The sequence below is a fragment of the Parafrankia soli genome (assembly GCF_001854695.1).
Taxonomy (GTDB): Bacteria; Actinomycetota; Actinomycetes; order Frankiales; family Frankiaceae; genus Parafrankia; species Parafrankia soli.
On sequence record NZ_MAXA01000212.1, the window covers coordinates 1 to 88066 of the forward strand.

The 88066-nt window shown below is 71.9% G+C and carries 81 protein-coding genes and 3 pseudogenes; 48 read left to right on the plus strand and 36 right to left on the minus strand.

Annotated features, from left to right (window positions below; genetic code table 11):
• The first annotated feature begins 446 nt into the window (after positions 1 to 446).
• Entirely contained in the window at positions 447 to 2240 is a 1794-nt protein-coding gene (locus tag BBK14_RS15985; RefSeq protein WP_198541312.1) for a Tn3 family transposase, read from the plus strand.
• 194 nt (positions 2241 to 2434) lie between these two features.
• Here BBK14_RS15985 and BBK14_RS15990 read toward each other — a convergent pair whose 3' ends face one another.
• A complete protein-coding gene (locus tag BBK14_RS15990; RefSeq protein WP_071063329.1) occupies positions 2435 to 3379 on the minus strand; it encodes an AraC family transcriptional regulator in 945 nt (314 codons plus the stop codon).
• Between the two features lie 170 nt (positions 3380 to 3549).
• On the opposite strand from BBK14_RS15990, the gene BBK14_RS15995 reads away from it, so the two are divergent.
• Positions 3550 to 4626: a saccharopine dehydrogenase family protein gene (locus BBK14_RS15995; protein ID WP_071063331.1), complete on the plus strand. Its 1077-nt coding sequence runs from the start codon at positions 3550 to 3552 to the stop codon at positions 4624 to 4626.
• Between the two features lie 450 nt (positions 4627 to 5076).
• On the opposite strand, the gene BBK14_RS16000 is transcribed toward BBK14_RS15995, so the two are convergent.
• Together BBK14_RS16000 and BBK14_RS16005 are read right to left on the minus strand one after the other, a co-directional pair.
• Positions 5077 to 5580, minus strand: a complete 504-nt coding sequence (locus BBK14_RS16000; RefSeq protein ID WP_071063333.1) for an HAD family hydrolase — start codon at positions 5578 to 5580, stop codon at positions 5077 to 5079.
• A gap of 34 nt (positions 5581 to 5614) precedes the next feature.
• Positions 5615 to 5809 carry an HAD family hydrolase gene (locus BBK14_RS16005; RefSeq protein ID WP_157904283.1) on the minus strand — a complete coding sequence of 65 codons (195 nt, stop codon included), beginning with the start codon at positions 5807 to 5809 and terminating at the stop codon, positions 5615 to 5617.
• 308 nt (positions 5810 to 6117) lie between these two features.
• Here BBK14_RS16005 and BBK14_RS35400 point away from each other — a divergent pair, with 308 nt between their 5' ends.
• Together BBK14_RS35400 and BBK14_RS16015 are read left to right on the plus strand one after the other, a co-directional pair.
• On the plus strand, positions 6118 to 6780 hold the full coding sequence (locus tag BBK14_RS35400) for a recombinase family protein (RefSeq protein WP_157904284.1): 663 nt from the start codon (positions 6118 to 6120) through the stop codon (positions 6778 to 6780).
• 101 nt (positions 6781 to 6881) lie between these two features.
• Entirely contained in the window at positions 6882 to 8273 is a 1392-nt protein-coding gene (locus BBK14_RS16015; RefSeq protein ID WP_116430089.1) for a Tn3 family transposase, read from the plus strand.
• An 82-nt stretch (positions 8274 to 8355) separates the two neighbouring features.
• On the opposite strand, the gene BBK14_RS16020 is transcribed toward BBK14_RS16015, so the two are convergent.
• Complete coding sequence (locus BBK14_RS16020) at positions 8356 to 9033, minus strand: ArsR/SmtB family transcription factor (protein ID WP_071063338.1); 678 nt, start codon at positions 9031 to 9033, stop codon at positions 8356 to 8358.
• An 85-nt stretch (positions 9034 to 9118) separates the two neighbouring features.
• Between BBK14_RS16020 and BBK14_RS16025 the strand changes: the two genes are divergently transcribed.
• Together BBK14_RS16025 and BBK14_RS16030 are read left to right on the plus strand one after the other, a co-directional pair.
• The gene (locus BBK14_RS16025; protein ID WP_071063340.1) at positions 9119 to 10483 is read left to right on the plus strand and encodes an MBL fold metallo-hydrolase; all 1365 of its coding nucleotides are present in this window, start codon (positions 9119 to 9121) and stop codon (positions 10481 to 10483) included.
• The gene (locus BBK14_RS16030; RefSeq protein ID WP_071063342.1) at positions 10480 to 11754 is read left to right on the plus strand and encodes an MFS transporter; all 1275 of its coding nucleotides are present in this window, start codon (positions 10480 to 10482) and stop codon (positions 11752 to 11754) included. The genes BBK14_RS16025 and BBK14_RS16030 overlap by 4 nt, the downstream gene beginning before the upstream one ends.
• A 175-nt stretch (positions 11755 to 11929) precedes the next feature.
• Here the strand turns inward: BBK14_RS16030 and BBK14_RS16035 are convergent, their stop codons facing one another.
• Positions 11930 to 12346 (minus strand): spore germination protein GerW family protein, encoded by a 417-nt coding sequence (locus BBK14_RS16035; RefSeq protein ID WP_071063344.1) that lies wholly within the window; start codon positions 12344 to 12346, stop codon positions 11930 to 11932.
• Positions 12343 to 13017 (minus strand): class I SAM-dependent methyltransferase, encoded by a 675-nt coding sequence (locus BBK14_RS16040; RefSeq protein ID WP_071063452.1) that lies wholly within the window; start codon positions 13015 to 13017, stop codon positions 12343 to 12345. Before BBK14_RS16040 ends, BBK14_RS16035 begins: the two co-directional genes overlap by 4 nt.
• A gap of 62 nt (positions 13018 to 13079) precedes the next feature.
• On the opposite strand from BBK14_RS16040, the gene BBK14_RS16045 reads away from it, so the two are divergent.
• The 3 genes from BBK14_RS16045 (at position 13080) to BBK14_RS16055 (ending at position 17324) form a co-directional block, all read left to right on the plus strand.
• The gene (locus BBK14_RS16045) at positions 13080 to 13601 is read left to right on the plus strand and encodes a MarR family winged helix-turn-helix transcriptional regulator (RefSeq protein ID WP_083390997.1); all 522 of its coding nucleotides are present in this window, start codon (positions 13080 to 13082) and stop codon (positions 13599 to 13601) included.
• Positions 13602 to 13635: 34 nt separating this feature from the next.
• On the plus strand, positions 13636 to 14223 hold the full coding sequence (locus BBK14_RS38955; protein WP_071063346.1) for a site-specific integrase: 588 nt from the start codon (positions 13636 to 13638) through the stop codon (positions 14221 to 14223).
• A gap of 80 nt (positions 14224 to 14303) precedes the next feature.
• Positions 14304 to 17324, plus strand: a complete 3021-nt coding sequence (locus tag BBK14_RS16055) for a Tn3 family transposase (RefSeq protein WP_071063348.1) — start codon at positions 14304 to 14306, stop codon at positions 17322 to 17324.
• A 536-nt stretch (positions 17325 to 17860) separates the two neighbouring features.
• Here the strand turns inward: BBK14_RS16055 and BBK14_RS16065 are convergent.
• The 3 genes from BBK14_RS16065 to BBK14_RS16075 form a co-directional block, all read right to left on the minus strand.
• Positions 17861 to 18343, minus strand: coding sequence for a DUF6326 family protein (locus tag BBK14_RS16065; protein WP_241831530.1), 483 nt, complete (start codon positions 18341 to 18343; stop codon positions 17861 to 17863).
• A 239-nt stretch (positions 18344 to 18582) separates the two neighbouring features.
• Positions 18583 to 19239, minus strand: coding sequence for a response regulator (locus BBK14_RS16070; protein ID WP_071050472.1), 657 nt, complete (start codon positions 19237 to 19239; stop codon positions 18583 to 18585).
• The gene (locus BBK14_RS16075; protein ID WP_071063353.1) at positions 19236 to 20378 is read right to left on the minus strand and encodes a sensor histidine kinase; all 1143 of its coding nucleotides are present in this window, start codon (positions 20376 to 20378) and stop codon (positions 19236 to 19238) included. Before BBK14_RS16075 ends, BBK14_RS16070 begins: the two co-directional genes overlap by 4 nt.
• 133 nt (positions 20379 to 20511) lie before the next feature.
• Between BBK14_RS16075 and BBK14_RS16080 the strand changes: the two genes are divergently transcribed.
• The 4 genes and pseudogenes from BBK14_RS16080 to BBK14_RS42870 all read left to right on the plus strand — a co-directional run bounded on the left by BBK14_RS16080 (position 20512) and on the right by BBK14_RS42870 (position 22248).
• Complete coding sequence (locus tag BBK14_RS16080; protein ID WP_071063355.1) at positions 20512 to 20772, plus strand: ATP-binding cassette domain-containing protein; 261 nt, start codon at positions 20512 to 20514, stop codon at positions 20770 to 20772.
• Positions 20769 to 21278 carry a site-specific integrase gene (locus tag BBK14_RS16085; RefSeq protein WP_198541313.1) on the plus strand — a complete coding sequence of 170 codons (510 nt, stop codon included), beginning with the start codon at positions 20769 to 20771 and terminating at the stop codon, positions 21276 to 21278. The genes BBK14_RS16080 and BBK14_RS16085 overlap by 4 nt, the downstream gene beginning before the upstream one ends.
• 25 nt (positions 21279 to 21303) lie before the next feature.
• Positions 21304 to 21762, plus strand: a pseudogene (locus BBK14_RS42865) (FAD-dependent monooxygenase); the annotation flags it as partial.
• Positions 21763 to 21843: 81 nt separating this feature from the next.
• A complete protein-coding gene (locus BBK14_RS42870; protein WP_241831556.1) occupies positions 21844 to 22248 on the plus strand; it encodes an aromatic-ring hydroxylase C-terminal domain-containing protein in 405 nt (134 codons plus the stop codon).
• A gap of 48 nt (positions 22249 to 22296) precedes the next feature.
• Here BBK14_RS42870 and BBK14_RS16095 read toward each other — a convergent pair whose 3' ends face one another.
• The gene (locus tag BBK14_RS16095) at positions 22297 to 22641 is read right to left on the minus strand and encodes a GNAT family N-acetyltransferase (RefSeq protein WP_241831534.1); all 345 of its coding nucleotides are present in this window, start codon (positions 22639 to 22641) and stop codon (positions 22297 to 22299) included.
• 24 nt (positions 22642 to 22665) lie between these two features.
• Here BBK14_RS16095 and BBK14_RS40185 point away from each other — a divergent pair, with 24 nt between their 5' ends.
• Positions 22666 to 22812 carry a hypothetical protein gene (locus BBK14_RS40185; protein ID WP_241831535.1) on the plus strand — a complete coding sequence of 49 codons (147 nt, stop codon included), beginning with the start codon at positions 22666 to 22668 and terminating at the stop codon, positions 22810 to 22812.
• Positions 22813 to 22877: 65 nt separating this feature from the next.
• Here the strand turns inward: BBK14_RS40185 and BBK14_RS16100 are convergent, their stop codons facing one another.
• Positions 22878 to 23582, minus strand: coding sequence for an SDR family oxidoreductase (locus tag BBK14_RS16100; protein WP_071063358.1), 705 nt, complete (start codon positions 23580 to 23582; stop codon positions 22878 to 22880).
• A gap of 147 nt (positions 23583 to 23729) precedes the next feature.
• On the opposite strand from BBK14_RS16100, the gene BBK14_RS41340 reads away from it, so the two are divergent.
• Genes BBK14_RS41340 through BBK14_RS16115 form a run of 3 tightly spaced genes read left to right on the plus strand, consistent with a single transcriptional unit; the run spans position 23730 to position 25917 of the window.
• Positions 23730 to 24575: a pentapeptide repeat-containing protein gene (locus BBK14_RS41340; protein WP_071063361.1), complete on the plus strand. Its 846-nt coding sequence runs from the start codon at positions 23730 to 23732 to the stop codon at positions 24573 to 24575.
• A 41-nt stretch (positions 24576 to 24616) separates the two neighbouring features.
• A complete protein-coding gene (locus BBK14_RS16110; RefSeq protein ID WP_241831555.1) occupies positions 24617 to 25228 on the plus strand; it encodes a phosphotransferase in 612 nt (203 codons plus the stop codon).
• On the plus strand, positions 25225 to 25917 hold the full coding sequence (locus tag BBK14_RS16115) for a nucleoside/nucleotide kinase family protein (protein WP_071063363.1): 693 nt from the start codon (positions 25225 to 25227) through the stop codon (positions 25915 to 25917). Before BBK14_RS16110 ends, BBK14_RS16115 begins: the two co-directional genes overlap by 4 nt.
• A 119-nt stretch (positions 25918 to 26036) precedes the next feature.
• Here BBK14_RS16115 and BBK14_RS16120 read toward each other — a convergent pair whose 3' ends face one another.
• The 3 genes and pseudogenes from BBK14_RS16120 to BBK14_RS42250 all read right to left on the minus strand — a co-directional run.
• Entirely contained in the window at positions 26037 to 27008 is a 972-nt protein-coding gene (locus BBK14_RS16120) for an epimerase (RefSeq protein ID WP_071063460.1), read from the minus strand.
• Between the two features lie 131 nt (positions 27009 to 27139).
• Complete coding sequence (locus BBK14_RS40195; RefSeq protein ID WP_241831537.1) at positions 27140 to 27337, minus strand: hypothetical protein; 198 nt, start codon at positions 27335 to 27337, stop codon at positions 27140 to 27142.
• A gap of 74 nt (positions 27338 to 27411) precedes the next feature.
• Positions 27412 to 28434, minus strand: a pseudogene (locus BBK14_RS42250) (DUF4158 domain-containing protein); the annotation flags it as partial.
• A 155-nt stretch (positions 28435 to 28589) separates the two neighbouring features.
• Between BBK14_RS42250 and BBK14_RS16135 the strand changes: the two are divergent.
• A pseudogene (locus BBK14_RS16135) lies at positions 28590 to 29185 on the plus strand (ATP-binding cassette domain-containing protein); the annotation flags it as partial.
• A 183-nt stretch (positions 29186 to 29368) separates the two neighbouring features.
• Here BBK14_RS16135 and BBK14_RS16140 read toward each other — a convergent pair.
• Complete coding sequence (locus BBK14_RS16140; RefSeq protein WP_241831543.1) at positions 29369 to 30232, minus strand: putative protein N(5)-glutamine methyltransferase; 864 nt, start codon at positions 30230 to 30232, stop codon at positions 29369 to 29371.
• A gap of 572 nt (positions 30233 to 30804) precedes the next feature.
• Between BBK14_RS16140 and BBK14_RS16150 the strand changes: the two genes are divergently transcribed.
• On the plus strand, positions 30805 to 32064 hold the full coding sequence (locus tag BBK14_RS16150; protein WP_071063375.1) for a hypothetical protein: 1260 nt from the start codon (positions 30805 to 30807) through the stop codon (positions 32062 to 32064).
• Positions 32065 to 32103: 39 nt separating this feature from the next.
• Here the strand turns inward: BBK14_RS16150 and BBK14_RS16155 are convergent, their stop codons facing one another.
• On the minus strand, positions 32104 to 32850 hold the full coding sequence (locus BBK14_RS16155) for a dienelactone hydrolase family protein (RefSeq protein ID WP_071063462.1): 747 nt from the start codon (positions 32848 to 32850) through the stop codon (positions 32104 to 32106).
• A 462-nt stretch (positions 32851 to 33312) separates the two neighbouring features.
• Here BBK14_RS16155 and BBK14_RS16160 point away from each other — a divergent pair, with 462 nt between their 5' ends.
• From BBK14_RS16160 to BBK14_RS16170, 3 genes are all read left to right on the plus strand, one after another.
• On the plus strand, positions 33313 to 34779 hold the full coding sequence (locus BBK14_RS16160; protein ID WP_071063377.1) for an MFS transporter: 1467 nt from the start codon (positions 33313 to 33315) through the stop codon (positions 34777 to 34779).
• 144 nt (positions 34780 to 34923) lie between these two features.
• A complete protein-coding gene (locus BBK14_RS16165; protein ID WP_071063379.1) occupies positions 34924 to 35538 on the plus strand; it encodes a TetR/AcrR family transcriptional regulator in 615 nt (204 codons plus the stop codon).
• Positions 35539 to 35667: 129 nt separating this feature from the next.
• A complete protein-coding gene (locus tag BBK14_RS16170) occupies positions 35668 to 36249 on the plus strand; it encodes a hypothetical protein (protein ID WP_131802338.1) in 582 nt (193 codons plus the stop codon).
• Between the two features lie 51 nt (positions 36250 to 36300).
• On the opposite strand, the gene BBK14_RS16175 is transcribed toward BBK14_RS16170, so the two are convergent.
• A complete protein-coding gene (locus tag BBK14_RS16175; protein WP_071063384.1) occupies positions 36301 to 37434 on the minus strand; it encodes an alpha/beta hydrolase in 1134 nt (377 codons plus the stop codon).
• A gap of 206 nt (positions 37435 to 37640) precedes the next feature.
• Positions 37641 to 38123 (minus strand): winged helix-turn-helix transcriptional regulator, encoded by a 483-nt coding sequence (locus BBK14_RS16180; protein ID WP_071063464.1) that lies wholly within the window; start codon positions 38121 to 38123, stop codon positions 37641 to 37643.
• A 55-nt stretch (positions 38124 to 38178) separates the two neighbouring features.
• On the opposite strand from BBK14_RS16180, the gene BBK14_RS16185 reads away from it, so the two are divergent.
• Together BBK14_RS16185 and fabG are read left to right on the plus strand one after the other, a co-directional pair.
• The gene (locus BBK14_RS16185; RefSeq protein WP_071063386.1) at positions 38179 to 39597 is read left to right on the plus strand and encodes an MFS transporter; all 1419 of its coding nucleotides are present in this window, start codon (positions 38179 to 38181) and stop codon (positions 39595 to 39597) included.
• A gap of 194 nt (positions 39598 to 39791) precedes the next feature.
• Positions 39792 to 40553, plus strand: coding sequence for a 3-oxoacyl-ACP reductase FabG (gene fabG / locus BBK14_RS16190; RefSeq protein WP_020461636.1), 762 nt, complete (start codon positions 39792 to 39794; stop codon positions 40551 to 40553).
• A 104-nt stretch (positions 40554 to 40657) separates the two neighbouring features.
• Here the strand turns inward: fabG and BBK14_RS16195 are convergent, their stop codons facing one another.
• Positions 40658 to 41056 (minus strand): metalloregulator ArsR/SmtB family transcription factor, encoded by a 399-nt coding sequence (locus BBK14_RS16195; RefSeq protein ID WP_338045473.1) that lies wholly within the window; start codon positions 41054 to 41056, stop codon positions 40658 to 40660.
• Positions 41057 to 41274: 218 nt separating this feature from the next.
• Between BBK14_RS16195 and BBK14_RS16200 the strand changes: the two genes are divergently transcribed.
• Both BBK14_RS16200 and BBK14_RS16205 read left to right on the plus strand, forming a co-directional pair.
• Positions 41275 to 42528, plus strand: coding sequence for a magnesium and cobalt transport protein CorA (locus BBK14_RS16200; RefSeq protein WP_083391000.1), 1254 nt, complete (start codon positions 41275 to 41277; stop codon positions 42526 to 42528).
• A gap of 78 nt (positions 42529 to 42606) precedes the next feature.
• Positions 42607 to 43842, plus strand: a complete 1236-nt coding sequence (locus BBK14_RS16205) for a sensor domain-containing phosphodiesterase (protein ID WP_071063390.1) — start codon at positions 42607 to 42609, stop codon at positions 43840 to 43842.
• On the opposite strand, the gene BBK14_RS40200 is transcribed toward BBK14_RS16205, so the two are convergent.
• From BBK14_RS40200 to BBK14_RS16235, 6 genes are all read right to left on the minus strand, one after another.
• Positions 43830 to 44123, minus strand: coding sequence for a hypothetical protein (locus BBK14_RS40200; protein WP_071063392.1), 294 nt, complete (start codon positions 44121 to 44123; stop codon positions 43830 to 43832). The two genes, BBK14_RS16205 and BBK14_RS40200, sit on opposite strands and share 13 nt — an antisense overlap.
• A 212-nt stretch (positions 44124 to 44335) precedes the next feature.
• Positions 44336 to 45280, minus strand: a complete 945-nt coding sequence (locus BBK14_RS16215) for a TetR/AcrR family transcriptional regulator (RefSeq protein WP_071063394.1) — start codon at positions 45278 to 45280, stop codon at positions 44336 to 44338.
• A gap of 92 nt (positions 45281 to 45372) precedes the next feature.
• Positions 45373 to 46011 carry a TetR family transcriptional regulator gene (locus tag BBK14_RS16220; protein ID WP_071063397.1) on the minus strand — a complete coding sequence of 213 codons (639 nt, stop codon included), beginning with the start codon at positions 46009 to 46011 and terminating at the stop codon, positions 45373 to 45375.
• A gap of 91 nt (positions 46012 to 46102) precedes the next feature.
• Positions 46103 to 47770, minus strand: coding sequence for a CocE/NonD family hydrolase (locus BBK14_RS16225; protein ID WP_071063399.1), 1668 nt, complete (start codon positions 47768 to 47770; stop codon positions 46103 to 46105).
• Positions 47771 to 47910: 140 nt separating this feature from the next.
• On the minus strand, positions 47911 to 49617 hold the full coding sequence (locus tag BBK14_RS16230) for a hypothetical protein (protein ID WP_071063401.1): 1707 nt from the start codon (positions 49615 to 49617) through the stop codon (positions 47911 to 47913).
• A gap of 74 nt (positions 49618 to 49691) precedes the next feature.
• Positions 49692 to 50306, minus strand: a complete 615-nt coding sequence (locus BBK14_RS16235; RefSeq protein WP_071063403.1) for a TetR/AcrR family transcriptional regulator — start codon at positions 50304 to 50306, stop codon at positions 49692 to 49694.
• A gap of 101 nt (positions 50307 to 50407) precedes the next feature.
• On the opposite strand from BBK14_RS16235, the gene BBK14_RS16240 reads away from it, so the two are divergent.
• The 3 genes from BBK14_RS16240 to BBK14_RS16250 all read left to right on the plus strand — a co-directional run bounded on the left by BBK14_RS16240 (position 50408) and on the right by BBK14_RS16250 (position 53049).
• Positions 50408 to 51346 (plus strand): ATP-binding cassette domain-containing protein, encoded by a 939-nt coding sequence (locus tag BBK14_RS16240; RefSeq protein WP_071063405.1) that lies wholly within the window; start codon positions 50408 to 50410, stop codon positions 51344 to 51346.
• Positions 51346 to 52218 (plus strand): ABC transporter permease, encoded by an 873-nt coding sequence (locus BBK14_RS16245; RefSeq protein ID WP_071063407.1) that lies wholly within the window; start codon positions 51346 to 51348, stop codon positions 52216 to 52218. Before BBK14_RS16240 ends, BBK14_RS16245 begins: the two co-directional genes overlap by 1 nt.
• Before the next feature lie 72 nt (positions 52219 to 52290).
• The gene (locus BBK14_RS16250; RefSeq protein ID WP_071063409.1) at positions 52291 to 53049 is read left to right on the plus strand and encodes a Clp protease N-terminal domain-containing protein; all 759 of its coding nucleotides are present in this window, start codon (positions 52291 to 52293) and stop codon (positions 53047 to 53049) included.
• A gap of 48 nt (positions 53050 to 53097) precedes the next feature.
• Here BBK14_RS16250 and BBK14_RS16255 read toward each other — a convergent pair whose 3' ends face one another.
• From BBK14_RS16255 to BBK14_RS16265, 3 genes are all read right to left on the minus strand, one after another.
• Positions 53098 to 55368, minus strand: coding sequence for a serine/threonine-protein kinase (locus BBK14_RS16255; protein ID WP_071063470.1), 2271 nt, complete (start codon positions 55366 to 55368; stop codon positions 53098 to 53100).
• Between the two features lie 8 nt (positions 55369 to 55376).
• Positions 55377 to 57695, minus strand: coding sequence for a protein kinase domain-containing protein (locus tag BBK14_RS16260; RefSeq protein ID WP_071063411.1), 2319 nt, complete (start codon positions 57693 to 57695; stop codon positions 55377 to 55379).
• Between the two features lie 101 nt (positions 57696 to 57796).
• On the minus strand, positions 57797 to 60358 hold the full coding sequence (locus BBK14_RS16265; RefSeq protein ID WP_071063412.1) for an NHL domain-containing protein: 2562 nt from the start codon (positions 60356 to 60358) through the stop codon (positions 57797 to 57799).
• Between the two features lie 339 nt (positions 60359 to 60697).
• Here BBK14_RS16265 and BBK14_RS38380 point away from each other — a divergent pair, with 339 nt between their 5' ends.
• Both BBK14_RS38380 and BBK14_RS16270 read left to right on the plus strand, forming a co-directional pair.
• Positions 60698 to 60838: a hypothetical protein gene (locus BBK14_RS38380; RefSeq protein ID WP_157904287.1), complete on the plus strand. Its 141-nt coding sequence runs from the start codon at positions 60698 to 60700 to the stop codon at positions 60836 to 60838.
• A 553-nt stretch (positions 60839 to 61391) separates the two neighbouring features.
• Positions 61392 to 61907: a carbonic anhydrase gene (locus BBK14_RS16270; RefSeq protein ID WP_241831545.1), complete on the plus strand. Its 516-nt coding sequence runs from the start codon at positions 61392 to 61394 to the stop codon at positions 61905 to 61907.
• Between the two features lie 2012 nt (positions 61908 to 63919).
• On the opposite strand, the gene BBK14_RS16275 is transcribed toward BBK14_RS16270, so the two are convergent.
• The gene (locus BBK14_RS16275) at positions 63920 to 64555 is read right to left on the minus strand and encodes an NAD(P)-dependent oxidoreductase (protein WP_071063472.1); all 636 of its coding nucleotides are present in this window, start codon (positions 64553 to 64555) and stop codon (positions 63920 to 63922) included.
• Positions 64556 to 64655: 100 nt separating this feature from the next.
• Between BBK14_RS16275 and BBK14_RS16280 the strand changes: the two genes are divergently transcribed.
• The 4 genes from BBK14_RS16280 to BBK14_RS38385 all read left to right on the plus strand — a co-directional run bounded on the left by BBK14_RS16280 (position 64656) and on the right by BBK14_RS38385 (position 67392).
• Positions 64656 to 65165, plus strand: coding sequence for a MarR family winged helix-turn-helix transcriptional regulator (locus BBK14_RS16280; protein ID WP_071063416.1), 510 nt, complete (start codon positions 64656 to 64658; stop codon positions 65163 to 65165).
• 58 nt (positions 65166 to 65223) lie between these two features.
• Complete coding sequence (locus BBK14_RS16285) at positions 65224 to 65553, plus strand: PadR family transcriptional regulator (RefSeq protein ID WP_083391002.1); 330 nt, start codon at positions 65224 to 65226, stop codon at positions 65551 to 65553.
• Positions 65550 to 66545, plus strand: a complete 996-nt coding sequence (locus BBK14_RS16290; protein ID WP_071063418.1) for a hypothetical protein — start codon at positions 65550 to 65552, stop codon at positions 66543 to 66545. Before BBK14_RS16285 ends, BBK14_RS16290 begins: the two co-directional genes overlap by 4 nt.
• A gap of 169 nt (positions 66546 to 66714) precedes the next feature.
• Complete coding sequence (locus BBK14_RS38385) at positions 66715 to 67392, plus strand: hypothetical protein (protein ID WP_071063420.1); 678 nt, start codon at positions 66715 to 66717, stop codon at positions 67390 to 67392.
• Here the strand turns inward: BBK14_RS38385 and BBK14_RS16300 are convergent.
• Positions 67382 to 68335 (minus strand): helix-turn-helix domain-containing protein, encoded by a 954-nt coding sequence (locus BBK14_RS16300; protein WP_071063422.1) that lies wholly within the window; start codon positions 68333 to 68335, stop codon positions 67382 to 67384. The genes BBK14_RS38385 and BBK14_RS16300 overlap by 11 nt on opposite strands.
• Positions 68336 to 68544: 209 nt before the next feature.
• On the opposite strand from BBK14_RS16300, the gene BBK14_RS16305 reads away from it, so the two are divergent.
• From BBK14_RS16305 to BBK14_RS16325, 5 genes are all read left to right on the plus strand, one after another.
• On the plus strand, positions 68545 to 70143 hold the full coding sequence (locus tag BBK14_RS16305; RefSeq protein ID WP_241831546.1) for an MFS transporter: 1599 nt from the start codon (positions 68545 to 68547) through the stop codon (positions 70141 to 70143).
• A 210-nt stretch (positions 70144 to 70353) separates the two neighbouring features.
• Positions 70354 to 70557, plus strand: coding sequence for a hypothetical protein (locus tag BBK14_RS16310; protein WP_071063424.1), 204 nt, complete (start codon positions 70354 to 70356; stop codon positions 70555 to 70557).
• Between the two features lie 25 nt (positions 70558 to 70582).
• Positions 70583 to 71074, plus strand: coding sequence for an NUDIX domain-containing protein (locus BBK14_RS16315; protein ID WP_071063426.1), 492 nt, complete (start codon positions 70583 to 70585; stop codon positions 71072 to 71074).
• Between the two features lie 86 nt (positions 71075 to 71160).
• Positions 71161 to 71775 (plus strand): serine hydrolase domain-containing protein, encoded by a 615-nt coding sequence (locus tag BBK14_RS16320; RefSeq protein ID WP_071063428.1) that lies wholly within the window; start codon positions 71161 to 71163, stop codon positions 71773 to 71775.
• A 211-nt stretch (positions 71776 to 71986) separates the two neighbouring features.
• Positions 71987 to 72496, plus strand: coding sequence for a TIGR03618 family F420-dependent PPOX class oxidoreductase (locus tag BBK14_RS16325; protein ID WP_116430090.1), 510 nt, complete (start codon positions 71987 to 71989; stop codon positions 72494 to 72496).
• A gap of 16 nt (positions 72497 to 72512) precedes the next feature.
• Here BBK14_RS16325 and BBK14_RS16330 read toward each other — a convergent pair whose 3' ends face one another.
• A complete protein-coding gene (locus BBK14_RS16330; protein WP_071063430.1) occupies positions 72513 to 73598 on the minus strand; it encodes a GntG family PLP-dependent aldolase in 1086 nt (361 codons plus the stop codon).
• A 73-nt stretch (positions 73599 to 73671) separates the two neighbouring features.
• Entirely contained in the window at positions 73672 to 74157 is a 486-nt protein-coding gene (locus BBK14_RS16335) for a hypothetical protein (protein WP_241831548.1), read from the minus strand.
• A gap of 169 nt (positions 74158 to 74326) precedes the next feature.
• Between BBK14_RS16335 and BBK14_RS16340 the strand changes: the two genes are divergently transcribed.
• The 4 genes from BBK14_RS16340 (at position 74327) to nifV (ending at position 77590) form a co-directional block, all read left to right on the plus strand.
• A complete protein-coding gene (locus tag BBK14_RS16340; protein WP_241831550.1) occupies positions 74327 to 74716 on the plus strand; it encodes a sigma factor in 390 nt (129 codons plus the stop codon).
• A gap of 61 nt (positions 74717 to 74777) precedes the next feature.
• Positions 74778 to 75041 (plus strand): hypothetical protein, encoded by a 264-nt coding sequence (locus BBK14_RS37090; RefSeq protein WP_071063431.1) that lies wholly within the window; start codon positions 74778 to 74780, stop codon positions 75039 to 75041.
• 138 nt (positions 75042 to 75179) lie between these two features.
• Positions 75180 to 76070, plus strand: a complete 891-nt coding sequence (locus BBK14_RS16350; RefSeq protein WP_083391003.1) for a ferritin-like domain-containing protein — start codon at positions 75180 to 75182, stop codon at positions 76068 to 76070.
• Between the two features lie 278 nt (positions 76071 to 76348).
• Complete coding sequence (nifV, locus tag BBK14_RS16355; protein ID WP_083391006.1) at positions 76349 to 77590, plus strand: homocitrate synthase; 1242 nt, start codon at positions 76349 to 76351, stop codon at positions 77588 to 77590.
• Between the two features lie 80 nt (positions 77591 to 77670).
• Here nifV and BBK14_RS16360 read toward each other — a convergent pair whose 3' ends face one another.
• Positions 77671 to 79683: a serine/threonine protein kinase gene (locus BBK14_RS16360; protein ID WP_420849163.1), complete on the minus strand. Its 2013-nt coding sequence runs from the start codon at positions 79681 to 79683 to the stop codon at positions 77671 to 77673.
• Positions 79684 to 79905: 222 nt separating this feature from the next.
• On the opposite strand from BBK14_RS16360, the gene BBK14_RS16365 reads away from it, so the two are divergent.
• Positions 79906 to 80382: a VOC family protein gene (locus BBK14_RS16365; protein WP_071063436.1), complete on the plus strand. Its 477-nt coding sequence runs from the start codon at positions 79906 to 79908 to the stop codon at positions 80380 to 80382.
• 248 nt (positions 80383 to 80630) lie between these two features.
• On the plus strand, positions 80631 to 81890 hold the full coding sequence (locus BBK14_RS16370) for an acyl-CoA dehydrogenase family protein (protein ID WP_071063438.1): 1260 nt from the start codon (positions 80631 to 80633) through the stop codon (positions 81888 to 81890).
• A gap of 40 nt (positions 81891 to 81930) precedes the next feature.
• Here BBK14_RS16370 and BBK14_RS16375 read toward each other — a convergent pair whose 3' ends face one another.
• On the minus strand, positions 81931 to 83715 hold the full coding sequence (locus tag BBK14_RS16375) for an ABC-F family ATP-binding cassette domain-containing protein (RefSeq protein WP_071063440.1): 1785 nt from the start codon (positions 83713 to 83715) through the stop codon (positions 81931 to 81933).
• Between the two features lie 330 nt (positions 83716 to 84045).
• On the opposite strand from BBK14_RS16375, the gene BBK14_RS16380 reads away from it, so the two are divergent.
• Together BBK14_RS16380 and BBK14_RS16385 are read left to right on the plus strand one after the other, a co-directional pair.
• Positions 84046 to 84642, plus strand: coding sequence for a dihydrofolate reductase family protein (locus tag BBK14_RS16380; RefSeq protein ID WP_071063443.1), 597 nt, complete (start codon positions 84046 to 84048; stop codon positions 84640 to 84642).
• 35 nt (positions 84643 to 84677) lie between these two features.
• Complete coding sequence (locus BBK14_RS16385; RefSeq protein WP_071063445.1) at positions 84678 to 85340, plus strand: YdcF family protein; 663 nt, start codon at positions 84678 to 84680, stop codon at positions 85338 to 85340.
• 152 nt (positions 85341 to 85492) lie between these two features.
• Here BBK14_RS16385 and BBK14_RS16390 read toward each other — a convergent pair whose 3' ends face one another.
• Positions 85493 to 87112 (minus strand): bifunctional aminoglycoside phosphotransferase/ATP-binding protein, encoded by a 1620-nt coding sequence (locus BBK14_RS16390; protein ID WP_071063448.1) that lies wholly within the window; start codon positions 87110 to 87112, stop codon positions 85493 to 85495.
• 770 nt (positions 87113 to 87882) lie between these two features.
• Positions 87883 to 88066 (minus strand): response regulator transcription factor (locus BBK14_RS16395; RefSeq protein WP_131802339.1); only part of this gene is annotated, 184 nt, incomplete at its 5' end.

The following is an 88066-nucleotide window of genomic DNA, read 5'->3' on the forward strand; positions in this document are numbered from 1 at the left end:
TCGCAGGTACTACAAGACGATCCGACTTCCCACGCTCGTGCATCTCAGGCGTACCACCTTATGTTCCCTGAACGGCCCACCCGGTGATCGGCCGGGCGGGCGAGCGTGGGATCTCCCGGTTCTCGCGCATGGAGGTTCCGTACATGCCCTGGTTCTTTGACCGCGCAGGGTCCACCGACGACTCGCGATAGCGCCGCCAGTAGTGTGGCCTTCCGCCTCTTGTACAGCGTGGGCACCCCGGATGCTTCATTTCGCGGCTCCATAGCCCGGCCTGYACGTGCCCCTGTCAACGCTTCGCCACGCCCTCGCGGGACGTCGACGCATGACTCGGGGTCGCCGTGGGTCGCTAGCCCTTCGACGCAGAGCTCTTCCATCTCCTCCTCCATGCCGGTTTATCCCGGCGCTTTCACAGGATCAAGTGCTACGCGCTGGGCGAGYACGTGCCTGTGGAGGGGATCGTCCCGGCTGAGTTGGTGGACCTGCTGTACCGGGCCGACAGCAGGAAGCGGCAGCGGATCCTGCGCAGCGTGTACGAGTGCGGCGTGTACGAGTGCGGCGTGTACGAGTGCGGCGTGTTCCAGGCGCTGCGCGAGAAGCTGCGGTGCAAGGAGATCTGGGTGGTCGGAGCCGACCGGTGGCGCAACCCCGACGACGACCTGCCGAAGGACTTCGAGGCGAACCGGGCCGAGAACTACGCCAAGCTCCGCAAGCCGCTGGACTCGCAGGTGTTCATCGACCAGCTGCGCGCCGAGATGGACGCCGAGCTGTCGGCGCTGAACAGCGGCCTGGCGGGCAAGGGCCTGGCCTGGCTGAAGATCGCCGAGCGCCGCAACGCCGGGGCGATCCAGTTGACCCCGCTGGACGCCGTCCCCGAGCCGCGGAACCTGCGCCGCCTGAAGGCGGCGATCCGGGACCGGTGGGGCGTCGTGCCGCTGATGGACATGCTCACCGAGACCGCGCTGCGCACCGGCTGCCTGAGTGTGTTCACCCCGGCCGGGGCCCAGAACCACCTGGAGGCGGCGGTGCTGTTCGAGCGGCTGCTGCTGCTCATCTACGCCTACGGCACCGGCACCGGGATCCGCGCGGTCGCCGCCGGCGACCACCGGCACACCGAGGACGATCTGCGCTACGCCCGCCGCCGCTACCTGACCGTCGAGGGCTGCCGCGAGGCCGCCCGCCTCATCGCCAACGCCACCTTCACAGTCCGCCAGGCCGCCCTGTGGGGTGAGGGCACGACCGCGGTTGCCTCGGACTCCACCCACTTCTCGGCGTTCGACCAGAACATCTTCACCGAGTGGCACTCGCGCTACCGGCGCGCCAAGCGCGGCGTCCTCATCTACTGGACGGTGGAGACCGGCGGGTCCATGGCCGTGCACTCCCAGCTCATCTCGTGTTCGGCCTCAGAGGTCCACGCGATGGTCGAGGGCGCGATGCGGCACGGCACCGAGATGGAGATCGAGCAGAACTTCGTCGACTCCCATGGCGCCAGCTTCGTCGGGTTCGGCATCACCCGGCTCCTGGACTTCGACCTGATCGCCCGGTTCAAGCAGATCAACAAGATGAAGCTCTACCTGCCGGGGCGGGGCGAGGACTACTCCTACCCGCTGCTCGCACCGGCGCTGACCCGGCCGATCCGGTGGGACATCATCGCCAACAACTACGACCTGATGATGAAGTACGCCACCGCCATCCGGCTGCGCACCGCCTCCACCGAGGCCCTGCTGCGCCGGTTCACCTCGGAGACGACCCACCCGGCCTACGCCGCGATGCTGGAAGTCGGGCGCGCGCAGCGCACCATCTTCCTGGCCCGCTGGCTCCGCGACCGGGATCTTCAGCGGGAGACCGAGTCCGGGCTGAACGTGGTGGAGAACTACAACGGCGTGAACGACTACATCAAGTTCGGCAAGCGCGGCGAGTTGGCCTCCAACCGGCGGGAGGAGCAGGAGCTCGGGATGCTGTGCCTGCACATCCTCCAGTCCGCCCTCGGCCTCATCAACACCCTCATGATCCAGGACACCCTCGCCCTGCCCGAATGGGACGACGTCCTCACCGACGCCGACCGGCGCGGCCTCACCCCGCTGTTCCACACCAACATGACCCCCTACGGCGAGATCCAGCTCCGCACCGACCGGCGCCTGGACCTCACCGACCTCCCCACAGCGTKACGGCCCGGATATCCCGAAGCTACGGCGAGGGGCAAAGTAGCTGAGTGCGACGGTGGTTTTGTCTGCGAGAACTGACCGCGGATGTTCTCGAATTTTGACCGCACTTGCCGATCAGTTGCATGATCAATGTCGGTGAGAAGTGACCGCGCCCGGTGGAAGAGGCGAGCGGGTCTCGCATCGGTGTCGGAGGCCGAGCCCGCACTTGGGAGCCGGGAGATGACTGTGCGTCCGGAGCCTCGGCGAAGTGGGTCGCCTGTCGGCGGCTCAGACTACGTTTGCCGGGCGGATCTCCGGAATCCGCCGGGAGCCGACCCGTGTTCCCGTTTGAACGCGTGGGCGAAGGCGAACTCTGAGGTGTAGCCCACCTTCCTGGCCACTGTGGCCAACGGTGCGTCACCGTCGCGCAGTAGCCGGGCTGCGAGTGTCATCCGCCACCAGGTCAGGTACGCCTGCGGCGGCTGACCGACCAACGCGGCGAACCGTCGGGCGAAGGCCGCGCGGGACAGCCCGGCCTGGGAAGCCAGTTCCCCGACGGTCCATGGCCGGCCAGGGTCGCTGTGGATGGCCCGAAGCCCAGCGGCGACGGCGGGATCGCGCAGCGCTGCTGCCCAGCCGGTAGCGACACCGTGGGCGGGTTGTTCGTCGAACCAGGCGCGCAGGATGTGCAGCAGCAGCACGTCCAGCAGGGCGGGCAGCATGGCGTCGCCACCCGGCCGTGGCTGCTCCAGTTCACCGCCGAGCAGGTCAACGGCGGCCCGGAGCTCCGGGTGGTGTCCGACCCGGGCCGGGAGATGGATGACCTCCGGCAGGTCGCCGAGCAGCGGATGTGCCCGGGACCGGTCCAGCAGGTACGCGCCGCAGAGCATGACCGTCGCAGCGGCCGAACCGTCCGGGTGCTGGTCAGCTGGTACCCCGTCGTCGTCTTGGCCGGGTGGAATCTCGGCCAGTGACGCGGCGGCGTCCACCAGCGGGGTCGACAGGCTGTCGGCGAGGCCGTGGGCGGCCCCGTGGGGCAGAAATGCCACATCCCCCACGCCGAGGGCGATCGGTGCGCCGTCTGGTGGGAACAGCCAGCACGATCCCTGCAAGACGATGTGGAAGCCAGCCCCCGCGACCGGCGGGTTCCGCATGCCGAACGGCGCCGGCCGCCGTACCCGGCCGGAGTGCGGTTCGCCGGTGCGCATGGCGGTGACCGCATCGGAGAGCACGTCCATTCAGCCAGCGTATATCCCCGATCCGATGCGAAGACGGTCGCGCATGGGACGGAGACACTCACGTATTGGGCGTCTCGCCATGCCGCCATACGGTGAGTCACGGGCGAGCTGGTCAGCCGGCTCGCACGACATCACTCATCAACACTCATTGCTCGAACCAGGAGATCCACGTGAAGATCGCCGTCTACGGCGCAAGCGGCTACCAGGGAAAGCTCGTCCTCGCGGAACTGGCCCACCGTGACATCGACATGCTGCTCGTCGGCCGCAACGCCGCACGCCTGCGCGAGGCCGCGACGGCTGTGGGAACGGCTGTGGGAACAGTCGACGCCGGGCAGCGGGTAGCCGACACCGACGACCACGACCGCCTCGCGGCAGCCTTCCGCGGATGTGACGCGGTCATCAACTGCGCCGGACCGTTCACCAGCTCCGGCCCCGCCGTGGTCCGAGCGGCCATCGCCGCCGGCTGCCACTACGTCGACACCGCCGGCGAGCAGCTCTACACCAAAGCGGTCTTCGACACCTTCGCCGGCGAGGCGGAGCGCGCCGGGGTCACCGTCGTCCCCGCCACGAACGACGGCTGCGTCCCCGCGGACCTCATCGCGCACCTGCTCGCCGAGCGCGTCCAACCGATCGADGAGATCACCGTCAGCCACTTCATCGTCGGCGGGGGCGGGTTCTCCCGCGGCTCGCTCCGCTCGGCCGTCGAGACGATCGACGCGATCAAGGCGGGCGGCCTCAGCTACGACGACGGCGACTGGCGTACCGGCACCCCCGCCCGGCACGCCACGGTCACCCTGCCCGACGCCCCGCAACCGACCGACGTGGTGAAATGCCCCTTGTCAGAGGTGGTCACCATCCCCCGCCACATAGAGGTCCGGCACGTCGAGAGCCTCGTCGACGCCACGGTCGGCGCCCAACTGGGCACCCCGCTCACTCCACAGATCATCGACAGCCTGCCCGAAGGACCCACCGAAGAGGACCGCCGCACCCAACGGTTCACCTACCTCATCGACGCCGTCAGCCGCGACGGCCAATCAGCCCGCGGGATCGTACGGGGCCACGACACCTACGGCATCACCGCCGTGATCGCCGTCGAAGYCGCCCGCCGACTGGTCACCGACTGCGCCAAACCAGGCGTGCTCGCTCCGGCACAGGCATACGACCCGACCAGCTTCCTCACCTTCCTCGCCCCACACGGAATCAGCTGGACCATCACCGTCTCCAACACCCCAACCCCACAACAATGACACCCAGGTGCGCACGGCCGTCCACGGTCGTGCGCTCCACACCGACCACCCCCTTGATCAGCCAACCCGCACCAGCACGTCACTGCGGCCRGCGGATTTCACCCAACGTCCGAGATTCCGACCCCTGTGAGGCCGGATGCCGTCCACGTCCGGCACCCGCACTTCGGATCCGCGACCAGTGATAAGGAACTGTCTCAACGGCATTGAGGCAGTTCCTTGCTTCGATGGCAGGATGGCGGCGATCGAGCGAGATCGAGATACCGCTACGTAGCCCGATCAGAACTCGCTACGGGAGCCGGGCGACCGAGTGCGTTCAGCTCTCGCGAACACAAGCCTCCTGCGAAACGGCGTGCGGTCGGTTCACACGGAGAAACGCGGTCACAAGTGACGGACAGAACCAGCGCGACGGCCTGGAACTTCTACAGCTACGGGGAGCCGACTCAGAGCCGGTCAGGCGTTCGTGCGTGATAGGTGGTCGGGGAGGTCGGTGAGGCGTTCGATGCGGAGTACCGTCTCGTCTGCCGTCGGCGATGGTCCACCGGTGATGAAGTCGACGCCGCGGTCCAGCCAGATGCCGGTGAGCCCGGCGAGGGCGGCCGCGTTCACGTCGCTTTCCAGCATGTCGCCCACGTTGACCGCCTGCGCGGGGTCCGTCCGCATCCACCGGCAGGCGATGGCGTAGGCGACGGGCTTGGCCACACCGAGCTCGGTCGGGGTCAAGACGGCTTCGAAGTATTCCAGGAGGCCGAAGCGGGCGAGCTTGGCGCGCTGCTGCTCGGGGTCCCCGTTGGTGAGAACGGCCAGACGCGGTCCTCGGGGGAGCCGTTTCAGGGTCTCCAGGCAGAGCTGGACATCGGGATAGCACCGCCAGGACTCCTCGAACACGGTGAGGTAGCGGTCGGCGATCCAGGCGTCCAGAAGGCCGGGACTTTCCGGAACCGGCTCGCCGAGCATCGGCAGGAAGGAACGGAGCCTGCGTCGGTGGTGCTCAGCGAAGGAGCACTGACCGGCCAGGTAATTCCCGCATGTGGCGCCCCTCCAGCGTCCACCACAGCGTCACCAGCTCCTCCGGTGGAGCCGCCGCGTTCGGCGCGGCCTGGACGATCTGACCGATCGCTTCCAAGACCGCGCTTCGATGATCGACCAGGGTGCCGTCCAGATCGAAGAAAACCACATCCGCCATAGAGATGATCATCTCGTGGCGCTTGTCCCTGACGCCAGAGGAGTCGCRGCACCTTGGCGCCCGGTCTGGTGGACCACGCCACCTGAAGTGCTCAATCCGCCACCTGAAGTGCTCAGTCACAGCGCCCGCGTCGAGAGGGTGTCGGGATTAGATGGTTTCCCGACAGGCCGCCAACCCGGCCCCCGGCAGCCGAAAAACCGGACAGCAGTGGACGAAACACCACGCCGCGCGGCTGATTCCGGGCGCGGATTGACGACAGGATTTCCCGACAGCTAGAACGGGGGTCCGTCCTTCCCGAGGAGCACCCGGTGCGGATCGTCTACTCCCGCTCGTCCACCGCGCCCCAGTCGCTGCTGCGGCAGCGGCACATCCTCACCGAGGCCGGCCTGCTGGTACGGACCGGGGGCGTCGCCGAGGGGTTCCACCCGGCGACGGGCGTGCTGCTGTTCGAGGACCCGGCAACCACCTCCAAGATCCCCGCGCTGGAACGGCCCGCGTTCGCCCGGATCGCCGCCGCCGCGCACCCCGGCGACACCCTCACGGTGTCGGAGCTGTTCCGGCTCTGCCGCGACCTGGTCGACATCCACGCCGTACGCGACTGGTGCCAGGCCCGCGGCGTCGTGCTACGGGTCCTGTCGGGGCCGCTGTCGAACTTCCACGACCTGGCCGCCAATGACGCGACGACGGCACTGATCATCAACGTGATCATCGCGGTCGGGCAGTTCCAGCGCGACCTGCAAAACGAGCTGACCGCCGAGGGGATCGCCGCGGCCGAGGCCGAAGGCCGCTACCGCGGCCGGCCGCCCGCACTGACCGGCGCCCGGCTCGAGAAGGTGCGCTCGGAGTTCCGGGACCAGGGCACCTCGATCGCGGCCCTCGCGCGCACGCACGGGGTGAGCCGGGCCGCCGTGCGGACCGCGCTCGCCGAGCTGCTACCCAACCAGCCGGTCCCGCCCCCTCGGTCAGAATGATCGAAGGGGGCGAGGGCGGTCAGGCAGCGAACCGGGTGAACTCAATCCCGTGTACCTGGTGACACGAGTCTTACCGACACCCCACGTCCCTGCGTGAGGAGATGGCCGAGGCCCTGGCCGACCTTGATGAGGCCCTGCCGGAGCTGGACTGGGTGGAGATCAAGGAACGTAAGGCCGGGGCGATCAGGTTCACCGCGCCGGCGGCGTCCGAGGAGCCCCGCAACCTGCGCAGGGTCAAGAACGAGGTGGGCCGCCGATGGAACGCGGTGCCGCTGATCGACATGCTCAAGGAGGCCGTGCTGCGGACCGGCTGTCTGAAGGCGGTCACCTCCGTTGCGGGCAGCGGGCACCTGGCGCCCGAGGTGCTGGCTGAACGGCTGATGCTTGCGATCTACGCCTACGGCACCAACGCCGGTATCCGGTCGGTGGCCGGCGGCGCGCACGGCCACACCGAAGAGGAGATCCGCTACGTCCGGCGCCGCTACCTGACCGCGCAGGCGGCTCGGCAGATCGCCGTGGAGATCGCCAACGCCACCTTCGCCGCCCGCGATGTCGGGTTGTGGGGTGCGGGGTCGACCGCGGTGGCCTCGGACTCCACGCACTTCCGTTCCTGGGACCAGAACCTGTTCACCGAGTGGCACTCGCGCTACGGCGGCCGGGGGATCCTGGTGTACTGGCACGTCGAACGGGGCTCGGTGGTGGTGCACTCCCAGACACTGCGGGCCTCGGCCTCGGAGGTCGCGGCGATGGTCGAAGGCGCGATCCGCCACGGCACCACGATGCGCGTCGAAGGCAATTATGTGGACAGCCACGGCCAGTCGGAGATCGGGTTCGGCGTCACCCGGTTACTGAACGTCGACCTGCTGCCGCGGATCAAGCAGATCAACCGGGTCCGCCTGTACCGGCCGAACGCTGGCGAACCGGGCGCCTACCCGAACCTCCACGCCGCCCTGACCCGGCCGATCCGCTGGGACGTGATCGACGCCAACTACGACCAGGTCATCAAGTACGCCACCGCGATCCGCACCGGCACGGCCTCCACCGAGGCGATCCTGTCCCGCTTCACCCGGGCCGCCTCGCACCCGGCCTACCAGGCGATGCTGGAGATCGGCCGCGCCCAGCGCACCGTTTTCGTCGCCCGCTACCTGCGGGATCGTGACCTGCAGCGGGAGATCGAGGAGGGGTTGAACGTCGTCGAGTCGTGGAACGCSGCCAACGCGGTGATCTACTACGGCAAGGGCGGGGAGATCTCCACGAACCGCCGCGAGGAAGCGGAGATGGCGGCGCTGTGCCTGCGGATCCTTCAGGCCTCGTTGGTGTACGTCAACACGCTCATGCTCCAGGACGTCCTCGCTGAACCCGCATGGTCCGGGCTGCTCGCCCCTGCGGACCGGCGCGGGCTGACCCCGCTGTTCTGGGGTCATGTGCGTCCGTATGGCGAGGTCAAACTGGACTTGGCCTCACGGCTGCGGATCGCCGCCACCCTCAGCTGAGATCGCTACCGGTTGCGGTGCCAGAGCGTGCCGGGCCGGGTGTCGGCCGGGTCGGCAGCGCCGGGACCAGGGTGGGTGTGGGTCATGCGGTGCCGGTGGCGACGGGGCGGTGGTCGAGGCGCCATTCGAGCATGCCGTCGATCAGGCGCGCGGCGCGGCGGCCGTGGGCGGTGAGGAGGCGGACGGCGTCGTGGGCGAGGACGCAGTTGGTGCCGCGGCAGTAGGCGACGACGTTGGCGTTCTCGGGGAGTTCGGCCAGGCGTGCTGCGAGCTGGTCGAGGGGGAGGCTGAGCGCGCCGGGGATGTGGCCGGCGGTGTACTCCTCGGCGGGGCGGACATCGATGACGGTGGCGGTTCCGGCTTTGACGCGGTCGAGGAGTTCGTCGCGGGTGACCTCGTCGGTGTCGTCGGGGCCGAGGTAGGCGGTGCGGGCGTGGTCGGCGTCGGGCTGGTGGGTGTGTGCGACGTTCAGGAGCAGCCCGTAGAGCGCGGCGACGTCGTCGCCGGCGAGGCGGTAGTGGATCCGCACGCCGTCGCGGCGGGTAGTGACCAGTCCGGCCTGTTTGAGGGTCTGCAGGTGCGCGGATGCGGTGGTCAGGCCGAGTCCGGCGGCCTGGGCGAGGGCGTCGACGCTGCGTTCGCCCTGGGCGAGCACGTCGAGCAGCTCCAGGCGCTTGCCGTTGGAGAGGGCTTTGCCGGTGCGGGCGAGGGCGTCGTAGAGCGCGCTCTTGCGCTCGGCCTTGTGCTGCGGGTCTCCCATGAAGCATCCTCCAAATATCCATGGAATATTGTAATAGTGGGTCGGGGGGTCCGTGACCTCACCCTGCTGGTGTCTGGAGGACGCTGTGGGTTTCACCGACGATCACCTGATACCGCTGGTCGACGCGGGGCTGGGTAACAGCGCCTACCTGGTCGATCTGGGCGACGGCCGCGCGCTGGCGGTGGACGCCTCCCGCGACCTGCGCACCCTGCGTGCCGCGGCCGCGCGCCGCGGCCTGAGCGTGGCGTACGCAGCCGACACGCACCTGCACGCGGACTTCCTGTCCGGCGCACTGCAGCTGTCCGCCGACGACGGCGCGACTGTGCTCGCCTCTGCCGCCGGACAGCGGGCGTTCGCGCACACCGGCCTCGGTGACGGCGACGAGGTGGACCTGGGCGGACTAACCCTGCGCGCGCTGGCCACCCCGGGACACACCGACGAACACCTGTCCTTCCTGCTCCTCGACGGGACACGCGAGCTCGGGGTGTTCTCCGGCGGATCGCTCATCGTCGGCTCGGCCGCCCGCACCGACCTGCTGGGCGCGGACCGCGCGGAGGCACTGGCCCGCGCGCAGTACCGGTCGGTGCGCCGGATAGCGCAGCTGCCACAGGAGACGGCGCTGTGGCCCACCCACGGGGCCGGGTCGTTCTGCTCGGCACCTCCCGGCGCGGAACGGACCAGCACCGTCGGTGCGCAGAAGCAGACGAACAACCTGCTCGCGGCCGCCGACGAGGACGCTTTCGTCGCCACGCTGCTCGGTTCGCTCGGCTCGTACCCGGCGTACTTCGACCGCCTCGCCGAGATCAACCGCCGTGGCCCCACGCTCCTGGACGCCACCCTGTCCGTGCCTGCGCTGAGCCCCCTCGACGTGCGGCGGCTCGTCGAGGCAGGCGCGCAGGTCGTGGACGTACGGCCGGCAGTGGACTTCGCTTCAGGCCACATCCCCGGCGCGCTGTCGAACCCGCTGCGCGAGCAGTTCGCGACCTGGCTGGGCTGGCTGGTCCCCGACGACGCGCCGCTGGTGTTCGTCGCCGATCCGGGCCAGGATCTGGCCGACGTCGCCTGGCAGGCCGCGAAGATCGGATACGAGCGGATCGCTGGGCACCTGGCGGGCGCTATGGACGCCTGGCGCGCCGACGGCGGCCCGCAGATCACCCTCGGGTTCCTCACCGCCGCGGCCATCTGCGACCGGCCGGTGCTGGATGTGCGGCAGGACGCGGAGTTCACCGCCGGGCACCTGCCCGGCGCGCTGCACACCGAACTCGGCTCCCTGCAAGGGGTGGCGGATGCCGCGCCGGACGGGGCGGTGGTGATGTGCGGCCACGGCGAACGGGCGATGACCGCCGCCAGCATGCTGGCCCGCGCCGGACGCACCGGGCTCGCGGTGCTCGCCGGCGGGCCGGACGACTGGACCCGCGTCACCGGCCGGGCGCTGAAGGAAGGCGCATGAGCACCCCCACCACCGACGCGGTGCCCGCAGAGCCCACCATGCGGCTCGGGCTGCGCGAGAACCTCCCGCAGTTCGCGCTGCTCGTCACCGTCAACGCGCTCGTCGGCGGCATGCTCGGCCAAGAACGCACCGTGCTCCCGCTGCTCGCCCGCGACGAGTTCGGCCTCGCCGGCAACACATTCATGCTCACCTACATCCTCGCGTTCGGGGCGACCAAGGCCGTCACGAACTTCTTCGCCGGGACCTGGTCCGACCGCTACGGCCGCAAACCCGTCCTGACCGCCGGATGGCTGATCGCCCTGCCCGTCCCCGCCCTGCTCGCGTGGGGCCCGTCGTGGGGCGCGATCGTGTTCGCCAACGTGCTGCTCGGGGTCAACCAGGGCCTGACCTGGTCCACCACCGTCATCATGAAGATCGACCTGGTCGGCCCATCCCGGCGCGGCCTGGCCATGGGCTTCAACGAAGCGGCCGGATACGTCGCCCTCGCCGCGACCGCGATGGCCACCGGCGCGATCGCCGCCCACGCCGGCCTGCGACCCGAACCGTTCCTCCTCGGCGCCGCGTACGCCGCCCTCGGCCTGGGGCTCTCGGTCCTGGTCGTGCGTGAGACCCGCGGCCACGCCCGTGCCGAAGCAGCACGCCACCCCGCCCCCGCCAACCCCGAGCACCACGGCGATCTGACCACCGGGCAGATCGCCCGGCGCACCAGCCTGACCGACAAGGCGCTGTCGTCGGCGAGCTGGGCGGGCATGGTCAACAACCTCAACGACGCCCTGGCCTGGGGTGTCTTCCCGCTGCTGTTCGCCGCCCACGGCCTCACCGTCACCGAGATCGCCGTGCTTGCGGCGGTGTACCCGGCAGTCTGGGGCGCCGGCCAGATGCTGACAGGATGGTGGTCCGACCACATCGGCCGCAAACACCTCATCACCGCAGGCATGCTCCTCCAGGCCGCCGCTATCGCCCTGGTCGCCGCCGGAACGTCGGTCAGCGTGTGGGCCGTCGCCCAAGTCCTGCTCGGCGCGGGCACCGCGCTGGTCTACCCGACACTGCTCGCGGTGATCGGCGACGTCGCCCACCCCGCCTGGCGCGCCCGCGCGGTCGGCGTCTACCGACTGTGGCGCGACGGCGGATTCGCCGTCGGCGCGCTGCTCGCCGGAGCCGTCGCCGACCTGTTCAGCGTCCAGGCCGCAATCTGGACCGTCTCCGCGCTCACCGCCGCCGCCGGACTCGTCGTCGCGGTCCGCATGTACGAGACACACCCGCACACATGACTCCGGTGGACTGCCCCCCGCTGCGGCGGCCCACCCCTGCCACCGGTCAGCCCGGTCAGCGGCCAGCGCGTCGCGTGCCTGCTCCCAGCCCTCGCCGTGCCTACTCCAAGTCCGAGTGGACGAGGGCGACGGTGGTGCGGCCCGGGGCCGTTAGATCCACGGTCGGATCCGGAGCTCAGCGAGGGTGCCGCCTGGACCAGGCGCGGGCAATGCCGGGCGCGGCGAGCACCGCGAGGCCGGCCAGGGGCAGGACGACGTCAGTCCACGGGTCGCGGACCGGTTTGAACACCGCGCCAGCAGCGGTGATCTCGATGAAGCCCTGCGGGCGGGTGTCCGCCCCACCACCCCCACCGCCGCCCTGCCCGGCATGACTCGCGTGCAGGCCGCGCCCGGCCCCGCCACCGAAACCGAACGCGATCCGCGCCACCGGAACCACGGTGACCTTCTCGCGCACGACCGGCTCCCCGAACACCGCCGTCACCGACGCGCGTGCACCGATCCGGTCCACCACCCGCTCCAGCAGCGCCGCCGCCGCGTCGGCCGAATCCCGCACCGGGGCGTGCCGTTCGCCGTGTCTGTCGGAGGCGGTCATCGCACTTCCCCGTCTTCCGCGTGTGGGCGCACGGCGGTACCGAGAATGTGAGCGGCCGCAGGCAACGGGACGCGCGTGGCCGGGAACGCGAAGCGGTCCAGCGCGGTGACGTCGAACCCCGCGCCGCGGATCGCGGCCTCGGTGACGCGGCCGGTGTGGCAGCCCCCGCACAGCAGCGGCCACACCGTCGCGTCTACGGCCTTCTGCACCCGGCGCATCCGCGCGCTGTCTGCCCGCACATGCTCGAAGAACCGCAACTGCCCGCCCGGGCGCAGTACCCGGAACGCCTCCCCCAGCGCCGCGTCAGGAGCGCGGACCGAGCACAGCGTCATGCAGAACACCACCRCGTCGAACGCCCCGTCCTCGAAGGGGAGGCGCCCAGCCAAACCGTCGACCACCTCGACCGGGACCGCCGCCGTGACGGCCGCCTCGACCGCCAGCATCCGCAGCTTCGGCTCCGGTTCGACCGCCACCACCCGCGCTACATCCGACGGGTAGTACTGAAAGTTCGGCCCGTGCCCCGCACCGACCTCCAGCACCTGCCCCGTCAACCCCTCCAGCAGGCGCCTGCGGTGCTCGCCCGCCCCCGCCCGGTCCAGCCCAGGGCCGGCCACCCGCGCATAGAACCGCGCGAACACCGGCCTGCGCACCGCTCTCTCAATCCTTGGCATCGCCGCCACCACGCTTCCCCGCGGCCGTTCGACCGCTATCCTCATCAAGGAGGTAATACATAGTGAAGTCACTTCACGATATCGAGGCGGAGCCGACGAACGCCAGCGCGTCCCTGAACCGGCTGTTCGAACTGGCCGAAGTCCTCGGAACGCTGATGGAGCACGGCATCGAAGCCCACGGCCTCACCCTCGCCCGCGCCAGGCTGCTATGGGTGCTGCTGCACGACGGACCCATGACCCAGCGCGCCCTCGCCGACGCGCTCGACGTCACCCCCCGCAACGTCACCGGCCTGCTCGACGCCCTCCAAGCCGACGGCTACATCCACCGCGCCCCGCACCCCACCGACCGCCGCGCCACCCTGGTCCACCTCACCGACCACGGCCGCACCGCCGTCACCAGGCTGCGGGCAGGACGCGACGACATGGCCGCCGCGCTGTTCGCCGGCATCCCTGCCGCACACCTGAACGGCTTCACCGCCACCGTCGTCACCGTCACCGCGCGTCTGCGCACCGCTCCTGTACCGGATGCGACGAGCAGACCCGCTGACACCGGCCGGCCGCACCCGACGCAACAGCCGCAGTAAATCCCGGATTTACTGCGGCAGATGGGAGCTCGGGATGGACCGTCACCTCGGTGCGATACCCCAAGACACCGGCGCGGTCCCGCTCGCCCCGGTGCCCGCGACGTACGCCGCAGCGGTCGACCGCTACCTCACCAGCGCGGGCATTGCAGCGAGTTCGGCGCGCGTGTACCGGGTCTCCCTCACCACATGGTGCTGGCCGCTCGCCGGACAACACCCGCCCCCCCCCGGGCGGGCCCGGCGCGGCGCGCGCCCGCCGGCACTCGACCTGGCCGACCTCGACGATCCCGCCCTGCCCGAGCGCTTGGCGGCCGCGTACGCGGCGCGGGTGTCCGAGGTCGACGCGGACACCGTCAACCGCGAACTCGCCGTCGTACGCGCCGCGGTGGCATGGTGGCGCGGACAAGGCTGGATCGACAGCGATCCGACATTAGGCCTGGAGCGCAGACCCGCGCCGTACGACCGCACCCGCGCCCTGCCCCGCCAGCAGGTCGAGCGGCTGTTCCAGCTGGAGGCGCCGCTGCGCGAAAAGACACTGTGGCGGCTGCTGTACGAATCCGCTGCACGCGCCGAAGAGGTCCTGTGCCTGAACATCGAGGACCTCGACCTCCCGGGGTCGCCGTAGTACTCGGGAAATATCGGGCGGATATGGGGTGAGTAGGCTCCCGGCCAGGGGATCTTCGGGTTCTGGCGGGAGGATGCTGGGTGGTCGCTCCGGTGCTCGCGGACGAGGAGCTGGAGGGGCTGCGCCGGTTCCCGGAGATCGGCCGGGAGGAGCTGTTCCGGTTCTTCACGTTGACCCCCGCGGATCTGGCGTTCCTCGATCCCGGTCGGGGTCGGGGTCGGGGTCCAGCGGACCGGCTGGGGCTTGCGGTTGCCTTGTGCACGTTGCCGTGGCTGGGGTTTGTGCCGGACGAGGTGGCGTCGGCGCCGCGGGCGGCGGTGGTGCGGCTGGCTGAGCGGTTGGGCGTCGACCCGGACGTGATCGGTTCGTACGGGCGGCGGGCCAAGACGCGCACGGATCATCTGCGGCTGGCGGCGCGGTATCTGGGGTGGCGGGTGCCGACGGCGCTGGAGCTGAAGGAGCTGGACGAGTTTCTGTTGGCGCGGGCTATGGAGCACGATTCGCCGACGTTGCTGTTCCGGCTGGCCTGTGAGTACCTGATCTCGGCGAAGGTGATCCGGCCGGGGCCGGTGACGGTGGTGAAACGGGTCGCGCACGCCCGGGAGGTCGCGGGGCAGGAGACGTTCGACCGGCTGGCGCACGAGTTCACCGACGAGCGCTGTGCTGGGCTGGACAGGCTGCTGGTGACTGACCCGGCGATCGGGATGACCTGGCTTCGGTGGTTGGGCACGGGGCCTGTGGAGGCCTCGCCTGCGGCGGTGAAGGCCGAGATCGCGAAGCTGATGTTCCTGCGCGGGATGGATGCGCACACCCTCGACTTGTCGGTGCTGCCGGCCGAGCGGCGCAGGTTCCTGGCCGCGGTGGGCCGCCGGCTGACGGCCCAGGCGTTACAGCGCCGCGAGCCGCAGCGTCGGTACCCAATTCTGCTGACCTTGGTGGCGCAGTCGGCGACCGACGTGCTGGACGAGGTCGTGCAGTTGTTCGACCAGGCCGTCTCGGCGCGGGAAAGCAAGGCTGCGCACCGGATGCGTGACGAGTTGGCCGAGCGCGGCAAGGCCGGCGAGGAACGCCAGGCGCTCCTGGACGCGGTCCTGGCGATCGTCGCCGACCCTGCGATCCCGGACGAGGACGTCGGCGGCCTGATCCGCGGGGAGAAGGTCAGGTGGGAGCGGCTGCGAGCCGCGCAGGCCGCCGCGCTGCCACCGCTGCCGCGCGACCATGGGCATCTCGCGGCGCTGGACGGCTCTTACGGGTACCTGCGGCAGTTCACCCCGCAGGTGTTGGACGCGGTGACTTTCGCCGGCGGCACCGCCGCGACCGACCTGCTCACAGCGGTGGACATCCTGCGGGAGCTGAACACCACCGGCGCCCGCAAGGTCCCGCAGGACGCCCCGACCAGCTTCGTCCCGGCCCGCTGGCGCGGCTACCTGGACACCGCGGCAAAGACGGACAACGTCACCGCATACCGCCACTACTGGGAACTGTGCACGTTGCTGGCGTTACGCGACGGGCTGCGCACCGGGGACGTGTTCGTGCCCGGCTCGCGCCGCTACTCCGACCCTGCCGCCTACCTGCTCACCCCCGAGAAGTGGGCCGATCACCGGGTCGAGTTCTGCCGGCTGGCCGGCAAACCCGCCGACGCCGCCAGGGGGCTCGCGGAGGTCGAGGACGAGCTGCACACGGCGCTGGGCGAACTGGAGCAGACACTCGCCGCAGGCGACGGACCGGTCCGCCTGGACGCCGACGGCGACCTGGTGATCTCCCCGCTGTCCGCGGAGGACATCCCGGCCGAGGCGGTGGCGCTCAAGGCCGAGCTGACCGAGATGCTGCCGTTCGCGCCGATCGTGTCGCTGCTGATCGAGATGGACAAGCGCACCGGGTTCCTGGACTGCTTCACCCACGCGGGCGGCAAGCAGACCCGCACTGCGGAGCTGAAGCGGAACCTGATCGCGGTACTGATCGCGCATGCCACCAACCTCGGRCTGACCCGCATGGCGGACGCCTGCGGCATCTCCTACGACGTCCTGGCCTGGACCGCCGAGTGGTACGTCCGGGAGGAGACGCTGCGCGCAGCGAACCTGGCCCTCATCGGCTACCACCAGAAGCTGCCACTGACCCCGATCTTCGGTACGGGCACGCTGTCCTCCAGCGACGGGCAGCGGTTCCCCACCCGCGGCAAGTCCGTCACCGCCAGGGCATTGAGCAGGTACTTCGCCCACGAGGGCCTGTCGACATACACACACGTGACCGATCAGCACACCACCTACGGCACGAAGGTCATCGTCGCGACCAAGCGCGAGGCGCACTACGTGCTGGACGAGATCCTCGGCAATGYCACCGACATCCCGATCGTCGAGCACGCGACCGACACCCACGGGGTCACGTTGGTCAACTTCGGCCTGTTCGACCTGCTGGGGTTGCAGCTCTCACCCCGCATCCGGGACCTGGGGAAGATCACCCTCTGTCGGACCGGACCGAAGACCGAGGTGAGCGCGGCGTACCCGCTCGCGGGGCCCCTGCTGACCCGCCGCTGCAACCTCGACCTGGTCGCCGGGCATTGGGATGACCTGCTGCGCCTGGCCGGGTCGCTGAAGTTCGGGCACGCCACTGCGTCGCTGCTGGTCAGCAAGCTCTCGGCGTCCGGCCGGCAGAACGCGCTCGCGGCAGCGCTCAAGGAGTATGGGGCGTTGCGGCGCACGATCTACGCCGCTCGGTACCTGTCCGACCCGGCGTACCGGCGCAAGATCTCCCGCCAGCTCAACAAGGGTGAGTCGCTGCACGCGCTGAAGCGGGACCTGCTTTATGCGCATGAGGGCACGGTGCGTGCCCGTCACCTCGAGCAGCAGACCGAGCAGGCATGGTGCCTGACCCTGGCCACCAACGCCGTGGTGACGTGGACAACCGAGTACTACGGGCTCGCGGTCGACTCGATGCGCGGGGCCGGCCGGCGCATAGACGACGAGGTGCTCGCGCACATCTCCCCCGCGCACAGCGAAAACATCAACTTCTTCGGCGCGATCGAGGTGGACATCGAGGGCGAGCTCGCGCAGCTCGGGCCAACCGGGTACCGACCGCTACGCGTCCGCGACACCCTGTTCTGACTGGTCAGAGCGGCACTGGCTGGGGCCGAGCCATGGGTGTCGACCGCACCGGCCTGGTCGCCGTCGGCTGGAAACACCCGCCAGTGCCAGGCGGCAGACAACCGGTCGGCAKGCACGCGCTCTTCCTCGATGTGAAGATCGCCGTCCACGGCGAGGACGAGAACGACCAAGGCTGCCTCGGCACCGCATGCACGCCGTCGCCCCTCGTCGCGTTCAGCGACTCGGGTCTACGGGCTGTAGCCCGGGCGATGCGGCAGATTGGACGTGCCGCGCAGGGTGTAGCGAACATGGTGGTCACCCGGGCCAGGGTCCAGTGCTGGTCGGCCCGGCCGGGCCCTTTCCTGTTCCTCCCGGACCCCGAGACCCATCTGTTGCAGGTTCCTAATACCTCGGTCTCGCAGGCCATATGCTGGGCCTCGCCAAGGTGAGGCTACGCGACGTCCCAGTGGTGGTAGTTGGTGTCCCACCGCCACGAGAGGCCCACACCGCGGCGCCGAGGCAGATGGCTCCGAACAGGACGGGGACCGTTCTTGGGTTCACGCTTGCTGCTGGGCGCGAACGGTTTCACGGTCCGGGCTGGTCGCCGACGGTGCGGTGCGGGGCCAGGTCCAGGCGTACCGCACGATGAGGGCGAGTAGGATCAGTTCCAGTACGATGCCAAGGCCGTAGAAGTACAGCCAGGACTCGCCCACCGCGTTGAATGCCGTGACGGGAACGTAGAGCGAGGCCACGATGAGGTTCGTGATGCGGGTCGCCCGGGCGGGCAGCGTCATCGACAGCACGACCATGAGGATCGGGATGGCCACTAGGGTCAGCGCCGTGGTCGAAAAGGTCTGGGAGAGGTCGAACTCGAAGACCCTGCCGTCGAGGATGTCTTCGATGACGCCGGGCGTGAAGAAGTTGAGAATGTCCACGTAGGCGTACAGGAACATGAAGCTGGTCCACGCCGCGGCGAGCTTGGCTCTCACCGGGATCGGCTGGTCTTCCAGTGTGGTGGTGGGTTGACGCGTTCTCATCATGGGCTCCGTCGTTGGTGAGGATCGGTACGTCCACGATCGCTGAGCCCGGCGGCGGGCACACCGGCCCGGAGGCCGGAGTTCGCCTGGCCGATGAGATGGTCTCTCTCGTGCTTTCGGCTGATCCGCCGCTGCCGCGCTGTCCCTACACTGGACAGAAGGTGACGAAGGCGCTGCGCTCGTTGTGGGCCTCGGTCGCCCCCGGCCGGGACCAGTCGTCGTGCATGTACGTCAGGTTCGGTTCAGTGCCCCACCCGGCCGGTGTCGTAGGCCCACATCGCGATCTCGACCCTGTTCCGGGCGCCGATCTTGGTCAGCAGGCTCGCGACGTGGGTCTTGGCGGTCGTCAAGCTGATGAACAGCTCGGCGGCGATCTCCGCGTTCGTGCGGCCGACAGCGACCAGTTTCAGCACCTCCTCCTCGCGTTGGGTGAGCGGCTCGATCGGTTGGGTACGGCGTTTCGATGAGGCCCCCGCGGCAAGGGTCGCTAGCAGCCTGCGGGTGATGTTCGGCGCGATCAGGGCATCGCCGACGGCGGCGGCATGGACAGCCTGCACCAGCAACTCTGGCCCGGCATCCTTGAGGAGAAATCCTCGGGCTCCGGCCCGAAGCGCGCCGTGGACGTACTCGTCCAGGTCGAACGTCGTGATCACCACAACCGCGATGGGGTCCGCGACGCCCCGCCCTGCGAGGAGCTCGGTCACCTCGATGCCGTCCAGCCCGGGCATCCGAATGTCGACCAGGCACACGTCGGGGCGGAGCCGATGCGCCAGCTCGACGGCGGCCTTGCCGTCGGCGGCTTGGCCGACGACCTCGATGTCGGGCTGGGCGTCAAGGATCATCGACAGGCCGGTGCGCACCAGATCCTGGTCGTCTGCCACCAGCACGCGCGTCGTCATAGGGGCAACTCCATCGGCAGCTCGGCGTCGACCGCCCACCCGCCCTCGGGCGTCGGCCCAGCGCGTAGCGTGCCGCCGAGCAGCTGCACGCGCTCGGTCATCCCCAGCAGCCCGAAACCGTGGGTCGCTGGCCGCGCCGGGTCGATCTGGCCGTCGTCGGTCACGCGGAGCCGCAGCCTTCCTGCGCCCTCGACGACCCTGATCTCCACACGCGAGGCGTTTCGGGCGTGCCGCAGCGCGTTGGTCAGCGCCTCCTGCGCCATCCGGTACACGGCGGCGTCGACCTGGGGCCGAAGTCCGGCCAGATCACCCRCCAACTCCACGTCGACGACGGGGTCCGGTTCGCGGCGGGCGAGGAACACCAGGTCGGCGACGCCGGGCTGGGGACCGTACTCCGCCGGCGCTCCGTCACGCAGCACCCGGACCATCGCTCGCATCTCCGCCAGCGTCCGCGACGCTTCCCCCTCGATGATCGCAAGCGCCTCGAGCGCCGCTTCAGGTCGCTTCGCGGCCATCGTCATGCCAGCCTGCGCTTGCAGAGTGATCGCCGAGACGTGGTGGGCGACCGAGTCGTGCAGCTCGCGCGCGAGGCCGACGCGCTCCTGGCTGCGGACCTGGTCGAGCGCCCGGCGCCGACTCTCGGCGCGGTAGCGGAACGCCGCTCCGCCCGCTGCCGCCGCCGCCAGGACCGCCAACCCGCCGAAGAGCTCGGCTGGCCCGGTGTAGTCGGTCGCAAAGCTGAACACCGCGGCGACCGCAACCACCAGCAGCCCAATCACGATCTGACGCCCTGAGCCCCAGCGGACCAGCGAATAGACGAGCACCAGGATGTAGATCATCGTGTTTAGGCCCACGCCTGGGGTCCCGCCCAGCCAGCTCGCCAGTCCTAACGCCATCCCGGTGCCGAAGCCCACCACGACGCAGACCAACGGGTGAGTACGCCGCCATAGCAGCACCGGCGCAAGTCCGACCGTCACGATCGTCACGACCGGCCGCCAGGTGACGTCCTCTCGGAGGGTTCCTTCGAGCAACGCCGCCACCATCACCACGCCGACCAGCACCCGGTCGAGCCACACCCGTTCGGGCGTGTCCGCGGCGCGGGGCTCGTCCCAGAGCGAGCGCAGGCCGGTAGTGAACACACACCCAGCCTAGAGACAGCCCAGGCGTCGGAGACCCACCGAAAGAACGAGACGCCGCTCCCCCCAATGGCAGAGGCGGGTCCGGCCTCGACGCCGATGTGCCGGAAGGCCGGTCGCGGCGAGGCTTCCGGTCATGATCACTGTTGACCACCTGGCCAAGAGCTATCGCGGCGTGACCGCCGTCAACGACGTCTCGTTCACCGCCCGACCGGGCCGCGTGACTGGCTTCCTCGGCCCCAACGGGGCCGGCAAGTCGACAACCATGCGGATCGTGGTCGGCCTGAGCCCGGCCACCTCCGGCCACGTGGAGGTCCTCGGCGCCCGGTACGCCGACCTGCCAAACCCGGGCCTCGCCACCTTGGCGGACTCGACCTCGGGCCGTCAAAAATTTTGACAGCAACACCGGTTTTTCGTTCCGTTCCTACCGGGACCCCGAACAAACGCGCCCGCACCATCGCCAAAGGCGGCGCGACCGAATGGATCCACTGGCAGTCCGGCACCGCCCAACTACTCCCGCGCCTCATCGCCGGTCGCACCCGCGGACCGCTGTTCCTGACCGACCGCAAGGCCCCGTCGCGCACCCCAACGCTCGACACCTGCCCAACCACCGGCCGCGCCCGACTGTCGTACCGACGAGCCGCCGAACTGTTCGAGTACCAAACCCGCGCCATCACCAGCCCCAACGGCCAGGCACGCGGGTTCACGCTCCACCAACTCCGGCACGCCGCGCTGACCCACGACGCCGAATCCGGAACCTCGACCCCCATGCTGCTCGCCCGCTCCCGACACTCCACCGCCCGATCCCTGGAGCGCTACGCCCGCCCCGGCGTGGACGCCGTTGCCTCGCACGTCGCCCACCTCGACCCCGCCACGCGGCGAAGAGCACCAGGACCGTCCTGATTTGGGGCTGGTGACACCGCGGTTAATGGCACCCCGCCTTCCCCGGCGAGCCCACCAGACACGAGACGCTGCTCGGCGAGGTGGAGCTGACCGCGCCGGCGGAAACGGTGAACGCCGTGGTGACCGAGGTCCGCAAAACCCACAAACGGTTCGGCGCCGTGCCACTGGAGAACGGGGTGTACCGCCTCGTCGCACCCGCCGAAGGGGTCACCGAGGACCGCACCCCACCCACCCTGGACGAGCTCAAGCAGCAGATGCGCAAGCTCGCCGGCACCGACTTCGGCGCGCACTCACCACGCTGGCTCTCCGCTTCGGTGACGCCACCCGGCAGGCCGAACGCTACCGGACCAGCCGGGTCCTGCTCGCCGGCGACGCGGCACACATCCACCCGCCGGCCGGCGGGCAGGGACTCAACCTCGGCGTCCAGGACGCGTTCAACCTCGGCTGGAAACTCGCCGCCGAGATCACCGGCTGGGCACCAGCGGGCCTGCTGGACAGCTACCACACCGAACGGCACCCGGTAGCCGCCGACGTCCTGAACAACACCCGCGCGCAGATGGAACTGATGTCCCTCGAACCCGGCCCCCAGGCAGTGCGCCGACTCCTGACCGAACTGATGGACTTCGACGACGTCAACCGGCACCTCACCGAAAAGATCATCGCGATCGGGATCCGCTACGACCTTGGCGAGGGCCATCACCTGCTCGGCCGGCGGATGCGCGACATCGCACTGAAACACGACCGCCTCTACGCGCTGATGCACCGCGGCCGCGGACTGCTCCTCGACCAGACCGGCCAACTCTCCGTCACCGGCTGGGCGGACCGGGTCGACCACGTCGTCGACGTCAGCGAGGAACTGGACGTCCCCGCCGCGCTCCTACGCCCAGACGGACACATCGCCTGGGTCGGCGAAAACCAGCAGGATCTGCTCAGCCACCTACCCGCCTGGTTCGGCGCCGCCACCACCTGAACGCGCCCCCGGTGGCCGGCCGGCGCCACTACAGCGCCTGACCCGAGGTCAGCCGAGGTTCCGCCGATACCGCACAAGCCTGTCCCTGGAGGAGCCGTCCGGCTCCCAACCCAGCTGCGAGTAGAAACGGACCGCGCGGGTGTTCGCCTCCAGCACCCACAACATCGCGGACATGTAACCGGCCGCGTGCAACCCGCGGACCGCCGCGGCCATCAGGTGACGCCCCACCCCCTGCCGCCAGGCCGCCGGTAGAACATAGAACCCGGTGATCTCCCCGACCCCGACCGCGTCCGGGTCGTCGTCCTCAGCGGGACGCAGGTCCACGAAACCGACAATGGCACCCGCATCGTCCGCGACCAGGACACCACGCCCCGGCCAACTCGTCTGCCGCACCGTCGCGGTCCACCGGGACACCCGGTGAGCCGGCCGCAACCCGTCGAGCAGCGGCTGCGGCAACAACCCCCGATACCCGGCCTGCGAGGACAGCACATGCACCCGCGCGATCCCCTCGGCATCGGCAACACCAGCCTGACGGACCTGCACATCACGATCATCCCACCGTGACGTCCGCTGACCAACACGGATCAACAGCGCGAACCGCCGTACCCCGCCAACATCGCGTGCCGTCCTCAGCGGTGAGGGTGCTGGCCGGTCGGACGGATGACGATCTCGCTGATGTCGACAGCGTCGGGTTGGTCGAGGGCGAACAGGACAGCGCGGGCGACGTCCTCCACATCGAGCGCCGGGTCGGTGACACGGTCGGGTGATCTTTCGCCGGTGTCGACCAGGCCAGGCTGAACGAGGGTGACGCGGACACCGGTGTGGGTGGCCTCGGCGCGGATCGACTGGGCGAGGGYGGTCACAGCCCACTTCGTCGCCGAGTACAGCTGGCCGGGGACGGCGACACGGCCAGCCACCGATCCGGTGAGGACCAGGTGCCCACGGGAGCGGGCGAGAGTGGGCAGGGTGGCGCGGGCGACGAGAGCGGTGCCGTAGACGTTCGTCAGCACCATCTCGCGCCACTGCTCCGGGGAGCCGGTGGCGTGCAGGAACGAGGTGGGAGTGAACACCCCGGCGTTGGCGAACACCGCGTCGAGCCGGCCGAACGCATCCTCGGCGCAGGCGGGGAGGGCGGCGACCTGAGCCCAGTCCTGCACGTCACAGGGCGCCACCACGGCCTTGGCTGGGCCGCCGAGGTCCGCGGCGAGAGCGCGCAACGCGGAGCGGGACCGGGCGGCCAGCACGAGCGACCAGCCCATACCCGCGGCCAGGCGTGCGGTCGCAGCGCCAATGCCGGAAGAGGCGCCGGTGATCAGGAGAACGGGTGCGGTCATGCCGACACATCGTGCCCGCTAGGTTTCCCGCATGCAGGAGCCCTCGCCGCGCCCCCGACACTGCGCCTGACGCAGGCCGGCACCGTCGGCTCGGGAGATCTCCCCGCCGGTAACGCGCCCGCCGCCCGCGGCAACGGACGGTTCATCATGGTCGCCGTGGCCCTACCCGATCCGCTGCGCGGCGACTGCGGGAACTGCTTCGGCCTGTGCTGCGTGGCACCGGCCTTCGCCGCCTCCGCGGACTTCGCCATCGACAAGAAGGCCGGGCAGCCCTGCCCCAACCTGCAGAAGGACAACCGCTGCGGCGTCCACGGCCAGCTACGCGACCGCGGCTTCACCGGATGCGCCGTCTTCGACTGCCTCGGTGCGGGACAACACGTCAGCCAGGTCACCTTCGACGGACAGGACTGGCGGCACACCCCCCGCCTCGCCCGACAGATGTTCGCGGTCTTCCCCGTCATGCGCCAACTGCACGAACTGCTCTGGTACCTGACCGCCGCACTCGACCTCGGGCCGGCCCAGCCGATACACCCCGAACTGGCCGCCGCCCGCGACCAGACCCGACGGCTCACCCACGCCACCCCAGAGCAACTCACCGCACTGGACATCACCCGCCACCGCCATGACGTCAACCTGCTCCTGCAACAGGCAAGCGACCTGGCACGCGCACGGGCGGGCCGGCGCCGGCCGCAGTACCGCGGCGCTGACCTCACCGGCGCCAACCTGCGACGCACCGACCTGAACGGGGCCAACCTGCGCGGAGCACGACTCATCGGCGCCGACCTGCGCAACGCAGACCTGACCACAGCCGATGTGACCGGCGCCGACCTACGCGCCGCGAACCTGCGCGGCACACGCCTCGCCGACACCCTCTTCCTGACCCAGACACAGCTCGACTCCGCGCACGGCAACCTCGACACCACCATCCCCGCAACGCTGAGCCGGCCCCGCCACTGGCACACCAAGCCTCCTCCGGTAGCGGATGCGGTCTGATTCGTCTCCACGTCACCGTCGACCACACCTGGTTCGCAGCCCTGCAACAGGTCGACCCCACGGGGGGACCACCTCCCGGGACGCACAACTTCTTCCGTGGCGCCCCGCTCGCCCGGCGGGACGCGGCCACCCGGGCCGCCATCCACTCCCTGCGGGCCACCCTCGACACCGCAGCGGCGACCGCGGCGTGGGACACGGCCGTGCACGCGCCCCGCTGGCAGGGAACGCCGGTATGGATCCACGGCGACCTTCTCCCCGGGAATCTGCTCACCCGGGGCGGCCGGCTGCATGCCGTCATCGACTTCGGCGGCCTGGGCGTGGGAGATCCGGCCTGCGACGTAATGGCCGCCTGGACGCTGCTGTCCACCGAAAGCCGCGAGGCGTTCCGGAGCACGATCGGAGCCGATGACGCGACCTGGGCACGGGGCCGTGGCTGGGCGCTGTCCTTCGGACTCATCGCCCTGCCCTACTACCAGGACAGCAACCCCACACTCGCCCACATCGCCCGGCACACCATCGACGAGGCCATCACCGATCCATCCCGGCCGCCACCCACCGGCACCGCGCCGACGCCGGCGAAACCTGGACCCACTACGCCCCGGGCGAGCACAGTCGATGACCAGGAACTTCCTCGCTACCGTCACATCACATGATCACCGATCCTGTTTCGGTACCGTCCCGTGACCACGTCGTGGACGCGCTCATCGGCCTGCTGGCAGGCACATGCCCGGACCGGGTGCTACGTGTTGCGATCGACGGCCCGGACGCCGCCGGCAAGACGACCCTGGCGGACGAGCTCGCCGGCACGCTCGCTGACCGGGGCCGGCCCGTCATCCGCGCCAGCGTCGACGGCTTCCACCAGCCCCAGGCCGTGCGCCGCCGCCGCGGGTCGCTGTCCCCGGAGGGTTACTTCCTCGACGCGTTCGACTACCCCGCTCTACGGCGTCTCCTGATCGACCCGCTCAGCCCAGACGGCGACCGGCGCTATCGCACGGCGGCGTTCGACCATCGCAGCGACTCCCCGCTCGACAGCCCCACCCGCGAGGCAGCCGGCAACGCGGTGCTCATCGTCGATGGCGTCTTCCTCCTCCGCCACGAACTACTCGGCTGTTGGGACCTCGCCGTGTTCCTCCAGATCAGCCCCGCCGAATCGCTGCGCCGCGCGCTGCGCCGCGACGTCGCCCTGTTCGGCTCACCCGACGCGGTCCGCGAACGCTACAAGGCGCGCTACCTGCCCGGCCAAAAGCTCTACCAGGCCTCCGCCGCGCCCCGGGACCACGCCGACGTGCTGATCGACCACGAACGTCCAGAAACTCCCCGCGTTCTGCGCTGGCCCGGGTGACGAGGCCCCTGATCCGAGCGTCGGTGAGCACGCTGCCGTCCGGCCCAGATCGCCATCCAGCGAAGTGCGCGGAGGCTGCGCGACAGCGATCGTCAGAGAACCCTGCACCCGTCCCGTCCCTAGCCCGACGCCCGCCTGGAAGGCCTCCGACTACGCGCCACCAGATCACGGGCGGCCTCCGGCCACTCGGGTAGATCGAACACGAACCCCGCCCCAAGCAGCCGGCCCGGCACCACCCGCCGGCTCTTCAGAAGCAGCTCAGTGTCGCTACGCATCACGAACGCACCCACCTCGGCCATCCACGCCGTCGCCGGCAACCCCACCCGCACCCCCACCGCCGCCCGCAGACCCGCGACGAACTCCCGGTACGGCAACGGGTTCGGCGACGCCAGATTCACCGGCCCCACCAGATCATCACACTCCACCAGGAACACGACCGCCCGGACGAAATCACGGTCGTGAATCCACGACATGTACTGCCGGCCCCCGGCGACCGGCCCACCCAGACCCAGCCGGGACATCCGCCACAGCACGTCAAACGCACCACCCCGGCCCGGCGCCATCACAATGCTCGTCCGTAGCGCCACCCGGCGGGTATCCGGCGTCGCCGCCTCCGCCTGCGCGGCTTCCCACCGCCGGGCGATGTCAACACTGAACGCCCAGTACGCCGGCACACCCTCCTCGCCGCCGCCGACAATCCCCGACACCTCGTCATTGGCCCGGTCAAAGCTGTGCGCGTAGATCGTGGCGGTGCTCATCTGCAACCACACCCGCGGCGGACGGGCCGCCCCCGCGATCGCCGCCCCCACCACAGCCGCGGAATCCACCCGCGACGCCATCATCTCCGCCAGATTCGCCCGGGTGTACCGGCAGTTCACACTGCGCCCAGCCAGGTTGACCACCGCGTCGGCGCCATCCACCTCGGCCACCCATGCGCCCTCGGTCCGACCATCCCAACGCACCGTCCGCGCACCGGGCACCTGAATATCGGCGTGCCGGCTGAGGACAACCACCTCATGCCCCGCACTCCCGAACGCACCCGCGAGCAGTAACCCCAGATGCCCCGTCCCACCCGGAACAACGATCTTCACGATCTCCCCGCTCCCGCTCGACCGGCACGCGACCACAGCCAGTCTTACGCGCGCCCCGATCCCAATGCGCCGCAGAGAAACCATCCCGTCACCAGGGTTCACGCCGCCGAGCGTGCCCGAGCAACAGCCGATCAGACCTGCCGCGCCTCGGCGAGGAGCGCGTCGAGGCCCTCTGCGGAGGCTCGCTTCTTTCTTCCGCCCGCTCGCCCGTGGCTGACCGCAAGCACGGCGCCCCGGCGCCATGTCGACAGCTCGTCCTGCAGACACCCGTCCCGGTCGTCGCCGACGTTGCCCGGATGAGCCTTGATGTCCGAGAGGGCCGACTCCACCTCGTCCTCGTCGTCCTGCGCGGTGTCCCCGGCCCCGGCCCCGGCGGCTCGATCAGGTCCACGCGCATCTGCCGCAGCAGCTCAGCCCGCACCTGCTCCTCGCGGCGTTCGTCGTGCCAGATCACGTCCACCAGGTGCGAGACGAGCTTGACCAGGTCGCTCTTCATGCACTCGTGCCAGCCCGTCAGATCTCGCAGTTCGCTGCGATGCCGTTTCGCGGCGCGGGAGGCGAAGTCATAAAACCCCAGCTCGGACGCGGCGACGCCGACCTGCTTCGCGACGTGTTCGACCGCATCGGGTGGCAACTCCAGGCGCATCCGGGGAAACCGGCCGCGCCAGGTCAGGAACTTGAGCTGGACGGCGAAGCCCAGCCTCGTCGCCGGACAGGGTGAAGTGGTCCACCACCCCGTCCAGACCCAGATCCCGCCCCACTGCGCAGCCCCTTCCACCCGCCCCGTGATCGGCATTCGGGCTGGACAGTAGAACCACCGACGCACACCGGGCACGGACATCCGCGAAGCGGCCCGGCGAGGCGGGCGGACCTGGTACGGGCGCCCGGGGCCGGTCAGCTGAGGGGGGTGACGTAGGCGCGCGAAGTGGGTGCCGATGACCGCCTCGTGGAGATGTCCGGAGATGACGTGGTCGCCTTCGACGCCCATCCGTCGGGTCTTCGTCGTTCGGGAATGGTGCATGCGGTCGGCCGGAGAATCGACTACGGTTGACAGCGTGTGAGATTCGGCAATGACCCTCTGTGACGCGGTGCGGGGCGCGATGCCCCAAGCGGCCCTCTGCTGAGCCCTCCGGCGAGATGTACCGCCGGGCGCGGCTCGTGGGCTGTGCTGCTCGTTGCCTGCCCGTTGTTGCCGACGGTGTTCACCTCTCCTCCCCTCCAGCCCTGGCCTTGCTCTGGCCGTTTCTTCGACGGATCCGACGGGCCAACCATGCATCCGGCTGTGTTGATCCGTCCCGTACGTCCCGGGTGGGCGCTGCGCAGAGGCCAGCGAACGATCCCGAGATCGGCAGGGCCCCCAGGAGGAGGGCGGAGCGCAACTGTGCCGGACCCTGCCGGCGGTCTCCGCCCCCAGAAAGGACTTCATATGACTCACCCTGAAGGTTCCGCCGCGCGCCAGCAGCGTGCGGACGCCCTGATGGACGAACGCCGTGCGGTATTCCCACCGAACGGATCCCCTCCCGACGGTCTGCTGTGCGCGGCGACATCACTCAACCCAGTGACGATCAGGAGGACTCCTGCGTGTCGACAGCGCAACTCGCCCTGCATGACATCACCAAGCGTTACCAGGACCACGTCGTACTCGACCGGATCGGCGTCACGATCAAGCCGGGCGAGAAGGTCGGTGTCATCGGGGAGAACGGATCCGGCAAGTCCACGCTGATCAAGCTCATCGCCGGGCAGGAAGAACCCGACAACGGTGCGCTGACGGTGGTCGCGCCCGGTGGGGTCGGCTAGCCGACCTGCGGGAACTGGAGGAGGGCATGCGCCGGGCCGAGGCCGAGCTGGCCGAACGGCCGCACCAGGAAGAGCAGGATGCCGAACCCGCCACCCTCCTGGAGGGCTACGCCGCACTGGTCGACCGGTACCAGGCCCGGGACGGCTACGAGGCCGACTCCCGGGTGGAGATCGCGCTGCACGGACTCGGGCTGCACGGGCTGGACCGCGGCCGGCGGCTGGGCACCCTGTCCGGCGGCGAGCGGTCGCGCCTCGCCCTGGCCGCGACTCTGGCCTCGGATCCCGAACTGCTGCTGCTGGACGAGCCAACCAACCACCTCTCGCCCGCGCTCGTCGAGGAACTGGAGGAGGCGCTGACCGGCTATCAGGGCATGGTCGTCGTCGGCCGCCCCTCCGTTTGCTGTTTTTGTTTGTTGGTTTTGGAGATTGTTTGTGAAGATCAACATGGGGACGAAGGACGGTCAACACTGTTGATTATCTTGAGGGCGGGAAGTGATTAGCCTGTTTCCTGGGTGGCTGCCCGCTCAAGTCGGTGACAGAGCGGGCAGCCACCCGAGGGCTGATCAGGCCTCGTCCCCCGGCACGTAGCGGCCGGCTATCACAGTGGCGCTCAGGTCCTCACAGGTCGCGACCGTTGTGACGAGGCCGGCGTGGAGAAAGGTCTCCCCCGCCAGCGGCGCCTGGGCCCGGCTGGTCTCGACGAGCAGACTCCCCCCGGGCGCCAGCCAGTCTGTCGCCTCGGCGGCCACCCGGCGCAGCACGTCCAGCCCGTCCGAACCGCCGTCGAGGGCCTCCCGGGGCTCGTGGACCCGCGCCTCGGGAGGCAACAGCCCCAGTCGACCCGTCGGCACGTACGGAACGTTGGCCACCAGAAGATCCACCCGCCCGCGCAACACCGGCGGCAGCGGCGCGTAGAGATCACCTGTGTAGACCCGGGCCGGTGCCGGGGTGATGCGCGCCGGACCGGTCAGGTTGCGCCGGGCGCAGGCGACGGCGACCGGGTCGACGTCCCCCGCGTGCAGGTCAACCGGCCCGCGGACGGCGCCGGCCAGCGCCGCGCCGACCGCGCCCGACCCGCAGCACAGATCGACGACCACCCAACCCGCCGCCGAGCGGGCCCTGTCCCCCACGGTCGCGCCGGCGGCCAGGATCGCCGCGGCGCGGTCGACGAGGAACTCGGTGCGGCGGCGGGGGACGAACACCCGCTCGTCGACAGCCACCCGCAGGCCGCGGAACGACACCCAGCCCAGCACGTGCTCCAACGGCAGCCCGGACGCCCGACGGGCGACCATCACGGCGAGCTCGTCGGGGGTGCTCGCGGTTGACAGCAGCAGCGCGGCCTCGTCCTCGGCGAACACACAACCGGCCCCGCGCAGCGTCGCCACGACGGCCGACCGGTCGAGCGAGAGGCGCGCAGCGGTGGGCAACGGGGTAGCGAACGACGAAGACGCGGAGAACGACGAAGACGGTGAAGCGGGAGAGGCGGGAGAAGCGGTGGAACCCGACATGAGGACCTTCCGGAAAACCGAGAGCGCACTGCACGGCGCACCGGTCCTCCGCGCGGCACCGCTCGGCGCCGGACGCCTCAGTGGGCGGCGCGGCGAGCGGGTCGGCCGGCGGGCCTGGTGAACGCGCGGGGAGAGCGCCCAGCCTGCGGCAGCGGGATCGGGCTCACCTCCCCAGGTCGGCCGGCACCTCGGGTCACCTGGTGACCCCGGCACGGGCGCGGGCTCGGACACCGCCGGTGCCGGAACGGCAGCCGATCCAGCTCGGCGGCCCGCCGTCACCAGCGCGTTTGCAGGTCCCGTTCCTACCGCGTCACACCCTGCCACGTCCACCCCACGCGGACGGCCACCCGCTGCGTTTCCGGGCTGGCGTCGGGCGTGTGGCACCACGTCACGCGCGGTGGGCGGCAGCACCGGGCGAAACACGCGAATGACCTGGTCGCCACGCGGGTCGCGCACGATCCGCTTCGGGGTTCGTCCGGTAGAACCGGAGCATGAGCTCGGCCGACGATCCCAGGGCGATACCGGCAGACGACGATCCCGCCACCATGACGGGCGGTGCCCAGACGGCGGCACCACCGTCGTCACGGTGCGTCTTCCCTGGCTGCGAGCGGCCCACCGCACCCGCCGACCGGCCTGGACGGCCACCGTCCTACTGCGAGGACCCGGCCCACAACCGGCTCGCGGCCTACCGCCGTCGCCGCGACATCGCCCGCCGGGAGAGCACCCCGCCCGCCGGCGGTGACCCGGCGGCCGTGCGTCCGCCGGTCGCGCGGCCGATCGCCGCCGGGCGGCTGCGGGCCGACGAGCTCGCCGCCCAGATCCGCGCGCTGGCCGCCGACCTGACCCGTTCCCTGGACGGCTTCTCCCGGGAGATGGCCGGCCTCGGGGATGTCGCCCGCGCCGAGGCACAGGTGGAGGCGGCCGAGGCCGATGCCGCCGAGCGGGTCGCCGAGGCGGTGGCCCGGGCCGTGCGCGCGGAGCAGACCGCCAGGGCGGAGCAGACCGCCCGCGGGGAGGCCGAGGCGGTGGCCGCCGAAGCCGTCGCCGCCCTCGAGGATGCCGAACGGCGCCTGGCCGCCGCCGAGGCGGCGCACGCGGGCGCGGTCACCGATGCCGAGACGGCCCGCCGGGAGGCCGCCGCGGCGGTGGAGGCGGCGCGCGCTGACGCCGACGACGATGTGGCGCGTGCCCGGCGGGAGGCGGCCACCGAGATCGGTCGGGTCCACGCCGAGGCAGAACGGGTCCGTGCCGAGCTGACCGCCGAGACTGACCGGCTGACCGTGGCGTTGCGGGCCGCGGAACGGGCCGCCGAGCGGGACGCGGCGGCCCTGCGCGAACTGCGGGCGGACCGCGACCATCTGCGGGCCGACCGGGACCGGATCCGCGACGACGCCCGCCGCGAACGCGACGAGCTGGCCCGGGCGCACGCCGACGCCCAGGCCGAGACCGCCCGGGTCCGCGCGGCCGCCGCCGAGGACCTCGAGCGGGAACGGGCAGCCGCCACCGACCAGCTGGCGCGGGCCCGCGCCGAGGCGGCGTCCCGGCTGGCGGCCGAGCAGCAGGCCGCCGCCGAACGGCTCGCCGTGCTCACCGATGCCCGCGCCGAGGCCCGGACCCGCGCCGAACGCGCCGAACGGCAGGTCGACGAGCTCACCGCCGAGCTACGCACCGCCCGTGCCCAGCCCTCGCCAGCCGGTGGACGTCCGGCCGGCGAGGTGCCGGTGCCGCCGGGTCGCCCGGCGGTCGAGTGAGCCTGCCGGCCCCGCGATGAGCCGGGAACCGGGGTGGGATCAGGCTGCGGGACGCAGAGTGCGGGCGAACAGCGCCAGCGACTTCTCCCAGTGCCGCTCGGCCGCCGCCTCGTCGTACACGGGGAAGTCGACCAACGCGAACCCGTGCCGCGCGGGGAGGATCTCCGCCTCGTAGTCGACCTTCGCCTCGTCCAGCGCCGCCACGAGCCGGGCGTGGTCGGCGTCGGTGTGGTGGGCGTCGCCGGTGGCGATCGCGATGTACAGGGCGGCGCGGATGCGGTCCGCCGCCAGGTACGGGCTGGACGGGTCGTCGCTGGCCAGCCCGCCGCCGTGGATCGACGCCGCCGCCGCGACCCGATCGGGGTGTGCCGTCGCCGCGGTGAAGGCCATCCGGCCGCCGACGCAGTAGCCGATGGTCCCCACCGGGCCGGGCAGCGCGCCCGGCTCGTCGGCCAGGGCGTCCAGCAGCGCGCCGGTGTCGGCCATCACCCGCTGCGGGGTCGCCTGGGAGACGACCCGCCCCAGCCGGGCGCGCTGCTCGGGGTCGGCAAAGTCGATCTTCTCCGGTGCTGCCGCGTCGGCCCCGGCGCGGTAGAACATGTTCGGCAGGGCCACCAGGTAGCCGGCCGCCGCCAGCCGCCCGGCCATCCGCTGCACCGTCTCCCGGACGCCGTAGGCATCCGGGTACATGATCACAACCGGGGCGGGGGCGCCGCCGTCGGGGGCATGGAGATCGACGTCCATCAGCCCGTCTACCGTCTGGACGTCACGTCGGGACACCGCCATCGGGATCACCTTCCACTCACGCCGCCCCCCGCACCCGGGCTCCGGTGGGCGGATCCCGGCGGGGACGGCCACCACGTGGCCCACCCACAGTCCGCGGCCGCGCCGGCCGCCAGGGTCCGGCATCCGGCTCCGGATGTGTCCGGAGCCGGGAATCCGACGCCCTTCGGGAGCCTGACACCCCGGTCCACCCGCCGCGACCGGCGGGGGACGGGACGCCGGATGACGCCGGCCGCCGTCCAAAGCATTCACCAGCGCCACCTGGCCGCGTCGACAAGGGGGGACGGGACGGTGGGCGGGGCCGCGCCCGGCCCAACGGCCGCACGGCAGGCCGTCAACGGCCGGCTCCCGGCTCACGGTGGCGATCCGTCGCCGGAGGAAGGCCGGACCTCGATGGGAACGGAGGATCAACTCCTGTTACGCTCCTTGCGGAGCGGAGGCTCCGTTCCGGAGCCTGGAGGGTCCATGATCCAACCTGCCCGCAGAGCCCACCACCAGGTCACGTTCGCCGTACTGGCGCTCGCCGTGGCCACCTACGCCCTGCTGCAGTCACTGGTCACCCCCGTGCTACCCACGATCATGGAAAGCCTGCACACCAACCAGACCACGGTCACCTGGGTGCTGACCGCCTACCTCCTCTCCGCCTCGATCTTCACCCCGATCATGGGCCGCATCGGCGACGCCGTCGGCAAGAAGAAGATGCTGCTGGTCGCCCTCGGCGCACTCGCCGTGGGCTCGGCGCTGGCCGCGATCGCCACCGGCATCACCCTGATGATCATCGCCCGTGTCATCCAGGGCGTGGGCGGCGGCATCCTCCCGCTCGCCTTCGGCATCATCCGCGACGAGTTCCCCCTCCCGAAGGTCTCCAGCGCCATCGGCGTCCTGGCCGCGCTGACCGCGGTCGGCGCCGGCCTCGGCCTCGTCCTGGCCGGCCCGATCGTCGACCTGCTCGACTACCACTGGCTGTTCTGGGTTCCCCTGATCATGGTGCTGCTGGCCACCGCGGCCGCCGTCGTGTTCATCCCGGAATCCGCCATCCGCACCCCCTCCAGGATCAGCACCACCCCGGCGCTGCTGCTCTCCGCCTGGCTGGTCTGCCTGCTGCTCGGCCTCTCCGAAGGCCCCGACTGGGGCTGGACGTCCGGCAAGGTGCTCGGCCTGCTCGCCGGCGCCGTCGTCATCGGCGGAGCGTGGGTCGTCGTCGAGGCACGCTCCACCGCCCCACTGATCGACATGACCATGATGCGCCTGCCGGCCGTGTGGACCACCAACCTCGTCGCCCTGCTCATCGGCGTCGGGATGTACGCCCTCATGGCGTTCCTGCCGCAGTTCGTGCAGACGCCGACCTCCGCCGGATACGGCTTCGGCGCCACCATCACCGAATCCGGGCTGATCCTGCTGCCGCTGAGCATCACGATGTTCGCCGTCGGGATCGCCTCCGGCCCGCTGGCCGCCCGCTACGGCTCCAAGGCCGTCGTCGTCACCGGCTCCGCGGTCACGATCATCTCCTTCGCCCTGATCGCCTTCGCCCACCACGACAAGTGGGAGGTCTACATCGCCACCGCGGTGATGGGCATCGGGCTCGGCCTGGCCTTCTCCGCCATGGCCAGCCTCATCGTCGAGGCCGTCCCCGCCCACCAGACCGGCGTCGCCTCCGGCATGAACGCCAACATCCGCACCATCGGCGGCTCGATCGGCGCCGCACTGATGGCCACCATCGTCACCTCCGGCGCCGGATCCGACGGCATACCCAAGGAATCCGGCTACACCAACGGCTTCGCCATGCTCGCCGGCGCCACCGTGCTCGCCCTGATCGCCGCCCTCGCCATCCCGGCCGCACGCCGGGGCCACCCGGCTACCGCCCAGGACCTGCCGCACGCCGAGCTGGGGCTGGTGCCCGGCGGCACCCTGCTCGGCGCCGACCCGGAGTAGACCGCACCAGCCGGTGCGTACCGGCTAGGGCCCTACCAGCCGGGACAATCAGACCAGTCACCCCGTCAGGCCGACCACGGTCCGTCGGCGCCCACGGCTATGGTGGTAGCCGATGATCGTGTAACGATGCTGAGGCGGACTACAGTGATCTCCACGGCTACCAGCGGTGGGAACCAGAACACCGGAGACAGCACCGCGACCGACGCCGGGCCGCGGCTGCGCCGAGACGCCGCCGCCAACCGCCAGCGCCTGATCACCACCGCGATCGAGGTCTTCAACGACGAAGGCATCGAAGCCGGCGTCGAACACATCGCGCAGCGCGCCGGGCTCGGCATCGGCACGCTCTACCGCCACTTCCCCACCAAACAGGCACTCATCGAATACCTGATCCACGAGATCCTCGCCGACATGGCCGGGGCCGCCGAAACCGCCCGCAACGCACCCGGCGGGCACGGCCTGGAACGCTACGCGCGCGCCGTCGCCAACACCATGGCCGCCCACCGCGGCTGCCTGGCCCGCCTGTGGGAACGCGCCCCCGCACCCGAACAGGAGAAGATGCGCCACACGGTCGCGGACCTGCTGCGCGACGCCCAGACCGCCGGCGTGATCCGCGACGACGTCACCCTGACCGACGTCCTGATGACCCTGCGCTCCGTGCGCGGAGTCGTCGAGGCCCCCGGCGACAACCCCGCCCAGGCCTGCCAGCGCCACCTCGACTTCATCTTCGCCGGCATGCGCCCCGCCTCCGTCCAGCGGTAACCGGGAACAACAGAAGTCCACCGGCAGACCTCGACCCACCGGCCGCACAGGCGTGTCGAACCCGCGGACGGCCGGTGGGTTCGACATACCATCTGACTCCTGACAATGATCAGGAGAGGCTGTCTGGTCGTGACGCTCGCMGCCCGGGAACGGGCACACCCACAAGTGGACGACGCGGTCACCAAGGCGGCGACCCGCTACCGGCGCAGCCGCTGCCTGGCCGGCATCGGCATCGGCGCGCTACTCCTCACCCCCGGCTGGGCCCTGGCCGCCGCCACCATCGCGCGGCACCTGACCGGAACCCACCCGGGCACCCCCTGGACCGCCGCGGCCATCGTCCTGGCCGCCGCGGGAACACTCGGCTACGCCGCGATCTTCGGGAGCCGGTCCGGCGCCCAGATCCGGGAGCGACTGCCCTACGACCGGGTCGACGACCTGGCCTACCACTACCTGCGCGTACGCCAGGAAGCCGCCGCCGGCGGCGCGACAGCGCCCCCACCCGAGCTCCTGGCCGCCGCCGGCCGCGCCGCCCGCCGCCTCAGCGTCACCTGCCCGCACAGCGCCTCCCGACTCAAGGCCGCGATGCTCGCCCAGCGCTACTTCGACAACGCGGCCGGCGCACGTACCCCGGGCCGCCGCCACGGAGCCCTCGACCTCGCCGAAACCCTCGAGACGACCCACCGCCTCCTCGCCTCTCTCCGCCCCGTCTGACGGTGCCGGTCGCCGCGCACACCAACGCCGACCGGACCGATTCGTCGGCTGTCACTCCGGAAGCGAACCCGGGGGAGCCGGCGGACGGGTGCAGGTGAGGTCGGCGCTGGGCAGGGTGCCCGACCGCAGGTAGGCATTGACTGCCTCGTCGACACAGCCGCTGCGCCCGCCGTACACGCCGTGCACCCGTGCTCCGCGCAACGTCACCAGCCGCGACGAGGACAACGCCCGGTGCAGCACCCGGCTGCCCGCGTACGGCGTGCGGTTGTCCTTCTCCGCGGCCACCACCAGCGCGGGCACGGTGTTCGCCACCCGGGTCGGCGCCTCTCGACCCCTCCGGCACCGCCTCCACCCGGCGCCCGGGTGACCCGCCGGGCAGCGTCGGACCGCCGGTCGCGACACCGTCCAGGAACTCGTCGAGGTGGGGGTTCTCCGCCGGCGCACGGCCATCCGCCGCGTCGGCGAAGGCCCGCACACCCATCGCCAGGATGTCGGACGCCTCCGCGCTGTCGTCGACTTCCGCTCATCAAGCGCAGCACGGACAATATCCATGTCACGAGCGGTGTTCCGTGTCGACGCGAACGGCAGCACATCGGCGTGCACCGCGCACGCCTGCGCTATCGCGGCCTGACCGTCGGCGGTGCGATCGAAACTGTCCTGGTCGGGGCCGCCGGCGCGCGGCCAGGGCCGCTTCAGGAGCGGCCCGCAGTCCAGCGGTGCGCTGCGGCCGACGAAACGGGGGTCCATCCCGACCACGTCGAAGCCGTCCGCCGCCTCACCGAGCAGCCCACGCAGGTCCGGGGCGGCGTCCAGAGCGGGGCCCCCGGGACCGCCAAGATTGATCATCAGAATGCCGCGCCGGTGGGCGGTGTCGGCCGCCCTGATCCGGGACACCCCGAGGGTGATCTCCCGGCCGTCGGGGCGGGCGTAGTCCAGCGGGACGCTGATCCCGGCGCACTGCGCGCCGGCCGCGTCCAGGTAGGAGCCGATCGCGTCGTTGGGGCCGGTCCGGCATTCGTGCCAGCGCACCGGCTGGTTCTCGAACGGGGCGAGGGCCGGGTTCAGGCTCGCCACACCGGGCGGGGCGGGATCGGGCGCGCCGTCCGCCGCCAGCGCCCCGGGGATCGGCCCGGCGAAGGAGCTGACCCCGACGAGGGCCGCGGCGCCGACAACGACACCGCACATCCGCGTGCCTTGTATGTGGGTTGAAAGGTGTTCCAGGAGGAGTCGGTGGCCGACTGTTCAAGATCATAAACTGGAAGGCGGCGGCGTCAACATCGTTGACTATCTTGAGTCTCGGGGACACCGCGCAGGGGCGCGGGGCGGACACGCCGCTCCCCCACCGCATCTGTCTGGCGTTCCAGCGGCAGGTCGTCGACGCCTTCGTACGCTCAGGCCTGCGCTGACCGGGCGGGCAGGAGATCCGCGCTGCCGCCGGGGCCGACGACCGCGCGGACGTCGCCCGGGCCCACCTGCTCGCCGCACTGCGAGCAGGTGGGCACCGTGTGGAAGACCTCGCCGCAGCCGCGGTGCCGCACGTTCACCGGCGGGCCCGCGGGCGCGGCGTACCGGTCGCCCCACTGCCGCATCGCGGACAGCACCGGCCACAGGTCGCGGCCCTTGTCGGTGAGCCGGTAGTCGTAGCGCGGCGGATGCTCCTGGTAGGCGGTCCTGGCCAGGACGCCGGCCTCGACCAGACCGGTGAGGCGCTGGGTGAGCACGTTGCGGGAGATCCCGAGCCGCCGCTGGAAGTCGTCGAAGCGGCTCACCCCCAGGAAGGCGTCGCGCAGGATCAGCATCGTCCACCACTCGCCGACGACCTCGAGGCACTGGGCCACCGAGCAGTTCATGTCCGCGAAGCTCTTGCGCTCCATGACCGGCACGTTAGTCAGTTGCGTGACGGAACGCCAGCGCCCTAAGTTCAGTTGCATGACAGAACTGATGATGGACCGGGGCGTCTCGCCCTCACGACGCCGCGAGGCGTCCGGACGCGAGGTTCTGCTGATCGTCTGCAGTGGCGTGATCCTGGCGAGCCTCGACCTGTTCATCGTCAACGTCGCGCTGCCGCAGATCGCCCACGATCTCGGCGAGACCGACCTGAGCCGGCTGTCGTGGGTGCTCAACGGCTACGCGGTCGTCTACGCGGCGCTGCTCGTCTTCTTCGGACGGCTCGCCGACCGGTACCGCCGCGACCTCGGCTTCCTGCTCGGCGTCGCGGTGTTCACGCTCACGTCGGCGGCCTGCGCGGCGGCCACCACCGTCGACATGCTGATCGGCTTCCGGCTCGTGCAGGCCGCCGGGGCCGCGCTGGTGACACCCACCTCACTGGGCCTGGTGCTCGCGGCCCACGAACCCGAGCGCCGTCAGGGCGCCGTGCGCACCTGGACCGCCGTCGGCGGGATGTCGGCGGCGATCGGCCCGGTCGTCGGCGGGCTGCTCGTCGCCGCCAGCTGGCGCTGGGCGTTCCTCGTCAACGTCCCGGTCGGCCTCGCGGCCCTCGTCGTCGGCTGGCGCCGGCTGCCGCGCCTGGCCGGCCAGCCGACCGAGCGGCCCGACGCCGTCGGCGTGCTGCTGGCCACCGGCGGGGTCGGCCTGCTGACCGCCGGGCTGGTCCGGGGGCCGGACTGGGGCTGGTCCTCGGCGGCGCTGGTGGGATCCCTCGCCGGCGGGGTCGGCCTGCTCGTCCTGTTCGCCGTCCACTGCGCCACCAGCCGGAACCCGCTCGTGCACCCGTCCCTGTTCACCTCCCGGCACTTCACCGGCGCCTCGGTCGTCGCGCTGTTCTTCTCCGCCTCCTTCGGCGCGATGCTGCTGTCGATCGTGCTCTGGGAGCAGGGCCAGTGGGGATGGTCCGCGCTGCAGGCCGGCCTGGCCATGGCGCCTGGGCCGCTCATGGTCCCGCTCGTCTCGTTCGGCATCACCGGCAGGCTGATCGCCCGCTACGGGCCGGCGATCGTCATCGGGCTGGGCAGTGTCATCTTCGGCGGCGGGGTCGCCTGGTGGGCGCTCGCGATCACCACGGAGCCGAACTACGTCTCCGGCGTGCTCGGCGGCATGACCCTCACCGGGATCGGCGTCGGCCTGACCCTGCCCACCATGATGTCCACGGCCGCCGCGTCGCTGCCCCCGCAGTCGTTCGCGACCGGCTCCGCGGTCGTCAACATGGTGCGCCAGACCGGCATCGCCCTGGGTGTCGCCGTCACCATCGCGGTGCTCGGCGAGTCGTCGGCGGGCAGCGGCATCCCGCTGCACCTGTTCACCCGGGTCTGGTGGGTCACCGCCGCCCTGTCCTTCGCCGGAATCGTGCCCGCCGTGGCCCTCCTGCGCCGCCCCGCCCGCACGGCTTGAGCACCCGACCGGCGACGTTGTCGACCGGTGGCGTTCGGGGCCGCGAACCGGTTGACTTTAGGCCGCCGGGCCGGTGTGGGCCCGGCGCCGGCGGTGGTCCGGTCGCACCGGCGACTCGCCCGCGGCGGACGGCTGCCGGCGTGTGTCCGATCGCCACGCCGTCGCGCGTGGCGTCTGGTGTGAGGAGCCGGTCCGTGTCCGAAGCCCCGTCCCGCGTCGCGATCGTCACCGGAGCGGCCCGCGGCATCGGCGCCGCCATCGCGCAGCGCCTGGCCCGTGACGGCATGGCGGTGGCCGTGCTCGACCTCGAGGAGTCAGCGGCCAAGACCACCGTGGACGCGATCGCGGCCGCAGGCGGGAAGGCGATCGCCCTGGGCGCCGACGTCTCCGACGCCGCCGCGGTGGACGCGGCCGTCGCCCGGGTGGCCGCCGAGCTCGGCGCGCCGACGGTGCTGGTCAACAACGCCGGTATCACCCGCGACAACATGCTGTTCAAGATGACCGAGGGCGACTGGGACGCGGTCATGGGCGTCCACCTGCGTGGCTCGTTCCTGACCGCCCGGGCCACCCAGAAGTACATGGTGGACGCGAAGTGGGGCCGGATCGTCAACCTCTCCAGCATCTCCGCGCTGGGCAACCGCGGCCAGGCGAACTACTCGGCCGCCAAGGCCGGCCTGCAGGGCTTCACCAAGACGTTGGCGATCGAGCTGGGCAAGTTCGGCATCACGGTGAACTGCGTGGCGCCCGGGTTCATCGTCAGCGACATGACGCGGGCGACCGCCGAGCGCCTGGGTGTCGGCTGGGAGGACTACCTGGCCGTGGCGAAGTCGAAGATCCCGGTCGCCCGGCCCGGCGAGGTCGACGACATCGCCCACGCGGTGTCGTTCTTCGTCGGCGAGGGCGCCGGCTTCGTGTCCGGCCAGGTCCTCTACGTCGCCGGCGGCCCGAAGGCCTGAGCCTGTCTGCACGATCAGCCCGGGCGGGCGGACCTCATCGTGGTCGGGTTCGTGTCGGTGGCGGGCATGTCGATGCTCCTGTCAGGCTCGGCGGTCAGGCCAGGTCAGGTCGTCGGTTCGGTCGGGTCGGGTGACTCGGTCAGGTCGGGTGGGTGGCGGGGCGGCATCGGGTCGACGTCGTCGGGCATGGCGCGCAGGACGTCGTCGAGGCGCCGGTAGCGCTCCTCGGCCTGGCGGCGGTACCGCTCGAGCCACGTCGTCAGGAGGTCGAGGACGTCGGCCTCCAGGTGCATCGGACGCCGCTGTGCCTGCCGGCCGCTGCTGACCAGGCCGGCGTCCTGCAGCACCCGCAGGTGCTTGGACACCGCCTGGACGGTCATGTCGTAGGGCGCGGCGAGCTCGTTGACAGTGGCGTCCCCCACCGCCAGGCGCGCCACGATGTCGCGCCTGGTCGGGTCCGCCAGCGCCGAGAACACCCGGGACAGCGTGTCCGCCGCCACCACCGGCACTCCCCCTCTGCATTCCCCAGGCCGGCCACGATCAGCCGGCCACTTCCTCAACCGATTGGTTGAATACCGAGCTTAGGTCGCCTCACCCAGGTCGTCAACCAGTTGGTTGAGGACAGGGCGCGGCGACCGGCCGCCACTGTTCGTCCCGCCGCGGTCACCGCCGTGGGCCCAGGGCTCATCCGGGGCCGGGGCCGCCTGAGCCGTCCGCAAGGATGGACTCCGGGCCGGACAGGGGCCGCAGCGAGCTCGCGGAGGAGAACGGCGTGAACGGGCACGACCAGGACGGCTCCGGCACCGGCGGACACCACGGGCGCGGGCACGACAGCAACGGGCTCGACGACGGGCTCGACCTCGAGCACGGCGGCGGGTTGCTGCGCGACCTGCTCGCCGGTGCCCTGGCGCGCCCGGTGTCGCTGGTGCGCACCCGTCCCAAGCGGCCCCCGACGCCCACCGCCGAGCAGGTCCGTTCCGGGCAGGTCGTCGCCTGCCACGTCTACGCCGACGGCCAGCGGGTCCCCGACGGGTCGAACATGCTGACCGCCGCGCACATCGCCCGCCGCCACCATGGCGCGTTCGCCTGGCTGGGCCTGTTCGAGCCCACCGACTCCGAGCTGGAATCCATCGCCGGCATCTACGGCCTGCCCGCGCTCGCCGTGGAGGACGCCGTCGTCGCCCACCAGCGGCCCAAGATCGAACGGTACGGCAGCACGCTGTTCGTGGTGCTCAAGACCGCCCGCTACGTCGAGCACGGCGAGCTGACCGCGGACACCGAGGTCGTCGTCACCGGCGAGGTGATGGTCTTCATCGGCTCCGACTTCGTCGTCACCGTCCGCCACGGTGCGCACGGTGGGCTCCAGCAGCTGCGCGGCCAGCTGGAGGGACGGCCGGAGATGCTGCGCCACGGGCCGTCCGCGGTGCTGCACGGCGTGTGCGACCGGGTCGTCGACGACTACCTGGCGGTCGTCGACCGCATCGAGGCCGACGTGGACGCCGCCGAGGCGTCGGTGTTCGAGCACTCGGCGCGGCCGTCGGTGGAGAAGCTCTACCAGCTCAAGCGCGAGATCCTCGAGTTCAAGCACGCGGTGAGCCCGCTGACCGCCCCGCTGCGGTCGCTGTCCGACACCCCACTGCCGATGATCGACCCGCATGTGCGCGACCACTTCCGGGACGTCTTCGACCATCTCGTGCAGGCCACACAACGGATCACCCACCTCGACGAGCTGCTGTCGTCGATCCTGCAGGCGACACTGACGCAGGTGACCATCGCTCAGAACGAGGACATGCGCAAGATCAGTGCGTGGGTGGCGATCGGAGCCGTGCCCACCGCGGTCGCCGGGATCTACGGAATGAACTTCGAGCACATGCCCGAGCTGCGGCAGATCTGGGGCTATCCGGCCGTGCTGGTGACGATCGCGACCGCCTGCCTGTTCCTGTACCGGGCGTTCCGCCGCAACGGCTGGCTCTGACTCCTCGGGAKCCCTCGGCCGTGCCGCGGTGTGTGTGCCGCACCGGCCTGGGCATGCCGTAGCGAGGAGGTGGTGCCCATGGCGCGTCCGGCGTCGCCACTGGGCCCACCGATCGAGGTCGTGGAACCGGACCCCGCGGTGGCCGACCTGCTCGGGGTGCTGCGCCGCCACCTCGGCATGGATCTCGCCTGGCTGGGCCGGGTCGAGGGCAACCTGCTGGTGCTACAGGTCGTCAACGGCGACGCGGCCGGTTTCGGCATCGCGCCGGGCAGCACGATCCGCCGCGAGGCGGCCCTTTACACTCAGGTACTCGCCCACGATCAGCCGGTCATCATCCCCGACACCCACCGCGACCCGCGGACCGTCGGCGCGGGCACCGTCCGGGTACTGGGTATCGGGGCGTACGTGGCCACGCCGGTCTACGACAACGACAACGACATCTACGGCATCCTCGGCTGCCTCGCGCACCAGCCCCGCCCGGAGCTGCGCGAACGCGACGGCCGGTTCCTCAGCCTGCTGGCCGCGTTCCTCAGCGACGCCGTCATCGACCTGCACCGGGTGTGGGAGACGCGCAGCCGGGTCTCCCGGGTGATCAACGACCTCATCGACGCCGGTGGCCCGCAGATCGTCTTCCAGCCGGTGGTCGACCTCTCCGATGGCGGCGTGGTGGGAGTCGAGGCGCTGTCACGCTTCCCGGGATCGACCGACGACCCGGAGGGTTGGTACGCCGTCGCCAGCAGCGTCGGGCTCGGCACGGACCTCGAGCTGACGGCCATCCGGCGCGCACTGACCGTGATGTCCGAGCTGCCCCGCTCGGTCACCCTCGCCGTGAACGCCTCACCGGCCACCATCACCTCCGGTCTGGTCGGCCTGCTGGCCCCGTTCCCGGCCTGCGAACGACTGATCGTCGAGATCACCGAGCACGAGTACTTCAGCGCCGACCCGGTGGTCATGCGCGGCATCCACGCGCTGCGCGCGCTCGGCGCCCAGATCGCGGTGGACGACATCGGCACCGGCTACGCCGGCCTCGAACAGCTCATCCACCTGCGGCCCGAGATCGTGAAACTCGACTATCTGATCACTCACGGGATGGACGGCGACCCCGCCCGCCGCGCCGTCGCCGCCGCCATCGTGGACGTCGCCGCGGAGATCGGCGGCTGCGTGATCGCCGAGGGCATCGAGAACACCGCCGAGCTGCGGGTCGCCATCGACGCCGGCATCGACTTCGGCCAGGGCTACCTGCTCGGCGCACCCGCCCGCACCGCACGCGCCGCCTGCGCCCCGGCCGTCGCACTCGCCAACTACCCCGGCTGACCCCCGCACGACGGGGCGCGAGCCGACGTACGGGGCCGGTGTTCCGGTGTTCCGCGGAACACCGGGTCCGGTTCAGGGGTGGCCGGTCTCCGGAGGTTGTCGGTGAAGAGGTCGAAGCCGCGGCTGAGGCCGCCGGGAGCCGACCAGGACAGGTGCGGCAGGATCCGGACGCGGGCGTCATGGCGCAGCGGATGGTCGGCCGGCAGCGGTTCGGGGTCCGTGACGTCCAGACTGTCGAAGTTCCAGGAGAGTTGGGGCTGCTCCGACGTGGATTCGGTCATCGTCAGGCTCCTCCGGCCGTTCCGTGCCTCGCACGACGGCGGCGCGCGACGACGGGGTGTCGGGATGGTGGGTCCAGGCAATCTGGACACCGGTCCTGGCGCATGCTGCCTGCTGGCCGGGGGGTGGGGCAGTCGAATGGGAAAAGTCGTGTTGACTTTCCGGGTTCTCCCCTATTCCAACGTCGACCTCGGCGGTTACCGCCGGCGGGGAATCAGGCCGCGGCGGCGTCTGGTGGCAGGGTGGCGGCGATGCCGGACAGCAGCCAGTCGAGGCCCTGCTCGAAGGCCCGGTCCGCATGCCCGCCCGAGAGCGTGAGCGGTTCGGTCAGCACCTCGGCGAGCGCCGGGTGCTGTCCACTCGCCGCGAGCTGGTGCAGATGCTCGACGACGGCCTGCCAGCGCGGTTCGGCCGGCAGGCCGGGCACCGCGCGATCGACCGCGGGCGCTCCCGTGCCACGGTCGCGCTCGTCCCCGCCGCCACCCGCCCGCGCCGGGGCCCGGTCCTGCTCCGCGGCCAGGCGACGCTCAGGGGCCAGGTTCTGGTCTGGGGCCGAACTGCGCTCTGGGGCCGGGCCGTCGGCGGCGCACGCCTGTTGGCCCTCGCGCTTGCGCGCGGAGACCTCCCCGAGGATGTGCCCGATCACGAACGTGTCCACGGCCCGCAGGATTTCAATCCTGCGGCTGGTCTCCACCCGCAGGCCGGCGAGGGCCTCGAACGACTGCTCGATGTGTCGCACGGCGTTCGGGCCGATGTTTCCGCGTTTCACGACGGACCGCAGCATCCACGTATGGCGCAGGCCCACTTCCCGGCTGCGGGCAGCGATGGCCCGCATCGCCGCCCGCCAGTCCGTGGGCAGCGCCTCGGTCAGGACGGCCTCCCCGGCGACCCGGTCGGTCATGAGGTCGAGCAGGTCGTCCTTGCTCGGGACGTGGGTGTAGAGGCTCATCGGCCGGGCGTCGAGCACGGCCGCGACCCGGCGGATGGAGACCGCGTCGAGCCCTTCGCGGTCGGCGATGTCGATGGCGGCTCCGACGATCGCCGCGCGGGTCAGCCCGGGTCCGGGCGGCGCCGGCGGACTTTCCCACAGCGGGCCGAGTGCCGCACCAGGCCCGGTTCCCCCGCTCGCGGCGCGAGGTTCCGGCTGCCGGTCATCCACCCGTCCAACACTAGCCGCGCGCGGCTTCGATCAGGTGCGACGTGAAACGTCTGCCACGATGGCTTCCACTCCTCGGAGCGAGGGATGGCGCATCATTCGCTGGCGCCGGCCCCGCCCAGGACGACGGTGTCGATGACGGTGAGGGCATCGCTGATCGTCGCCGCCAGGTCTCCGCCGAGCAGATACCAGCGGGTCTGTGCGACGAGGATGATCGCACCCGCGGCGACTGCGAGCATCGCGGGCTCCAGGTCGTCGGGCGCCTTACCCAGCCGCATGCCAAGGAACTCGGCGAGGACGCCGTTGAACTCCAGGATGCTCACACCGAGCATCACCCGGGTGGCGTAGAGGCTGGCCTCCACGACCTGGACCCACCGGGCGACCTCGGCCGAGTCCTCGGCGGCGACGACGTCCTGGACGGCCTGGCGGACCGAACGCATCGGCGCCTCGTCCGCAGGTCGGGTCGCCAGGGCGGTTGCGACGGCCTGTGCCCGGCGCCGGAGGACGGCCCGCAGGACATCGTCCTTGGCCGGGAAGTAGCGGTAGAACGTGCGGACGGAGATCCTCGCGGCGGCCGCGATGTCGTCGACCGTCACCACGTCGAATCCGCGGAGCTCGAACAACTGGAGAGCGGCTGACTCGACGGCCCGGGCCGCGGCTTCCAGCCGGTCGGCCCGGGCCTGTCGCACACTCGGCGATGTCCGGTACGGCCGCTTTGCGCCGTCCCCAGCCACTCCCCCTCCTGCCCGTGCGCCCGTGACGGTGGATCGGACCGTCCACCACCAGGCTAGGCGCCGGGCAGGCCCCACAGGCTCAGGGTCAGGGTCAGGCGACGGTCGGAAGGGTCAGGGCGGAGCCGCCGACGCCGGTGGCGACGGTGACGTCGACCGGGGTCGGATTCTGGGTGAGCATCGTCGAGACGCCGCCGGAGACGCGCACGGCGATGCGGTGGCCGGCCCCGAACTGCCAGTCGTCCGGCCGGATCGGAACGGTGAGGGTGACGGGTGCCCCGGTCGGCACCGGGGTGGGCACGACGCTCGAGATCCGGTGGCTGGCCCGGAGGAAGCCGTTGTTGACCAGCGTCTCGGTACCGTCAGGTCCGACGTCGAGCAGTTCGACGTAGAGGTTGGCGTCCGGGCCGGACAGCCTCGCCCGCAGCGTGAGCGTCGGGCGGCCGAACAGCGCCGTCGGTGCGGTGAGCGCGCTGGTCTGGAAGAGGACGGACCCCCCGGCGGTCGACGGATCCTGCGGCTGGTGGAACGTCCTGGTTCCGGCCGTCGGGCTGGCCGCTCCCAGCGAGCCGTCCGGGTTGAGGGTGAACGCTCGCGTGGTGGTGCCGGTCGGCCGGTAGCCGATGATCTCCCGCCATCCCGCTGAGGTCGTGCCGGGGCTGGCGCCGGCGTAACTGACCAGCGTCGGCCGGGGCGGGATCGGGACGTTGGGAATCCGCATCACCCAGTGGTCGAACCAGGCGAGTGTGATCCCCGGGGAGAGTCCTTCGGAGTTGCAGACCCGCCCGCAGCTCGGATACCGCAGCGGGGCCTGGTGCGGCCACTGGCCGTAGATGGCCCACGTGCGGCCGAGGGCACCTTCGATGTTGGTGAACTGGCCGGAGCGGAAGTACTGGTCGACCCAGCCGCCCATCGCGAAAATCGGGACGTTGATCGCATGATGACGGCCGACGAACGATCGTGACTGCCAGTAGTCGTCGTAGGTGGGGTGCGCGCGGTTGGCCGCGTACTCGGCCTCGGCGTTGATCGCTCCGCCGCTGATCAGCTGAGCGGTGTCGGGCCAGTTGTCGATGCTGCCGCCCTCTGTGGTCTTGATGCCACCCGGATAGATGACGTCGCTGTAGAGGTCGGCCGGGGACTGCAGCGGGGCGATGGCGACCAGGTGCGGAGGCTGGTTGATGGCGGCGGCGTAGGTCGTGTCACCGCCGTAGCTCTCGCCGGTCATTCCGATCCGGCCGTTCGAGAAGGGCTGGACGGCCAGCCATTCGACCAGGTCGCGGGCATCCTTGCCGTCCTGGGGCGACATGGCGTGCTGCCAGGTGCCCCCTGATCCGCCGGTCCCCCGCAGGTTGCAGACCAGGGCGTTATAGCCGTGGGTCGCGAAATAGGTGGCCTCGCTGGCGACGTAGCTCGCCCGTAATGCCGTATACGGAGTGAACTCGACGACCAGGCCGGGGAAGGTACCCACGGCCGGCGCACCGTTGGTCGCCGGCCGGACCAGGGTGCAGCTGAGCGGGGTGCCGTCCCGGGCCGGAACTGTGGTCTCGGTGGAGACGGTCTGATAGGTGGCCGGACGGTCGTAGTTCCACCAGGCCTGTGTGTCCGCCGATAAAGGCCGGGCGAGGACGGGCGTGGGCGGGGATGTCGACGGGGCGGCGATACCGGCCGTTGCGGACAAAGCCGATGCGGACAAAGATGCGGCGACCGCCAGAGCGGCGACCGGAGCGAAGCGGCGGATGAACGTTGGCGCACATCTGGCCATGAGGCTCCTTCCCAATCAGACGGCAGATGCTGCCATACAATTTGAAGAAGGTCACGACGGTCCTCAATTCCGCATACCGGATTCGACGGTCAGCATCCTGTTCTGGTCGCCGCTACAGCTGGTATCGACTGCCTCCGTACTCAGGCCGGCGTGGTGCCGGGCAGCCCGGTGACCCGGGGCAGTTCGGCGATCGGGGGCAGCTCGGTCATCCGGGCGAGCAGCCGGGCCAGGAAGAGCGTCTGGCGATGCAGTAGGTCCCGGTCCAGCTTGTCGAGGTTGTCGCCCGGGGTGACCTGCAACAGGTAGGCCGGCCCGGTGATCATCGCGATGGTGGGGATGCCGAGTCGGTAGGCGAAGGTCCCCTCGCCGTAGAGGCCGTCCTGGAACGGCTTCTGGATGCCGGTGCGGGCCAGGTCGCTGTGGCGGACCTCGTCGGTGGCCAGCCGGCGCAGGGTCTCGCTGTTGCCCACCGCGACGGCGACCGGCTCGGTGCGGCCGGTGGCGCGGTAGGGGCCGGTGCCGCCGTCGTCGTCCCAGGCCATGGCGCCGAGGTGTTCGACGGCGAGCGCCATGTCGATCCCCGCCGTGATGTCGGGGTGCTCGCGCAGCCACTCGTCCGGCTTCACGGTCGCCGTCTCGGCGGTCATGTGGCTCGGAGAGAACATGAACAGCAGGTCGCGGCGGCGGGTGGCGGCCGGGAACCGGCTGAAGTACTCGGCGAGCGCGAGCAGCGCCGGGCCGCCGTTCTCCTCGAGCGCGTTCTGCCCGTCGGTGTGGGTGGCGACGAGGACGGTTCGTGGGTCCTGGCGCGGCCCGGCTCCTGGCAGGCGGGCCAGCAGGTAGTCGACGGTGGTGCGGCTCCGGTCGGCGTCCAGGACGAGGGTGGCGCGCACCGGCCCGCGGGCGAGCAGGCCGCGCAGGAGGGCGCCCTGCTCCCGGTCGACCCGCAGCGCCGGGAGGTCGGCGTGCTCCTGCTGGTGCGGGGTGTACTGCCCGGCGGCGAGGGCGGGTGACATGTCGGAGACCTCGATCATGCCGACGGCGCCGTGGGCGCGGGCGGTGGACAGGCCCGGCGCCGGCGGGACCCCCAGCCAGACCCGGGAGTAGTCCTCCGCCGCGAACTCGGCGCGGGCCTCGGGCGGGTGGACGTCGTACGCCAGGTCGGCGAGCACCGAGGCACGCAGCCGGGCCACCGGGGCGTCGACCAGCACGATCGCCCCGGACGGCGACCCCGCGCCCGGGACGCCCGGGGCATCCGGGGCTCCCAGAGCACCCGGGCCGCTCGCGGCGCCCGCCAGGCCGGCGCCGGCGGCCTGGTAGTCGGCTTCGGCGCCGGCGCCCAGGTCGACCAGCGGTCCCTCGACACCGGCCGGGCCGGTCTCCCCCGAGTACGGCCGGTAGTAGGCGACAGGCACCGACCGGGTCGCGCCGGTGGCGTCGGTGACCCGCAGCGACCAGGACCGCGCGAGCCACTGCGACAGCGGGGTCGGATGACGGGTCACCTCGAGGCCGTAGTCGCGCAGCTGTCGCTCGAGGTCGTCGATGTGGTGCCGGTGCGCCGCCGAGCCGGTGAACCGCGGTCCCGCCGCGGTCATCCGCTCGACCCAGCCCCAGAGCGTGTCGACGTCCACCAGGTCGGTGGCGGCGATCGGGCCCGGCGTGCCGGTGGCGAAGGGCCGGGGCGCGGCGGTGGCCGACGGGGCGCCGCCCGGATCGGGCGCCGGGCCGTCGCAGCCCGCCGCCCCGGTGCCGGCGACCGCGGCGAGCCCGCCGGAGGCCGCCAGCCGCAGCGTCGCGTCGAGGAATCCCCGCCGGCTGGCCGGCTGCCGCCCGTCCCGCGTCGTCATGGCCCTGGATCATGGCAGGTGCGCGGCCACCCGTCGCCACCTGACGGCTACCCGCGCGACACGGCGTGGTTCGGTCAGGAGGTGCGGGTCGGCTGCGCGAGGGCGGCGGCCGGGGACATCAGGTCACCGACGGCGGCGCGCAGCATCCGGCCGAGGTCGGCGTCCGGGACGGCGGCGAGCACCTCACCGCCGAGCACGAACCCGCCGGCGATCGCGCCGAGGGCGCACATCAGCCGCACCCGCAGCTCCACCGGGACGGTCTCGTCGGTGAGGATCCGCTGGAACCGCTCCTGCAGGTCGGCGTGGTCGGCGTCGTGGCTGTGGCTGTGCAGCCGCTCGAGCGCGCTGTGGTTGCGGATGTGGAACAGGAACAGCGACCGGTTCGCCAGCATGGTGTTGACGACGAGGTCGAGCAGCTGCGGCCAGCGCTCCGGGCGGGCCAGATCCGCCTCGAGGTCGTCGAAGCCCGCCCGGCCGAGATCGTGCAGACGCAGGTGCAGGGCGAGCAGGATGTCGTCCTTGCTCGAGAAGTGGTAGTAGAGCGCCGCCTTCGTGAAGTTCATCCGCTCCGCGATCTCGCGCAGCGACACCGCTTCGTACCCGGCGGTGCTGAACAGCTCCAGGGCCACGTCGAGGATCCGTTCCCGGGTGCTCTTCTCCCCTTCGGTGGGCGCGGGCGGTCTGGGCATGATCTCAACCTACTTGACGACCTGACACGACGTTACTTACCTTGCGACAGGTAAGTCAGCTTACCTGCTGGCAGGTAAATATTCGGCGGGACGGAGCCCGGATGGACCAGATCATGATCGAGGCGACGGACCTCGCGAAACGCTACGGCGACACCCAGGCGCTGGCCGGGGTCGACCTGAGCGTCCCCGCGGGAACGATCCTCGGCGTCCTCGGCCCGAACGGGGCGGGCAAGAGCACCGCCGTGCGGATCCTGACGACGCTGGCCCGGCCGGACGCCGGTCACGCCCGCGTCGCCGGCTACGACGTCGTCACCCAGGCCGGCGAGGTCCGCCGACGCATCGGCGTGACCGCGCAGGACGCCACCGTCGACGAGGCGCTGACCGGCCGGCAGAACCTGCGGATGGTCGCCGAGCTCAGCGGCCTGCGCCGCGGCGCGGCCGCCACCCGCGCCGACGAGCTGCTGGAGCGGTTCGAGCTGGCCGGCGCCGCCGACCGCGTGGTGAAGGGCTACTCGGGCGGGATGCGCCGGCGCCTCGACCTCGCCGCCAGCCTGGTCGCCCACCCGGCCGTGCTGTTCCTCGACGAGCCGACCACCGGGCTGGACCCGACGAGCCGGGCGCGGATGTGGGACGTCGTGCGCGACCTCGTCGCGGCCGGCACGACGATCCTGCTGACCACCCAGTACCTGGAGGAGGCCGACGCGCTCGCCGACCGCATCGTGGTGATCGACCACGGCCGGGTCGTCGCCCGCGGCACCGCCGGTGAGCTGAAGGCGGCGACCGGCGGGCACCGGCTGGAAGTCACGCTGAGCGCCCCGCACGACGGCGCGCTCCCCGCGTTGGCGCCTCTCGTCGAGGGCCGGGTGGACGTGGACGCGGGCGGGCGGCGGCTGCGGGCCGGGGTGCGCAGCGGCTCCGGGGTGGCGACCGAGGTCATCCGGGCCCTCGACGGGGTGGGCGCGCTCGTCGACGACGTCGTCGTGCACGCCCCGTCCCTCGACGACGTCTTCTTCGCGCTCACCGGCCAGGGAGTGTCCTGATGTCCCAGCTCACCGTCGCGACCGGCACCCCCACGCCGATCGCCCCCACGGCGCCCGCGGCGCCCGCGCGGTCGGGCTCGATCGGCCAGGCGGTGCGCGACGTCGTCGTGCTGACCCGCCGCAACCTCGTCCACGTCGCCCGGGAACCTCTGCAACTGTCCGACGTGACCATCCAGCCGGTGCTGTTCACGCTGCTGTTCGTGTACGTGCTCAGCGGCGGCGTGGCCGTCGGAGGCGGGGACTACAAGCAGTTCGCCATCGCCGGGCTGATCTCGCTGAACCTCACGACCGCCTCGATCGGGACGGCGGTCGGCCTGAGCACGGATCTGGGCAGCGGCGCCGTCGACCGGTTCCGCACCCTGCCGATCTGGCGGGCCGCCGTCCTCGTCGGCCGGTCGCTGTCCGACCTGCTCTCGTCGCTGGTGTGCATGTCGATCGTCGTGCTCACCGGGCTGGCGATCGGCTGGCGGCCGCACACCTCGCCGGCCCGGTTCGCGGCGGCGTTCGCGATCCCGCTGCTGTTCGCCTACGCGCTGGCCTGGGCGACGGCGTGCCTGGGCATGGTCAGTGACGGCCCGGAGAGCGCGCAGGGGATCGGGCTGGTGGTGTTGTTCCCGCTCGCGTTCGTCTCCAACGCGATGGTGCCCACGGCCGGCATGCCGGCCGCGGTGCGGGCGATCGCCGAGTGGAACCCGGTCAGCGCGGTGACGGCGGCCGCGCGGGACCTGTTCGGCAATCCGAACCCCTCGGCCACCGCGGACGCCTGGCCGATGCAGCACCCGGTGGTCGCCGCCGTGCTCTGGTCGGTGGGGATCGTCGCGGTGTGCGCGCCGCTGGCGGTCGCCCTCTACCGGCGCCGCACGACCGACTGAACGCACCCGCAGCCGCAGCCATTCGTCAACTCTAGGTTGACGCTCCGAGGAGCGTCAACCTAGAGTTGACGAATGACGAACCCGAGCCCCGTCCCCATCAGCAACCCCGTCCGCCTCGACGACCTCATCGCGGCGATCAAGACGGCGCACTCGGACGCCCTCGACCAGCTCACCGACGCCGTCATGGTCGCCGACCACCTCGGCGAGGTGGCCGACCACCTCATCGGCCACTTCGTCGACCAGGCCCGCCGCTCCGGCGCATCCTGGACGGAGATCGGCGCCAGCATGGGCGTGACGAAGCAGGCCGCCCAGAAGCGCTTCGTACCCAAGGGGCCCGGCGAGCCGTCCAGCCTCGACCCGTCACAGGGGTTCGGCCGCTACACCCCGCGGGCCCGCAACAGCATCGTCGCCGCCCAGAACGAGACCCGGGCGGCGGGCAACGCCGAGATCACCCCCGGCCACCTGATCCTCGGTCTGCTCGCCGACCCGGAGGGCCTCGGCCCGGCCGCCATCGCCGCCCAGGGTGTCTCCCTCGACGCCGTCCGCCAGGCGGTGACCGCGGCCCTGCCCCCGCGGGTGGACGACCTTCCCGCTCTGATCCCGTTCGACGGGCCGTCCAAGAAGGCCCTGGAGCTCACCTTCCGGGAGGCGCTGCGGCTGGGGCACAACTACGTCGGCACCGAACACATCCTGCTGGCGCTGCTGGAGCTGGAGGACGGCACCGGCCCGCTCACCGCCCTGGGGATCAGCAAGACCGCGGCCGAGACCTACCTCGCCGAGGTCCTCTCCCTGATCACCGGCGGCCAGGACTCCGGTGTGTCCCCGTCCTGACCTGGCGACGGCCCGGGGACTCGCGCTCTCACGCTCGCGGCGCCACGGTCACTCGTGAATCGTGGTGATGATCCCGTCGAGGCCGACCCGTCGGATGGTCGTGCCGGTCTCGTTCACGTACAGGACGCCCGCGGCGTCGACCGTGATGCGGCGGGGAAACCAGAGCCGGGCCTTCGCGGCGGGGCCGCCGTCGCCGTCCGAGCCGAGCTCGCCGGTGCCGGCGACGGTGGTGATGGTCCCGCCGGGGTCGACCCGCCGCACCCGGTTGCCGAGGGACTCGACGACGTACAGACCGCCCGCCGGGTCGAACGCGAGGACAGAGGCATCGACGGACAGGCTCAGGGCGGCGGCGGTCGCCGGGCCGCCGTCCCCGCTGTCGCCCTCCCGGCCGCCGCCGGCCAGGGTGCGCACGGCGCCGTCCGGGCCGAGCACCTGGATCCGGTCGGCGGAGTAGTCGGCGATGTAGACCTGTCCGTCGCGTACCTCCAGGTCACCGATGTTGGCCGCGACGACGGGCACGTCCTCCTCGCCCTCCGGGGGCGCCTCGGTGGATCCCGGCTCCTGCGTGCGGGCGACGACGTGCAGGATGCCGTCGCGGTCGACCCGGTAGATCCGGCCCGCGCCGTAGAGGTAGAGGTCGCCGTCCGTGTCGACGGCTATCGGGCCTGAGATGAAGGAGAGCGAGACCTCGGTTGCCGGCTCGCCCTCCCGGGCGAGGCGCGTCCCGCCACCCACCACCGTCGTGATCACCCCGTCGCGGCCGATCCTCCTGATCTTGCCGTTCGAGTCCTCGCCGAGATAGACGGTGCCGGCGCCGTCGACCGCGACGGCGTCGAGCCCACGCAGGCGTGCCTGGACGGCGGGGCCCCCGTCACCGTCCGACCCCTGCGCACCGGTGCCCGCGACGACGGACACCTTCCCGTCCAAACCCAGCCGCAACAGCCGGGTGCCGCCGTCCTCGACGACGTAGAAGCCGCCGGACGGCGCGGCGGCCCAGGCGGCGATGCTGTCGATCGTCGCGGGCGCGGGAGTCCGCGGCGGGGCGGTCGGGGTGACGGGGACGGCGACCTGGTCGTCGGAGCCCGCACCGCCGCCGACGAGCACGACCACTCCGGTGACGGCCAGGGCGACCGCGGCCACCCCGGCGGCCACGGCGGCGGTGACGCGCCGCCCGCCCCACCCGGCGGTACGCCGGCGCGGGCCGTACGGGGTGCCCTCGAACAGGTTCCGCCCCGGCGGCCCGGAGGCGCCGCCGGAACCCGCGGAGCCCCCCGGACCGGGCCCACCCGGCGCGACCGGAACCGCCACCGGACCGGACGTCACCGCCAGGTCAGCCGCCCCCGGTGAGCCCGGCGGGCCGGGTTCGCCGGGTGGGCTCACCGGACCGGAGGGTCCGGGCGGGACGGACCGTCCCGCGGCCGGGGTGAAGCGGCGGACGGTGCCGGTGCCACCGGGCGGATCCGGTGCGTCCGTGGTCTCGGTGCGCCGGACGATCAGCCCGCTGCGCGCCAGCCAGTCCGGGCCGAACAGACCGAGGGCCGCCTCCGCCAGGGCGCGGGCCAGCTCGTGCGCGCCGGGCTGGCGGGCGGCGGGATCCTTGGCCAGCGCACGCAGGATGATGTCGCTCACCACCGGCGGCACGCCGGGCGGCGCGGGCGGGTCGACCTCGCACTGATGGCGCAGCAGCTGCGCGACCCCCAGCCCGGGGTCGAACATGGGCCGGCCCGCGGCCAGCTCGTAGAGGACGGCGCCGAGCGCGTAGAGGTCCGCGGGCGGCCCGACCGGCGCACCGGTGATCTGCTCGGGCGCCATGTACTTCGGGGTACCGACGGCGCGGCTGACCGTACCCGCCCCACCCTCGACGATCTTCCCGATGCCGAAGTCGGTGAGCTTGGGCTGCCCGGCGTCGGTGAACAGGATGTTGTCCGGCTTGATGTCACGGTGCAGCACGCCATGGGCGTGCGCGTGGGCGAGCGCGTCGGCGACGGCCACCCCGACGGCGAGGGCCGCCTCGGCCCGCAGGCGGTGCTGGGCGAGGCTGCCGCCCCCCAACTTCTCCATGATCAGCAGGCACAGGTCGTCCTGGGCGACGTAGTCGTAGATGCGGACGATGTGCGGGTGGTCGAGGCGGCTGAGCATCCGCGCCTCGGCCCGGAAGTCGTCCGCGAGCGCCGCCACCAGGATCTTGATCGCGACAGGGCGGTCGAGATCCTGGTGGTGCCCGGCGATGACCAGGCCGAACGAGCCCGAGCCGAGCTGGTCGCCGAGGATGTAGCGGGGCAGCGCGTGGGCGATCCGCGCGCGGTCGACGGCGGGCACGCCGGACCCTAGGCCGCGGTGCCCGCGACCGCGGGCGTCGCAGCTGTCGCGGGCGGGACGGGTCCGGCGGGCGCCGGGGACGCGCCGGGGGCCGGTGAGGACGTCGGGCACGGCGCGGCGGCGCAGCTGCCCGGCGGGAGGCGTACGGCTCGCACCCGGCTGTCGATACCGTCGGCGATGTAGAGGTTCCCGAGCTGGTCGAGAGCGAGTCCGCCCGGGTACACCAGCTCGGCGGCGGTCGCCGGGCCGCCGTTGCCGGAGTACTTCGACACCCCCGTACCGGCGATCGTGGTGATGGTCCCGTCGGGGGCGATGCGGCGGACCCGGTTGCTCCCCGGGTCGGAGAGGTAGACGTTGCCCGCAGCGTCGACGACGAGGTCGGCGCCGACCGCGTTGATCTGCGCCTGGTCGGCCGGGCCGCCGTCACCGGAGTACCCCGTCTTTCCCGTCCCGGCCAGCGTGCTGATCGTCCCGTCCCCGGCGATGCGGCGCACCCGGTGGTTGTCCTGGTCGGCGACATAGAGGCTGCCGTCGGGGCCGCGGGCCAGCGCGCTCGGATAGCTGAACCGGGCGGACGTGGCCGGGCCGCCGTCACCGCCGAAGCCCTCCGCGCCGGTGCCCGCGATCGTGGTGATGATCCCGTCCAGGCCGATGCGGCGGACCCGGTTGTTCTCACCGTCCGCGATCAGCAGACTCCCGTCGGTCTCCATCAGCACGGTGTTGGGGTAGTTGAGCTTCGCGTTCACCGCGGGTAGGCCGTCGCCCGAGTAGGCCAGGCCGTCCTCGCTCACCTCACCGGCGAAACCGAACTCGTCCTGCCCCGCGATCGTGGTGATGATCCCGTCCCGGCCGATGCGGCGGACCCGGTGGTTCCGCGTGTCGGCGACGTACAGGGTTCCGTCGGGGGCGACCGCGACACTGGTCGGCTCGTCGAGCTGCGCCTCGGTGGCCGGGCCGCCGTCGCCGGAGAAGCCGTCCGCCCCGGTGCCGGCGACCGTGGTGATCGTGCCGGCCCGGTCGACGCGGCGGATCCGGTGGTTGTCGGTGTCGGCGACGTAGACGTAGCCGCGCGGGGCGTCGATGGTCAGATCGCTGGCCCGGTCGAACTCCGCCTGTACGGCGGGACCGCCGTCGCCGGAGAAGCCGTCCGAGCCGGCCCCGAACACGGTGGTGATCGTGCCCGTGGCCAGCTCCGGCTGCCAGGCCGGCGGCGGCGCGGGCGGCGCCGGGGGCGCGGGCTCGGGCTGGCCCCACACCGCCCAGCCGACCCCGCCACCGGCGACGAGGGCGAGGAGGACAGCCAGCGCCGTCACCGCGAGCGGCACCCGGCCGCCGGATCCGCCGCCGGCGAGCAGCACCGCGGGCAGCCGGGAACGCACCCGTCCGGCCGGGCCCGGGCCGCCGGCACCGCGCCACGGATGGTCGTCGGCCCGCGGGGCCCGCCCGAACCTGCGGGTGGTGATCTGGCGGACGTCGTCGGCGAGGTGGATCGGGATGCCGGCGCGGTCGAGCCAGTGCCGCCCGAACACGGCGGTGGCGGCGCGGGCCAGATCGATCGCGAACGCCCGGGCGCTGGGATGGCGGTCCTCGGGCCGCTTGGCCAGGCTGCGCATCAGCACGGCGGCCAGCGGAGCCGGAACCCCCGGCGGCGGGGGCGGGACGACCTCGGTGTGATGGCGCAGCAGCACCGGCAGCGGCAGCGACGGCGGGGCCAGTGACGCGCCGGTGAACAGCTCGTAGAGGACGACGCCGAGCGCGTACAGGTCGGTGGCCGGGCTGAGCCGGTCGCCGGTGATCTGCTCGGGGGCCATGTAGCGGGGGGTGCCCACCACCCGGCTCGCCGTCGACGCCGACCCCTCGAACACCTTCGAGATACCGAAGTCGGTGATCTTCGGCTGGCCGGCGTCGGTGAACAGGATGTTCGCCGGTTTGATGTCGCGGTGCAGCACGCCGTGGGCGTGCGCGTGGGCGAGCGCGTCGGCGACGGCGAGGCCGACCGCGCAGGCGGCCTCGGGGCGCATCACCCGGTGCGTCAGCGTCCCGCCGGGCAGCATCTCCATCACCAGCAGACACAGGTCACCGCGGGTGACGTAGTCGTAGGTCCGCACGATGTGCGGGTGGTCGAGCCTGCTGAGCAGCCGGGCCTCGGTGCGGAAGTCCGCCGCCGCCTCGGCCGCTCCGCTGGAGAGCACCTTGACCGCGACCCGCCGGTCGAGCTCCTGGTGGTAGCCGGCGAGGACGAGCCCGAAGGCACCCGACCCCAGCTCACCGCCGATCCCGTAGCCCGGGAGCGCGGCGGCGACACGCGCGCGGTCGACGACTGGCACGGCTCCCCTCCGTCCTGGTCTGGTCGTCCGGTCTGTCGGTTGTCCGGCTGTCTGGTCCGCTGGTTCTCGTTCCGGCACCGGGACGGCCGGCGGCTCCGGTGCTACCCGGAGCCGGTCAGCTCCACGTGGAGCACCCGGTTGTGCCGCCGGTCGGCGACGAAGACGTCCCCGGTGGGATCGAGCGCGACCGGCCCATCGGGACTCATCTCGTCCGGGTCGACGGACTCGTCCCGGCCCGGGTGGGCGGTGCCCGCGACGGTGGTGATGATCCCGGACGGGTCGACCCGCCGGATACGCCGGTTGGTCCGGTCGGTGATGAAGATGGCGCCCCGCGCGTCGACGGCGACCCCGCGCGGGGAACGCAGCGTGGCGCGGGTAGCCGGCCCGCCGTCGCCGGAATAGCCGGGCAGGCCGGTGCCGGCGACGGTCTCGATCACCCCGTCCAGCCCGATCCGGCGGATCCGGTTGTTGCCGGAGTCGGCGATGTAGAGCCGGCCGGGACGGTCCATCGCCACACTGATCGGGAACGTCAGCAGGGCGTCGACCGCCGGGCCGCCGTCGCCGAACGCGCCCTCGCCGTCCCCGCCGGCCACGGTCTGGATGATCCCGTCGGTGCCGACCCGCCGGATCCGGTTGTTGCCGCTGTCGGCGATGTAGATGTTGCCGGTCGGGTCGGCCACGACCCCGCCGGGGTACCAGAGGCTGGCCTCGGTCGCGGGGCCGCCGTCGCCGCCGGGCCCGCGGTCGTCGCCACCGGCCACGGTGGTGATGATCCCGGCCGGGTCGACGCGGCGGATCCGCTGGTTGAACGTGTCCGCGATCAGGATGTTGCCGGTCGAGTCGAGCGCCACCGCCGCCGGCTGACGCAGCTGCGCCTGGGTGGCGGGCCCGCCGTCGCCGGAGAAGCCCGCCTCGCCGGTCCCGGCGATCGTGGTGATCGTCCCGTCCGCCGTGATCCGCCGGACCCGGTTGTTGTCGAAGTCGGCGACGTAGATGTTGCCGGCCCAGTCCGCGACCATCCCGAACGGGCCGTTGAGCGCCGCCGAGCCGGCGGGGCCGCCGTCGCCGGAGAACGCCGCCTCGCCCGTCCCGGCCACCGTGACCACCGGGTACGGCGGTGGCGGCGGCAGCGGTCCCGGCCGTTCCGGCGCCGCCGCCGTACCCGGACCACTCAGCGGGCTGGCCGGAGCGGCACCGGTGACCGCCTGCTCGTCGCCGGTGACCCGCGGGACGACCAGCGCGGCCACGACCGCCAGCACCGCCGCGACCGCGGCGCCGACAATCCACACCCGCCGCCGGGACGCCCGCCGGCCGGCCGGTCCCTCAGGCCCGCCGGGGCCGGCGCCGGGTGCTCTGCCAGGCGTGGCGCCGGGGGTGGCCCACGGTCCGCCGGGATGGTGGCCGGCAGCCTGGTGGCCGGGGCCGCCACCGGCCGGCTCGCCTGACGCCGCAGGCGGGAACGCGCCGGGCGGGCCGACAGGCACGGGCTCCGGAAGCAGGGAGGTCACCGGCGGCAGCGGCGGGTCCAGCCTCGTGGTCCGCCCCGCCGGATCGTCCTCGGCCCCTGTGCTGGCTCCGGCACCTCCGGGGCCGCAGCCAGGTGTGCCGCCGGTGCCGGTGCCGGTGGCGGTGGCGCCCGGCGGTCCCAGCGCCGGGTGGGGCCCCGACCCCTGCTCGCGCAGCCCGTCACTGACCGCCAGCGGGACGTCCGCCCGCGCCAGCCAGTCGCCGCCGTACCCCAGCCGCGCGGCCGCGGCGAGATCCATGGCGAACTGCCCGGCGGTGCGGTGCCGCTCCCCCGGCGCCTTCGCCAGCGCTCTGGCCAGCACCGCCGCCATCGGTGGCGGAACGCCCGGCGGCGGAGCCGGGACGACCTCGCAGTGATGGCGTAACAGGTCGGGCGCGGTCAGGCCGGCACCGAACAGCGGCGTCCCGACCAGCAGCTCGTACAGGGTCGCGGCCAGCGCGTAGATGTCCGTCGCGGGCCCCAGGCGGCCCCCGGTCACCTGCTCGGGTGCCATGTACTGGGCGGTTCCGACGACCCCGCCGGCGGTCAGCGGCGTCCCGTCGACGAGCCCGACCACGCCCAGGTCCGTCAGTTTCGGCCGGCCGTCCGCGGTGAAAAGGATGTTGGCGGGTTTGACATCGCGGTGCAGGACGCCGGCGGCGTGGGCATGCATCAGCGCGTCGGCGGCGGCGAGCACGACCGCGCACGCGGCCTGCGGGGTCAGGCTCTGGCTGGCCAGCGTCCCGCCGGGCAGCAGTTCGGTCACCAGCAGCCGCAGCCCGTCGGCGGGGACGATGTCGAGCAGCTGGCACAGGTGTGGATGATCGAGCTGGGTGAGGATCCGGGCGTCCTGGTCACCGTCCGGGGCCGGCGGCGGACCGGCACCGGGATCCGACCCGAGCACGACGGTGCCCGCGGACGCCCCGCTGGGGCCGTCACCGTCGGCCACGCCCAGGTCGAGGATCTTGACGGCCACGTCCGTTGCGGCGCCGTCGCCCGCCGCGTCGCCTCCCGCCTGGTCCAGGCCAGGCGCGCCGGGGCCGGGTGCGAGTCGACGCCCGGCGATCACCAGACCGAACGCGCCCGCGCCCAGCTCGCGGCCGAGCACGTACCCCGGCAGTGCCGTGGCCACCCGAGCCCGGTCGATGACCGACACAGACCGACCTCCTGGTCGCCGCCCCGCGGAACGATGGTGCGCGAGACACGCCCGCTATCACCATCCGTGCCCCTTTTCGGGCACCCCTAGAGTGCCGGATGGTAGCAAAGCGCGATCGGTCCCGGTCCGGCAGTGATACGCCCACCCGGGCCCTAACACGACCGACGCATGACCGGCTTCGACCCCACCGCAGCACTCTGACCTGCGGTAACGCAGCGAACGAGATGCCCGGCGGCTGCGGCACCCGCCCCGACTCGCCGGACCGACCGGTACCCGCTGACGGCTATCCGACAACGAGGCCAGGAGCCGGCCTCCGGCGCGGGCGGCCCTCACGCCGTAGTGGACGACCCTGACACCCGGCGCCGTCCCATCAACGAGATCTGCCTGGTCCGGGACGACTTCCTCGTCGCGGACCTGTGTCACGCCGACCTCGAAGGCGCCTGGCTGGAAGGCGTGCAGGGGACCACATCCACGTGCTGACCCGACATCGCCCTGCCAGACATCGACCCGGGTCACCCCAGCCAATCCCCTGTACGCCCCCGATGTCATTCATGGCTGGCGCGACGACAATCGCACTCCGTGACGTCATCACTGGTGGAGGTGCGAAAACCATTTTCGCATATGTTCGCGGTGAGCTCGTCGCGCCATCCATTCCCGACGGAGATCAAATACCTCTCAGTAGAACAGCAAGATCATCAGTCGGAGGCGCAGGCCGTCAACGGCGTTGACTATCTTGGGTTTGGGATGGCGGGCCACGTTCGAGGGGCGGGACCGGGCATAGGGACGCCCGGCACCCGGAGGAGACACTTCGACGACCGGGCCTTCGCGGCGCCCGGCTGGTTGTGGTTGCTGGTGGCGTTGGCGCGATCGGGTTCGGTTCGGCGCCTGACCAGATAGGTTGCTGCGCGTGCCCGATTTCAATCTCGCTGCTTCCTCGCCCGCTGAGGCGTTCGCGGTTCTGAGGGAAGGCAACGCGCGCTTCGTGCGCGGTGAACGGCTGCACCCGAACCAGGATGCTGACCGTCGATCGGCTGTGGCGCCGAGACAGCATCCGTTCGCCGTGCTGTTCGGATGTTCTGATTCCCGCCTGGCAGCTGAGATCATCTTCGACCGGGGGTTGGGGGATCTCTTCGTGGTGAGGACCGCCGGTCACGTCGCCGGGCCTGAGGTTCTGGGCAGCATCGAGTACGGCGTCAGCGTGCTCGGCGCGCCACTCGTCGTCGTTCTCGGCCACGATTCGTGTGGCGCTGTCACCGCGGCGTCCGAGGCAGATCGTGACGGGACCGCGCCTGCGGGCTATCTCGGGGACGTGGTCGAGCGGGTGATGCCGAGTGTGTTGTCGGCGCGGGCGGCCGGACACACTGACATCGACGCGTTCGTGCGCACGCATATCCGGCGGACGGTCGACGGCCTGGTCGGCCGGTCAGTCCTGCTCGCGGCCGAGGTCGCCGCAGGACGATGTGCGGTAGTCGGTCTGTCCTACCGGCTCGCTGAGGGCACCGTCGGCGTTGTCACCAGCCACGGGCCTGTACCCGCAGCCACCCGATGACCTGCGCCGGCGCCCACCGGCTGCCTCACTGTGGACCACACCGGCGACCGGCCTCGCCGAGTCGCGGCCCTACCTGTCAAGATGGTTCGAGCCAGGGATGTCGGTACATGCCTCACCAGAACCTACCTCGATGATTGATGGATCGTACGGGGCCCGCACTCACGGCTCTATCCACTAAAGCGCGAGACCGTCCTTTAGCCGCCCAGATTCCCTACCCGTGTCCGTAGTAGTTTGCTCGCTTGTCCACCAAGAGGCGAACGACCGATTCGGCGATCGATAACGAAGGGTCCTTTCGAAGGCTCCGATATTCATCCAGGCGTAGAGTTTTACCATTCTTGAGCGATAGAACGGAAATTCGCCAGGGAAGAACTTCGCCCGCATCGACGATGGAGGTGGAATTTATTTCGGACCAGGAGAATTTCCTGGTGTTTTGGATTCTTCGAAGTGAAATCCCCACATCTCCCACCACGATTCGAAGGCGAATTAGTCTCACAATCAAGAGGGTGCTCAGTGTCGCTATAGCTCCGCTGAAGATGCGGCCACCTACGCCTCCCACCTCGTCAGCGGAAACTACCAGTCCGCTTAGGCCGATCACTCCAAAGGCCATTGCTGGCACTGTCATCGCCCAACTATAGAGGCGGGGTCGCAGTACTATCCCGTCAGCAGCCATAGCAGCATTCCTTCGATCAGGGTGCGTAGTAGCGACGGTCCCGCCACCGAGCGAAACCACTGGTAAAATTTGCGGCCCCACTCAGTCCGCCTCCCGCTTTCAGAATCCCTTCGTATGCCGGCAGAGGATGGGGAGTAGGGCAGGCCGAAGCGGTCGGCGCGCCTATTTCGTAAAGTGCTATTCTTCCATGGATAACGTCGCCTTATGGACCCTCGCCGACAAAACATCACCCGCTCTCACCGAAAATCTAATCGCCGCCACCCGAGACAAATGGACGCACCGAGACCGCGTCGTCAAGGCCACCGAGGCCCGCGCCGGCCTCGACCTCCCCCACGCCGTCCAGGCCGTCCAGATCACCCGCCGACGGCGGCCCCACACCGGCGGACCCGAGAGGACGACCTCGCCCGCGGCCACTGGACCATCGAGAACCAGTTGCACTGGATCCGCGACGTCGCCTTCGACGAGGACGACCACCGCGCCAGCACCGGCAACGCCCCTCAGGTCATGGCCAGCCTCCGCAACCTGACGATCAGCATCCTGCGCCTGACCGGCGCCACCAACATCGCCCAGGCACCATGCCCCCACGCCCGCCAACTCGAACGACCACTTCAGGCAATCATGAAACCTGAATTACTAGCCCGCAGCCTTGCCGGAGCCCTGCCCCCGGCCGGCACGGTGCTCCTCAGCATTGATGAGAGAACCGGGATCAGGCGAAGACCCGCAGATCCTGCTGCCACCCGACCGCGGCGCACGCCAGGAGTCCGAGTACGGACGAAAAAGATCCGTTCAACCAGATTCCCATTCAACAGCGATCTCAAGATCCTGAAAACCACTCTTCTATCCGGCGTTCATTCTCGGCCCAAATATCCCAACCCTCACCCGGGTCACCCGGCGGATTCTCCGAGACGTAGATATGCCAACCAGCTCCGGTCCTGTCTTTTTCTATGTAGATATAACGGCCACCATACTCTCCGACTACAACCCTTCCAGCCACACCCGTTCGCCACAATGGAATCGACACAGAAACTCCTCGTCTCCCTACTGTAGATCCGAGCCAGGGTCGAATCCGAAGATGACCGTTGTGACGCCACCTTCCACTCGACTTCCCGCGTCGCTCAAAATTACTCCAGACTCCGCCGTACGGGTTCCTCGCAGGACTCCTGTTACGAAGGCCCTATACGCCGTGACCGCGCCCCTGCCACTGAGATAAAGGAGGCAGCAGGCTGAACTACAACGGCTGTACCAGGAGAACGCCCGCCTGCATAGAGCGCTGCTGCGGCGGGGAGACACCGCTCCCGCGCCGAGGCCCTCCACGTCGTGCCGGCCGGCGGCCGGCGGCGGTTCAGTGCGCGACGGTTACCGCTCGGCGGTGGAGGTCGCGGCGGTCGAGCACGTCCAGCAGGGCCATGGCCAGGTCGGAATAGGTGATGCTGCGGGCCCTCGGCAGCGGCGCCTCCGTGGCGACGCGGTAGGAGCCGGTCCCGGGGCGGGCGATCAGGCGGGGCGGGCGCACCGAGATCCAGTCGGCGTCACTGGTCCGCAGGATGTCCTCCATCCGCCGCATGTCGGCGTAGGCCTCGCCGAAGAAACGGTCGAGTACCGGCATCATCAGCCGCCGTTCCAGGAAGGGCAGTTCGCCGCGCGGCCCCGCCGGGGTCGCGGAGATCACGGCGATGGTGCCCGCGCCGCCGGCCCGCATCGCCGCGAGCAGGTTGCGGACGCCGGTGGAGTACACCGTCGTCGGTTCCCTGCCGGCCGCCGCGCCCAGCGCCGAGACGACGGCTTCGACGCCGGCGAGCGCTGGGAGGAGGGTGTCCCGGTCGAGCACGTCCGCGGCGGCGACCTGCAGGTTGTCGTGCCGGGCCGGCACCGCCTCGGGCCGGCGTGCCACGGCCGTCACCCGATGGCCGCGGGCCAGTGCCTGCTCCACGACCAGGGCTCCGGTCCGCCCGGTCGCCCCCACCACGGCGATCTTCATCTCAGCCACTCCCCACCTCGATCACACAGAATCGGCGTCAAACGCCCGTCCAGTGATTGTCACCTTAGATGACAATCACTGGACGGTACACTTCCGACTCGTGAGCGACGTCCCGGCGGCCCCCTACTCCGCGTCCCTGCCCTTCCTGCTGTCCCAGGTCGGCGCCCGCACGGCGCAGGAGTTCGCCGACCGGCTGGCGCCGCTCGGCGTCTCACCGCGAGCGTTCGGTGTGCTCAGCAACCTGACCACCGCGGCCGCGGGCCGGACCCAGCAGCAGCTCGCGGACGCGCTGGGCATGCACCGCAACAACATGGTCGGGTTGATCGACGAGATGGAGGAGGCGGGCTGGGTCCGGCGGCGGCGCAGCGCACAGGACCGGAGGGCCTTCGAGATCGACCTGACGCCGGCCGGCACGGCGCTCCTGGAGCAGGTCGCGGAGATGCTCCCACCACTGGAGGGCGAGATCGCCCGCGATCTGACCGCCGACGAGCGGCGGGTGTTCGTCGGCCTGCTGCGCCGGGTGGCCGCGACGCTGGAGCTGCACCCGGGGATCCATCCGCACCTGGGAGCCCGGCCCCGTTCCACCTGTGCGACGCCCGAGGATTCCTAGGCCGATCACCGGCCGCCGGTATACCGATGGGCGGCACAGTCGACGGTATGATCGCGGGGTGTCCGCCTCCGTCCCGCTGCGGGAACCGACGTTTCTCATTCTCGCCGCGCTGGGGCCCGGGCCGCTGCACGGCTACGGGGTGATCAAGGCCGTCGAGGAGATGTCCCAGGGGCGCGTCCGGCTCCGCGCGGGCACCCTGTACGGCGCGCTCGAACGCCTGGAGGCTGACGGGCTCGTCGCCTTCGACGGTGAGGTGTCGGACGGCGGCCCGCCACGCCGCAACTACCGGCTGACCGACACCGGTGCCGACCTGCTTGCTCAGGAGGCCGCGAGGCTGCGGGCGAACGCCGACCTGGCCGTGGCCCGGCTCGGGTTGCGCGGCACGTGACGGCGTCCACCCCCGGCCCGCTGGGACGCTGGAGCGACGGCCGGCTCGCCGCGTCGACGCGGTGGCTCGCCGCCCGCCTCGAGGGTGTGGACCCCGCGTTCACCCACGACGTGGCGCTCACCGTCGCGGAGGTCGGTGCCACCCGCGGCCGGCGCGCCCACCTCGGCGAGCTCGGGTCGCTCGCCGCGCTGGCGCTGCGCCTGCGCGCACGGGCCCGCGCCGGACCGGGGCCTGTCGACATCTGGCGCGGCGGCCTGTACCTCGGCGCGGTGGTGTTACTGCTCGTCATGACGGTGGATGTCTGGACCGCACAGTTCGGCGGCGCGACGCCCCGGATCACCCCCGCTCTCCTGATTGGTCCGGTTCCCGGGTGGTGGACCGCCGTGGCGGGGGTGAGCGGGGCGGTAGGCGTCGGACTGGGATACAGCGGGCGGCGGGCCGGCGCACTGACGGCAACCGCGCTCACGGTCCTGGTCACGATCACAGCCAGTCTGACCGCCGCGAACAGCGGCGGGTACGGGGATCTCGGCTGGCTTTCCGGCCTCGGCGTGGTCTTCCTGGGCCTGCTGCTGGGCCGTCCGGCGCAAAGGCCGGCGGCAGCGGCCGGGCCCTCCGTGCGGCGCTGGCCGCGGTCCGCGCGCCGGGCCGGCATCGCCGCGACCTACGCCGCCGGCCCGCTGCTCGCACTCGCCGCGACCTGCACCGTGGGAGAGGCGGCACCGGTCGCGCTCCGCCTCGGCCTGACCGTCCTGCTGCCCGCCTTGTGCGTCCTGCTCGGCGGGCAGGATCCACGGCTGGCGGCCGCCGCGGCCGTCGTGTGGTTCGGCCGGCTCGCGCTGGGTGCGCTCGGGGAGCTCGGCGACGCCCTGCGGGCCGTGGCGCTCGACCGTGACGGGCTGCTCCTGCTGCGCTGGCTGCTGATGGCGGCGGGAGTGGCGATCGCGGTGGCGGTGACCGGCAGTGGAAGCCGCCGCCTCACCGAACTGCACTGAAACTCACTGACCCGCACTGACCCGCACCGAACCGCGCCTCCAGCGGGGCGGCCAGCTGTCCCGTTGCCCACTAGTACGCCTACCGTTATATTGGCGATCAGAGTACCGGCTACCGATATAGACAGGGTCGGTGGCCGGGGCGACACTCCCCGCCGTTCGGAGGACGACCATGAGCACCGACCGAGACACCCCACCCAGCCCGCCCGCTGTCGAGCCACGAACCCGGCTCGCGGCCGCGGCGGCGAGCATCGCGGGCGGCGCCGCCGTCCTGCTCGACGCGCCGGTGGACATCGCCGGCAGCGAGAACGCCGTGCTGAACACCGCCGGGGTCGCCGCGCCCGTCCTCGCGGTGCTCGCCGTCGCCGGCATCACCGCCTGCCTGCGCAGGCCGGGTCCCCTCGCCGGGCCGGGCAACCGGCTGCTCGACCTGGGCGCGCTGGCGAACATCGTCGGGCTGGTGCTGCTGACCGGTATCGAGTTCTCCCGGGTGTACGTGCTGTTCCCCCTGGATGAGCCCGTCCGCGACGCGCTCGCGGACTCCGCCCCGACGATGCCGGCCGTGTACACCGCCGGGATCCTCTACGTCGCCGGCAGCATGCTGTTCGCCACGGCGCTCGTCCGTGAACGGTTCGTCCCCGTCGCGAGCTGGCTCCTCCTGCTGATGGCCCTGCCCGGCACACTGGTGGACGTCCTTCCGCTCGCCTTGGTGGCCGTCTTCCAGGCCGTGGCCGGAGCCGCGTTCGTCCTGGTCGGCGTCCACCTGCTGCGGGCGGACCGCGACCGCGCCGGCCTCGGTGACCACGGCACGGGTGCGGGCGTGGGGAAGGCGACGGTGGTTACGGGATGAGGTGCTGGCTGCCAGGAGTCGTGGCGAGGTGATGGCTGCCGGGAGTCGTTGCGCAGGGGTGCTCGCCGACGGCCGTGGCCGTGGCCGTGGCCGTGGCCGTGGCCGTGGCGACGGTGAGGCTGGCGAGCAGGGTGAGCCGTTCGGCGCTCGCCGAGCCCGGCTCGGGGGAGAGCACGAGCAGCCGCAGGCCCGAGTCGTCCTGCACGCGCAGCACCTCCTCGGCGAGGACGAGGTCGCCCACCAGCGGGTGCCGGTACTCGCGGACGGCGTGCCCGCAGTCACGCACCTGGTGGCGGGCCCAGTTCACCGCGAATTCCGGGCTGTTCACACACAGCTCGCCGATGAGGGTGGTGAGCTGCTGGTCGTCGGGATACTGACCGGAGGCCAGCCGCAGGTAGCGGACGACCTCATCGACCTTGCGCCGCCAGTTCACATAAAGATCACGGATGTGGGGGTCCAGCAGGATGAGGCGGGCCATGTTCGGCTGGGTCGCGCAGCGGTTCGGCGCCGCGAAGTCCAGGTGTGGCGCGAGCAGGGCGTGCGCGAGCCGGTTCCAGGCCAGGACGTCGGTCCGCCGTCCGATGACGAGCGCCGGCACGTCGCGCACCGCGTCCAGCAGCAGCCGCACGCCCGGGCGGACCTTCTCCGGCCGGGCGGTACGCCGGGCGACGCGCGCCGGGCGGGCCAGGGTGCGCAGGTGGGCGTGCTCGTCGTCGCCGAGCAGCAGCACCCGGGCGAGCGCGTCCAGGACCGCGTCGGACGCGTTGCGACTCTGCCCCTGTTCCAGCCGGGTGTAGTAGGTGACACTCACCCCGGCGAGCTGGGCCAGCTCCTCGCGCCGCAGGCCCGGGACGCGGCGGCGGTCACCCGGGCGGGTCAGGCCGACGTCCGCGGGTGTGATCTGGTTGCGCCGCGAACGGAGAAACTCCCCCAGCTCGGTCATGCTCGGCATTGTCACGCCGCGCGGCGCGCGAGTCGACGGGGCGAGGGTGACCCTGCCAGTGCCAGGAACCACCAGGACCGGGTTCCGCAGCCGGGCTATTCCCGGTGGTCGTCACCCTGGCGGTGCCATCCACGCCGTGGGCAGGACCCGTGGGGGTGGCAACGGCGGGGGCGTGGCTAGGGCCGCCGACGTCCAGAATCGTGCGGGGCATGACAGATTCGATGCCCGCGGCGATCTCGGAGCGGGCCTCCGTCGGCACGCCGGACGCGACCGACCCGGCCGGCGTCGCCGTGCCGGCCCCGAGGCACCCCGCGGCGGCCGAGCAGCCAGCCGCTGGGCAGCCCGTTGCCGGGCGGCCCGTCGCTGGGGATCCACCGCCAGCGGTACCCGACCGGATGACTCCGCGGCAGCGGCTGGCGCTCGTGCTGCTGCTGGGGACGCAGTTCATGCTCGCGATCGACTTCTCGATCCTCAATGTGGCCCTGCCGTCGATCGGGGCGGGGGTCGGGCTCGGTGAGGGTGACCTGCAGTGGATCGCGACCACGTTCGCGCTGCCCTCCGCGGGGTTCACCCTGCTGTTCGCGCGGGTCGCCGACCTGGCCGGGCGGCGCCGGATGTTCCTCACCGGCCTGGTGCTGCTGATCGTGGCGTCCCTGCTCGGCGGGCTCGCCCAGGGGCCGACCGTGCTGCTGCTCGCCCGCGTCGGCCAGGGCCTCGCGGCCGCGATCGCCATCCCGGCCGCGCTGTCCCTGCTGGTCACGACTTTCCCGGAGGGCCCCGTCCGGCAGCGTGCGCTCAGCCTCAACGGTGCGCTGCTGCCGGCCGGCTTCACCGTGGGCGCGCTGGTGGGCGGGCTGCTGACCGGCTATCTCAGCTGGCGCTGGGCCTTCCTCGTCAACGTTCCGGTGGCGCTGGCGATCCTGCTCGCCGCGCCGCGGGTCGTCCCCGGTGGCCGCGCGGACGTCCGCCGGCGGCTCGACGTCCCCGGTGCGCTGACCGTCACCGCCGGGCTGGTCGCCTTCGTCTACGGCATCTCCAGCGGCGGTGAGGACGGCTGGGGCCGGCCGTCGGTGTGGATCGCGGTGGCCGCGGGGCTCGTCCTGCTCGGCGCCTTCTGGCGGATAGAGGCGACCAGCCCGCATCCGCTGGCCTCGCTGGAGGTGCTGCGGCTGCGCCACGTCGGATGGGGCAACCTCGGCGGGTTGGTCGTCTTCGCGATGGGCAGTTCGATCGTGTTCCTGATGACGCTGTACCTGCAGCGGGTCCTCGGCTACTCGGCGGTGACGACCGGGCTGATCTTCGGGCTGCCCGGGGCGGCCGCGTTCGTGGCCGGACTGGTGGCACCGCGCGTCCTGGCCGTCGTGGAACCGCGCCGCACCCTGGTGTTCGGGCTGCTCGTCCAGGGCCTGTCCGCGCTGTCCCTGGCCTTCGTCGGGCTGGACCGCAGCTCGCTGTCGCTCGTGCTGGCGGCCTCCGTCGTCGGATTCTTCGGCCACGCCAGCGGGCTCGTCGCCTACCTGGTGACGGCGACCTCCGGGCTACCCGACACCCAGCAGGGCCTGGCCACCGGCCTGACGACGATGACCCAGCAGGTGGCACTCACACTGGGCATACCGATCATGAGCGCGGTGGCGACCGCCCGGACGTCCGCGCTCACCGCGGGTGGCGACCACTCGGCGCGGGAGGCGACGCTGGGCGGCATCCAGACCGCGCTGGTCGTGAACGGGCTCGTCACGATCGCCCTGGCCGCGCTGATCGCGGCCTTCCTGCTCCGCCGCCGCCCGGACCGCCGGACGGCCATGGTGTAGCCGCACCCCATGCCCGAACTGATGACGGCCGTTCCAGCAGAACCGTGGCGGGTGAGTGGGTCCATGGACTCACTCACCCGCCACGCTTTCCCGGGTACGCCCGGTTTCGGTGAGGTCTGTCGGCGGGCCCGGGGGTCCGCACGCCGGTGATGTGGTGGGCCGATCGGGGGTCCGGGCAACAGGGGGACGCGGCGGCAAGCACCATGGGGTATGGCCAAACGCGCTCTCCCGCCCCGCGTCCCCGCGTTGATCGGTGACGGCACGGAGTTCGACTCGAAGGAGTTCCTACGGATGTCGGTCGACGAGGCGGGCAAGGTCGCCTACGCGCAGGCTCTCGCGCTGGTGGCGATCGAGTCCAACGCGAAGCACCTGCAGCACCTGCCCCTGATCGAGGGCAACCTGGAAGTGCCCTGAACCCACGTCCACGTTCCCGACGCTGATGACCGTGCTGGCCCAGGACGACGGGGGAAACGTCCTGTTGGCGTTCCAGCGGGTGGCCGAGCAGCAAGCCACGGGCGTCGCCCCGCTGCCGCTTGCGCTGGTGGCGCTGTGGAGGGGCGACGACCTCCTGCTGGTCCGCGACCGCCGCCGGGAGTGCTGGGAGCTGCCCGGCGGCACGATCGAGCCCGGGGAGACACCCCGGCAGGCAGCCGTCCGCGAGCTGCGCGAGGAGTCCGGGTACGAGGCCGAGGCGCTCGTGTTCGCGGGCCTCGCGCACTTCGGCCTGGCCGCCCCGTCCCGGGCCGCCCCGTCCCGGACGGAGTACGCCGCGGTCTTCACGGGACGGGCCGGTGCCTCCCACCCGTTCACACCCGACGCGGAGATCGCCACGATCACCTGGTGGGACGGCACCCGCCCGCTTCCCGGCCGGGTACAGGTCATGGACGTCGCCCTCGCCCGCCTGAGTCGAACCGCCCCGCCGCCGCGTTGAGAGCCTGCTCCGGCCGGCGGTGCTGGCGGTGAGAATCGGCGAGGCGGCGGTCAGTCGGGTCGACGCGTGGGAGCCGAGGAGGAACTGTGGGCGTGCGGTTGGCGGACGAGGGCAGGGATCTTCTTCACCGGACGGCGGCGCGCCACGTCGGGGACGACGCCGGGGACGACCTCGTCCCCGGCCTGGTCGCCCTCGTCGCGGCCGGGGACGACGTGCACGTGGAGGCGCTGGGCACCCTCGCCGTCGGCGGCGCCCCGATGGCGCGGGACACCATGTTCCGGATCTCCTCGACGACCAAGCCGATGACGGCCGCGGTGACGATGACCCTGGTCGACGACGGGCTGGTGGACCTCGACGAGCCGGTCGACCGGCTGCTTCCGGAGCTGGCAGGACGGCGGGTGCTGTGCCATCCGGACGGCCCGCTCGACGACACCGTCCCGGCGCGGCGGCCGATCACGGCGCGGGACCTGCTGACGTTCACCTTCGGGTTCGGCCTCTCCGGGGAGATGTTCACCGCGCGGCACCGTGGCCCGTCGTCGAGGCGGCCGACCGGCTACGGCTGGCCACGTTCGGACCGCCCGACCCGGCGACGCCGCCGGGAGCTGACCGTGATCGTGCTGACCCAGCGCATGTTCGGTGACTCGGGCCTCCCCGACGTCCACGCTGAGATCCGCCGGGCCGCCCGCGCCGCGCTCGCCTGAGCTGTCGCGCCCCGCGGACCCCCTCCCCGGAGCCGGACGCGGCCGCCTCGCAGCGCGCCTGTCAGCCATCCGTAGCCTGAGGACGTCCGCCACAGCTCGTGATCGTCGCTTCGCGGCTCCCGCTGGGTAGCCTGGCCGCGGACCGTGTGACCGCCCACCACCATGTCCGGTGCCGGTGGGGGCGGACCGACCGCGAAGGCGAGGGACGTCTGTGGCCCCGTTCGACCCCCCGCACAACTCCGCCGCTCTCGAGGGGGCCGCCTTTGACAGGGCCGCTTTCGAGGCGGCAGTCGAGCTGGGGCGTGCGGAGAGCGGGCTGGCCGTGATCTCCACCAGCCGCGCCGACGGGAGCATCCAGGCCTCTGTGGTGAACGCCGCGTTCATACCCCATCCGCTGCCGCCCGATCCGCGGAAGCCCGCGCCGGTCGTGGCCTTCGTGACCTACGGTCGGACGAAGCTGGCCAACCTGCGCCGCCGCCCGCGGGTCAGCGCGACGTTCCGGTCCGGGTGGCGGTGGGCCACCGTGGAGGGCACGGCGGAGATCGTCGGGCCCGACGACCCCCACGATCAGGTCGACGCGGAGCGTCTCCGGCTGCTGCTGCGGGAGATCTTCACCGCCGCCGGTGGCACCCACGACGACTGGGACACCTACGACCGGGTGATGGCCGAACAGCGCCGCGCCGCCGTGCTCATCCACCCGACCAGGGCCTACAGCCCCTGACACCTCGGCGCCGCGGTCAGGAACCGGCTGGTGGCAGGGCGTTCAGCAGCGGGGCGAGGACGTCCCCGGCCCGGCGGATCGCGGTGTCGTCGGCGTCGAGGTGGGTGACGATCCGGATCGTCGTCGGACCGGCCAGGCCGACGAGCACACCGCCGTCCGCCGCCTGCGCGCAGAAGGCGGCCGCGTCCGGGACGTCGACGAGCACCATGTTGGTCTCGGTGCGCTCCGGGTGGACCCGCCGCGGTGCCGCGTCGGCGAGGGTCGCGGCCAGCGCGGCGGCGTGGCGGTGGTCGTCGGCGAGGCGGTCGAGGTGGTGCCGCAGCGCGTACAGGCCGGCGGCGGCGAGCACCCCGGCCTGGCGCATCCCGCCGCCGAGCCGCTTGCGCCACTCGCGGGCCCGCTCGACGTGCTCGGCGCCGCCGACGACGAGGGAGCCGACCGGGGCGCCGAGGCCCTTCGAGAGGCAGACCGACAGCGTCCCGAAGATCTCGCCGAGGCGGCGCGGCGGGACGTCGAGCGCCACCGCCGCGTTCCAGAGGCGGGCGCCGTCGCAGTGCAGGACCACCCCGGCATCCTCGGTGATCAGCCGCAGCCGGTCGAGCCGCTCCAGGGGCCACACCCGACCACCGGCCCGGGCCCGGGTGTTCTCCACCGCGAGCACGCTCGTCCGGACCATGTTGTAGTTGTGCGCGACCGGGAACGCGCGCAGCTGGGCCGCGATGTCGGCCGGGTCGAGCGTGTCTGCGAGGCCGCTGAGGGTCCGGGTCTGCACGCCGCCGAGGGCGGCGAGCCCGCCGAGCTCGTAGGTGACGATGTGCGCGTCGGTGTCGGCGACGACCTCGGTGCCCACCGGGGCGCCGGCGCGCAGGGCACAGAAGTTGCCCATGGTGCCGCTCGGCACGAACAGCGCGGCCTCGTGCCCGAGCAGCGCGGCGGCCTGCTCCTCGAGCTCGCGGACGGTCGGGTCCTCGCGGTAGACGTCGTCGCCGACCTCCGCCTCCGCCATCGCGCGGCGCATGCCGGGCGTGGGCCGGGTGACGGTGTCGCTGCGCAGGTCGACGGGCAGGCCGGCGGGCCGTGTTCGCGGGGGCTGGACGCTCACCCTCCCGACGTTAGCCCGGCGCCGCCCCGGACGCGGACCACGACCAGGCGGACCACGACCAGGCGGGGCGAGGTCAGGTCACGGTGATCTCCGTGGACATGCCCCGCGACTCGTGGTTGCCGACGGGGCAGTACAGCTTGTACGTGCCCGGGCTGAGGGTGACGGTGAGTCCCTCGGACTGGCCCGGCCCGAGGTCCGCTGTCTCCGAGCCGCTCACGCCCGGTCCCTCGGTCTCCAGGGCGTGGATCGCCTGGCCGTCGTTCGTGGTGACGAACGTGTAGGTGCCCGCGGTGAAGGTGTCCTGGGAGAGCTTGAGCGCGAACTCGGTCGCGGTGACCGTGACGGTCGTGCCGGTCGCCGTCGGCGCCGTCGGGGCGCCTGCTCCCGCGGTCGCGCCCGCGCTCGGCGCACCGGTCCACGGCGCGGTCGTGGCCGCGGCGGGCTGGGAGGCCGCCGGCGCGGCGGCGGTGTCGTCGCCGCCCCCGCAGGCGGCGGTGAGGGCGAGCAGCATGACGCCGGTCGCCAGTGCGGCCGCGGTACGTGTATGCGGACGGTGCATCACATGTTCTCCTGTCTCTCGGAAGGGCCAGCGCCTCGGAAGGGCCGGGAACCGGTGCGGACGTGAGATGTCACGCGGCACGGGCCGTCCCGGTTCACCGTGACCGCTGTCACCCGTCCGACAGCGCGGCCGCTGAACCGAACAGCCGTTCTGCCCGTGAAGGGGGGATGTGGGACTGCGCCGCGGCGGCCGGCCCGGGGTGGACGACCCCGGGGCCGTGTTCGTGCGTGCCGTGCACGCCGAGCACGGGGCGGCACTGCTCGCCTTCACCACCCGGCTGACCGGTGACCGCGGCCGGGCCGAGGACGTCGTGCAGGAGACGATGCTGCGGGCCTGGCGGCAGGCGCCGAAGCTCGGCGCGGACGACCGGCCGCTGCGCCCGTGGCTGTTCACCGTCGCGGCCCGGATCGTCGTGGACGAGCAGCGCGCCTGCCGGGCCCGCCCGGCCGAACTGCCCGGCGACGACCTGGCGTCGCTGCCCGCCGGCGGCGCGCGCTGGCCGCCGCGGCGCTGGCCGCCGTCGTCGCCGGCGGGTCGATCACGGGCACCGTGGCGCTGACATCCTCGCCGGACGGGCCGGCGGGCCGGCTGGTGTCGGCGGCGGACGCGACCACCCGCGTGTGGGCGGAGGTCTGGGTGGCCGACGTCCCTCCGGCGCGGGCTTCACCATCCGGCTGTGGGGCGTGCGGCCGGGAACGACCTGCGCCCTGGTCGCCGTGTCCGAGGACGGCAGCAGCGACACCGCGGCGACCTGGACCGCCGACTACCGCGGCGCGGTCGACGTACACGGGACGTCCGCCATCCCGGCAGGACGGCTCGTACGTGTCGTGGTGGTCAGCGGCACCGGCGAGGACCTGCTCACCGTCCCGGTCCGCACCACCTGAACCACCGCGAAGGGCCTCGAGGGCACGATTAGCGCGCGGAATTGCGCGATTGCCGTCCGGAGCCGTGGCTGAGAATTCCCGGAAACAGCCCGACAATGGATGCGAGATACTCCGGGAGATCTCCGAAGGAGTCCACCCATGGCCGTCACCACGGCACCAACCGACATCCACACCGGCAATACCCCGAGCAGCGATTCCCGAACCGACGGATCCGGCGCCGGCGACGCCCTCGCCGGCGAGTCCCACAGCTTCGACGCCTTCCTGCACTACGAGCGCCTCCAGTGGAAGGTCTCCGACGTCGGCCTGGAGAACATCCGGCACGACCTCGTCCGGCCCGAGGACATCGCCACCGCCAAGGGCGTCGTGCTCGGCGAGGCGACGTCCCTGCCCGGCCTGCACGGCTTTCTCAGCGAGTTCGCGGACGACTACGACTGCTCGGCCTTCGTGGCCATCTGGGCCTACCAGGAGCTGCAGCACCACTTCGGTTTCCGGGCGTGGCTGCGCGCCGTCGGCGTGCACATCGAGCAGGCCAAGGTCGAGGCGCTGCGGGAGCCCTACGAGCCGGGGGTCACGCCGAGCGCCACACTGGCCACGAACGTGATCAGCGAGATCACCGTCAACACGGTCTACCGGGCGATGGCGGCCTGGGTGCAGGAACCCGTCCTGGCCGACCTGTACCTGCGCGCCAGCCGGGACGAGGCCGGGCACGCCCGCGAGTTCCTCTACTACCTGAAGCGGCGGCTGGCGACGCATCCCGAGGAGCTGCCGTCCGTCCTGGAACGCATCCACTTCTATGTGACGTCGTCGCGGCTGAGCCACCCGGTCGGCGTCTACAAGCACCAGCGCGTCGAGGAGCTGCGCGGCCACGAGACGGTTGACGACGTGATCGACGTCTACCTGCGGATCTCGCCGCCGGACGCCCAGGAGAAGCTGCTGGCGAAGCTGCGCCGGGCGATCGGCTCGGCGGTCGGCGTGCCGCTGCACAGCACCGGCGACATCCGCCGGGCGCTCGCCGCGTCGCTGGGCTGARCCCGCCGGGGCGGCAGGGCGGATTTCCCGGCGCGGGAGATTATCCTTCGGCCTCCGCAGGATTTCCCGTCCCCGAAAAGGTACCGCCCTCGCCGCGGACTATCCTGTTAACCTCGCCGCTACCGCACGACCCGCGCACGAAATCGACGGAACATAGGGTCCTGAGCGATTCCGGTCGCCTGGAACCGTGCGTCTGCCTGTATGAGCCGGCCCGCGAGACCGGGAACACACAGCCAGCGCCGGATTCTCCTCAGCCGTCGAAAGTGCCGGTGACCATCATGAAGAGCGGCACGTCGTCCTGCCCGCCCGCGCCGCGCCCCGTCCCGACGGATCACGCGCGGGAGAACGGGTCCGGGCCGGACCCCGGGCCTGACCCCGGTCCGGTCCGGTTCTGCGACACCACCCTGCGTGACGGCGAGCAGACCCCGGGGGTCGCCTTCACCGCCAAGGAGAAGATCGCCATCGCGGTCGCGCTCGACGCCGCCGGCGTGCACCAGATCGAGGCCGGGGTGCCGGCGATGGGGCCGGTCGAGGTGGATGTCCTGCGCCGCGTCGTCGCGGCGGTCGAGCGGGCCAGCGTGGTCGCCTGGTGCCGCGCGGACCGCCGCGACGTCGACGCCGCCGTCGCCAGCGGGGTCGACGCCGCGCACCTGACCATCCCCGCCTCCGACCTGCACCTGCGCACCAAGCTCGGCAAGGACCGGGCCTGGGCGCGGGCCCGCATCCGCGACTGCGTCCTCGACGCCACCGACCGTGGCCTGCGGGTGAGCGTCGGCTTCGAGGACGCCTCCCGCGCGGACGACGGCTTCGTCATCGACCTGGCCGGGGAGCTACGGCGCCTCGGCGTCACCCGGTTCCGTTGGGCGGACACGGTCGGGGTGGCCAATCCGATCACCCTGCACACGCGGCTGCGGGCGCTGCTCGACGCCGTCCCCGGGCCGTGGGAGATCCACGCCCACGACGACTTCGGGCTGGCGACCGCCAACACGATCGCCGCGGTGCAGGCCGGGTTCACCTGGGTGAGCACCACGGTGGCCGGCCTGGGCGAGCGGGCCGGCAACGCGCCGACCGAGGAGGTCGCGATGGCGCTGCGGCACCTGCTCGGCCTGCCCGTCGACCTGGACACCGCCGCGTTCCGCCCGCTGGCGCGACTGGTCGCCGGCGCGTCGCGCCGCCCGGTTCCCGCCGGCAAGGCCGTGGTCGGCGACGCCGTGTTCGACCACGAGTCCGGCATCCACGTGCACGGCGTGCTGCGCGCCCCGGCGACCTACGAGCCGTTCGACCCGGCGGAGGTCGGCGCGCGCCGGCGGTTGGTGCTGGGCAAGCACAGCGGCCGCGCCGCCGTGCGGCACGCGATGGACCGGCACGGCATCGACGCGCCCGACGAGGACCTGGAACCGATCGTCGGCCTGGTCCGTGCGCACGCCACCGTGTACAAGCAGCCGCTGAGTTCCGACCAGCTGCGGGCGATGGCCCGGCGGGTCGCCAGCCGCCGCGGCGCACGGCCCCGCCGCGGCTGACCCGCCGCCGCTGGTGGCGCCAGCGGCGGCGGCCCGCGCCGCCGGTCGCGCCTCGGCGGTCGGCCGCGGCGCGGCGGCGGTCAGGGCCCGGGGCGGAAGGTCGCGGTGATGGTGCGGATCAGCTCGAGCTGGTCCTGCCACTGGGCCTCGGGCACCCGCCAGAACAGCGCGTAGCCGTGCCCGTTGCGGACCACACCGAAGTCCAGGACGTGCACCGTCTGCCCGCCTGAGGTGAGGGTGAACTCCCACACCGCGGACGTCGTCCCGTCCGCCCCGTCCGACGGGCGGATCGAGACCAGCTGGTAGCCGGCGGTGGTGCGCCGGGTGCCGGGCTCGAGCTCGTGCCACGCGCCGATCGAGGACGGGCCGGCGACGTCCCGCGTCTCGACGAGCAGATTCGGGTAGCCCCCGGGAGCCGTGAAGGTCTCGCGGTCCCCGTCACGGCGCGATCGGGCCCATTGCGGCGGGACGGCGAGCGACCACCCGGCCGCGCCACGGTACGTCTCGAGCCCGGCCGGCGCCGGCGCGGGCGCGGTGTCGTCCGGGATCACCGTGCCGAGCCTGTCCAGCGACGGCACGCCGCCCGAACCACCCTGACCCGGCGTCGCCGACGCCGGGCTGGTGCCGCCCGGAGTGGCGGAGGTTCCCGGTGTCACGGCCTGCCCGCCGGTCGGGCTGGTCGACGCGCCCGCGGACGGCCCGCCGGTACCCGCGGGTGTGGCCGGGGCGCTGGTACCTGACGCCAGGCCGGCCGACGGGGTGTCCGAACCGCCGGTCAGGGCCAGCCCGAGCCCGACCCCGCCCGCGGCGAGCAGCAGGGCGACGACCATCGCCAGCAGCACCACCCGACGGCGCCGTTCCGGCGCGGCCCCGGCCCCGCCGACGCGCGCACCCGCGGCTGGATCCGGCCCCGGCCCTGGATCGGCACCTGGACTCGGCCGCGGTCCTGGGCCAGCGTCTGAGGATCCGGTCCGGGCGGCGGGGCCGGTACCGAAGGTGAAGCCGGCACGCGGGCCCGTCCGCGGTCCGGTGCCGGCCCCACGGCCCGCTGCTCTGCCGCTGCCGGCGCCGTTGCCGGATCCGAGGTCGTCGCCGAGCCCGAGATCGGCGTCCTCCTCGGCTCCCGCCGGCCCGGACGGGGGCGCGTCCGGGTGGTCCGCGTCCGGCCGGTCGCCGACGTCGGCGTCGAGCAGCGCGTCGGCCTCGGCGTCGAACACGGCGGTCGGATGCGGCTCGGCGGTGGCCGCGATCCGCCGCAGCTGCGCCCGGGCCTGCGCCAACGACGGGCGCCGCGCCGGATCGGGATCAAGCAGCTGGTCGATCACATCCTGCAACGGGCCCGCGTACCGGCTGGGGCGGCGCCTGTCCTGAATGATGGCCGCCAGCGTCGCCAGGGCGCCCTCACCCGCGTACGGGGCCTCGCCCTCGACCGCGGTGAACAGCGTGGCGCCCAGGCCCCACACGTCGCCGGGCACGCCCACCCGCGCGCCGCGGGCCCGCTCGGGCGGAATGTAGGCCGGCGAGCCGACCACCATCCCCGTGCTGGTCAGGGTCGCGTCGCCCTCGCTGACAGCGATGCCGAAGTCGGTGAGCCGGGCCTGCCCGTCCGCGGTCAGCAGCACGTTGCCCGGTTTGACGTCCCGGTGCACGACCCCGGCGCGGTGCGCCGCCTCCAGCGCGTAGGCCAGGCTCACCCCGATGCGCGCCACCCACGCCGGCGCGAGCCGGCCCGACGCACGGATCTCCTCTGCCAGCGACCGGCCGTCGACCAGCTCCATGACGATCCACGGCGAATCCTCGGCGTCGATGACGTCGTAGACGGCCACCAGACCGGGATGGCGCAGCCGCGCCGCCGCGCGCGCCTCGCGCAGCACCCGCTCGCCGATGATCTCCCGCTCGGTCTCGGAGGCGAGCGGCGGCAGGCGCACCTGCTTGATGGCGACCGGCCGGCGCAGGAGCATGTCCTCGCCCTCGCGGACGATTCCCGCCCCGCCGCTGCCGAGCACGCGGCCCAGCCGGTACCGGCCGGCCAGCCGGCGCTCCCGGCCCGCGGCCCGGTCGCTCTGCATTGGTTGCTCCGCCTTCTCCGGCACGACCGAATTCTCCCCGTACTACCCGCCACACGAGCCCGAAACCGCCGCAACGGACACGCGACAGCCGAGCCCGCCACAAAAACCCCTGCCAGGCCCGTAGGGAGAACGTCCCGCCGCGCCGATGAGTTCACGCACGCCCGCCGGTCCTACCACCGGCAGGCCAGACTGCCGGACCCGGGCGTCCACGACCAGCGGGCGTCACGACCAGTGGAGGAAACAGCGATGCCGAAGACGATTCCCTGCCTGTGGTTCGACACCGACGCCGAGGAGGCCGCCGCGCTCTACGTCTCCGTCTTCCCGAACTCGGCCATCACCGGCGTCACCCGCTACGGGCCGGGCATGCACCGGCCCGAGGGCCTGGCGCTGACCGTCTCCTTCACCCTCGACGGGCAGGAATACGTCGCGCTCAACGGCGGGCCGGAGTTCACCTTCTCCGAGGCGATCTCGTTCCAGATCCCCTGCGCCGACCAGGCCGAGGTGGATCACTACTGGAACGCCCTCACCGACGGCGGCGGCAAGGAAAGCCAGTGCGGCTGGCTCACCGACCGTTTCGGCCTGTCCTGGCAGGTCGTCCCCACCCGGCTGACCGAACTGGTCGGTGACCCCGACCAGGAGCGCGCCCAGCGCGCCACCCAGGCGATGCTCACCATGGGGAAGATCGACATCGCCGCGATCGAGCGCGCCGCCGACGGCCGGTAGCCGGGCGGCCCCGTCGCGGAGCACGCCGGCCGGGTCCCCACAAGGGGACCAAGGTCGGCGGGCCCGGCCACCTTCACCCCCGCAAACAGGCCACAGGAGAGCCGCACACACGGCACTATTTCCTTTCGGGCGTCGATCCTGCGGGAGATTCCCTACCATCAGATCGTGGATGCGGATCTGCCCCAGCGCGCGGCCCCGGCCGGATGTCCACTCCAGCGACGAGCGCGACACGAAGGCGGCCGGTAACGATGACCACCCTCCCTCAGGCCCACGCCGAGGAGACCGAGCAGTGGCTGACCCGGGTCGAGAAGGTCACCGGCCTGCTCGCCGAGCACCGGTCCCGGGCCGAGGAGGACCGCGCCACCTCCCCGGAGGTCATCGACGCGTTGCGGGAGCAGGGCTTCCACCGGATGTGGGTGTCCCGCGCGTTCGGCGGCGCGGGGGTGAGCCTGCGCACCGGATCGGCGGTGCTGCAGGCGATCGCGCGCACCGACCCGTCCGCCGCCTGGCAGATGGGCGTGCAGGGCGCGATCGGGCGCATCTCCGACTACCTGTCCGACCAGGCCGCCTGCCGCATCTTCTGCAGCAGCCACGGGCTCGTCGTCGGCGGCATCAACCCGACCGGCCAGGCGGTGCCGGTACCCGGCGGGTACCGACTCCGGGGCCGCTGGTCGTTCGCCAGCGGCGCCACCCACGCCGACTGGCTCGTCGCCAGCGCGGTCGTCACCGGCGGCTGCGCCCAGAGGTCCACGAACACCCCGGCGCGCAGGTCGACACCCGCGCACGCCCCGCCCCAGGTTCCGGCCCAGGCCCAGGTTCCGGGTAGCGCCCCGACGGGTAGCGCACCGATCCGGATGCTGTGCGTCCCGCGCGGCGCCGCCACCTTCACCGACGACTGGCACGCGCTGGGCCTGCGCGGCACCGGCAGCGGGACCTTCACCGTGGACAACATCGTCGTCCCCGAAAGCCAGACCGTCGACGGCTCGCTGCTGCGGCGGCCACCCACCGCACGAAAGTCCCGGGGTTACGCCATCGCCTACTACGACTTCGCGCCGTTCACCACCGCCTCCACCGTGCTCGGCATCGCCCAGGACGCACTGCGCGCCTTCCGCCAGCTCGCCCTCCAGACCGTTCCCGCCCGCGCGACCGAGACCCTCGCCGGCGGCCACACCGTGCAGGCCACGTTCGCCCGTGCCACCGCGCTCGTCCGCGCCAGCCGGCTGATGCTCGAGGACGCCGCCGACCAGGCGACGGAGCGCGGCGAGAACGGCGGCGACGAGCTGAGCGGGGTGATCCGGCTCGCCGCGGCCGCCGTCGGGGAGAACTGCGTCCAGGCCGTCACCATGCTGCACACCGCGGCCGGCGCGAGCGCGCTGCGCTCCGGCGGGGACCTCGACCGCTGCTTCCGCGACGTCCACACCGCGGCCCGCCACATCACCCTCGCCGCGACGAACTTCGAGATGGTCGGCGCGCACCTGTTCGGGGACACACTGCTCATGCGCCGCTGACGTCCCCATCCGCCGCTGGCGCCGCTGCCTGCCGCCACCGTCACCCGGCCGGGGTCAGCCTCAGCTCGCGGCCGGGCCACCGGGAGCGCAGCCAGCGGTCGTGGCTGGCGACCACGATGGCGCCCGGGCCGCTGCCCAGCGCCTCCTCCAGCTCGTCGGCGAGCGCCGGCGAGAGATGGTTGGTGGGCTCGTCGAGCAGCAGCAGCTCGGGTGGGTCCGCCACCAGCAGCGCCAGCGCGAGCCTGCGCCGCTGCCCGACCGACAGCTCCCCCACCCGCGTGCCGAGGTCACGCGGGGCCAGCAGGCCGAGCGAGACCAGCGGCACCGCCGCGGCCCGCTCGGGTCCCAGCGCGAGCATGTAGACGTCCCGCGCGGTGCGGTCCGGCCGGGCGAAGACCGTGTCCTGCGCCAGCAGGCCGACCCGCAGCCCACGCCGCCGCAGCACCTCCCCCGTCACGCCGGTCGTACCGGGAACACCGGGAACACCACCGGGTGTCGGGTCGGACGGGTCGAGCGCGGGGCCGGCCTGCTCGAAGCGGCCTGCCAGGACCGCCAGCAGCGTCGACTTGCCCGCGCCGTTGGGACCGGTGAGCAGCAGGCGGTCCGTCACCGTCACGTCGAGACGGTCGAGGACGAGGCGGCCGGGAACACGCACCCCCCGCAACGACACGACGGTCCCCTGCCCCGGACCCGCCTGGGCCGGGACGCCCGCCGACGACAGCGCAGCGGACGGAGAGGCGGACGGCTCGGCGACGAGCGCGCCGACCCTGAACCGCAGCGGCCGCGGTGGCCGCCGGACCTGCTCCCGCTCCAGGTCACCGAGCCGGCGGGCGGCGTTGCGCACGCGCCGCGACACCTGGTCCTGCACCCGGCCGGCGGTGCGGCCGTAGTTCATCTTCTCGTTGTCGCGACGCGGGCGGTTGTGCGCGACCTGGCGGGCGGTCACCGCGACCGCGTGCCGCAGCGCCGCCAGCTCCTCCTGCTCCTCGGCGAACCGGCGCTCCCAGCGTTCCCGCTCCAGGCGCCGCGCCTGCTGGTACTCGGTGTAGGCACCCCCGTAGCGGGTCGGGCCGCCCAGCGCGGGATCGAGGTCGATCAGGTCGGTGCACACCGCGTCCAGGAAAGTCCGGTCATGGCTCGCCGCGATCACGACCCCGGGCAGAGCCCGCAGCTGCTCCTCCAGGAACGCCGCGGCGTCATCGTCAAGATGGTTTGTGGGCTCGTCCAGCAGCACCGTGGCGGGCCGGCGAACCAGCAGCGCACCGAGCGCGAGCCGGCCGCGCTGCCCGCCCGAGAGTGAGCCGAGCGCGCGGTCGGCCGGAACCCGCGCGAGACCGAGGCCGGCAAGGACGATCTCGGCATGCCGGTCCGCGTCCCAGGCCGCATGCTCCTCGACCCGTTCGAGACACGCGGAGTACGCGGCGAGCAGGTCGGCCGGGGCCGTGCCGCTGTCGGTCGACTCGCCGTCGGCCGGGCCACCAGGGGCGGAGTCGCCGGCGGCGAGCGCGCTGGTCAGCCGGTCGAGCTCGGCGAGATCCGCGCGGGCTTCGCGCAGGGCGTCGTCGAGCACGTGACGGATGGTCGCGGCGGGGTCGAAGGGCATCTCCTGGTGGAGGAACCCCAGCTCCACGGGCCGGACGACGGAGCCGCCGTCCGGCTCGTCCACCCCGGCCAACAGGCGCAGCAGCGTGGACTTGCCGGCGCCGTTCTCCCCGATCAGTCCGATCCGCTGACCGGGAACGGCCGTGAGGGAGACGCCGTCGAGAACCCTGCGCCCACCGAGCACGCGGACGAGGTCATGGGCGGACAGAGCTGTTGCGGGCATGCGACACCACCAGAGCGGCTGGTCTCCTCCGCCCGCCGGGCAGTGCCTCAGATGCGGGGGCCTCAGATGCGGGGGCCTCAGGCGCGGGCGCGGGTGGGGTCAGTGCCTCATGACGAAACGACCGTACCCCACGCCGGCCGGGTCGCCCAGAGGTTTTGTGGCGGCCCCGTGCTCTCCCCAGGCCGTGGCTTCTCAAGATCGGAAACGTGAAGCCGAGACGTCAACGCCGTTGACTATCTTGACTCGGAACCGCACCGGTAGGGTCGTGCGTCGGGCCGGCCGCCTGACCGTGACCGCCGCCGGTTCCCCGATTCCGAGGAGTGTGGTGTCGTGCGGAAGCTGGTCTATCTCGTCGCCTCCACCGTCGACGGATTCGTCGCGGGCCCGGACGGTGCCGACCCGACCGGACCCGGCGGATTCTGGCCGGTGCCGCAGGACTACCTCGAGCACCTCGTCGCCGAATACCCGGAGACCCTGCCCGGCCCGGCGCGCGCGGCCCTCGGGGTAACCGCCCCGGGAACCCACTTCGACACCGTTCTGGAAGGCCGGCGCAGCTACGAGACCGGCCTGCGGGCCGGCGTGACGAACGCCTTCCCGCACCTTCGCCACCTGGTCTTCTCCCGAACCCTGACCACCAGCCCGGACCCGGGTGTCGAGCTGGTCGCCACCGACCCGGTCACGACAGCGCAGGAGCTGAAGAGGCAGGACGGCAAGGATGTCTGGCTCGTCGGTGGAGGAACACTCGCCGGCGTCCTCTACCCGGAGATCGACGAGCTGGTCGTAAAGCTGGGCCCGTTGACCCTCGGCACCGGAATTCCACTGTTCTCCGGCGCCGCCCCGTTCGATCCCAAGCGCTGGGAGCTGGCCGACCACACCGCTCTGAAAAGCGGCGCGCTTTTCCTCACCTACCGTCGGCCGTCCGCATAATCGGGACGCGAACCTTTCGACATCACAGACGGCTCATGCCCCCCGACGCATCGCTGCCCACCATGCTGCGGAGCCCGGTCGACGTGCTCTGGAACTACCACGACATGCACCACGACCCCCACCCCACCGACGTCGGCGTGGGCCTGGGCAGCCACGACCTCAGCGTCGCGACCTGCACCGCCACCCTCTACCACCAGGGCCTGTTCCCCCAGATCGTGTTCACCGGCGCGAACGCCCCCACCACCATCGGCACATTCCCCCGCGGTGAAGCGGTCCACTACCGCGAACACGCGCTGTCCCTCAACGTCCCCGACTCCGCCATCCTCACCGAAACCACCGCCCGCAACACCGGCGAGAACATCACCCGAACCCGCGACCTCCTCACCACCCACGGCATAACACCCAGCTCCGTCACGCTCATCTCACGGCCCTACCAGCAGCGCCGCGCCTACGCCACCTGCCGCAGACTCTGGCCCGACGTCACCGTCCGCTGCGCATCCCAACCAGCCACCCTCGACGACTACGTCGCCAGCATCGGCAACACCGACCGCGTCATCTCCATGCTCGTCGGAGACACCCAACGCATCTGGCTCTACGCCGAACGCGGACACGCCATCCCCCAACCCGTCCCCGACGACGTCCACAACGCATACCGCGAACTCGTCGCAGCCGGCTACACCAGCCGCCTCATCGCCTGACCTTCGAGCCAGAGCGGCAGCATCAGACAGATCTGCAGCAAAAGGACCGGGAGGCACAAGTCAGTGGCGGGTGGGTGCGTTCATAGGCCCACTCACCCGCCACACATCACCTCGCCCGGCCGAGAGGGGGCTGGCGAGGCGGATGGGGTGGGCTAGCTGATCAGAAGGTGCGCGGCGGTGACTGCGTGTTCGACTGGGGCGGAGGTGTCGATGTCGTGTGCGTCGGGCCACGGATCGGTGCGGGTGGCCATGTCCAGGTAGATCCACTCGTCGGGGGCCAGGGCGTTGACCGGACCGGACCGGTCCACGGTGGAGCCGAGTGCGATGGGGACGGTCGCGCGGTCGGCGATGCGGGCGACCGCGACCCGGGGCGGGACCACGCACCGCAGCTGCATCAGGTCGGCGTCGCACTCCGCCGCCAACTCGGCGGCCCGTGCGCGCACCCGCCGCGAGGACCAGGAGGCATCGATCACGACGCTCCTCCCTCTTTCGAGCGCGTGGCGGGCCCGCGTGAGCACCTCCACGTAGCTGTGCTCGGTCGCGTCCGCGCCGTAGCACCCCGCCGCGGGCTCCGTCCCGGCCGAATCGGAGGCGGAGGTGGAGTCGGACTCGGGGGCGGTCGCGCCCGCTCCGACCGGCTCGCCGCGGACGGCGGCCGAGCTCAGCAGCACCCAGTCATCCTCGCCGGAGACGAGATGGCTGGCCAGTGTCGACTTGCCGGTGCCGGGCAGGCCGCCGACCAGGACGAGCCGGGGACGGCCGCGCCGCAGGTGGCGTAGCGCGATGTCGGTGAGCCGGCGGGCTTCGTCGGCGGCGGCCGGGTCACCCTGGTGGTCGCGGACGCAGGCGGTCTTGGCGCGGACGACCGCCCGGTAGGCGATGTAGAGGTCCTCCAGCGACGTTGGATGGGTCTCGCCCGAGAACTCACGGTAGGCGTCGAGGAACGTCCGGGCCGCGGTGGCGTCGCCGAGCCGTTCGAGGTCCATCGCGAGGGAGGCTGCGTCGCCGAGGACGTCACCGGCCCGCAGCGCGGGGTCGACGTTGACGCAGTTGAGGACCCGCGGGCCGTCGTTCAGGCAGTAGATGTCGTCGGCGAGCAGGTCGCCGTGGCCGTCGCGGACCCGGCCGGCGGCCTGGCGCTCCGCGAGCAGTGGGCCCCGGCCGGTCAGGTAGCGCAGCGCGAGCCGGCCGATCTCGTCGACGGTGGCGGCGTCGAGGATCCGGCCGCGGAACGGCGCGAGGCCGTCCATCGCCTCCAGCCAGAGTGCCTCCAACGCGCACAGACCACCGGTGCGGGTGCTCTCGGGCGTGGTCTCGCACCCTTCGTGGAACGCCACGAGCCGCTGGGCGAGCCCACGCAGCTCGCCGGAGACGTCGGCTGTCATCAGCGCGGAGAGCCGGCGGTCGGCCGGCAGCCGTCGCATGACGACCATGTGGTCGCGCAGTGCCCCGGTCTCGTCCCGGATGTCGGCCACGCCGAGGTACACGTCCGGGGCGAGGCGTCGGTTGAGCCGTACCTCGTCCTCGCAGGCGATCAGCCGGGCCCGGCGGTAGCGGTAGTCCACGAAACCGTGGTTGACCGCCCGGCGCAGCTTGTACGCGCGGTCCTCGGTGAGAAAGACCACGGCGGTGGGAGTCTGCACGGTCTCGCGGCTGTCGAGACGGATTTCCCGGGCCGCCTGCTCCCGGACGGGCGCAGGGCCCGGGATTTCCGACGGCGCGGGGCGGACCTCGGTGTCCTGCCCTGGAAAGGCGTCCTTCTGCACGAACATCTACGTCTCCAGACCGTTTTCTGGACGATTCCTGTTCGGTTTCACCCGCCGCCGCGCGACCGAATCGCCGGCACCGCTGATCGACGCCGCGGATCAAGCCGAGGATCGAGGATCGTGGACGACGGATCGCCATCCGCGGGGCGCCCCACGCGCAGAGCCCGGCCACACCGTTGAACGGAAAGCCGGGCAGCGAACGAAGGAAGAGGCCGCGGCGGAGAATCACCCGGAATTCAATCCGGGCGAATAAAATGGCGCGACCGGGCCACACAGCGGTGTTCAAACACCGGCCGATCCGGCTCCGGTTCGAGCGGCCCGCGGAAATCCGCGGGCCGCGATCCCACCGCCTCGTCCTACGAGCCGAAGAGCTCGCGCGCCGGCGCTGTCGGGGAAAGACCGGGGGGCCGGCGGGCCGTACGATGCCGGTGTCGATCGACGAGTCCAGACATGGAGATCATCCTCCTTGGTCCGTTTCCCTGTTCCCGTTACGATCCTCCATTCGTCCCGCGTCGTCAGGTGACTTCAGGGTCCCGTTCTCACCCGACCTGCTGCCCTGTTCTCAGGGGCCGTTCGGATCGGTCCAGCGCGCTCCGGGCCGTCCGGGCCGGGGGGTGGACCTACCGGTGGTATCGCCGTCCGTGCAGGTCCGAGGCTTCGAACCGGGGTGCGCACCGGGCCGGGGCGGACCTGCCGACCGGCACCGGCGGACGATCGCCCGCGCGGCAACCAGGCAGCCGAGGAACGCGCAGACGGCGACGTACTCCCACAGTCGCCTACTCCCCACTCTGCTTCATCAGGTAGACGGCGGCCTGCGTACGGCTCGCCAGGCCGAGCTTCTCCAGAATGCTCGACACGTAGTTCTTCACCGTCTTCTCCGACAACCCCAGCCGTGTGCCGATCTGCCGGTTCGTCAACCCGTCCGCGATCAGCTGCAGGATCTCGCGCTCCCGCTGGTTC

Coding starts and splice junctions, on each gene's coding strand:
- BBK14_RS15990 (WP_071063329.1), bottom strand. CDS start 3,379: ATGGACGTGCTCTCCGATGCGGTCACCGCCATGCGCACCGGCGAACCG.
- BBK14_RS16000 (WP_071063333.1), bottom strand. CDS start 5,580: ATGCTCGGCGAGCCGGTTCCGGAAAGTCCCGGCCTTCTGGACGCCTGG.
- BBK14_RS16005 (WP_157904283.1), bottom strand. CDS start 5,809: ATGGCGGATGTGGTTTTCTTCGATCTGGACGGCACCCTGGTCGATCAT.
- BBK14_RS16020 (WP_071063338.1), bottom strand. CDS start 9,033: ATGGGAGACCCGCAGCACAAGGCCGAGCGCAAGAGCGCGCTCTACGAC.
- BBK14_RS16030 (WP_071063342.1), top strand. CDS start 10,480: ATGAGCACCCCCACCACCGACGCGGTGCCCGCAGAGCCCACCATGCGG.
- BBK14_RS16035 (WP_071063344.1), bottom strand. CDS start 12,346: ATGACCGCCTCCGACAGACACGGCGAACGGCACGCCCCGGTGCGGGAT.
- BBK14_RS38955 (WP_071063346.1), top strand. CDS start 13,636: ATGGACCGTCACCTCGGTGCGATACCCCAAGACACCGGCGCGGTCCCG.
- BBK14_RS16065 (WP_241831530.1), bottom strand. CDS start 18,343: ATGATGAGAACGCGTCAACCCACCACCACACTGGAAGACCAGCCGATC.
- BBK14_RS16070 (WP_071050472.1), bottom strand. CDS start 19,239: ATGACGACGCGCGTGCTGGTGGCAGACGACCAGGATCTGGTGCGCACC.
- BBK14_RS16080 (WP_071063355.1), top strand. CDS start 20,512: ATGATCACTGTTGACCACCTGGCCAAGAGCTATCGCGGCGTGACCGCC.
- BBK14_RS42870 (WP_241831556.1), top strand. CDS start 21,844: ATGTCCCTCGAACCCGGCCCCCAGGCAGTGCGCCGACTCCTGACCGAA.
- BBK14_RS41340 (WP_071063361.1), top strand. CDS start 23,730: ATGGTCGCCGTGGCCCTACCCGATCCGCTGCGCGGCGACTGCGGGAAC.
- BBK14_RS16115 (WP_071063363.1), top strand. CDS start 25,225: ATGATCACCGATCCTGTTTCGGTACCGTCCCGTGACCACGTCGTGGAC.
- BBK14_RS16150 (WP_071063375.1), top strand. CDS start 30,805: ATGAGCTCGGCCGACGATCCCAGGGCGATACCGGCAGACGACGATCCC.
- BBK14_RS16155 (WP_071063462.1), bottom strand. CDS start 32,850: ATGGCGGTGTCCCGACGTGACGTCCAGACGGTAGACGGGCTGATGGAC.
- BBK14_RS16160 (WP_071063377.1), top strand. CDS start 33,313: ATGATCCAACCTGCCCGCAGAGCCCACCACCAGGTCACGTTCGCCGTA.
- BBK14_RS16175 (WP_071063384.1), bottom strand. CDS start 37,434: ATGTGCGGTGTCGTTGTCGGCGCCGCGGCCCTCGTCGGGGTCAGCTCC.
- BBK14_RS16180 (WP_071063464.1), bottom strand. CDS start 38,123: ATGGAGCGCAAGAGCTTCGCGGACATGAACTGCTCGGTGGCCCAGTGC.
- BBK14_RS16185 (WP_071063386.1), top strand. CDS start 38,179: ATGACAGAACTGATGATGGACCGGGGCGTCTCGCCCTCACGACGCCGC.
- BBK14_RS16200 (WP_083391000.1), top strand. CDS start 41,275: ATGGACTCCGGGCCGGACAGGGGCCGCAGCGAGCTCGCGGAGGAGAAC.
- BBK14_RS16205 (WP_071063390.1), top strand. CDS start 42,607: ATGGCGCGTCCGGCGTCGCCACTGGGCCCACCGATCGAGGTCGTGGAA.
- BBK14_RS40200 (WP_071063392.1), bottom strand. CDS start 44,123: ATGACCGAATCCACGTCGGAGCAGCCCCAACTCTCCTGGAACTTCGAC.
- BBK14_RS16225 (WP_071063399.1), bottom strand. CDS start 47,770: ATGGCCAGATGTGCGCCAACGTTCATCCGCCGCTTCGCTCCGGTCGCC.
- BBK14_RS16230 (WP_071063401.1), bottom strand. CDS start 49,617: ATGACGACGCGGGACGGGCGGCAGCCGGCCAGCCGGCGGGGATTCCTC.
- BBK14_RS16235 (WP_071063403.1), bottom strand. CDS start 50,306: ATGCCCAGACCGCCCGCGCCCACCGAAGGGGAGAAGAGCACCCGGGAA.
- BBK14_RS16240 (WP_071063405.1), top strand. CDS start 50,408: ATGGACCAGATCATGATCGAGGCGACGGACCTCGCGAAACGCTACGGC.
- BBK14_RS16245 (WP_071063407.1), top strand. CDS start 51,346: ATGTCCCAGCTCACCGTCGCGACCGGCACCCCCACGCCGATCGCCCCC.
- BBK14_RS16250 (WP_071063409.1), top strand. CDS start 52,291: ATGACGAACCCGAGCCCCGTCCCCATCAGCAACCCCGTCCGCCTCGAC.
- BBK14_RS16275 (WP_071063472.1), bottom strand. CDS start 64,555: ATGAAGATCGCCGTGGTGGGGGCGACCGGGCGGACCGGAGCCCTGGTC.
- BBK14_RS38385 (WP_071063420.1), top strand. CDS start 66,715: ATGAGCACCGACCGAGACACCCCACCCAGCCCGCCCGCTGTCGAGCCA.
- BBK14_RS16300 (WP_071063422.1), bottom strand. CDS start 68,335: ATGACCGAGCTGGGGGAGTTTCTCCGTTCGCGGCGCAACCAGATCACA.
- BBK14_RS16305 (WP_241831546.1), top strand. CDS start 68,545: ATGACAGATTCGATGCCCGCGGCGATCTCGGAGCGGGCCTCCGTCGGC.
- BBK14_RS16310 (WP_071063424.1), top strand. CDS start 70,354: ATGGCCAAACGCGCTCTCCCGCCCCGCGTCCCCGCGTTGATCGGTGAC.
- BBK14_RS16315 (WP_071063426.1), top strand. CDS start 70,583: ATGACCGTGCTGGCCCAGGACGACGGGGGAAACGTCCTGTTGGCGTTC.
- BBK14_RS16335 (WP_241831548.1), bottom strand. CDS start 74,157: ATGCACCGTCCGCATACACGTACCGCGGCCGCACTGGCGACCGGCGTC.
- BBK14_RS16350 (WP_083391003.1), top strand. CDS start 75,180: ATGGCCGTCACCACGGCACCAACCGACATCCACACCGGCAATACCCCG.
- nifV (WP_083391006.1), top strand. CDS start 76,349: ATGAAGAGCGGCACGTCGTCCTGCCCGCCCGCGCCGCGCCCCGTCCCG.
- BBK14_RS16365 (WP_071063436.1), top strand. CDS start 79,906: ATGCCGAAGACGATTCCCTGCCTGTGGTTCGACACCGACGCCGAGGAG.
- BBK14_RS16370 (WP_071063438.1), top strand. CDS start 80,631: ATGACCACCCTCCCTCAGGCCCACGCCGAGGAGACCGAGCAGTGGCTG.
- BBK14_RS16375 (WP_071063440.1), bottom strand. CDS start 83,715: ATGCCCGCAACAGCTCTGTCCGCCCATGACCTCGTCCGCGTGCTCGGT.
- BBK14_RS16385 (WP_071063445.1), top strand. CDS start 84,678: ATGCCCCCCGACGCATCGCTGCCCACCATGCTGCGGAGCCCGGTCGAC.
- BBK14_RS16390 (WP_071063448.1), bottom strand. CDS start 87,112: ATGTTCGTGCAGAAGGACGCCTTTCCAGGGCAGGACACCGAGGTCCGC.